This is a genomic window from Shinella agrisoli (assembly GCF_046557955.1).
In the GTDB taxonomy this organism is placed as follows: Bacteria; Pseudomonadota; Alphaproteobacteria; order Rhizobiales; family Rhizobiaceae; genus Shinella.
This window is the reverse complement of record NZ_JBJIEP010000003.1, coordinates 1-110844: the sequence shown is the minus strand read 5'-3', so window position 1 is coordinate 110844 and position 110844 is coordinate 1. Positions and strand designations below refer to the sequence as shown.

Below are 110844 nucleotides of genomic sequence, written 5' to 3'. Positions count from 1 at the left end.
CCCAGGGGATGGCGCGGCCGGAAAGGGATCGCGTGCCGGCCGGATCGGCAAGGAAACCGGCCAGGCACGCAGGCATTCGAACATCACGCCGGCTTTGACGCCGGCGACGGCGCAAGGCCCGAACCGGGCCGGCCGGCCCCTGCGCCCGGTTCCCGCGATTGCGGGGCCGGGGCGGCACGCCGGATGGCCCGGAGCATTTCCAGCCGGAGCGGCATCGCTCCGGATCACAGCAGCGAGAGCTGCACGCCGCTGCCGGAGGGCGGCACGAACTGGTCGCTGGCAAGGCTCCGGCGGGTGCGGGTCAGCTCCAGCCGCTTGGCCGCCATCTCGAAGCGCCGCGCGATCTGCCAGGCATAGGGGCCGGCGCCCTTCATGCGCTTGCCGAACTCGGCGTCGTAGTCCTTGCCGCCGCGCATGGAGCGCACCAGCGACATGACGTGGCGGTAGCGGTCCGGATAGTGGCGCAGCAGCCAGTCGCGGAAGAGGGGGCTCACCTCCAGCGGCAGGCGCAGCAGCACGTAGCTCGCCTCCAGCGCGCCGGCCGCCTTGCCGGAATCGAGCACCCGCTCGATCTCGTGGTCGTTGAGGCCGGGAATGACCGGCGCCATCATGATGGCCGTCGGGATGCCGGCGTCCGTCAGCGCGCGGATCGCCTCCAGGCGGCGCGGCGGCGTCGCCGCGCGCGGTTCCATGGTGCGGGCGAGCTTGCGGTCGAGCGTGGTGACCGAGATGCCGACCCAGGCAAGTCCCCGCGCCGCCATGCGGGAGAGGATGTCGATGTCGCGCATGACCAGCGCCGACTTGGTGACGATCGAGACCGGATGGTTCGCCTTGTCCAGCACCTCGAGGATCTGGCGCATGATGCGCCATTCCTTCTCGATCGGCTGGTAGGGGTCGGTGTTGGTGCCGATGGCGATGACGCGCGGCTTGTAGCCGGGCTTGGAGAGCTCGCGTTCGAGCAGCTTCGGCGCATCGGGCTTGGCGAAGAGCCGCGCCTCGAAATCGATGCCGGCGGAAAGGCCCATGAAGGCATGCGTCGGCCGGGCGAAGCAGTAGATGCAGCCGTGCTCGCAGCCGCGATAGGGATTGATCGAGCGGTCGAAGGGAATGTCCGGCGATTCGTTGCGGGTGATGATCGTGCGCGGGCGCTCGACCTGCACCTCCGTGCGGAAGGGCGGCAGCTCCTCCAGCGTCTGCCAGCCGTCGTCGAAGCCTTCGCGCGTCACCGGCTCGAACCGGCCGGTGAAGTTGAGGCCCGCTCCGCGCCCGCGCCGGCGATCCGCGTCGACGCGCATGCCCGTCTGGGCCATCAGCGCTTCGGCAACGTCCTTCCCGTGGCCGGGCGCAAGGGCGCCCTGCCTGAGGTTCGCAAGATCGTTCATGGTTGTCTCCGGCGGAGCGCCTGCCCCGATTCAATGACTATATTCCTATCGCCGGAATGAGAACATTGCAAGAACAAATTTCCGTTCCGCGCTAACCATGTCGCCTAACCATGCGGAAACAAGGCTTCCGCCGGGCGGTGGAAATCGATGCTGCAATGCGGTATGGGAGGGAGATGCTGACGATCATCATGGAATGCCGGGACAACGAGGCGGAGCTGGCGCAGACGCTTTCGGCGCTCGTTGCGGGCGCGGTCGAGGGCGTCGTGCGCGACGTGATCGTGCTCGACCACGGCTCGCGCGACGGCTCCTCCAAGGTGGCGGACGCGGCCGGCTGCCGGTTCCTGACCAACTGGGACATCAAGGACGTCGTGCGCTCGGCCCGCGGCGACTGGCTGCTGCTGCTCGAGCCCGGCGCGCGGCCGGTGACGGGCTGGGTCGACGCGGTCGTCGACCATGTCGCGGTCAACACCGGCCCGGCGCGCTTCCTGGGCTCGCGCAGCCATCGCCGGCCGTTCTTCAAGCGTCTCGGCCGCCGTGTCCCGCCGCTGGAGCAGGGCTACCTGGTCAGCAAGCGCCAGGCCTCTGCGACCGTGCGCACGGGCATGGCGCTCGCCGACGTCGCCCGCGGCGTCAAGGTACGCCGGCTCGTCGCCGAGATCGTGCCGGCCTGGGCGGTGAAGGCGATGCGCGCCGGTTCGGCAGATGCTCTAAATTAGCTGGCCGAGCGCTTCAGGTGCTCGTCGAGGCGCGGCATGATTTCCACGAAATTGCAGGGCATGTGGCGGTAGTCGAGCTGCGCCTTCAGGATGCCGTCCCAGGCGTCCTTGCAGGCGCCGGGCGAGCCCGGCAGCACGAAGACGAAGGTGGCGTTGAGGACGCCCCCCGTCGCGCGCGACTGGATCGTCGACGTGCCGATCTTGTCGTAGGAGATGCGGTGGAAGACCTCGGAAAAGCCGTCCATGCGCTTCTCGAAGATCGGTTCCAGCGCTTCCGGCGTCACGTCGCGGCCGGTAAAGCCCGTGCCGCCCGTGGTGACGACCACGTCGATCGCCTCGTCGCGGGTCCAGGCCTCGACCTGGGCGCGGATCGCGGCGATGTCGTCCGGCACGATCGCGCGGGCGGCAAGGCGGTGGCCGGCCTCTTCTATGCGGGCGGCGAGCGTGTCGCCGGACCTGTCCGTTTCGGGGGTGCGCGTGTCCGAGACGGTGAGCACGGCGATGCCGACCGGAATGAAGGGCCTCGTTTCGTCAATGCGCGCCATCGGCCGCTCCCAGGGTGGTCGTGGCGGTGAAGAACCAGTGCGGATGCCGCCGCGAAAGCGCCGCCGCCGCCGCCTCGGCCGCCGCGTTGCTCCTGTATAGCGCGAACGAGGTGGCGCCGGAACCGGACATGCGCACCACGCGCGCATCGGTCGCGGCAAGTTCGTGCGCGACAAGGGAAATCTCCGGGCAGAGCTTCCGGGCAGGGGGCTCCAGGTCGTTGCGCAGGGCCGCGATGGCCTCCAGCCAGTCCGCGGGCATGGCGGGCAGGGCGAGCGGCGGATTGTCCTTCGAGGCGAGCGCCTTGAAGACGGCGGGCGTCGAGACACCGACGAGGGGGTTGGCGAGCACCATGGCGAGCGCCGGCATGGAGACCGGCGTGATCTTCTCGCCGATGCCGCGGGCGATCAGCGCCCGCCCGGCAAGGCACATCGGCACGTCGGCGCCGAGGCCGAGCGCGAGGGCGCGGAGTTCGCCTTCCGGCAGGCGCGCCCGCCAGAGCGCAAGCAGGCCGCGCAGCGCGGCTGCCGCGTCCGCCGAGCCGCCGCCGATGCCCGAGGCGACGGGCAGGTTCTTTTCGAGATGGATATGGACGGGCGGGGCGGCTTGCCCCGTGCGCGCGAGCGCGGCCCGCAGGCGCTCGCGCGCCCGCAGGACGAGGTTGTCGCCGTCGGCCGCAAGCGCGCCGGAAAACTGGCCGGAGAGGGTGAATCGGTCCTCTTTCGCCGGCGACAGGCCGAGGCGGTCGCCGAAGGCGGTGAAGGTCACGAGGCTGTCGAGGAGGTGATAGCCGTCCGCGCGCCGGCCGACGACGGCGAGCGCGAGGTTGATCTTGGCCGGTGCCGGCTCGCGGACCGAAAAGCCCGAAAGGCTGTCGGCGGACATGCGGTCAGGACTTGCGGTCGGCGGCCTTGCTTTCCGGCGAGGTGTTCTGCGCCGGCCTGTCTTCCTTCGCCTCGGCGGAGGCCGGCTCGGATTTCTTCAGCTCGGGCAGGCCGTTCTCGATCTTCAGCTTGATCTTCGGGATTTCCGCCTCTTCCGGCTTCAGGCCGAGCGCACGGTTCCACTGGAAGGTGGCTTCCAGCTTGCGGCCGACGCGCCAGTAGGCGTCGCCGAGGTGGTCGTTGATCGTCGGGTCGCCCGCCTTGAGCTCGGCCGCGCGCTCCAGCTCCGCCACCGCGTCGTCGAAGCGGCCCAGGCGATAATAGGCCCAGCCGAGCGAATCGACGATGTAGCCGTCGTCCGGCTTGAGGCTCACCGCCTTGCGGATCATGTCCAGCCCCTCGTCGAGGTTCATGTTCATGTCCACCCAGGAATAGCCGAGATAGTTCAGCACCTGCGGCTGGTCCGGGTTCAGCTCCAGCGCCTTGCGGAAGTTCGGCTCGGCCTTTTCCCATTCCTTCAGCCGCTCGTAGGCGATGCCGCGCTGGAAGAAGATGCTCCAGTGGTTTCGGGTCGGCACCGCGCCGATCACGTCCACGGCCTTGTCGTAGAGCGTGCCCATCGCCCGGTAGTCCTTGGCGTCGGAAAGCACGCTGCCGAGCGCCAGGTAGGAGCGCAGGTCCGCCGGGTCGGCGTCGATCAGCGCCTGCAGGTGCTTCTTGGCCTCCTCGACCTTGCCCGTGTCGGCGAGGTTGAGGCCGAGCTGCAGCTCGGAGATGCGCCGCATCGGCGATTTTTCCGGCACGGCGCGGTAATACTCGATGGCGCGCTCCGGCTTCTTCTGGTTTTCGGCAAGGCCGCCGAGCAGGACGAGAACGTCGTCGCTGTCCGGGTCGAGCGCGCGGGCCGCCTGGAGGTAAAGCGAGACGATGTCCTCCGCCCCCTCGCGGTTCAGCGCCCCGCCGATGGAGAAGAGCACGGCGGCGGCGCCCTGCGCGGCCGTGCGCACCTGCTGCTCCTGCTTCTCGCCGGCCTCGATGCTCTGGCGCAGCGCCTTCAGCGGCGCATAGCTGGTGATGAAGTTGTCGCCGACCGAAACCGCATCGAGCGCCTTCTGCTTGTTGCCTTCGCGCGCTTCGAGCCGCGCGAGCGCCATCACGGCGCGCAGGAACGTATCGGGAGCCGCGCTCGCGCCGTTGCGGTCGAGGATCGCATCGTTGAGCCGCGCGCGCGCCGTCGCCTTGTCGCCGGCCGCGGCCGCCAGCGCGCCGGCATGGTAGTTCTTGAAGATGGCGAGCCATTCCGGCCCTTCCATGCCGTGGATGAGCTTGAGCGCCTCCTTCGACTTGCCGTCGCCGAACTTGGCCCAGGCGAGCAGCAGGTCGTTCATCATGCGGTCGAGATCGTTCGGCCCCTTGTAGGCGAGGATCCGTTCGGCGGTCTTGTATTCGCGCTTGCGGATCGCTTCCATGCCGCGCACGACGGAGGTGATGCGCTCGACGGACGGATCGTTCTTGAGGGCATCGGCGAGCTTGACGCCCTCCTGGAAGTCGCCGTTCATCAGCTGCGTCACCATCAGGCGCTGCTTGACGCCGGAATTGGTCGGATCGAACCGCAGCGCGATCTTGTAGAGCGCGACGGCGGTCTCGTAGTCCTTGTCGAAATCCGCGGTGCGGGCGGCAAGGAACGCGCCGGAGAAGGTGTTGACGCCCGATGGGTCGAACGGCTTTTCCTCGGCGGCGGCCGCTGCGGGCTTTTCCTCCGCGTAAGCCGCCAAAGGGCCGGTGAGCGCGATGCCTGCCGCAATCGCCACGCCGGAAAGAAGCCGAAGGAGAAGGGAATGCCGCATCAAAATGCCTTTCGCCACAAAGTATGGAGTTCGCCCCGGAGGCCGGCCGTGACGAATTATGCCACAACGGCGCCCAAATCAGTCACGGACTCATGACGGCAGAGAATGGCTTTTTTGGCGCGGTGCGGCAAGAAAATCCTGCCGGCTCGATTCGGCCGGCCGGGTGGAACGGCACGCCGGCACATAGAAGTGCCGAACGTGGTCGCTCGCAAGCGCCACAAAAAGGCGGCCGTTCCGGAAAGCATGTCACCACCGACCCCTCGGGGAGCGTCAACCGTTCTTCGGGGTGCGATGCCGGCGCCGAAGGCGCGCGTCCTCGCAGGTCAGCTGACGCGGGAAATGCAGAAATCGATGACTTCGAGCAGCGCGTTCTTCCAGGGCGTCGCCGGCAGCGGGGCGAGCGCATCGCGGGCGATCATGCCGTAATGCTGCGCGCGGGCGATCGTGTCGGTGAGGCCGCCGTAGCGGGAAATGAGGCCGAGCGCGCGCTCGAGATTGGCGTCGTCGCTCTTTCCGCCCTCGATGGCCTCCCGCCAGAAGGCGCGGTCCTCCGCCGTGCCGCGGCGCCAGGCGAGGATGACCGGCAGCGTGATCTTGCCCTCGCGGAAATCGTCGCCGGTGTTCTTGCCGAGATCGGCCGCCTTGCCGCCGTAGTCCAGCGCGTCGTCGACGAGCTGGAAGGCGAGGCCGAGGTTCATGCCGTAGGATTTCAGCGCGTTGCGCTCCGCCCTGCCGGTATTGGCGATGATCGGGCCGACTTCCGCGGCGGCCGCGAAGAGCGCCGCCGTCTTGGCGCGGATGACCTGGAGGTAGTCGTCCTCGGTCGTCTCCATGTTCTTGGCGACGGAGAGCTGGAGCACCTCGCCTTCCGCGATCACGGTGGCTGCGGTCGAGAGCACGTCGAGCGCCTCCAGCGAGCCGACCTCGACCATCATCTTGAAGGCCTGGCCGAGCAGGAAGTCGCCGACGAGCACGCTCGCCTGGTTGCCCCAGATCATGCGCGCGGTGGACTTGCCGCGGCGCATGTCGCTCTCGTCCACCACGTCGTCGTGCAGCAGCGTCGCCGTGTGCATGAACTCGACGCTGGTGGCGAGCTTGATGTGCTGGTCGCCGTCATAGCCGAACATCGAGGCGGCCGCGAGCGTCAGCATGGGGCGCAGCCGCTTGCCGCCCGAGGAGATCAGGTGGTTGGCGACCTCCGGGATCATCTGCACGTCGGAACCGGCCTTCGACAGGATGAGCTGGTTCACCCGCTCCATGTCGGCTTTCGTGAGGTCCACGAGCGGCTTCACCGATGCCTGTTTGTTTTTGCCTTCTTCAAGCGGTATCACGACGCCCAAATGCCCGGACTCCTGTTCATTTTTGTTGAAAGACAATAGAAAGCGGGGCCTTCTGCGGCAAGAGGCGAATTGTCCCGCCTTCGGAATAATGGCTGGAAAAGGACCGGAATGATCGAGCTGATCCGCACCAACGACGCCGTGCTGCTCTCCTTCGCGCAGAGCCTGATGAAGGAGGCGGGAATCCACTGCCTGATCGCCGACGAGGGCATGAGCATCCTCGAAGGCTCCCTCGGCATGCTGCCGCGCCGCTTCCTGGTGGAGGGCGACCGGGAGGACGAGGCGCGGCGGATCCTCAGCGATGCGGGGCTGGCCGCGGAGCTGCGGCCGTTAGGGAAGCGGTGATGCCGGGGAAGGCGGCGCGGCGGACGCCTTTCTCCCCCCTTGCGGGAAAGATGCCGGCAGCGCCGGCAGAGGGGGGTGGTCCGGCACCCGCATCGGTATCGATCCGGCCTCGGCATCCGGCGCGCCACCCCTTTCTGCCAGCTCCGCAAGGGGGCAGAGGGGTGCCTGCCGTTCCGGGGGCCGTCCGCCCATGACCGTCACCGAAACCGTCGACGCCTTCCATTACGGCCGCTTCCACCTCGTCCAGCCGAAGGGCATCGGCCACCGCTCGGGCATGGACGCCATGCTGCTCGCCGCGCTGGTGACCGGCGAGGGGCCGATGCGCGTGGCCGATCTCGGCGCCGGGGCGGGCGCCGCCGGCCTTGCCGTCGCCGCGCGCATCGAAAGAGCCGAGGTGCTGCTGGTCGAGCGCTCGCCGCTGATGGTGGGTTTCGCCCGCAAGACGCTGGCGCTGGCCTCCAATGCGGCTTTCGCCCCGCGCGTCTCGGTGCTGGAGGCGGACGTGTCGCTCTCCGGCAAGGCGCGCATCGCGGCCGGGCTGGCGGACGACGCCTACGACCACGTCATCATGAACCCGCCCTTCAACGACCGCATCGACAGCCGCACGCCGGACGCGCTGAAGGCCGAGGCCCATGCGATGGAGCACGACCTTTTCGAGCGCTGGATCAAGACGGCCGGCGCCATCATGAAGCCGGGCGGACAGCTCTCGCTGATCGCCCGCCCGCAATCGATCGCCGAGATCATCGCCGCCTGCGGCCGCCGTTTCGGCGGCATCGAGATCACGCCGCTTCACGCCCGCGCCGGGGAAACGGCCCTGCGCATCCTGGTGACCGCCGTCAAGGGCTCGCGCACCAAGCTTGCCCTGCGCATGCCGCTTGTCATGCACGAGCCCGGCCAGCACGGCTTCACCCCCTTCGTCAACGACCTCAACAACGGCCTGGCGAGCTATCCGCGCCTGCCGAAAACCTGAATTTTCAGCGCCGCCATTGCGTTTTCGCCGCCCGTGCATACATCTGCCGGGCAACCGAACAGGAGACAGGATCGCGATGGCCGGATTTTTGAGGAGGCTGGTGCCGAAGAGGTTCCGCAAGGAGGGTGTCGCGATCCCGGTCGTCCGGCTGCACGGGGCGATCATGGCGAGCGGCAGCCAGTTCCGCCCGCCCCTCAACCTTGCCGCCGCCGCGCCGGCGCTGGAAAAGGCCTTCGCCTACAGGCAATCGCCCGCCGTCGCGATCTCCATCAACTCGCCCGGCGGCTCGCCGGTGCAGGCGCGGCTGATCTTCCAGCGCATCCGCGACCTCGCCGCGGAGGAGGGCAAGCACGTCCTCGTCTTCGTCGAGGACGTCGCGGCCTCGGGCGGCTACATGATCGCGCTCGCCGGCGACGAGATCTTCGCCGATCCGACCTCGATCGTCGGCTCCATCGGCGTCGTCTCGGGCGGATTCGGCTTTCCGGAAATGCTGAAGAAGATCGGCGTCGAGCGGCGCGTCTATACGGCGGGCGCCAACAAGGCGATCCTCGACCCGTTCCAGCCCGAGCGCGCGCACGAGATCGAATATCTGAAATCCCTCCAGCTGGAAATCCACGAGGTCTTCATCGACATGGTGAAGACGCGCCGCGGGGCCAAGCTTTCGGACGACCCGGACCTCTTCTCCGGCCTGTTCTGGACGGGCGCGCGCGGCCGCGCGCTCGGCCTCGTCGACGGGCTTTCCGACATGCGCTCGGAGCTGAAACGGCGCTACGGGCCGAAGACGCGGCTGGAGCTCGTCTCGGCGCCCAAGGGGCTGTTCGGCCGCAGGACGCCGGGCGTCGGAGGGCTTTCCGCGGACATGGCGGAGCGTATAGGCTCTGCCGGCGTGGCGGCCGTGGCCGACCTTGCGGAGGAAAAGGCGCTGTGGGGCCGCTTCGGCCTGTCCGGATAGGGCGGCAGCCGTCCCGGCAAGGCGTGCGGCGGCGTTGCGTCCGGAACTGCGAAAGAACAACGAAAACAAAGGGGAGGGGCGATGGCCCAGATCATCTTTCTGCTTCTCGTCGTCGGGCTTGCCTGGTTCGGCTACCGCAAGTTCGTGGCGGATGCCGAGCGGCTGAGCCGCCTGCGCAGGCGCTCCGAGGAGGAACGCCGCACCGGGGCCGACGGCACGCTGATCAAGGATCCCGAAACCGGCGAGTATCGCCTGCGCCGCGACGACGAGTAGCGTTGCGGCACGGTTGCGTGCTGTCGCGGGAGCGCCGGAAAGGCCCCCGCCGTGCCGAGGCGGCACATTAACCACGCCCCGTAAGGTTAACGCCGCATTTCTTCGTTTGCATTGCACGGCCCGCGTTGCGCCCGCGCGCAGGAGGGCCGATCTGTGAGGCGAGGGCCGCATGAGGCGGTCCGCGATGCATCCGCAGGGAACGGAGGAAACCATGGCCTCGCTCGACCTCGACCGGATTCGCACCATCGTCGTGACGGGCGGTGCGGGCTTCGTCGGCTCGCACATCGTCGACGATCTCTTGGCGCACTGCCCGAACGCCCGCATCCGCGTGCTCGATGCCTTCACCTATGCTGCCGACATGTCCCATCTCGACGCCGCCTTCCGCACGGGCCGCGTGACGATCCAGGAGGGCGACGTCGGCAATCTCGACCTCGTGACCGAGGTGCTGAAGGACGCCGACCTCGTCGTCCATGCGGCCGGCGAAAGCCATGTCGAGCGCGCCTTCGCCGTGCCGGAACGCTTCACGGTCGCCAATGCGCTCGGCACGCAGGTGCTCGTGGAGGCGATGGGCCGCCGCCGCGTGCCGCTGATGATCCATATCAGCTCGGCGGAGGTCTACGGCGCCGGCACGGGCCAGCCGATCGGCGAACGCGCGCCGCTCCTGCCGGACAATCCCTACGGCGCCTCCAAGGCGGCCGCCGAAATGCTGATCGCCGGCCTCGCCCGCTCCTTCGACCTCGACATCCGCGTGCTGCGGCCGGTCAACATCGTCGGCACGCGCCAGAACACGGAGAAGCTGCTGCCGCGCTTCCTGGAGATGGCGACCGTCGGCAGGGCGCTGCCGGTGCACGGCGACGGCACGCAGACGCGCGCCTTCGTCACGATGGCGGATTTCTGCGCCGCGCTGCGCGCGGTCGTCACGCGCGGGGCGGAAAACGCCGCCTACAACGTGGCCGGCGACGAGGTGCACGACATCCTGTCCGTCGCCCGCATGGTCCTCGATGCCGTGCAGGACCCCGTCGCCGGCGTGACCTTAACCGGCGGCCGGCCGGGCAATGCCAGCCGCTCGCCGCTCGATACGGCGGCGCTGAAGGCGCTCGGCTGGCAGGCGGCGGGCACGCTCCGCCGCGCGCTGCCGGCGCTTGCGGCCTGGTACGGCGCCCGCGTGCCGGGCGGGGCGCGCCAGCGCGTCCGGCAGGTGCCGGACCTTGCGCCGCAGCGGGTTCAGGCCGTCACCCAGGCGGCCGGCTCCGGCCTCTTCCGCTCGCTCGAACGGCATTGAGAGCGTTTCGGCCGGAAGGCCGAAACCCTTGACCCTTCAAGCGCATCGTGGCACCAGTCCGCCAGCTTTTCAAAAGAATGCCCGGATCGACGCGATGACCTCTGCCCTGCCTGACCACATGCACCCGACCCGCTCCTTCCAGGGGCTGATCCTGACGCTGCACAACTACTGGGCGGACAAGGGCTGCGCCGTGCTCCAGCCCTACGACATGGAAGTGGGCGCCGGCACGTTCCACCCGGCGACGACGCTGCGCGCGCTCGGGCCGAAACCGTGGCGCGCCGCCTACGTCCAGCCCTCGCGCCGGCCCTCGGACGGCCGCTACGGCGAGAACCCGAACCGGCTCCAGCACTATTACCAGTACCAGGTCATCCTGAAGCCGAACCCGTCGAACCTCCAGGAGCTCTACCTCGGCTCGCTCGCCGCCATCGGCCTCGATCCGCTGCTGCACGACGTGCGCTTCGTCGAGGACGACTGGGAAAGCCCGACGCTCGGCGCCTGGGGGCTCGGCTGGGAATGCTGGTGCGACGGCATGGAGGTCTCGCAGTTCACCTATTTCCAGCAGGTCTGCGGCATCGAGTGCGCGCCGGTTTCGGGCGAGCTGACCTACGGCCTCGAGCGCCTCGCCATGTACGTGCAGGGCGTCGACAACGTCTACGACCTCAACTTCAACGGCCGCGAGGGCGCGGAGAAGATCACCTACGGCGACGTCTTCCTCCAGGCGGAGCAGGAATATTCCCGCCACAACTTCGAATATGCCGACACCGCCATGCTGCACCGGCATTTCGTCGACGCGGAGAAGGAGTGCCAGGCGCTGCTCGCCGCCGGCGCGCCGGGCGATGCCAATGCGCTGCACAAATGCGTGCTGCCGGCCTACGACCAGTGCATCAAGGCGTCCCACGTCTTCAACCTGCTCGATGCGCGCGGCGTGATCTCCGTCACCGAGCGCCAGAGCTACATCCTGCGCGTGCGCACGCTGGCCAAGGCCTGCGGCGAGGCCTTCCTGCTGACGGACGCCGGCGGGGCGAACTGGACCCGGGACGCGGCCTGAGTGGGCAGCAGGATCAAGCCAGCGTCGTGACCTTCACGCCCAATTCCCACACCGGCTTCAGCGTCGGCATCGCGCCGGTCGGCAGCTGGCCGGCATAGGTCTGGAGGGCCCGGCGCACCCCCGTCGGACGCTCGACCGCGGCGCCCATCGTGTAGGCGAGCAAGAGGGCGGTGAAACCGAGGACGTTGATGGTGAGGGCGAGGGCTTTCATGACGGTTGCTTCAAGGTTCGTGTTGTCGATGAAGCGACTATCGGGCAAGCCGCGCGGCGGCGCGGTTCCCAAGGTTACAGGGGGCGGCAGGCAGAAGGGGCTTTCCAGCGCCGTTGCGGATGCTAAGCTCGCGCCTGACGCAGAACAGGAGCGGAGAACGTCATGATCGGTCTGGCAATCGCGGCGGTGGTCGTCATCTACGCCATCATCATCTACAACGGCCTCGTGCGCGCACGGCAGATGAAGGAGGAGGCCTGGTCCGGCATCGACGTGCAGCTGAAGCGCCGCGCCGACCTCATCCCCAACCTCATCGAGACCGTGAAGGGATATGCCAGCCACGAGAAGGAGACGCTGGAGAAGGTCGTCGAGCTGCGCAACCGCGCGCAGGCCGTGCCCGCCGGGGATGTCGCCGGCCGCGCCCAGGCGGAGGGCATGCTGAGCCAGGCGCTCGGCCGCCTCTTCGCCCTTGCCGAGGCCTATCCGGACCTCAAGGCCAACCAGAACTTCGCCGAGCTCCAGCAGACGCTGGAAACGATCGAAGGCGAGATCCAGATGTCGCGCCGCTACTACAACGGCGCGGCCCGCGACCTCAACGTGAAGGTGGAAAGCTTCCCGTCGAACCTCCTCGCCACCCTCTTCAAATTCGTCAAGGCGCCCTATTTCGAGATCGACGATCCGGCCGACAGGGCCGTGCCGACCGTGAAGTTCTAGGCCCGGGGTTCTCCATGACGCGCGTTGCCGCTCTCCTGACGCTGTGGCTCTGCCTTGTTGTCGGCGGCGCGGCGCGGGCGGAGGAATATTTCGACCGCTACCATTCCGACATCGCGCTGGCGAAGAACGGCACGCTGACGGTGACCGAGACGATCCGCGTCCATGCCGAGGGCAACCAGATCCGCCGCGGCATCTATCGCGATTTCCCGCTGACCTTCACCGATGCGCAAGGCCGCGAGCGCGAGGTCGGCTTCAAGATCGTGAGCGTGGAGCGCGACGGACGGGCCGAACCCTATCGCACGCAGAGCATCCGCCGCGGCATCCGCATCTATTTCGGCTCGGCCGACGTGCTGCTCGACCGCGGCTTCCACGAATACCGCCTGACCTACGAGACGAGCCGGCAGATCCGCTTCTTCGACACGCACGACGAGCTTTTCTGGAACGTCACCGGGACGGAATGGGCCTTTCCGATCCGCCGCGCGAGCGCCGCGGTGACCCTGCCCTCGGGCGTCAGCGCCGAGGAGCTCACCTACTTCACCGGCCCCTTCGGCGCGACCGAGAGGAACGCGCGGGCCGAGAACCGCGGCAACCGGGCGACGTTCGAGACGACGCGCGCGCTGGGCCCGCAGGAGGGGCTGACCATCGGCGTGAAAATGCCGGCCGGCAGCATCGACAAGCCCACGGCGGCGGAAGAGCGCGCCCTGTTCTTCAAGGACAACCGCGACCTGTTCCTCGCCTTCGGCGGACTGGTCCTCGTCGTCGGTTACTACCTCTGGGCCTGGCTCTCCGTCGGCCGCGATCCGCCGCGCGGTGTGGTCGTTCCGCGCTGGGACGCGCCGGAGGGCATGTCGCCGGCCCTCGTCAACTATATCGACGAGAAGGGGTTCGGCGGGCGCGGCTGGACGGCGATTTCGGCCTCCTTCCTGAATCTTGCGGTCAAGGGGCTGGTCGAATTGCAGGATCTCAGGAAATCGATCGTCGTCACCCGCACGGAAAAGCCGGCGGGGGCGGATCTGCCGACCGGCGAGAAGGTGCTCGTCGGCGCGCTCGGCCCCGCCGGGTCGAGCCTTGCCATCGAGAAGTCCAACGGCAAGCGCGTCCAGCGGCTCGGCGCCGATTTCCGCGATGCGATGGAGAAGGAGCACCGGCGGAAATACTACCTCGCCAACTGGCCGCAGGTGATCGGCGGCATCCTGCTTTCGCTCGCCTGCCTGGCGGCCCTGCTGTTCTTCGGCTCGCTGCCGGAGGAGGGCATCGTGCTCGTCATCCTGCCCGTCTTCGCCTCGGTCTTCGTGTCGGTCTTCGCGGTGGCGCTCGGGCAGAACTTCCGGCGGGCGAAATCGCTCGGCGCGCGCATCTTGGCCGTCGCGATCATCGCCTTCGCGGGCTTCGTTTTCGTCAGCGTCTTCGGCGGCGTCGCCGTCGCGCTCTTTGCGGCCAGCGATGCGGCCGGCCACCTGCCGCTCTTCGCCGCGGTCGGCGGCATCGTCGTCGCCAACCTCGTCTTCTTCTTCCTGATGGGCGCGCCGACGCCGCTCGGCCGCAAGATGATGGACGGCATCGAGGGCCTGCGCCAGTACCTGACGCTGGCGGAAAAGGACCGGATGAACATGGCCGGCGCGCCGGAAATGTCGCCGCGCCATTTCGAGACGCTGCTGCCCTATGCCGTGGCGCTCGGCGTGGAGAAGCCCTGGTCGGAAACATTCGACCGCTGGCTTGCCGCCGCCGTGGCGGCCGGCGCAGCCGCCTACCAGCCTGCCTGGTATCACGGCGACAGCTTCTCCTCCGGCGGCTTCTCCGATCGCATGGGCGGCTTTGCCGGCTCCATGGCCAGCACGATGACGTCGTCGCTGCCCGACCCGCCGAGAAGCTCGTCCTCCGGCTTCTCCTCCGGCGGCGGCTCGTCCGGCGGCGGAGGTGGCGGCGGTGGCGGAGGCGGCTGGTAGGCCGCTCAGAAGTCCTGGTAGTTGAGCGGCGTGATCTCGACCACGCGGCGGCCGGGCGTGACCGTCACCGTGCCCGCCGCCTTAAGGCCGGCCTCCGCCTCGGCGGCAACGCCGACGGGGAAGGAGGCGAGCGTGCCGGAAGCGAGCGTGACGGCGCCCGTCGTCTGCGCTTCGGCGCCGGCCGAGGCGGATGCTTCCGCCTTCGCCTTCAACGTGCCGGCGGCGGGGATGGAGGCGGTGAGGATCTCGTCCACCGGCTCGAAGGGCTTTTCCGGCAGGAGGCTGCCGAAGGCCCAGACCTTCCTGAGCTCGGCCTTCGTCATCGGCGCGACGTTGACGTCGATGTCGTTGTGCGCGCCCTTGACGCGGTAGGGGCAGCGCCGCTTCGAGCAGTTGACGGCGGCGGAGAACTGCCAGAGCGCGTAATTCTCCCAGTTGCCCATCGGGAAGCTGCCCGTGATGCCCGGCCTGTAGCGGGCATACCAGAGCGGCAGGCGCGAGAGGATGCGGTACTTGTCGCGGTTGTCGGCGATGTGGCGGGCGGTGACGTGGTTGGTGTAGAGCACCGGATAGCGGCCGGTGCGCGTCCTGATGTGGCCGGCGAAGACCTGCGCATCGGCAAGCGACATGTATTTGTTCGGATCGATGCCCTCGATGTCCAGCACCATCATCTCGTCGTCCTGCGGATTGGCGTAGTCGAGGAAATGGTTCGCCTGGTCGACCGGGTTGCCGGGGCGGGCGAGATGGTAGGCGCCCCACAGCAGGCCCTTCGAGCGGGCGAGAAGCCGGCGCGTCTCGTAGAGTTCGCGGCTCACCGCATACTTGCGCCACATGGTCTTGCAGTGCGCGACGGTGTCGCCGCCGTGGTCGCCCTTGCAGCTGTAGCTCTCCGGCAGCCCGTCGGAAGCCTTCGAGATGAAGCCGGCGATGCGCTTGTCGGAGAGCATTTGCGACCAGTCGATCTCGTTGAGCTCGTAGGCGTCGATGACGATGGCGTTTTCCGGCTTCTTCCACGGTTCCACGTCGGCCGCCTTGGCCGGAAGGAAAAGGGCCGCCGACAGGAGAAGGGCGGCGAGGCCGGAAAGCTGCTTCGGGTTCATGGACGCTCCTTCGCGAATCGCTGGTCCTCCGCAAGCGGCGATGGTGGGGCAGACGTGGTTAACGAAGGGCTAATGCACGCATGCGGAACAATGGGGCCGGGTGCGCGTTTTTCTGGAAAATCGCCCCTCGGCCCAAGGCCGGGGCGACCGATCCGGGAGAAGTGTCATGAGACTCACAAGCAAATGCCTTGCCGTCGCGCTCTCGGCGCTGTTTGCCGCAACGCCTGCGGTGCCTGCCGGCGCGATGCCGCTGCCGGTCGCCAAGGTGCAGCCGGTCGAAGCGGCAACCGATGTGCTGCGCGTCGATCATCGCCCGTATGTCCGCCGTCACTGGCGCGGGCACCGGCACTGGCGCCATCATGAAGGGCGCCGCTGGCACGGCCATCGCGCGTACCGCGACTGGTATGGCGGCCGCCCGAGTTATCGCCACGGCTGGTACGGTGGCCGGCCCGGTTATCGCTACGGCCATCGCCGCTACCGTCACCGCGACAATTCCTGGGTGCCGTTGGCCATCATGGGCATGGGCGCCGCCATGATGGGCAGCGCCATCGCCAACGACCGCGCCTATGCCGGCGGCGGCTCGCATGTGCAGTGGTGCGCGAACCGCTATCGTTCCTACCGGGCCTACGACAACACGTTCCAGCCCTATAACGGCCCGCGCCGCCAGTGCTATTCGCCCTATCGCTGAGGGCTGATCTCAAAGTGCCGGACGGTCCCCCGGCACGGGAAACAGGCTGACCGGTCCACCAACCGGCCAGCCTGTTTCCTTTTGGAAGGGCGCCGGCAAACGTTGACGTTTACGTAAAAATCAATAATCTGCCTGCCAGCAGATTGTCCCTCCCGGTTCCGGGGGAGGGCGCACGGGAGGAGGATAGTCATGTACAAGGCGCCGGTCGAGGAGATTGCGTTCACGCTGAAACACGTGGCGGGGCTGGCGCCCGCGCTGGAAAGCGGCCGTCTCGGCGACCTGACGGACGACCTCGTCGATGCCATCCTGTCCGAAGCCGGCCGCTTCGCCACCGAGGAGGTCGCCCCGCTCGCCGAGATCGGCGACAGGCAGGGCGCGCGCCTCGTCGACGGCAAGGTCCTGACGCCGGACGGCTGGCCGGCGCTCTACAAGGCCTGGGCGGAAGGCGGTTGGAACTCGCTGACGGCCTCGCCCGAATTCGGCGGGCAGGGCCTGCCGCACATGCTGCACGTCGCCGCGCTCGAAATGTGGAACAGCGGCTCGATGGCCTTCGCCATCGGCCCGACGCTGACGATCGGCGCCATCGAGGCGCTGACGGCGCACGGCTCGGATCACCTCAAGGCCACCTATCTGCCCAAGATGGTCTCGGGCGAATGGATGGGCTCGATGAACCTCACCGAGCCCCATGCCGGCTCGGACCTCGGGGTGATGAAGACCCGCGCCGAGCGCCGCGACGACGGCACCTACCGCCTCTTCGGCCAGAAGATCTTCATCACCTATGGCGAGCACGACTTCACCGACAACATCGTGCATCTGGTGCTCGCCCGCCTGCCGGATGCGCCGGCCGGCACGCGCGGCATCTCGCTCTTCCTCGTGCCGAAGTTCCTCGTCAATGAGGACGGTTCGCTGGGCGCGCGCAACGATGCCCACTGCCATTCGATCGAGCACAAGCTCGGCATCCACGGTTCGCCCACCTGCACGATGATCTACGGCGACGGCCGTTTCGGCGACGAGCCGGGCGCGGTCGGCTGGCTCGTCGGCGAGGAGAACCGGGGCCTCGCCTGCATGTTCACGATGATGAACAACGCGCGCCTCGCCGTCGGCATGCAGGGCGTGGCGATCGCCGAAGCCGCCACGCAGAAGGCCCTCGCCTATGCGAGGGAGCGCACGCAGGGCAGGGCGCCCGGCTGGCAGGGCTCCGGCATGAGCCCGATCATCGAGCACCCGGACGTCGCGCGCATGCTGCTGACCATGAAGGTGCTGACCCAGGGCGCGCGGGCCATCACCTATGCCTGCGCCCACGCCGTCGACATGAGCCATGGCGAGGACGCAACGCACTGGGCGGAGCGTGCGAGCCTCCTCACCCCCATCGCCAAGAGCTTCGCCACCGATGCCGGCGTCGACGTCTCCTCGCTCGGCGTGCAGGTGCACGGCGGCATGGGCTTCATCGAGGAGACGGGCGCGGCCCGCCTCTACCGCGACGCCCGCATCGCGCCGATCTACGAGGGCACGAACGGCATCCAGGCCATCGACCTCGTCACGCGCAAGCTGCCGCTCTCGGACGGCAACCATGTGCGCGGCTTCATCGCCGAGCTGCGCGATGTCGCCGCCAAGGCCGGCGCCGCCAACACGCCGGAACTCGGCGGGACCGGCGCCCGCCTGGAGGCGGCCATCGCCGACCTCGAAGCCGCCACCGAATGGCTGCTCGCCGCGCTTGCCGAAGGAGGGCAGGCCGAGGCGCTCGCCGGGGCCACGCCCTACCAGCGCCTCTTCGGCCTCGTGCTGACCGGCGCCTATCTCGCCAAGGGCGCGCTCGCCGACGGCGGCGACGGCCGCAACGCCGAACGCGCCGCCCTCTGCCGCTTCGCCGCGGAAAATGTCATCGGGGAGACGGCCGCGCTCAGGGACCGCGTGGTTTCGGGCGCGCAGAGCCTGGAAGCGGCGCGCGTTGTGCTCGGTTGAGAATGGATTGCCCCTCACCCTAACCCTCTGCCTGCGGGCGGGGGGACGGTGCCGGCGGATGAGGGGCGGAGGCCCGAGGAGATGACAATGACCGACCACATCCTGATCGAACGCCCGGCAAGCGCCCCCGGCGTCCAGGTGATCCGCCTCAACCGCGCGGAAAAGAAGAACGCCATAACCCGCGCCATGTACCAGGCGATGACCGACGCGCTGAAGGCGGGCGATGCGGATGACGGCGTGCGCGCCACCGTGTTCCTCGGCTCGGAGGGCTGCTTTTCCGCCGGCAACGACCTCAACGACTTCATGGCCTTCGCCATGGGCGGCACGATGGGCCGCGAGGTGATCGATTTCCTCCATGCGCTCGCCGCGCACACGAGGCCCCTCGTTTCCGGCGTCGACGGCCTTGCCATCGGCATCGGCACGACGATCCATCTGCACTGCGACCTCACCTATGCCTCGACCCGCACGGAGTTCCGCACGCCCTTCGTCGACCTCGCCCTGGTGCCGGAAGCGGCCTCCAGCCTGCTTGCACCGCGCCTGATGGGCCACCAGCGCGCCTTCGCGCTGCTCGCCGCGGGCGAGGGCTTTTCCGCGGCCGCCGCGCGCGACGCGGGCCTCGTCTACGCCGTGGTCGAGCCCGCCCTGGTGCAGGAACAGGCGCTGGCCGCCGCCGCGCGCCTCGCCGCCAAGCCGCCGCGGGCGCTCGCGATCGCCCGCAACCTCATCCGCGGCGACAGGGCCGACGCCGCCGCGCGGATCGACGAGGAGGCGGGGCACTTCGCCGCGCAGCTGAAGAGCCCCGAGGCGCGCGCCGCCTTCGAGGCCTTCATGGCGCGGCGCTGAGCGCAACCGTCTCCGGGGCCGCTTTGCTATTTGTGGTCCGTCAATTTTAACAGAGACTTAAACACGGTTTCCTATGGTGCGGCCATTCTCCGGCCTTGCCTGCCGGCGGCCGCATGATGTGGTTGTCTTTCGCCTTCCGGCATGTCGTACAGCCTTGCGCTCCCGCCGCCGCGGGCGCGCTCCCGAAGGAACATCGCCACCCATGTCCAAGCGTTCTAATCTCATGACGCGCATCCTCGTCGTCGCGTCCCTCGTCGTCATTGCCGCCTTCACCGGCTTCTCCCTCTATATCGACAGCCTGCAGCGCGGCGTGCTGACGAAGTCCGTCGAGGAGAGCATCGCGTCCTCCGGCAAGCAGGCCGCCCAGAGCATCGCCAACTGGCTGAACGCCCGCGTGGCCCTGACCGAGATGGCCGCCAACGCCGCCGGCAAGGCGGCCGGCCCGGCCGGCATCGAGGCCGTGCTGCAGAACGACGTGCTGGTCGGCGAGTTCATGACCACCTATGTCGGCGACGAGGCGGGCGTCTTCACCTTGTGGCCCAAGTCGGACATGCCGGAGGGCTACGATCCGCGCCAGCGCCCCTGGTATCAGGATGCCGTCAAGGCGGACGGCAGCGTGCTGACCGAGCCCTATATCGACGCCTCCACCAATGATCTCATCATCAGCGCCGCCACGCCGGTCAAGCGCGACGGTGCGCTCGTCGGCGTCGCCGGCAGCGACTTCTCCCTGAAGTCGCTGGTCGACATGGTCGATTCGGTCGATCTCGGCGGCGCGGGTTTCGCCTTCCTCGTCAGCAGGAGCGGCCAGATCCTCGTGCACCAGGACAAGGCGCTCGTCACCAAGACGCTCGCCGACGCCTTCCCGGGCGCCACGCCCGCCATCGGCGGCGGCATCGCGCACACGACCTATGCCGGCAGGCCGGTGCTCGTCTCCTTCGTGCCGGTCACGGGCCTGCCCTCGGTGGAATGGTATCTCGGCTTCACCATCGACAGCGGCGTGGCCTATGCGGCGATCGACCGGTTCCGCATCGCCGCGACGATCGCGACCGTGCTTGCCGTCGTCGTCATGATGGGCTTCCTCGCCACCGTCCTGTCGCGCCTCGTCGTGCGCCCGGTCAAGGAGATGACCGCCGCCATGGACAGGCTCGCCTCGGGGGACGTCGCTGCCGGGATCCCCGGCGAGGAGCGCAAGGACGAGATCGGCCGCATGGCCGCGGCCGTCGCCGTCTTCCGCGGCAATGCCATCGAGCGCGCGCGCCTGGAAAACGCCGCCGAGGAGGGCCGGGTGCTCTCGGAGGCCGAGCGCCGCGAGCGCGAGGCCGCCAAGGCACGCGAGGCCGCGGAAATCCAGCATGCCGTCGAGGCGCTGGCGGACGGCCTCGGTCGCCTCGCCGATGGCGATCTCGCCCACCGCATCGAAACGCCCTTCGCCGGCCATCTCGACCGCCTGCGCACCGACTTCAACCATTCCGTCGCCAGGCTGCACACGGCGATGGCCACGGTCGGGCAGAACGCCCGCGCCATCGACGCCGGCGCCTCGGAGATCCGCGCGGCGGCCGACGACCTCGCGCGCCGTACGGAGCAGCAGGCCGCCTCCGTCGAGGAGACCGCCGCGGCGCTGGAGGAGATCACCACCACGGTCAAGGATTCGACCCGCCGGGCCGAGGAAGTCGGCTCGCTCGTCTCGCGCACCCGCGCCGGAGCGGAGAAGTCGGGCGAGGTCGTGCGCCGCGCCGTCTCGGCCATGCAGGGCATCGAAAAATCCTCGCACGAGATTTCCAACATCATCGGCGTCATCGACGACATCGCCTTCCAGACCAACCTTCTGGCGCTCAACGCCGGCGTGGAAGCGGCGCGCGCCGGCGAGGCGGGCAAGGGCTTTGCGGTCGTGGCGCAGGAGGTGCGCGAGCTCGCCCAGCGCTCGGCAAACGCCGCCAAGGAGATCAAGGCGCTCATCACCGCCTCGGGCGAGCAGGTCCGCTCCGGCGTGGCGCTGGTCGACGAGACGGGCGCCGCGCTCGAAGCCATCGTGCGCGAGGTGCAGGAGATAAACGGCCACGTCAACGCCATCGTGACGGCCGCCCGCGAGCAGTCGACCGGCCTCCAGGAGATCAACACCGCCGTCAACACGATGGACCAGGGCACGCAGCAGAACGCCGCGATGGTGGAGGAGCAGACCGCCGCCAGCCACGGCCTCGCCGCCGAGGCCGCCGCGCTCAACGCGCTGCTCGCCCAGTTCAAGCTCGGCACCGAAACGGCCGCCTACGCCCGGGCGCCGCGCCGGGCGGCCTGACAGCGCAAAACCCGATCAACCCTGCGCCGGTCCCGGATTCCTCATCCGGGGCCGCGTTGTCATGCCCAGGCGAATGCCGGGGCTCGAGGATACCGAGCTGGAGATTTCCCGCGCACGGGAGTTGCCGCTTCGTCCCGATGGCGTTCTAAATCCCTGGGACGAGCGCACCTGACGCGCCTTCCTACCTCTCAAGCACCGCCACCGCCTCTACATGGGCCGACCAGAGGAACTGGTCTATCGGCGTGACGAGCCGGATGCGGTAGCCGGCAGCGGTCAGGATCGAAAGGTCGCGCGCCATGCTGACGGGATTGCAGGAGACGGCGACGACGGTCTTCACGCCGGAGCGGGCGAGTTCCCTGCACTGGTCCTCGGCGCCCGCGCGCGGCGGGTCGAAGACCACGGCGTCGTAGGCTTTCAGCTCCGAGGCCATCAGCGGGCGGCGGAAGAGGTCGCGCTTCTCCACCGTCACGGGCTTCAGGCCCTGCGTGTTGCGCGCGGCCTCGTCCAGCGCCTTCAGCGCCTTCTCCTCGCCCTCCACCGCATGGACCTTCGCTCTGCGCGCGATGCGCAGCGCGAAGGTGCCGGAGCCGGAAAAGAGGTCGGCCACCCGCTTGGCCTTGCCGAGCGCGGCGAGCACCAGCTCGGCCATGGCGTCCTCGGCGGGCTTGGTCGCCTGCGTGAAGCCGCCGGCGGGCGGCGAGACGCGTACGCCGCCGAAATCGATCTGCGGCTTCTGCGGCTCGATGAGGATTTCCCCGTCGCTGGAAACGCGGGCGATGCCGCGCAGCGCGAGGATGCATTCGGTGACGGCGCGCCGCTCCCGGTTTCCCACCTTCTTCACGCCCTCGAAGGCGAGGTCGAGGCCGGAGAGGGTTTCGAGCACCGTCACGCGGAAAGGCTCGCTCGACGTCGCGATCGCCGTGGCGACCCGGCGGATCGCGTCCAGCCGCGAAACGATGCCGTCGCTGCTGATGGGACAGTGGTCGATGGCGACGATGTGGTGGCTGCCGGCCTGGTTGAAGCCGAGCAGGATGCCCTTCTCCGTCTTGCGCGCGGTGAAGACGACGCGCCGGCGCTCGCCCGGCCGGGCGATGACGAGCGGCGCCACGTCCTGCGTAAGGCCCTTCGCCTTGAGGGCATTGACGACGAGGCTTCGCTTGAAGGCGTGGTAGAGTGCGTCGCCGGCGTGCTGCAGCGTGCAGCCGCCGCAGGTGCCGTTCCTGCCGTCCGGGCCGAAATGCACGCAGGGCGGCTCCACCCGCCCGGGCGAGGCGGCCGACATGGACATGACCGTGCCGTGGTTCTTCACCCGCGCGACCGCGACCGTCTCGCCGGGCAGGGTGAAGGGCACGTAGACCGGGCCGCCCGGTGCTTCGGCGACGCCGTCACCGCCTGCACCGAGCCGGGCGATGGTGAGCGTTTCGGTCGTCATGGCTTTCGTCCTGCGAGCAGGAATTCCACATTGCCGTCGCCGCCGGTGATGGGGGACGGCACGAGCCCGAGGCTTTCCCAGTCCATCTCCTCCGCAAGCCAGCGTTCCAGCCCGGCGGCGACCGCCGGGGCGCTTTCCGGGTCCTTCAGGAGCCCCGCCTTGCTGATCGCCTCGCGCCCCGCCTCGAACTGCGGCTTGACGAGGAGGACGCAGAAGGCGCCTGGCCCGGCGAGCGCGAGCGCCGGCGGCAGCGCGAGCTTCAGCGAGATGAAGGAGACGTCGGAGACGACGGCGCCGATCTTTCGCCCGTCGAGGTCGGCCCGGCCGAGCGCCCGCGCGTTCAGCCCCTCCAGGTTGGTGATGCGCGGATCGCGCCTGAGGCTCGGGTGGAGCTGGTCGTGGCCGACATCGACGGCGACGACATGGGCCGCGCCGCGTTCCAGCAGCACCTGCGTGAAGCCGCCGGTCGAGGCGCCAATGTCGAGGCAGTCGAGACCCTTGGGATCGAGCTGGAAACGGTCGAGCGCCGCGGTGAGCTTCAGCGCCGCGCGCGAGACGTAGGCCTGCGCCGGATCGTCGATCCCAAGGCTCACGGAGGCCGGGAAGCTGGCGCTCGGCTTGGTGACGACGCGGCCGTCCACGGTGACGGTGCCGCGCGCGATGGCATCGCGCGCCCGCGAGCGGCTGGCGACGAGGCCCGCGTTCATGAGGAGCTGGTCGAGGCGGATGGTTTCGTGGGAACGGGACATTCGCCTCTCATGACCTCTCGGGAGCAAAGAGGCAAGCCCCGCCGGCTTGCCGCGGGGGCGAGGAAGCGGGTCGCAGGCGGTTTACCCGGCCGCGCCGACGCCGACGGCCTTCTGGCCGAGCGCCTGGAAGACGGTGGAGACGATGCCGGCGCGGTCGAGGCCGGCCTTGGCGTACATCGCCTCGGGCTTGGCCTGCTCCATCCAGATGTCCGGCAGCGTCATGGGGCGCACCTTCAGGCCGTGGTCGATGAGGCCTTCCAGCGCCAGGAACTGTATGACATGGCTGCCGAAGCCGCCGATGGCGCCTTCCTCGATGGTGATCAGCACCTCGTGGTGGCGGGCGAGCTGGCGGATGAGGTCGTGGTCGAGGGGTTTTGCGAAACGCGCATCGGCGACCGTGGTGGAAAGCCCGGCCGCGTCGAGGTCTTCGGCCGCCAGCAGACATTCGGCAAGGCGCGTGCCGAAGGAGAGCAGGGCCACCTTGGAGCCCTGCTTGATCACCCGGCCCTTGCCGATCTTAAGGATTTCGCCGCGCGCCGGCATGTCGACGCCGACGCCCTCGCCGCGCGGATAGCGGAAGGAGATCGGGCCCTCGTCATAGGCGGCGGCGGTACGCACCATGTGCTTCAGCTCCGCCTCGTCGGCGGCGGCCATCACCACGAAGCCGGGGAGCGTCGCAAGATAGGTCGTGTCGAAGGAACCGGCGTGGGTCGGCCCGTCGGCGCCGACGAAGCCGGCGCGGTCGATGGGAAAGCGCACCGGCAGGCCCTGGATGGCGACGTCGTGCACCACCTGGTCGTAGCCGCGCTGCAGGAAGGTGGAGTAGAGCGCGCAGAACGGCTTGTAGCCCTCGGCGGCAAGACCGGCGGCGAAGGTCACCGCATGCTGCTCGGCGATGCCGACATCGAAGGTGCGGGAGGGATAGGCGGCGGCGAGCTTGTCGAGGCCGGTGCCGGAGGGCATGGCCGCCGTGATGCCGACGATCTTGTCGTCGAAGCCGGCTTCCTGCACCAGAGCCTCGGCGAAGACGGCGGTATAGGCGGGCGCATTGGGCTTGGCCTTCGCCTGCGCGCCGGTGATGACGTCGAAGGTGTTGACGCCGTGATACTTGTCGGCGGCCGCTTCCGCCGGCGGATAGCCCTTGCCCTTCTGCGTGACGACATGGATCAGCACCGGGCCCCTGGAATTGTCGCGCACGTTGCGCAGCACGGGCAGCAGGTGCTCGAAGGAATGGCCGTCGATCGGGCCGATATGGTAGAAGCCCATCTCCTCGAAGAGCGTGCCGCCGGTCACATAGCCGCGCGCGTGCTCGACGGCGCGGGTGATGGCGCGGTCGACCTTCTTGCCGAGATAGGCCGTCAGCTTCTTGCCGAGGTCGCGGAAGCCCATATAGGTGCGGCCGGAGGCGAGCCGCGCGAGATAGGCGCTCATCGCGCCGGTCGGCGGGGCGATCGACATGTCGTTGTCGTTGAGGATGACGATGAGGCGCGCATCGAGCGCGCCGGCATTGTTCAGCGCCTCGTAGGCCATGCCGGCCGACATGGCGCCGTCGCCGATGACGGCGATCACGTTGCGCTTTTCGCCGGAAAGGTCGGCCGCCACCGCCATGCCGAGGCCGGCGGAAATCGAGGTCGAGGAATGGGCGGCGCCGAAGGGATCGTATTCGCTCTCGGCCCGGCGGGTGAAGCCGGACAGGCCGTCTTCCTGGCGCAGCGTGCGGATGCGCCCGCGCCGGCCGGTGAGGATCTTGTGCGGGTAGCACTGGTGGCCGACGTCGAAGATCAGCCGGTCCTTCGGCGTGTCGAAGACCTTGTGGATGGCGATGGTGAGCTCCACCACGCCGAGGCCCGCGCCGAGGTGGCCGCCGGTGCGCGAGACGGCGTCGATCATCTCGGCGCGCAGTTCGGCGGCAAGCTGCGGCAGGTTGCGGTCGTCGACGGCCTTCAGGTCGGCCGGTATGCGGACCTTGTCGAGCAGGGGGGTGGCTGGCGTTTGTGTCACTCTCATGCCTCGTCTTTTCGTCCGCTTGCCTCGGGCCGCGTTGCGGAGCCCGATCCGGACATGCGGCCTCATATCGCGCTGGCCTGTCACATGCAGAATGCGGCGCGCGATTTCAACCGTTTCAGCAAGTCTAAGGGTCTGTACTTGATCAGGATGGGTGTTCTGCAAGCCGCATTTTGTGCCTGAGTAGGAGGAAAGGTGCAGGAAATGTGCTCCATTTTCAAACCTTTCCGACGCCCGCAGGCACAAAATGCGGCTTGCCCGATGGGTTGCCAGGGACGGGCCGCCTGATCACGAACAATGCTCGACAAGGCCTGTGGGCCTTGCCTTGCGCTTGTTCGCTTCCATTCAATCCCGTCCCTGGCAACAGAACACCCATTCTGATCAAGTACAGACCCTAGAGCGTATTTCGCCGGATTGATACTACGCAAACCGACGCATCGCCGCGTTCTGTCGGGCAATTGGGGCATTTTGCAGACGTCCGCCCGGCATGCGGCTTGCCTGCGATTCCCGCGGCGGGAGAGGGGGCGTCACTTCTTTTTCGCACGAGAAGGCCGGTTCAGGGCGACCGCCGCACGGATAAGCGCCTTCAGCGCCTCCTCGTTGATCGTTTCGCCCTCGCGAAAGTCGATCGCGCGGCGCGTGCTGCCCTCTAGGCTGGCATTGAAGAGGCCGGCAGGATCCTCGAGCGCGGCGCCCCTGGCGAAGGTCATCTTCACCGCCGACTTGTAGGTCTCGCCGGTGCAGATGATGCCGTCATGTTCCCAGACCGGGACGCCGCGCCATTTCCATTCCTCGACGATCTCCGGGTCTGCTTCTTTGACGAGCGCGCGCAACCGGGCGAGCGTTGCGCCGCGCCAGTCGGCAAGCTCCGCGATTTTCCTGTCGATCAGTTCGGAAGGCGATTCCGTGTCGCGCTTGGCCTCGTCCATGGCGTCCTCTCCGTTCGTCGCGTGCGTCCGCCGGTAAGCCGGCTGCCGGCAACCGCGAGAAATGGAGCATTTCCACGATTCGGGGAAAGGCAAAAGCCCTCGTCACCCCGCCGGCAGCGGCACGAACTCCTCCTCGTCGCCGGGCACGATGTCGAAGCGGCCGGTGCGCCATTCCTCCTTGGCCTGCTCGATCCGCTCCTTGGAGGAGGAGACGAAGTTCCACCAGATGTAGCGCTTCGAGGCGAGCGCGGCGCCGCCGAAGAGCATGATGTGACAGCCCTCGGGCCCTGCCTTCAGCGTGATCGCGTCGCCGGGCCGGAAGACGAGCAGCCGGTCGGCCTCGAACCGGTCGCCGGCCACGTCCAGCGTGCCGGAGAGCACGTAGACCGCGCGCTCCTCCCAGTCCGCCGCAAGCGGCGCAGAGGCGCCGGGCGCCAGCGCCAGGTCCGTGTAGAGCGTGTCCGTCGGAACGCTGACGGGCGAGGCATGGCCCTCGTAGCGGCCGATGATCGTGCGTCCGGTTATGCCGTCCGTGGAGAAGGCGGGAAGCTCCGCCTTCGTGGTGTGGGCGAAGACGGGCGCCATCTCCTCGTGGCTGTCGGGCAGCGCGAGCCATGTCTGGAGGCCGGAGATGGATTGCGGCCTGCCGCGCAGGTTCTCCGGCGAGCGCTCGGAATGCACGATGCCGCGCCCCGCCGTCATCAGGTTCACGTCGCCGGGCTCGATCACCATCTCGGTGCCGAGGCTGTCGCGGTGCTTGATATGACCGTCGAAGAGATAGGTGACGGTGGAAAGCCCGATATGCGGGTGCGGCTTGACGTCGATCGCCTCGCCGGCGCGCAGGAGCGCCGGCCCCATGCGGTCGAAGAAGATGAACGGGCCGACCAGCCGGCGCTTCGCCGTCGGAAGCGCGCGCCGCACCTCCAGCCCGCCGATGTCGCTGGTGCGCGGAATGATCAGCAGGTCCAGCGCATCGCACGCCGCCGCATCGCCGGCCTCCGGGTCCTTTCCGGGAAAGAAGCTCATTGCGCCCTCCTGTCGTTGGTTCGTGCCCGGCATGCTAGCGGGCGGCGAGGGGCGGGGATAGGGCAGCGGCTGTTGACGGTGTGGTCAGAATCTCAAACGTTGCCGCGGAAAGGCGGCTTTCCCGCTATTCTTCTTCCAACCGGGCGAGAACCTCGTGTGCCGCAACCGACAGGGGCTCCAGCTTGGTGGTGACGATGGCCCAAATAGCCTTGGGTTCCAACTGGTCGTAGGCGTGACGTATGGCGTTTCCAATCCCGCGGATGCCGCGCCAGTCCACGCCCGGCATCTGCTCCTCGGCAAAGCCGCCCAGCTTTATCGCGGCCTCGGATATTCTGAGAAGGCAGCGCTCGGTGGCATCCATTGTCCGGCGGTCGGCCAAGTACGCATGAAAATCCATGCCCACTCCCGGATAACGTCAATGTTCTCGATTATATCCGCAAGGCGTTTGCCGGGTCTTTTAGAAGGCAACGATCCGGTCCCGTTCAAGCTCGCGGCGCAGGCGTTCCTTTTGCACCGGCTCGGAAAGTATATCGACGCTCCGTCCGGTGATGTCTTCGATCCGCTCCCTGACGCTCTCCAGCGTGCTGAAATAGCCGAAGCCGGATTGAAAGATGCGGTCCTCCAGAGATACGGCGACGTCGATGTCCGATTCAGGGCCATCGTCTCCGCGTGCTACCGAACCGAAAAGCGACATATGCGTGATGCCGGCAGCCTCGAATTCGCTCCGGTGCTCCAGAAGCTTCGCGATGATCTCGTCCTTGGTCATGGCATCATTCTACCACGGCGCGAAAGGAGGGTCGAGGTTCACGCCCCGTCGAGCGGCTCGGTGCCCTGCGGCTTGCCGGCGCGGTCGAGGCGGATCTTCTCGATGCGGTTCTCGGCGGCCGAAAGCAGGGTTTCGCAGTGCTTCTTCAGCGCTTCGCCGCGTTCGTAGATCTCGATGGAGCGGTCGAGCGGCACGTCGCCGCGTTCGAGCGCTGCGACGATCTTCTCCAGCTCCTCGACGGCCTGCTCGAAGCTGAGGGCGGAGACGTCCGGGGCGGGGGCGGGGTTGCTCATGGTCAGCCTCTCATCAGGCGAAAGATATGGGTGGCGGCGGATTCGGCGAGTCCCTGCAGGTCGTAGCCGCCTTCCAGCAGGCTGACCACCCGGTTGTTCGCCGATTTTTCGGAAAGGTCCATCAGCTTGGCGGTCGCCCAGTCGAAATCGTCGGCGACGAGGTTGATCTGCGCCAGCGGATCGCGGTGGTGGGCGTCGAAGCCCGCCGAGATGATGATGAGGTCCGGCCTGAAATCGGCGACGCGCGGCAAGACGCGCGATCGGAAGGCCTCGCGGAAGTGGTCGCTGCCGGTGTCGGGCGAGAGCGGCGCGTTGACGATGTTGCCGGCACCCGTCTCGTCCTTCGCGCCGGTGCCCGGATAGAGCGGCATCTGGTGCGTCGAGCAGAAGAGCACGGACGGGTCGTCGTAGAAGATGTCCTGCGTGCCGTTGCCGTGATGCACGTCCCAGTCGACGATGGCGACGCGCTCGGCGCCGTGGGCCCTCTGGGCGTGGCGGGCGGCGATCGCGGCGTTGTTGAAGAAGCAGAACCCCATCGCCTTCGTCTTCTCGGCGTGGTGGCCCGGCGGGCGGGCGGCGACGAAGGCGTTGTCCGCCTTGCCGGAAAAGACCGCGTCGACCGCCGCGATCGCGCCGCCGATGCCCGTCAGCGCCGCCTGGAGGCTGGCGGGGCTGGCATAGGTGTCCGCCTCGAAGTGGTTGATGCCTTCCTCGGGGATCTCCGCCATGACGGCGCGCAGATGGCTTTCCGGATGGGCGAGCAGCACGAAGTCCTCGTTCGCCTGCGGCGCCTTCTCGCGCACGAGAGGCTGGAAGCGCTCGTGCTCCAGCGCGAGGTTCAGCGCCCGGATGCGGTCCGCCCGCTCCGGGTGGCCTTCCGGCGTCTGGTGATCGAGGAAGATCGGGTTCTCGAAGAGAAACGTCGTCATGGCCGCAAGCTACCCATTGCGATTGGCGAGGTCCACGGGAAATGGGCCGGCGCCGTCGCCTTTTCAACAGTCACGGCGCGATGAGCAGCTTTCCGCTGCGGGCCGGATCGTCCTGCCGGGCGAGCGCCGCGGGAAGATCGGAGAGGGGAAGGACGGCCTCGACGGCGGAACCGAGGAAGCCGGCGCGGATGCCCGCGAAACTCAGCGCGAAGGCCTCCGCGAGGGCGGCGCGCGAGGCCGAATGCACCCAGCTGCGCAGCCAGAGGAAGGAGAAGGCGACGTCGCCGCGGCGGCTGGCGACCAGCGCGGGATCGAGCTGCGCGCCGGAAAGGGCGCCGTACTGGATGAAAGCCCCGCCGGGCCGGATGGTCCGGAACAGCGCATCGCCCGGCGCGCCGCCGACGGCATCGAGCACCGCATCGAGCGGCGGCGCGGACCGGACGGCGATCTCGCCGGAAAAAACCTGCGCAAGCCGCACCGCCGTTCCGGCGCTGCGCACGAGGGCGACAGGGCGGAAACCGGCTTGCGCCAGCAGGACCAGCAGCATCCGGCCGATGGCGGAGGCAGCGGCCGTGACGCCGATCCGCTGGCCGGCGGCATCGCCGAAATGCGCCTTGGCGGCATCGACCAGCCGGAAGGCGGTCAGCGGATTGACATAGGCCATGGCGGCCTCATCGTCGGAAAGATCGTCGGGCACGGCGAAGCACCAGTCGGCCGGGCGGACGAGGTATTGCTGCCAGAGCCCGCTCGCGCCGACCGGCAGCACGCGCTGGCCGATGGAAAGGCCCGTCCCGCCCTCGCCGAGGCGCACGACCTCGCCCACGCCCTCGAAACCGGGCACGAAGGGCAGGGGCGTGCGGCTGCGGTAGGCGCCGGTGACGGGGATGAGGTCGGAGGGATTGATCGCCGCGCGGCGGATGCGGACCTCGATCTCTCCGGGGCCGGGCGCGGGGCGGCCGGCGTCTTCCAGGCGGATCACTTGCCGGGGATCGCCGAAGGCTCTAACAACGGCACGAAGCATGGTCTTACCCCGGGACGAGACGTGGAACAGGCGGCAGACATCACGGTCAGCGAGGTCCGGATACCCTTCCGCGATATAGACATGCACGGCCACATGCACAATGCCGCCTATTACGCCCATGCCGAGGCCGCCGTCGCCGGCCTCTGGCGCCACCGGCCGCGGGGAGAAAGCGATCCGGTCTACTTCGTCCGCAAGTCCGGCTGCACGTTCCACCGCGGCCTCAGGCTCGACGACATCGCCCGCTTCAAGGTCTCGGTCACGCGCATCGGCGCGACCTCGCTCAGCTTCGCGGTGGCGATTTCCTTCAAAGGCGCGGCGGTCGCCGACCTGGAGATCGTCTGGGTCGCCGTCGACCCCTCGAGCCGCCAGCCCGTCAACGTGCCGCAGCCGGTGCGCGACTGGCTGAAGCCTTTCCTCGCCTGAGGCAGCCGCTCCTCACATTTTCCGGAACAGGGCCGCGATGCCCATGCCGCCGCCGATGCCCATCATGGCGAGCGCTTCCGTGCCGGCTCCGGCGTCCCGCATCTGCGCGAAGAGCCGTGTGACGAGGATGGCGCCGGACGCGCCATAGGGATGGCCGAGCGCCAGCGCGCCGCCGTCGCGGTTGACGGCGGCGGCATCGATGCCGAGCGCATCGAGGCTGGCCAGCACCTGCGAGGCGAAGGCCTCGTTGAATTCGATGAGCGGAACTTTTGCCGCGTCGAGGCCGGGATTGCGCGCGGCGAGCTTTTCCATGGCCGGCACCGGGCCGAGGCCGAGCAGGTTCGGATCGACGCCGGCCACCGCGCTGTTGGCGATTTCCAGCAGCGGGCCGAGGCCGAGGTTTTCCGCGTCAGCGAGCGAGGTCACCAGCACGAGCGCGGCGCCGTCGTTGACCGGGCAGGCATTGCCCGCCGTCACCGTTCCGGCCGGCTTGAAGACGGGCTTCAGCGCGGCAAGCCGTTCGAGCGAGGTGTCCTCGCGCGGGCACTCGTCGCGCAGGACGCGGCCGGCCGGCGTTTCGACCGGCACGATCTCCTTTAAAAAGCGGCCGGCCTTCCCGGCCGCCACGGCGCGCCGGTGGCTTTCGAGCGCGAAGGCGTCCTGCCGCTGCCGGCCGATGCCGGCATGGGCGGCGACGTTCTCCGCGGCGATCCCCATGTCCGGATCGCCGATCGCATCCGGCGCCATGCGGGCGCGGCCCACCGGCTCCGGCTCCTTGCCGGGCGCCGCCGCCGGGCGGAAGCGCAGGTGCGCGCGGCTGGCGCTCTCGGTGCCGCCGGCAAGGTAGAAGCGCCCGGCGCCGGCCTGCACGAGCCGCGCGGCGAGCGAAATCGCCTCCAGCCCCGAGCCGCATTGCCGGTCCACCGTCATGCCGGGCACGCGGACGGGAAGCCCGGCCTCCAGCGCGGCAAGGCGCGCGAGGTTGCCGGCGCTGTTGGCGGCATTGCCGAGGATCACGTCGTCCACGGCCTCGGGCCGCAGCCCTGTCTCGGCGAGGATGCGGCGGATGAGGGGCACGGCAAGGCTGGCCGGCTCGACGGCAGCGAGCGTGCCGCCGATGCGGCCGACCGGCGTGCGGAACGCCGCGGCGACGACGGGGATGCGGGCGGGATCAGAGGAGGCGTTCGAGCGCATCGCTTGCCTCCGCCACCCATTGCCGCACCGTCTTCGCCTCGACCTTGCCGGAGGGCGTGACCGGCAGGGCGCGACACAGCCAGAGGCGGCGCGGCTGCTTGTAGCGCGGCAGCACCGCCGCCATCGCGGCCTTCAGGGCTTCGGGCGCCGGCCCCGGCCCGTCCGGCTCGATCACCGCGACGAGCTCGCTGCCGAGATCGGCATGGTCGATGCCGAAGACATGGGCGCCGCGCACCCGGGGAAGGCCGAGGAGCGCGGCCTCCACCTCCGAAGGGTAGATGTTGTTGCCGCCGGAGAGCACCATGCCGCCGGAGCGGCCGAGAAGATGCAGCGTGCCGTCCGCCTCCAGGAAACCGAGGTCGCCCACCGTGGCGCGTGCGCCGAAGCGGGAAAGCCCCGCGCCGTCCCCGGCGCCGAGGTAGCCGGTGGCGACGAGCGGGCTTTCGACGAAGATGGTGCCCGTCTCGCCGGCCGGCAGCGGCCTGCCGGCCTCGTCCAGCACGCAGAGCTTCACCCCCGGGAACGCCTTGCCGACCGCGGTGGCGGAGGCCGGGTCGCCGGGCGCGGTCACGGTGATGAAGCCGAGTTCGGAGGCGCCGTAATATTCGCGGAGCGCCGCCCTCGGGAATGTTCTTGCGCAGAGCGCGTGGTCGCCGGCCGTCAGCTTGGCGCCGGCCACCGTGATGGCCTCGACGCCTTCGAGCGCTGCGCCCGCGCAGAGCCGGCGCAGCATGGTGGGCACCAGCACGAGGCGTCGGATGCCGTTGCCGCCGATCGTTGCGAGCGCCTCGGCCGCATCGAAGTGCCGGGCGGAATGGAAGGCGCCGCCGGCGAGCAGCGTTTCCGTCATCGCATAGAGCGCAAGGCCGTGGGCGAGGGGGCCGGGCGCATAGGTGCCGGTGGCGGCGTCGATGCCGAAGAACGGCGCGCCGGCCGCAAGGCTCAGCCGCCAGGAGCGGCGGTCGCGGACGATCGGCTTCGGCGCGGCGGTGGTGCCGGAGGTGAAGACGATCAGGAACGGGCCGCTATCGGCGCCCTCCGGCAGCGGCGGCGCGTCGGCGCCCTCGCTTTCGGCGACGGCCAGGGCCGCGCCGATGTGCGGATCGCGCACGAGGAGGCCGTCGCCTTCCGCCGTCACGAGGAGATCGGGCGCGAGCTTTTCGAGCATGCGCCGGCAGGTCGCCTCCGGCAGGTGCGGGTCGATCAGCGCGGCGCAGGTGCTGCCGGACGTCGCAGCGGCGAAGGCGGCGGGGAAGAGGGCGTGGTTGCCGGTGAGGATGGCGACCAGCCGGTTCTCCGGCCCGACCGCGCTTCGGCCGGCCGGGGCGAGGGCCTCGAAGGCCGCGTGCAGCCGGCGCGCGGTCGCGGCGAGCGCGCCGTAGGAAAGAACCCGGCCCTCCAGGTGGAAGGCCGGGCTCGTTGGATTTCCGGCGGCGTGCCGCTCGAGGGCGCCGGAAAGCGGCATCGGCTCAGGCGCGCTGCGGCAGCAGCGGGTAGCCGGCGAGCACGGCGCGGCCGGCGAGCATGGCGACGAAGGCCTTGATGAGGTCGCCGGGCAGGAAGACGAGCGAGGCGAGGGCCGTCTGGAAGAAGGCCTGGCCGCTCATGTAGGCGAGCCACGGGATGCCGAAGAAGTAGACGACCGCGATGCCGCCGGCGACGGAGGCGGCGAGGAAGGTGAGGAGCTGCGCGAGCTCGCCCTGGTCTTCCCTGACGAAGCGCTCGGCGATCAGCCCGCAGACGAAGGCCCCGAAGACCCAGCCGACGAGATAGCCCGCCGTCGGGCCGGCAAAGACCGCAAGGCCGCCGCGCCCGCCGGACAGGACGGGCAGGCCGATGGCCACGAGCAGCAGGAAGAGGAGCATGGAGGCGGAGCCTCTCCTTGCGCCGAGGATGCAGCCCGCCAGCATGGGGCCGAGCGATTGCGCGGTGATGGGCACCGGAATGAAGCCGAGCGTGATCGGCGGCAGCAGGCCCAGCACCACCATGATCGCGGCGAAGAGGGCGACGAGGACGATGTCTCTGGTGGTCATGTCAGGTTTCCCGAGTGGACAAGATAGGGTTTAGTGCCGCCGAAAGCCGCGGGCGTCAATCGCCATGGCGATTGTATCCGCATCCTTCAGCGTGAGGATGATGAGCGGCACGAGGGTCGTGAGCGGCCGGACCGGCAGTCCGCGCGCCCGGTGGGCGTCCGCGATGTCCCGGTAGCGCGCGAAGATTTCCGGCACGAAGCGGATGACGAGGCCGGCCGCGAGGCTGATGTCCGTCGCCCGCACGAAGCCGAATCGCTCGAGCGGCGTGACGAGCCGGGTGATCTCGTCCATGAAGGCCGAGATGCCGGTCGTCGTGGTAACGGCCGCGGCGAGGAGGACGAGCGCGGAAAGGCGGCAGAAGACGACGAAGCCTTCGTGCGGCGAGTGGAAGACGTAGTTCGCCGCCGCGACGAGGACGACCGTGAAGAGCACGAATCGCGTGCGCCGGATGGCCTCCCTGTGGCCTATCCCCGTCGAGAGGTAGAGCGCGGCGGCAAGTGCGAGTGCCGGCGCGAGAAGCCGCAGGTCCGAGACGAGGAAAAGCCCGATCGCCGCCGCGAAGAGCAGGACGAGCTTGCCGCGCACCGGCATGCGGTGGAGCGGCGAATCGCCTTCGATGTCGAGGCCGTTCAGCATGCCGCGATCTCCCTATAGGCGCGGATCGCCCCGGCCGGCCGGTCGTCGGCCGCAAGCCGTCCCTCGTGGAAGACCAGCACGCGGTCGAAGCCGTCGAGTAGCGCGAGGTCGTGCGTGATGACGAGCACCTGTTCCGGCAGGCCGGCCACGGTACGCTCGATCAGCGCGCGGTTCTTGAGGTCAAGCTGGTTGGTCGGCTCGTCGAGGATCAGCAGGTCCGGGCCGGTGACGAGCACGCTGGCGATCGCGCCGAGCTGCGTCTCGCCGCCGGAAAGCTCGTGCACGCGCCGCTGCGCGAGGTGGGAAATGTCGAAGCGCGCAAGGATCGCCTGCGTCCTCTCGGCGATCTCCGCCTTGCCGAGCCCGCGGTTCTTGAGGCCGAAGGCGATGTCCTCGGCGAGGATCGGCAGGATCATCTGGTGCTGCGGGTTCTGGAAGATGAAGCCGGTCTTCCCGCGCGCGGCCTTCTCGTCCGTCACCGTGTCCAGCCCGCCGACCGTCACCGTGCCCTCGGTCGGCTTGACGAGGCCGTTGATCAGCCGCGCCATGGTCGTCTTGCCGGAACCGTTGAGGCCGACGACGCCGATGCGCCGTTCCGAAAGCGTCAGGGTCAGCGGATGGAGCGCGGTGCGTCCGGCATAGCGCACCGTGGCGGCGGAAAAGACGATGTCCAAGAGCGGGATCCCGGTTCGCAGAAAGTCGGACGGACCTATAACATGTCGGGTCCGAAAGAAAACCGGGTGGAACAAACCGGGAATATATGCCTATCATCCGGCATGACGATTCTCCTCTCCAACGCCGAGGCCCGGCGCATCTTCCTCGCCCGCCAGGGCCTCAGCGCTTCTCCCGGCCGCCTCCTCGGCAAGGAAGGGCTGCTGCAGCTCATCCACGACATCGGTTTCGTGCAGGTGGACAGCATCGCCACCGTCGAGCGGGCGCACCACCAGATCCTCTTCTCGCGCAACCAGACCTACCGGCGCGAGCACCTGACGGACCTCCTGGAGAAGGACGGCGAGCTCTTCGAGAACTGGACGCACGACGCCTCCATCATCCCGAGCGCCTTCTTCCGCTACTGGAAGCACCGCTTCCGCCGCGAGGAGGCCGCCATCATCGAGCGCTGGCGCAAGTGGCGCGAGCCGGGCTTCGAGGATGCGTTCGAGGAGACCTACGCGCGCATCGTCTCGGGCGGCCCGGTGCTGTCGCGCGACCTGAAGGCGGACGGCCACAAGTCCGGCGGCTGGTGGAACTGGCATCCGAACAAGACGGCGCTCGAATATCTCTGGCGCACCGGCAAGCTGGCGATCGCAAGGCGCGAGAACTTCCAGAAGGTCTACGACCTCGTCGAGCGCGTGCTGCCGCCGCACCATCACGCGCCGGATGTCGGGCACGACGCCTTCGTCGACTGGGCCTGCCGCAGCGCGCTCGCGCGGCTGGGTTTCGCCACGCACGGCGAGATCGCCGCCTTCTGGGACCTGATCTCGCCGGAGGAGGCGAGAGCCTGGGTGGAGGCCCATCGCGACGAGCTCCAGCCCGTCGCCATCGAGACGGCCGACGGCGGCAAGCCGCGCGCCTCCCATGCCTTCGCCGGCCTTCCGGACACGCTCGGCGCCATTCCCGAGCCGCCCGCGCGCCTGCGGGTGCTCTCGCCCTTCGATCCCCTGATCCGCGACCGCAATCGCACCGAACGGCTCTTCGGCTACGTCTACCGCATCGAGGTCTTCGTGCCGGGGCCGAAGCGGCAATACGGCTACTACGTCTTCCCCCTGCTCGAGGGCGACCGCCTCGTCGGCCGCATCGACATGAAGGCCGACCGCCGGGCCGGCACGCTCGACGTCAGGCGGCTCTGGTGGGAGCCGAAGGTCCGCGCCTCGACCGGGCGGATGGAACGGCTGGAGGCCGAGCTTGCGCGCGTGGCGCGATTCGCCGGCGTGGAGGCGGTGCGCTGGCTGGACGGGTGGCGCGGCGAGGGGGCGTGAGACTGCCGCTCGGCATCATGCAGGATCGATCATGCTGACCACGCGGGCCGCGATCTCGTCCGTCAGGTAATCGTCCAGCGTTTCGATGTAGCGCGCGGACTTGTTCTTCACGCGCTCGACGATGTCCAGCGCCCTGACCTGGTTGCACAGCGCGACGCCCGTCGTCCTGTGTCCGGAGATGTTCACCGCGAGGCCCGCGTTGCGCGTGAACTGCCCGCCGGTCGTGATGGGCACGACCAAGCACATGCCGACGGCGTTGATCTCGCGCGGGGTGATGACCACGCAGCGATGGTCGTCCTTCATCTCGCGGCCGACGACAGGGTTGAGGTCGACGATGAAGACGTCGCCGCGCCGCGGTATGTTGCTTCGGACCATCAGAAAATTTCGTTGCCGGTGCGCGTCCCGCCCTGCCAAGCCTTGGCCTCCTCGCCGAGCGCGGCCATCTCGTCGGCGCCTTCCAGAAGCTCGGCGAGCGTGTATCTCTTCTTCTGCGTCCTGGGCGTTGCGACGAGCGAGCCGTTGCTGACAGCGAGGGTCAGTTCGGTTCCGACTTCCGCGCCGAGCATCTTCAAGAGCGCCGGCGGAATGCTGAAGACCGTCGCGCCGCCCTGTCGGCGAATCTTTGCCGTGACCGTCATGTCGATGCCTCCGATATGTGCTACATAAATAGCACATATCGGAGCGACGGCAAGAGGCTGATATTCCTGCCTAGCACAGATCCGTCGCGCTGATCTGGATGCCGAAGCCTTCGAGCCCGACATAGTGGCGCTCGCGGGAGGCCATCAGGCGGATCGAGGTGATGCCGAGGTCCTTGAGGATCTGCGCGCCGAGGCCGATTTCCAGCCATTCGCTCTCGCGCGCCTGCGCCTCGTCGTGGCCCTCGCGGTCGTGCTTGCCCTTGCGGGCGGTCTGGGACGCGCCGACGCCGACGGAGCCTTCGCGCAGGTAGACGATGACGCCGCGGCCCTGGTCCGCGATGCGCTTCATGATGGCGTCGATCTGGCGGCCCGCGCCGAACACGTCGCCGCCGACGTTTTCGAGGTGCAGGCGCACGGGAATGTCGACGCCGTCGCGGATGTCGCCGAAGACCACGGCAAGGTGCTGCATCGGGTCCCAGGGCAGGGTGTAGGTCAGGGCCCTCGCCTTGCCGTAGGGCGTTTCGATGTCGAAGCTGCCGACCTGCTCGATCAGCGTTTCCTTGCGCTGGCGATAGGCGATGAGGTCGGCGACGGAGACCTGCCTGAGGCCGTGCTGCTCGGCGAAGGCCGCCACCTGCGGCCCGCGCATCACGGTGCCGTCATCGTTGACGAGTTCGCAGATCACGCCGATTGGCGGCAGGCTCGCGAGCCGGCAGAGGTCGACGGCCGCTTCCGTATGGCCGGAGCGCATCAGCACGCCGCCCTCGCGCGCGACGAGCGGGAAGATGTGGCCGGGGCGCACGAAATCGGTCGGGCCGACATTCGGGTTGGCGAGGTTGCGCACCGTCAGCGTGCGGTCGTCGGCGGAAATGCCGGTCGTCGTGCCGTGCTTGAAGTCGACGGAGACGGTGAAGGCGGTGGTGTGGGCCGAATCGTTTTCCGCCACCATGGCGTTGAGGTTGAGGCGCTTGGCCTCCTCGCGCGGCATGGGCGTGCAGACGATGCCGGAGGTGTGGCGCACGATGAAGGCCATCTTCTCCGGCGTGCAGTGCACGGCGGCGACGATGAGGTCGCCCTCGTTCTCGCGGCCGTCGTCGTCGGTGACGACGACGATCTCGCCGGCCTCGAAGGCGCGGATGGCCTCGACGACACGCTTCTGGTCGTAGCTCATGGAATGCTCCTATTTCAGACGGCCGGTCTGGCCCCGGTCGCGCAGGTAGTGGTCGGCGATGGCGCAGGCGACCATCGCCTCGCCGATCGGCACGGCGCGGATGCCGACGCAGGGGTCGTGCCGGCCCTTGGTGCGCACGTCGACATTGTTGCCGTCGGCGTCGATGGAGCGGCGCTCGGTGAGGATCGAGGAGGTCGGCTTGATGGCGAAGCGCGCGACGACGGGCTGGCCGGTGGAGATGCCGCCGAGGATGCCGCCCGCGTGGTTGGAGAGGAAGATCGGGTTGCCGTCGTTGCCCATGCGCATCTCGTCGGCGTTCTCCTCGCCGGTGAGTTCGGCGGAAGCGAAGCCCTCGCCGATCTCGACGCCCTTGACGGCGTTGATCGACATGAGGAGCGAGGCGATGTCCTGGTCGAGCTTGCCGTAGATCGGCGCGCCGATGCCGGCCGGCACGCCCTCGGCGACGACCTCCACGACCGCGCCGATGGAGGAGCCGGCCTTGCGGATGCCGTCGAGATATTCTTCCCAGACGGGCACGATGGCGGGGTCGGGCGCGAAGAACGGGTTGTTGTTCACCTCGTTCCAGTCCCAGTTGCGGCGGTCGATCCTGTGCTTGCCGATCTGCACCAGCGCTGCGCGGACGGCAAGGCCCGGCACGACCTTGCGGGCCAGCCCGCCGGCGGCGACGCGCGCGGCCGTCTCGCGGGCGGAGGACCGCCCGCCGCCGCGATAGTCGCGGATGCCGTACTTGACGTCATAGGTGAAGTCGGCGTGGCCGGGGCGGTAGCGCCGCGCGATCTCGCCGTAGTCCTTGGAGCGCTGGTCGGTGTTCTCGATCAGCATGGAGACGGGCGCGCCGGTGGTGATCATCGTGACGCCGTCCTCGTCCGGCATGACGCCGGAGAGCACCTTGACGAGGTCGTCCTCGCGGCGCTGCGTCACGAAGCGGGACTGGCCGGGCTTGCGCTTGTCGAGCCAGGCCTGGATTTCTCCGAGCGTGAAGCGGATGCCGGGCGGGCAGCCGTCCACCACGCAGCCGAGCGCAGGCCCGTGGCTTTCGCCCCAGGTGGTGACGCGGAAGAGGTGACCGAAGGTGTTGTGCGACATGAGCGGAACCGGACCCGATAGAAAGTGCGTTCCCTCTTAGTGGAAAAGGGAGGGGAGGGACAAGGGTTTCGCGCTTCCTGCATGGCGATGTCGGTGTTTGCCCCTCATCCGGCTGTCGCCACCTTCTCCCCGCAGGCGGGGAGACGGAACAAGTCGCGAGGCGTTCTTCCGAATGCAACGCCTGTTGTCTGGGAAAGCGTGTGCATCCTCTCCCTTCGCCCCGCTTGCGGGGAGAAGGTCCCGGCAGGGGGATGAGGGGCGGTTCTCCTACGACGCCAGCTTCCACCGCATCTCGCGCCCGAAGGCCAGGAAGGCGTCGCGGGAGAGGGGCTTTGCGAAGGCGTAGCCCTGCAGGAGGTCGCAGCCGAGGAGGCTCAGCATTTCGGCGTGCTGCATGGTCTCCACGCCCTCCGCCACGATCTCGATGCCGAGCGAGCGGCCGATCTCGATGATGGAGCGCACCAGCGCCTGTTCGTTGCGCGAGGAAAGGATGGGGGCGACGAGCTGGCGGTCGATCTTCAGCCGCTTGGGCTTGAGCTTCAGCAGGCTGACGATCGAGGTGTGGCCGGTGCCGAAGTCGTCGATCTCGATGTCGATGCCGAGCGCCTTGATGCGCTCCAGGTTGGCGAGCACCACGTCGTCGCTCTCGTCGAGGAAGATCGATTCCACCAGTTCGAAGGCGATCTGGCCGGGCTGGATCGAAAGGCCGCTGAGGCTGTCGATCAGGCTCTCGTCGCGCAGCCGCCGGGCGGAGACGTTGACCGAGATCTTCGGCATGATCAGGCCCTGTGCGGCCCAGCGGGCGCAGTCGATGAGCGCCTTTTCCAGCACGATCCGGTCGAGCGTCGCCATGACGTTGAGGTCTTCGGCGATCTTCAGGAAGCGGTCGGGCGTCAGCAGGCCGTCGCGCGGATGGTTCCAGCGGATGAGCGCCTCGGCGCCCGCCAGCTTCAGCGTGCCGGCGTCGATCTGCGGCTGGTAGTAGGGCACGAACTCGTTGTTCTCGATGCCTGCCAGGATGTCGTCGGCGATGCGCTTGTTGGAGATGATCTCGGCCTCGAGCACCTCGGTGAAGAATTCGTGCCGGTTCCGGCCGAGCGCCTTGGCGCGGTAGAGGGCGATGTCGGCGTTGACGAGCAGCTTCGCTGTATCGATCGACCGGCCTTCGGCGAGCGCGATGCCGATGCTGACGCCGAATCGGCACAGATGCCCCTCGTAGTCGACGGGCTGCTGCATCTGCGTGATGATGCGGCGGGCGAGGGTGGCGAGATAGGCCTGGTCGGTCGTGTCGCCGACGACCACGACGAATTCGTCGCCGCCGATGCGCGCGACGAGGTCGCCCGCGCGCACGGCGGAGCGCAGCACCTTCGAGGCATGCACGAGCAGCGCGTCGCCGGCGGCATGGCCGAGCGTGTCGTTGATCTGCTTGAAGCGGTCGAGGTCGATGTGGAGGATGGCGATGCGCATGTCCGCCGCCGCGCTGCGTTCGGCGATGTCCGTCAGCTCGCCGTCGAGCTTGCGGCGGTTGCCGAGGCCGGTCAGCGGGTCGTGCAGCGCATTGTGCTCGATGCGGTCCTTGGCCTGCTCCAGCTCCGCGTTCTGCCGGTCGGCCTGCTCCTTGGCCTCCTTGAGCCGGGCGGTCATCTGCACGTCGTCGGTGACGTCGAAGGCGAGGCCGACGAGCTTTCGGCGGCCGTCCTGCTCCACATGCAGCTTGCCGACGGACTGGATGTGGCGGACGGTGCCGTCGGGAAGCACCACGCGCGAAGTGCGCAGGTAGGGCACGCCCTCCTCGATGGCCTCGTTGACCTTGCGTTCCGCTTCCGCGCGGTCGTCGGGGTGGATGGCGCCGAGCCAGGTCTCGTGGGTGATGCGCTCGCCGGTGTTCTTCACGCCGTAGAGCTGGTGCATCCGCTCGTCCCACAGCGTCAGCCCGTCTTCCAGATCGGCCTCCCACAGGCCGCACTGGTAGGAATCGAGCGCGAGATCGAGGCGCCGGGTGAGCTTGGCAAGCTCGGCGTTCTGCACTTCCGCGTGTTCCTTGGCGCTCTTCAGCGCCTGGTTGAGGAGCACGTCCTCGGTGACGTCCCAGCTGATGCCGGTCAGCTTCTCCTCGCCGTTCGGGCCGATGAGGCGCGAGCCGACATTGCGGATATAGTGCCAGGTGCCGTCCGGCATGAGGATGCGGTACTGCGATTTGTAGTCGTTGCCGCCGGCGCGGATCAGGTCCATCTCGGCCCTGGCGGTGGCGACGTCGTCCGGGTGGAGCACGGAGCGCCATTCCTGATCGTTCGGCGTCTGGCCTTCGGGAAAGCCGTGCAGGCGGTGCATCTGGGCATCCCAGTTGCGCACGCCGGTCAGGAAGTCGAATTCCCATATGCCGATCTTGGATGCGCCGAGCGCGATGTCGAGGCGCTGCGAGAGCGACTGGACCTGGCGCTCGCGCGCCTTCAGCCGGGCGATGTTGCGCTGGCGCTCGCTGACGAGGCCGCCGGTCAGGAAGATCGGAACGATGACGACGAGGGCGGCGGCGGCGATGACCAGCCGAACCTGCGTCAGGTTCTCCGGCGGGTGCTGCCAGCCCTTTGCCGGGATGGCGGCGAGTTCCCAGCGCCCGCCGGGAAAGTCGAGCACCTGCACCACCGGGTCGCTCTCGAAGACGCGCACATCGCCGAAGAACGGGTCGACGATGTTGTCGGGCACGCTCACGTCGCGGATGGCGAGCTCTATATCGGCATCGTGCTGCGCCATGTCCGGCCCGGCATGGCGGCCGGGGCCGGTCAGGCCCGCATCGGCGAAGAGCTTGCGCTCGTCGATCACCCCGTCGATGTAGCCCCAGAAATGGGGCTGCGCCCCGGTATCGGTGAAGACCGGCATGAAGAGGTTGAAGCCGCGCCCGCCCCTGGCGAACTCGACCGGGCCGAACATCAGCGGCCGTCCGCGCGAACGGTCCGCCTGGGCGGCGCGGCGGAAGGAGGGGAAGCGGTTGAAGTCGGTGCCGAGGTAGTGCCGGTTGCCGTCGAGCGGGAAGGCGTGGCTCACCTTTCCGCCGGGCGCGACGCCGACGCGGCGGAAATGGGTGTTCTGCAGCATCAGCTTGCGGGCGAAGACGTCGAATTGCGCCATCGCCTGGTCCGGCGCGACGGCGAACAGGTTGGCCACGCTGCGCAGCGCCGCCACGTTGCTGTTCACCTCGCTCTGCAGCCGGGCGCCGACAAGCGCCAGGTCCCCCGAGACGTGGTTCTGCAGTTCGTTGCGGTAGACCCGCTCGTTCTGCCGCTCGTAGAAGATGCCCGCCGTGAGGATCACGCAGCCGGCGATCGCCGCCGGAACGAGCGAAGGCCTCGCCCATTCTGCGATGGATGCCAGATGGTGGCGGATGGCGGCGGTCAAAGGCAAGAGGAGCGTCCCCGATTATCGCGAAACAGTAGTGAGGCTTCCTTAAGATTGCCTTTATAAGCAACTGAAATGCCTGCATTTCCGCCCGCCGGGCGAGGCTCCGCGGGGTGTCCGGGGCCGGGCCGGGAGGCCGTCTGCCGGACAATCCCGGGGATGATGCCGCGCCGCGCCTTGATTCGCCGGCGCTTTCCGGCCATCCATTTCTCCCACGGGCGCGGAGCGGGCGAATTTCGCCATATTTGGGGGGCATCTGACGTGACCAGCAAGAAGACCGATTCATTTCCAGGGGTTCGTACGATGCGGTTGCTCATCGCAGCACTGATGGCCACGGCCGTTTTCCTCTCGCCGCTCGCCGCTTTTTCGGAAAGCGCGGACGTCGAAGCCGTGATCACGAATGTGGACACGGCGAATCTCAGCCTGTCGCTCGACGACGGCAAGAAGTACCAGGCCCCGGAAGAGTTCAATTTCGAGGGGCTGGAGCCGGGCGTGAAGGTGCTGGTGTTCTACACGGAAGTCGACGGCAAGCGCGTCATCAACGATCTCGAAGTCCTGCAATAGGCGGGCGAGGGGCCTTCCTCCCGCATCTCACAACCAGTGCATGCCCGTGCCGTCGATGCGCAGGATCCGGTCCTGGTGGATCGGCGTGTTGGCCGCGTCCTCCTCGTCCATGCCGTGGAGGCGGAAGGCGGCCCGGAAGACGCCGCCATGGCTGACGCAGACGGTCGGGCGCGTCACGTCGCCGAGGAACGAGCCGACGCGCCAGCAGAGGATCTCGTAGCTTTCGGCCGCTTCTCCGGGCGGGATGAAGTTCCATTTCGCGCGGGCGCGTTCCTCCACGCGCTCCGGCGCCCGCTCCCTCAGCTCGGCGAGCGTATAGCCCTCCCAGTCGCCGAAGGACACTTCGACGAGGCGCGGGTCGGTGCGGTAGGCCGAAGGATCGAGGCCCATGGCGCGGCGCAGGATCTCCATCGTCTCGCGCGTGCGCCCGAGCGGGCTCGCCACGAAGTCGAAGCCGGAAACCTTATCGCCGAGGATGCCCTTGAGGGCGAGGCCGTTGCCGGCCGCCTGCCCGCGGCCCGTGTCGTTGAGCGGGATGTCCTTCTGGCCCTGCAGCCTGCCCTCTGCATTCCACGCGGTCTGGCCGTGGCGGATCATGTAGATGAGCAAGACGGGCCCCTCGAAGCAATTGCGGGAAAAGCGTGAAGCGGTTTTCCCCCGCAATTGCGTCTAAAGTCGATCAATCCTTGACGACGGAGATGTCCGGCGCGTCGACGGCCTTCATGCCGATGACGTGGTAGCCGCTGTCGGCATGGTGCGTCTCGCCCGTCACCGAACGCGAAAGGTCCGAGAGCAGGTAGAGGCCGACATCGCCCACTTCCTCGATGGTGACGGTACGGCGCAGCGGCGCGTTGTACTCGTTCCATTTGAGGATGTAGCGGAAGTCGCCGATGCCGGAGGCCGCGAGCGTCTTGATCGGGCCGGCGGAGATGGCGTTGACGCGGATGTTCTTCGGGCCGAGGTCGACGGCGAGGTATTTCACGCTCGCTTCCAGCGCGGCCTTGGCGACGCCCATCACGTTGTAGTTCGGCATCACCTTCTCTGCGCCGTAATAGGTCAGCGTCAGCATCGCGCCGCCGTCGGTCATCAGCTTTTCCGCGCGCCGGGCGACGGAGGTGAAGGAATAGACCGAGATCTGCATCGTCTTGGCGAAGTTGCCCGGCGTCGTGTCGACGTAGCGGCCGGTCAGCTCGTCCTTGTCGGAAAAGCCGATGGCGTGCACGATGAAGTCGATCTTGCCCCACATCTTCTCGACATTCTCGAAGACCGCGTCGATTGAGGCCTCGTCGGAAACGTCGCAATCGCCGGCCAGCACCGCGCCGATCTCGGCGGCCAGCGGCTCGACGCGCTTCTTCAGCGCATCGCCCTGGTAGGTGAAGGCGATTTCGCCGCCCTGTGCGTGGATGGCCTTGGCAATGCCCCAGGCGATGGAACGGTTGTTGGCGACGCCCATGATGACGCCGCGCTTGCCCTTCATCAGACCAGATGCCTGAACCATGGTTTGCCCCCTGAAACTAAAGTCGAAATTGCCTATGGCATAGGCAGCAATGCGGTTCAAGCGCGCGGGGGTTCAGGAACTGTTAGCATCCGTAACAATGGGTGCATCTTTCACGCAAGCGTCATGGACGGTTCAAAGGTAGAGGCCTTCGCGCAGCGACCGCATGAGGTCGATCATCTTGTCGTCCGGCTTCTCCCACAGCAGGAGGCGCACTTCGGCGATGAGGTCGCCGCGTTCGCCGTTCTCCTTCGTCAGCCCTTCCCCTTCGATGCGGATCGCCTGGTCGGATCCGGACCAGGCCGGGACGGTCACGGGCAGGGGGCCGAGCGGGCCCTCGATGGTCGTCTCCCAGCCGAGCACGGCGTTCTCGATCGTCACCGGCAGGTCGACCTTCAGGTCGAAGCCGTCGACGCGGAAACGGCCGGGCGCCACGCGCACGGTGACGACGGCGTCGCCGCGCCTCAGGTTCTCGATGCGGTATCCGGCCTCCTTGAGGCGGATCACCTGGCCGTCCGTCGTGCCCGCGCCGATCGGCACGCGGATCGTCTGGCCCTCCGGCGTCTCGATCGTCGGGCGCACGCGGTTCAGGATGTCCTCGACCGTGACGGTGACGTCGGCGACGAGGTCGGGCGCCTTCTCGACCCTGGCGCGGCTGCCGCGGATGCGGCGGATGATGGCGGAGATGATGGCGGCCGCCGGCGCGCCGGCGCGGGCCGGTGCCGTCTCCTCGGCGGCGGGCTCCTCGGCGGCCTTGCGGGCGTCCTGCGCCGGGGCGGCACCGGCCTGCGGCTGCGGGCGCGGCTGGGCCTTGGCATCGGCCTGCGGCGCGCGCGCATCGACGCCGAAGATGCGGGCGATCATGTCCTCCGCGTCCTCGCCGGACATGCGCGGGGCCTCGGTCTTGGCCTTGCGCTCGGCCTCGCGGCGGCGCATCTGCTCCATGCGGCGAAGCTCGGCCTCGCGCTGCTGGCGGTCGTAGCGGCTGCGTTTTTCCGGGTCGCGCAGGAGGTCGTAGGCACGGCCCGCTTCGGTGAAGCGGATGGTGGCGAACGGGTCGTCGTGATTCTGGTCGGGATGCACGGCCTTGGCCAGCGAGCGCCAGGCGGCCTTTATTTCCTCCTGCCCGGCGTTCCGCTTCACGCCGAGGACCGAATAGGGATCACGCATAACTTCCACCCGTTTCCGTTTTACCGTCCATGCTAGCGATGAACGTCCTAACCGCCGGTTACGGGTCAGGGTTGAAAAATGGCAAACGCGCCCCGAACGGGATCAACCCTGGCGATCGAAGGCGAGAAGGAGCCATTCGCCGGAATTGCCCATGCAGGTGCGGCCGGTGAAGCTGGCAATGCCCTGGTAGGAATGTTTCGTCGTCACGAAGTCGCGGCAGGTGCGGCCGGCATTGTCCCGGTTTTCCGCGATGCTGCTGATCACGCCGGCGCTGCCGGAGGCGGAGTTCGCCCACGGAATGGGGCTGCCGCCGGTGCGTGCGAGGTCGGCCGAGGAAACCGCGTTGCGCACGGTGATCTCGTCGGAGAGGCGTTCCGTCCCGCCGTTCGGCACGGTGCTGGTGCGCACCGTCTTGTCGACGTTGCTGTCGGAGAACAGGTCGAGGCCGCTCATGCAGCCCGAAAGAACCACGCCGGACATCATGGCGGCGGCGAGCCCACGCCAGCGCGTCCAGTATGGCTTTGTCTCCGGTCGCGTCTTTGTTATGACTTTCACTCCAGACTGCCTCATACAGCTAGATAGATCGGCATTGAATCGAATATGAGCGAAAATGCGTTAACAACCGGTGACTTCACCGAGCAAAACGAACCCTATGCCCTGTTCGGCGCCTGGCTCGAGGAGGCCGGCAGGACGGAGCCGAACGACCCGAACGCGCTGGCGCTGGCGACCGTCGACGAGACGGGCCTGCCGAATGTGCGCATGGTCCTGCTCAAGGGGTTCGACGAGCGCGGCTTCGTCTTCTACACGAATTTCGAGAGCCGAAAGGGCGTGGAGATCCTCGGCGCCCGCAAGGCCGCCATGTGCTTCCACTGGAAATCGCTGCGCCGGCAGGTGCGCGTGCGCGGCGACGTGGAGATCGTCACCGACGCGGAGGCCGACGAATACTATGCCTCGCGCCCGCGCGGCAGCCGCATCGGCGCCTGGGCCTCGAAGCAGTCGCGCCCGCTCGAAAGCCGCTTCGCGCTGGAAAAGGCCGTCGCCGAATACACCGCCCGCTACGCGATCGGCGAGATTCCCCGCCCGCCGCACTGGTCCGGCTTCCGCCTGAAGCCGGTGTCGATCGAGTTCTGGCACGACCGCCCCTTCCGCCTGCACGACCGCGTGGAATTCCGCCGCGCGGAGGACGGCAGGGGATGGACGAAGGCGCGGATGTATCCGTGAATTGCCGAGGGCTGCGGGGGCGCTGTTTGTCTTCGGGCCGCCCCGCCCCTCATCCCCCTGCCGGGACCTTCTCCCCGTGAACGGGGAGAAGGGGATCTGCCGCGCCGTTCTGCCCTCCTGCTGCCGCCGCTTCGGGCACGTCCCCTTTCCCCGCTTGCGGGGAGAGGGTTAGCGTGAGGGGCTGACCGCACAATGCGTGAGGGGCCGAACTGTGGATGCGATCAGGCACGCAGGTGGGGGCGTTCAGGACGATCGCCGCATCAGCCGGAAGGGGATGCCCGAGGCGAGCGCCCCGACATATTTCGGCTTCTGGTAGAGCCCGTTCAGCGAGATGCGGGGCAGGGCGGTCGGCGTGTCGAAGGAGCGGGCCGAGAGCGTGCCGGCCTCCGTGGTCACGGCGACGCGGAAGCCGAGCTCCTTGGCAAGCCGGTGCTCGCGCGGCGAGACGGCCGCGCGGTCGCCATAGGGATAGGCGAAGGTTTCCGGGCGCTGGCCGGTGATCGCGGCGATGCGCTCGGCCGACTCGTCCATCTCGCGCCGCGCCTCCTCGTCGCTGAGGCGGGCGAGCGCCCGGTGGCTGACCGTATGGGCGCCGATGGAGGCGAGCGGGTTGAGCACGAGGCTCTTCAGCTCCGGCTCGCGCATGACGAGCCGTTCGGTGATCATCAGCGGGTCGATGCCGTGGGCCCTCGCCGCCGCGTCGAGGCGCTCGATCGCGGCCGCCTCCTCCGCTTGGGCATGGACGAAGCGCGCGAAGCGGCTGTAGGCCGCCTGCTTCTGGAAGGGCGTGGCGAGCGGCATGGTGACCGGGCCTAAGCCGAAATCGAATTCCAGATGCGGGACGGCGCGCAGGAGCTCCGTCAGCGTCTCCCACCAGATGCCGTGCGTCTTGCCGGCCAGGCCCGGCGAGACGAAGACCGTGAACGGCACCTTGTGGAGCGTGAAGACCGGCTGGGCGTGCACCGCGTTGTTGCGGTAGCCGTCGTCGAGCGTGAAGGCGGCGAACCGTTCGCCCGCCCGCGCGATGGCGAGCCGCGCCGGCATGTCGGCAAGCGCCACGAACTGGTAGCCTTCCTCCTTCAGGTGCGCGATCGCCGCGTCCAGGAATTCCGGCGTGATCTCCAGATGGGCATTCGGATCGAAGGCGTGCGGCACCTTCGGGCGGACATGGTGCAGCGTGAAGATCGCGCCCATGCCGCGGGCCGAAGCCATCAGCCCGACCCGCTCGGCCAGATGCGCGACCTCCAGCCCGCCGGTGATCACGGCGCGCTTCAGTCCCTGTCGCATGACGCTGCGGATCGGCATGTCGTTTCTGTCTTTCCTTGAGGTTTCCGCGGCCGTTATCGCACCCGGTCGGTATCCGAGTGGTTAACAACGGCTTTCCTGTGGCGCTGCGGCCCGGACGGCCGGGCCTGGAAGGTGAGGAGGCGGACGACCTCCATGAAGATGGCCGTAACGGTATCGAGCATTGTCCAGTCCTCCATGCTTGCCGGATCGCATGGATTGTCCGCCCGCTTGCCTCTTGTCCTCAAACGAGTTTATCGTCGATTTCGGATGACTTGAGGTTATGCGATGAAGCGCGGACGGCTGCCCTTGACGGCGCTGAGGAGTTTCGAGGCGGCGGGCCGGCTCGGAAGCTTCACGCTCGCGGCGGACGAGCTTGCCGTCTCGCAGGCCGCCGTCAGCCGGCAGGTGAAGGACCTGGAGGCCGAGCTCGGCAAGCCGCTTTTCGAGCGGCGCCACCGCAGCGTGCGCCTGACGCCGGCGGGACAGGCGCTGCTCGGCGTGCTCTCGCGCTCCTTCGACGCCATGGATGCGAGCCTGTCGGAAATCCGGGGACGGCGCGGCGGCGGGCTGCTGGAGATCAGCGCCGAGCCGTCCTTCGCCGCCGGCTGGCTCGTGCCGAACCTCGACGGCTTCCGCGCCGCCCATCCGGAAATCGACGTCGCGGTCGATTCCGACATGCGGCTCGTCGAGTTCCGCGCGCACGAGGCCGAGATCGCCATCCGCCACGGGGCGGACGCCAGGGCCTGGCCGCGCACCGAGGCCGATCACCTCATGGATGTGGAGATGGTGCCGGTGATCGCGCCCGGCCTCCTGGCCGGCGGCCCGCCCCTGAGGGCGCCGGCCGACCTGCTTGCGCATACCCTGCTGCACGAGGAGAACCGCAGCGTCTGGGAGCGCTGGTTTTCCGCCGCCGGCCTGCCGGACGCGCCGCTCGGCCGCGCGCAGATCTTCGCCGAGGGCAACCTGGTGCTTCAGGCCGCCCTGCGGGGCCACGGCGTCGCGCTGGCCGACCGCTTCCTCGCTGCCGAGGAGATCGCCGCCGGCCACCTCCTCCAGCCCTTCGCCCTGTCCGTCCGCCACGGGGCCTACTTTCTGGTGGCCCGCAGCTTCAAACGCCTTTCGCCGGAGGCCCGCGCGTTTCGAGCGTGGCTGCTGCGGCGGGTCGGGGTGTCCGGCCCGTAGCCGTCACTTATCCCGCCTGCCGCGGACGCTTAAGCCTTCGTGCCGCCGACGGTGATCTGGTCCATGCGAAGGTGTGGCTGGCCGACGCCGACCGGCACCCACTGGCCGGCCTTGCCGCAATTGCCGATGCCGGTGTCGAGCTTGGTGTCGTTGCCGATCATCGAGACGCGGCGCATGGCGTCCGGCCCGTTGCCGATCAGCATGGCGCCCTTGACGGGCGCCGTCACCTTGCCGTCCTCGATGAGATAGGCCTCCGTGCAGCCGAAGACGAACTTGCCCGAGGTGATGTCCACCTGCCCGCCGCCGAAGGAGACTGCGTAGATGCCGTTCTTCACCGAGGCGATGATCTCCTCCGGCGTTTTGTCGCCGGAGAGCATGTAGGTGTTGGTCATGCGCGGCATGGGGCGGTGGGCATAGCCCTGCCGGCGGCCGTTGCCGGTCGCCTTCATGCCCATGAGGCGCGCGTTCTGCCGGTCCTGCATGTAGCCGACGAGCCTGCCGTCCTCGATCAGCACGTTGTAGGCGGACGGCGTGCCCTCGTCGTCGACGGTGATGGAGCCGCGGCGGTTGTCGATCGTGCCGTCGTCGACGACGGTGACGCCCCTGGCCGCCACCTGCTCGCCCATCAGGCCCGCGAAGGCCGAGGTCTTCTTGCGGTTGAAGTCGCCTTCGAGGCCGTGGCCGACCGCCTCGTGCAGCATGACGCCCGGCCAGCCGGAGGAGAGCACCACGTCCATCGTGCCCGCCGGCGCCTCCACGGCCTCCAGGTTGACGAGCGCCTGGCGCAGCGCCTCGTCGGCGCCCGCGCGCCAGCTCTGCTCATCGAGGAAGGCATCGAAGGTCGTGCGCCCGCCGATGCCGTAGCTGCCCGTCTCCTGCCGGTCGCCTTCGCCGACGACGACGGAGATGCTGACGCGGGTCATGGGGCGCACGTCGGTGACGCGGTGGCCGTCGGCGCGCAGGATGTTGACGACCTGCCAGCTCGCGGCGATGGAGGCCGTCACCTGCCGAACCTTCGGGTCCTTGCCGCGCAGGTAGGCGTCGATGCCGGTCAGCAGCGCCACCTTCTCCTCGAAGGTCGGCGCGCCGATCGGGTTGTCTTCCGTGTAAAGTCGCCGGTTGGTGCCCTGCGGCGCATCGGAGTATTCGCCGGAATAGCCGCGCGTGACGGCGCCTGCCGCATCCGCCGCCCGCTTCAGCGCCGAAAGCGTCATCTCGCCGGAATGCGCATAGCCGACCGCCTCGCCCGCCACCGCGCGCAGGCCAAAACCCTGGTCGGTGTTGAAGCTGCCGCCCTTGAGGCGGCCGTTGTCGAAGGAAAGCGACTCGGCCTGCGCATGTTCGAGGAAGAGCTCGCCGTCGTCCGCCCCCCTCAGCGCCTCCCGAAGCACCGCCTGGACGGAGGCCTCGTCGGCATCGAAGAGGGAGAGGAGGTCGGTGTTCATGGCAGGCTCCGCGTTGCTGCGTGTGGGGTGTCCTCCATGTAGAGACGGTGGGAAGGGACGGCAAGTTTCGACTTCCTCGGCAGGTGCAAAACTTGACGGTTGCCGCTTGGGCGCTTAGGTTACATGTAACGATCACCCGAAGGATGGAACGATGGCAAAGGCTGTCAACGACAGGGTAAGGAAGCGACGGGATGCCCTGCGCGCCGCCGGGCTTCGCCCCGTGCAGCTGTGGCTGCCCGACACGCGGGGCAGCGCCTTTGCGGAGGAATGTGCGAGGCAATCGAAAAGGCTTGGGGCGGCGGAGGCCGGTGACCGGGAGCTGAACGGCTTCCTGGATGCGGCCTTCCTCGATCTCGCCGGCTCCGATCCGTGAAGCGCGGCGACCTCGTCACGGTTGCCGTGCCGGGCGATTTCGGCAAGCCGCGCCCAGCGCTCATTATCCAGTCGGACCTGTTCTCGCAGGCCGCCACGGTAACCGTCCTGCTCATTTCCAGTACGCTTCAGGATGCGCCGTTGCTGCGCATTCCGGTGGAACCGGAGGTCGCAAACGGTCTGCAGAGACCGTCCCAGGTCATGGTCGACAAGATCATGACGATCCGTCGCGACAGGATCGGGGCCGCGATCGGCCGGCTCGACGCCGAGACGATGGCCTCCGTCACCCGCAGCCTTGCCGTCTTCCTTGGATTTGCCGAGCGTGCCTAGAGGCTTTCATGATCCGGGAAAAAGCGGAGTTGCTCACGGCAGCGCGTCGTAGCCCTCGCCGAAGCCTTTCAGGTCGACGGGGATGCCGATGCCCTCTTCCGGCGACTGGAAGACGATGAAGGTGGCCGTCGCGCCGGAGCGGAAGGTCTTCAGGAGCTCGTCCTCCAGCACGACTTCCGCATAGCAGCCGTCGGAGAAGCAGCGCACGAAATAGGCGCGGCCGATGTCCTTGCCGTCCACGTTGAGGCCGAGGCCGTTCGGCAAAAGCACGCCGAGCGGGGCGAGCACGCGCAGGATCTTGGCCTTGCGGTCGGCGGTCTTCAGCACCACCACGGACAGGCCCAGCTCCGGCCGGTCCTCGGCCAGCACGTTCTGCATCAGCGCGCATTGCTCGCTGGAGGCGCCGGCGGGCTGGTCGCAGACGATGGACCAGGCGCCGTGGTTCGATTTCACCGTGCCGGGCTGCTGGGCCACTGAGGCGGATGGCAGCGTCGTGGCGCCGAACCCCAGAACGGCAAGAGCAATTGCCGCCCGGGACAGCCGGGAAAGGGAAGCAGAACCCATGAAAACCTCGGAATCTCGAATCAGTCGCGGTATCTTTGAATAGGCGGCGGCGAAATGAAAAGCCCCGCGCGCTCATTTCCGATTGTTTGAAGGCGGAAATTGGACAGGGCCGCGGGCATTGCGGTGGCACAGTATATAAGGTGCCGGCCGGCATGGCGGAGCGGACGGGCGAGGGGCCGTGGCGCGGGGTCGCTGCGGCCAAACCTTTCATGCTATAGGCTATTATGAAGAAACTGTGGGGAGTGGCGCCATGCTTTTGCTTTTGCGCAAAAATGCCGCATGGGGCGTCCCCCATGGCGGTTGCGGCGAGCATGAAACTGTGGTTTTAAGCACTCAGCATAGCAGGGATTCTGCGCATCTGTTTGATCCCGATCAAACGCCTTGGGGAGATACGTTGTGAAAAACAAAGCTTTTGCAGGTCTGGCCGCTCTAGGCTGTCTGCTCTTTGCTTCGACCGCATTCGCCGATCAGCCGCTCGACTGGCAGAAGGGCCTCCAGCCCGCCGCCACCTCGATCATGGAAGAGATCCGCTGGTTCGAGCAGTACACACTGTGGTTCATCGTCCCGATCACCCTGTTCGTCCTCGCCCTGCTCATCGTCGTCGTCGTGAAGTTCCGCGAAAGCGCAAACCCGGTTCCTTCCAAGACCAGCCACAACACGGCCATCGAGGTCGTCTGGACGCTCGGCCCGGTCATCATCCTCCTCTTCCTGGCGATCCCCTCCTTCCAGCTCCTCACCAAGCAGCTCGCGCCGACCGAGGAGCCGGAGCTGACCATCAAGGCGACCGGTTTCCAGTGGTACTGGGGCTATGAATACCAGGTCGGCGAGAACCCGGTCTCCTTCGACAGCATCCTCCTGCAGGACGCGGACCGCGCGGCCGCCGGCAAGGAAGACAGATCCGCCTATCCCCGGCTCCTGGCCGTCGACAACGAGGTCGTCGTTCCGGTCGGCAAGCATGTCCGTCTCCTCGTCACGGCCGGCGACGTGATCCATGCCTTCGCCATGCCCTCCTTCGGCGTGAAGATCGACGCCGTTCCGGGCCGCCTCAACGAGACCTGGTTCAAGGCCGACCGCGAGGGCCTGTTCTACGGCCAGTGTTCCGAGCTCTGCGGCAAGGACCACGCGTACATGCCGATCGCCATCCGCGTCGTCTCGCAGGAAAAGTTCGATACCTGGCTTGCTGCCGCCGCGACCAATGTCGGCGAGGCAAACAAGGCCCTGATGGCGTCTGCCGGCGGTGCGGAAAAGTCCGTAGACGTCGCCCAGAACGCCGCGCAGTAATACCTAGGGAGTTGAGACCATGGCCGGAACATCCGCTGCCCACGGCGATCACCACGATCACCACGAACACAAGCCGCTCACCTTCTTCCAGCGTTGGTTCCTGTCGACCAACCACAAGGACATCGGCACCCTCTACCTGATCTTCGCCATCGTCGCCGGCATCATCGGCGGCACGCTCTCCGTCTTCATGCGCATGGAGCTGCAGGAGCCGGGCATCCAGATCTTCCACGGCCTGGCGCAGATGGTCTACGGCTTCGAGGGCGACGCCGCCATCGACGGCGGCAAGCACATGTTCAACGTCTTCACGACGGCGCACGCGCTCATCATGATCTTCTTCATGGTGATGCCGGCCCTCATCGGGGGCTTTGCCAACTGGATGGTGCCGATCATGATCGGCGCGCCGGACATGGCCTTCCCGCGCATGAACAACATCTCGTTCTGGCTGATCATCCCGGCCTTCGTGCTCGTGCTCCTCTCGATGTTCGTCGAAGGGCCGGCCGGCGCCTACGGCGCGGGCGGGGGCTGGACGGTCTATCCGCCGTTCTCGACATCGGGGCAGCCGGGTCCCGCCATGGACTTCGTGATCCTCGGCCTGCACATCGCCGGCGCCTCCTCGATCCTCGGCGCGATCAACTTCATCACCACCATCCTCAACATGCGCGCCCCGGGCATGACGCTGCACAAGATGCCGCTCTTCGCTTGGTCGGTGCTGATCACCGCCTTCCTGCTGCTGCTCTCGCTGCCGGTTCTGGCGGGCGGCATCACCATGCTGCTCACCGACCGCAACTTCGGCACGGCCTTCTTCGCGCCGGAAAACGGCGGTGACCCGATCCTCTTCCAGCACCTGTTCTGGTTCTTCGGCCACCCGGAAGTCTACATCCTGATCCTGCCCGGCTTCGGCATCATCAGCCACATCGTCTCCACCTTCGCCCGCAAGCCGATCTTCGGCTATCTCGGCATGGCCTACGCCATGGTGGCGATCGGCGCCGTCGGCTTCATCGTGTGGGCGCACCACATGTACACGGTCGGCATGTCGCTCGACACGCAGCGCTACTTCGTCTTCGCCACGATGGTCATCGCGGTCCCGACGGGCGTGAAGATCTTCTCCTGGATCGCGACGATGTGGGGCGGCTCGATCCGCTTCACGACGCCGATGGTCTGGGCGATCGGCTTCATCTTCCTCTTCACCGTCGGCGGCGTCACGGGCGTCCAGCTCGCCAATGCCGGCCTCGACCGCGCCCTGCATGACACCTACTACGTGGTGGCCCACTTCCATTACGTGCTGTCGCTCGGCGCCGTCTTTGCCATCTTCGCGGCCTGGTACTACTGGTTCCCGAAGATGACCGGATACATGTACTCCGAGTTCATCGGCAAGCTGCACTTCTGGGTCATGTTCGTCGGCGTGAACCTGGTCTTCTTCCCGCAGCACTTCCTCGGCCTTGCCGGCATGCCGCGCCGCTACATCGACTATCCGGACGCCTTCGCCGGCTGGAACGCGGTCTCCTCCTACGGCTCCTACATCTCGGCCGTGGGCGTGCTGATCTTCCTCTACGGCGTCTTCGAGGCCTTCGCCAAGAAGCGCGTCGCCGGCGACAACCCGTGGGGCGAGGGCGCCAACACGCTGGAATGGCAGCTCTCCTCGCCGCCGCCGTTCCACCAGTGGGAACAGCTTCCGAAGATCAAGTAGGTCTTCGCAAGATCGGGGCCGCCGGCAACGGCGGCTTCAATACTGGCAGAATACCGGCGGAGAGCGGCGGCTCGTTGGGCAGCAGCCCACACCCCACCCTCCGTCATCCTCGGGCTTGACCCGAGGATCCAAGCCACTTCCTCCGGCGTGCCGTGGAAGTGGATCCTCGGGTCAAGCCCGAGGATGACGGAGAGGGAGGGCATAAGGCCTGTCTTTCTCGGGCAACAGAAACGGAAGCAACATGGCGGTCATCGAGCATCACGAAACGGTTCCGGGCGGCGGCGAGGTCTATCTCTCCGAAGCGTCGCCGCGTGATTTCTTCGAGCTCCTGAAGCCGCGCGTCATGTCGCTCGTCGTCTTCACGGCCTTTGCCGGCCTCGTCATGGCCCCCGGCACGATCAACCCGCTGATCGGCGCCATAGCGATCCTCTGTATCGCCGTGGGCGCCGGCGCATCCGGGGCGCTCAACATGTGGTACGACGCTGATATCGATGCGGTCATGTCCCGCACGGCGAAGCGTCCCGTCCCCTCCGGCCGCATCCGCCCGGAGGAGGCGCTCGCCTTCGGCCTGACGCTCTCGGCCTTCTCGGTGGCGATCCTCGGCCTTGCGGTCAACTGGTTCTCGGCGGGCCTGCTCGCCTTCACCATCTTCTTCTACGCCGTCGTCTACACGATGTGGCTGAAGCGCTCGACGCCGCAGAACATCGTCATCGGCGGCGCGGCCGGGGCCTTCCCGCCGATGATCGGCTGGGCCTGCGTCACCGGCGGCGTCTCCGTCGAGAGCGTCGTCCTCTTCCTCATCACCTTCCTGTGGACCCCGGCGCACTTCTGGGCGCTCGCGCTCTTCAAGATGCGCGACTACGACGCCGTCGGCGTGCCGATGCTGCCGAACGTCGCCGGCGAGCGGACGACGAAGGTGCAGATCCTCGTCTATGCGGTGCTGACCGCCGTCATCGCCGTCGTGCCGGCCGTCCTCGGCTTTGCAAGCATGGGTTACGGTCTCTTTGCCGCAGCTCTCGGCCTCGGCTTCGTGTGGTATTCTGTCGGCGTGTTGCGCATGCCGGAAGGCGACCGCGCGATGGTGCCGGCCAAGAAGCTCTTCGCCTTCTCCATCGTCTACCTGTTCGCGGTCTTCTCCGGCCTCATGCTCGACCACCTGGTCGCATCGTTCGGATGGGGGCTGTAATGGAAACGGTAAACCTCACGGAAAGCCAGAAGAAGTCGCGCCGCGGCCGCAACATCGCGCTCGGCCTCGTGCTGCTGGCTTTGGTCGTGCTGTTCTACATCATCACGCTGGTGAAATTCTCCGGCGGAATGGCGGGCTGACGATGAGCGAGACGCAGAAGACCGGCCCCGAAAAGAGCGGATTGGGCAACGGCGCCATCGTCGCCATCTGCTGTTCCTTCGTCGTCGGCATGGTCGGCATGGCCTATGCCGCCGTGCCGCTCTACGAGATGTTCTGCAAGGTGACGGGCTACGGCGGCACGACGCAGCGCGTCGAGCAGGCCTCCGACGTCATCCTCGACCGCAAGATCAAGGTGCGCTTCGACGCCAATACCGGCCCGGGCCTGCCCTGGACCTTCACGCCGGTGCAGCGCGAGGTGGAGCTTCGGATCGGCGAGACCGTGCAGGTCATGTACAAGGCCCGCAACATGGGGTCCACGCCGGCGACCGGCCAGGCGACGTTCAACGTCACGCCGCAGGCGGCCGGCGCCTATTTCAACAAGGTCCAGTGCTTCTGCTTCACCGAGACGACGCTGAAGCCGGGCGAGGAACTGGAGATGCCCGTCGTCTTCTTCGTCGACCCGGCGATCGTCGAGCCGGTCGAGACGAAGGGCATCCACACGATCACGCTGTCCTACACCTTCTATCCGCACGAGGCGTCGAAGCCGGTGGCTTCGGCTGCGGAGGGGAAGGCGGACGACGCGAACAAGCTTTGAAATGCATGCGTTTCCGGCTAAGCCGGGAACGGAACGCGATACATTCGGGGATAAGTCACATGGCCGATGCGCATGAGAAGAAACACGACTACCACATCATCGACCCCAGCCCGTGGCCGCTGCTCGCCTCCATCGGCGCCTTCGTCATGGCGTTCGGCGGCATCGGCTACATGCGCTACCTCTCCGGCGGCGCGTTCAACCTCTTCGGCCTGAACCTCGCCAATCCGTGGATCTTCTACATCGGCCTGCTGATCACGCTCTACACCATGTACGGCTGGTGGTCGGACACGGTGAAGGAAGCCCATGAGGGCCACCACACCCGCGTCGTCTCGCTGCACCTGCGCTACGGCATGATCATGTTCATCGCCTCCGAGGTGATGTTCTTCGTCGCCTGGTTCTGGGCCTTCTTCGACGCCAGCCTCTTCCCCGGCGAGGCCATCCAGGCCGCCCGCGTCGAGCATACCGGCGGCGTCTGGCCGCCGAAGGGCATCGAGGTTCTCGATCCCTGGCACCTGCCGCTCTACAACACGGTCATCCTGCTGCTGTCCGGCACCTGCGTGACCTGGGCGCACCACGCCCTCCTGCACAACGACCGCAAGGGCCTCGTCAACGGCCTTGCGCTGACGGTCGCCCTCGGCGTCCTGTTCTCCTTCGTGCAGGCCTACGAATACGCCCACGCCCCCTTCGCCTTCAAGGACTCGATCTACGGCGCGACCTTCTTCATGGCGACCGGCTTCCACGGCTTCCACGTCCTGGTCGGCACGATCTTCCTGATCGTCTGCCTCATCCGCGCCATGCGGGGCGACTTCACCCCCAAGCAGCACTTCGGCTTCGAGGCCGCTGCCTGGTACTGGCACTTCGTCGACGTCGTCTGGCTGTTCCTGTTCTTCTCCATCTACATCTGGGGCGGCTGGGGCGCGCCGATCGCCCACTGAGGGTGCGATCGCAGGAGTGACCGACGGCCGCAGCGATGCGGCCGTTTCCTTTGGGGTGCTTTGTCGCGGCCTTTCGGGTTGGACGCATGGCGGGCAGGGCGGTATATGGAGGTCGAGGATCGGTCTTCCTTTGCGCGCCCCCATCCCCCTGCCGGGACCTTCTCCCCGGCCGCGGGGAGAAGGAGGAAGACGGTGCGCCCATCCTTCCTCGCCCCGCTTGCGGGGAGAGGATGCCGGCAGGCAGGTGAGGGGACAGCATCCGGCCTGAAACCAATCGTCCGCGGCCAATCCGTCGCGGCGCCATATATCGGATCGGAACCATGGACGAAGACAAGGCCCTCTATCCGCCCGTCGACCCCTTCAGCGCCGGCGCGCGCGGCTGCTGCCCGCGCTGCGGCCAGGGCAGGCTGTTCGACGGCCTGCTGAAGGTGAGGCCCGCCTGCTCCAACTGCGGGCTCGACTATTCCTTCGCCGATTCGGGCGACGGCCCGGTGGTCTTCGTGCTGCTGATCGTCGGCTTCATCGTGGTCGGCGCGGCGCTGTGGATGGAGGTGAACTACAACCCCTCGCTCTGGGTGCATTTCATCCTGTGGATACCGCTGGCGATCGTCCTCGGCCTCGGGCTGACCCGCGTGCTCAAGGGCCTGCTGATCACCCTGCAATACCGCAACAACGCCCGGCCGGGCGAGATCGACCGTGGCTGAGCTTTCCGCAGGCCGCCCGGCGCGCACGGGCAGGGGCAAGCTGGTCCTGACGGCAATCGCCTTCTTCGCGGCGCTCGCCGTCCTCGTGTCGCTCGGCACCTGGCAGGTGCAGCGCCTCCACTGGAAGGAGCAGCTGCTCGCCGACATGGCCGAGCGGCGCGCGGCCGCCCCGGTGCCGCTCGCCGGGATCGAGGCGATGGCGGCGCGCGGCGAGGACATCGAGTACCGCCCGGTCACGGTGACGGGCACCTTCGCCAACGACAGGGAACGCCACTTCTTCGCCACCTGGCACGGCCGGACCGGCTACCACGTCTACACGCCGCTCGAGCTTGCCGACGGCCGCTTCCTCTTCGTCAACCGCGGCTTCGTGCCCTTCGAGGCGAAGGAGCCGGAGATGCGCAAGCAGGGCCAGCTCACCGGCGAGCAGGCCGTGACCGGCCTTGCCCGCGCCCGCCTTGCCGAGAAACCTTCCGCCATCGTTCCGGACAACGACCCCTCCAGGAACATCTTCTACTGGAAGGACCTCAACACGATGGCCTCGAGCACCGGCATCCCGGCGGACAGGCTGGTGCCCTTCTTCGTCGATGCGGGCGATGCGCCCAACCCGAAGGGCCTGCCGATCGGCGGCGTCACCCAGTTCGACCTGCCGAACAACCACCTGCAATATGCCGTCACCTGGTACGGCCTCGCGCTCGCGCTCACCGGCGTCGCCCTCTACGCGCTCTTCCGGCGAAAAGACGGTCGCCCGGCACCCTGAAATGCCGTAGGAAAGGCGAGGGCAACAGGGGACAGGACCATGCAGGCGCTCGCCACCATACTCGTCGCGCTCATCGCGCTCGAACATGTCTATATCCTCATCCTCGAAATGTTTCTCTGGACCACCCCGAGGGGCCTCAGGGCCTTCGGCATGAAGCCCGCCGAGGCCGAGGCGACGAAGGTACTCGCCGCCAACCAGGGGCTCTACAACGGCTTCCTCGCCGCCGGCCTCTTCTGGTCGCTCGTGCATCCCGAGCGGGCTTTCGCCTTCCAGGTCAAATTGTTTTTTCTTGGCGCGGTCGCGGTCGCCGGCCTATATGGGGGCGCGACGGCCTCGCGGAAGATTTTCGCCATCCAGGCGCTTCCCGCGGCCGTCGCCCTTGTTGCCGTCCTCATTGCCGGATAATCGATGCGCATGACTGAGAACCGACCGGACTTGACCATCAGGCTGTGCGGCCCGCGCGGCTTCTGTGCCGGCGTCGACCGCGCCATCCAGATCGTCGTGCTGGCGCTGAAGGCCTATGGCGCCCCGGTCTATGTCCGCCATGAGATCGTGCACAACCGCTATGTGGTGGAGGGCCTGGAAGCCAAGGGTGCGATCTTCGTCGAGGAGCTCGACGAGATCCCCGAGGAGCACCGCCAGCAGCCGGTCGTGTTCTCCGCGCACGGCGTGCCGAAGTCGGTGCCGGAGGATGCGCAGGCGCGCAACCTCTTCTATCTCGACGCGACATGCCCGCTCGTCTCCAAGGTCCACAAGCAGGCGATGCGCCACCAGCGCCTCGGCCGCCATGTCGTGCTGATCGGCCATGCCGGCCACCCGGAGGTGATCGGCACCATGGGCCAGCTGCCGGAGGGCTCCGTCTCGCTCATCGAGACGGTCGAGGATGCCGACAGATACGTGCCGCCGGACCCGGACAACCTCGGCTTCGTCACCCAGACGACGCTTTCGGTGGACGACACGGCCGGCGTCATCAAGCGCCTGCACGAGCGCTTTCCGAACCTCACCGCGCCGGCGGCCGATTCGATCTGCTACGCCACCACCAACCGGCAGGAGGCCGTCAAGCAGGCCGCCCCCGGCTGCGACCTCTTCCTCATCGTCGGCGCGCCGAATTCCTCCAACTCCAAGCGCCTCGTCGAAGTGGCGCTGAGGGCCGGCGCGAAGAAGTCCGTGCTCGTGCAGCGCGCCGCCGAGATCGACTGGGAGACCATCGGCGACATCCGCACGGTCGGCCTCTCGGCCGGCGCGTCGGCGCCGGAGGTCATCGTCAACGAGATCATCGAGGCGTTTCGCGAACGCTATAATGCGGTCGTGGAGCTTGCCGACACGGTCGAGGAGAACGAGCACTTCCTCGTCAACCGCGAGCTGCGCGCCATCGAACTCACCCCCGCCGACATGGCCTTCGTCAATGGGGAATAGGGTAGGGATGGGGTTAGCCGCCCGACCGCCGATCCGATCCATGCAAGCCTGAGACCCGCCGTGGCCGTCTATACCGATATCTCCGAAGACGATCTCTCCCGTTTCCTCACCGCCTACGACGCGGGCACGCTGCTGTCCTACAAGGGCATCGCCGAGGGCGTGGAGAATTCCAACTTCCTGCTGCACACCACGAAGGGCGCCTTCATCCTGACGCTCTACGAGAAGCGCGTCGACCGGAACGACCTGCCGTTCTTCCTCGGCCTGATGCACCATCTGGCCGAGCGCGGCCTGTCCTGCCCGCTGCCGCTGCCGAGGAACGACGGCGCGCTGCTCGGCGAGCTCTCCGGCCGCCCCGCCGCGATGATCTCCTTCCTCGAAGGCATGTGGCTGAGGAAGCCCGCGGCGAGGCATTGCCGCGAGGTCGGCCGCGCGCTCGCGAAGATGCACCTTGCCGGCGAGGGCTTTGCGCTGACCCGCGCGAACGCGCTCTCCGTCGACGGCTGGCGGCCGCTGTGGGACAAGTCGAGGGACCGCGCCGACGAGGTGGAGAAGGGGCTTCAGGACGAGATCGCCGGCGAGCTCGCCGTCCTCGAGGCGAACTGGCCGAAGGACCTGCCGGCCGGCGTCATCCATGCCGATCTCTTCCCCGACAACGTCTTCTTCATCGGCGACGAGCTGTCGGGCCTCATCGACTTCTATTTCGCCTGCAACGACCTTCTCGCCTACGACGTCTCGATCTGCCTCAACGCCTGGTGCTTCGAGAAGGACGGTTCGTTCAACCTCACCAAGGGCATGGCGCTGCTTGCCGGCTACGGGAGCGTGCGCCCGCTCTCGGATAAGGAGGCCGCCGCCCTGCCGCTGCTTGCGCGCGGCTCGGCCTTGCGCTTCTTCCTGACGCGGCTCTACGACTGGCTGACGACGCCGCCGGGCGCGCTGGTCGTCAAGAAGGACCCGCTCGAATACCTGCGCAAGCTGCGCTTCCATCGCCAGGTCGAAAATCCCGCGGAATACGGGCTTTCCCGATGAAGCATGTCGATATCTTCACGGACGGCGCCTGCTCGGGCAATCCCGGCCCCGGCGGCTGGGGCGCGGTGCTGCGTTACGGCGAGGTCGAGAAGGAAATGTCCGGCGGCGAGGCGCTGACCACCAACAACCGCATGGAGCTGACGGCCGCCGTCTCGGCGCTGAGCGCCCTCAAGGTGCCCTGCGAGGTCGATCTCTACACGGATTCGAAATACGTCATGGACGGCATCTCGAAATGGATCTTCGGCTGGAAGAAGAACGGCTGGAAGACCGGCGACAGGAAGCCGGTGAAGAACGGCGACCTCTGGCAGGCGCTGGACGAGGCGCGGCTGCGCCACAAGGTCGAGTGGCACTGGGTGAAAGGCCACGCCGGCCACCCGGAAAACGAGCGCGCCGACGAGCTGGCGCGGCTGGGCATGGCGCCGTTCAAGCGGCAGCGGGGGAGTTAGGCAATAGGCAGTAGGCAGTGGGCAGTAGGGATTGCCCCCCTAATTCCTACTGCCCAATTCCTACTGCCTGTTCAAAGCTGCTCGATCATCGCCGCGGCGGCCGAGACCGTCGCCTGACCGGGGCTTTCCTCCACGTTCAGCGCCTTCACCACGCCGTCCTCGACCAGCATGGAATAGCGCTTGGAGCGCACGCCGAGCGTGCCGGCGGAAAGATCGACGTCCAGGCCGAGCGCCTTGGTGAAGGCGGCGTCCCAGTCGGCGATGAAGCGCAGCTTGCCGGCGGCGCCGGTCGCATTCGCCCAGGCGCCCATGACGTGATGGTCGTTGACGGCGACGACGACGATGTCGTCCACGCCCTTGGCGAGGATCGCGTCGCGGTTCTCCAGGTAGCCCGGCAGGTGGTTGAGCGAGCAGGTCGGCGTGAAGGCGCCGGGAACGGCGAAAAGCACGACGCGCCGGCCCTTGAACAGGTCGCCGGTCGAGACGTCGGCGGGACCGTCCGGCGTGCGTTCCTTCAGCGTGAGGTCGGGCAGCTTGTCTCCAACGGCAATGGTCACGGCGTCTCTCCTGTCTGGTAGGCGTGAAGGCGGGGGGGCCCTGGGGCCTGAGGCGGGAACTATAGGACAGGCTCACTCTATGGCAAGCGGGCTTTCCATCGTCCTCTCGCCGGCGCGCACCGTCAGGCGGATCGGGTCCTTGCCGAGATCGAAGACTTTCGGCCTGTGCAGCACCGGCACCTCGGCGACGAAGGCCGCGCCGTCGCGCCGGACGGGGCCGGCCGCGCCGAACTCGAAGGTCGAGGAGCCGGAGAGGAAGACGTCCGGCACGGGGCCGTCCGCCGGCGCCTCGAAGCGCACCGTCACGCTCTTGCCGTCCGCCGCCCAGCGGCCGGAAAGCGGCCTGAATCCGTCGCCCGCCCCGCGCGGCAGCGTCGCCTCGGCCTCGGCGATCGCCGTTTCCTCCAGCGGATTGGTGAAGCTTTCGCCGCTCGCATCCACCGTCAGCTCCGCCTGCACGGGAATGCAGATGTCCTTGCAGACGCCGAGGAAGACCGTCGCGGTGATCGCGCCGCCGGCCGCCTTGGCGAGCTTCAGGGGCAGGCGCACGGAGCCGTCATAGCCGATATAGTGGTTTTCGGCATCGCCCAGCCGCTTCGGCGCGGGAAAGCCGACCGACACCAGCTCCGCGCCGGCAACGGCGAGCGAAGGGGGAATGCCGCTGCCGCCGGGATCGCGCCAATAGGTCTTCCAGCCGTCGTTGAGGCGAATGTCGAGCATGGCGCGCATCGAGCCGTCGGCAGCAGCGGGAAGGGCGACCAGGCGCACGCCGCCGCCCGGCGTCTCGACCCACGGGGAACTGGCGGCGGCAGCGGCGGAATTCAGGAAAAGCAGCGTGACGGCAGCGGTTTGCAGGCGTTTCATGCGCCAACATCTAGCGCCGGCGGTTTGCGCTTTCCAGCAACAAAACCCGGCGCGCCGATCATAAAAGCTTGATCGCCGGCCGGATCACCATAGTTTTCTGCAGGGCCGGCGTACTGCGCCGGCGAAAAGAACGCTTTTCATTTGGCGATGAATTGGTAGGCTATCCGCATTATGGCTATGTCGGTTCTGAAAAACAGGCGAGAACGCGGCTTCCTTGACGGTCAGTTCCTGATCGCCATGCCGGGCATGGCCGATGCCAATTTCGCCCGCACCGTCGTCTATATCTGCGCCCATTCCGACGACGGCGCCATGGGTTTCGTCATCAACCGGCCGCAGCAGCTGAGCTTTTCCGACGTGCTGCTGCACCTCGACCTCCTCGGCGAGGACGAGGTGATCCGCCTGCCTGGCTCGACGCTCGATTTCCCGATCCGCTGCGGCGGCCCGGTCGAAAGCGGCCGCGGCTTCGTGCTGCATTCGGACGACTACATGTCGGAATCGAGCATCCCCGTCAGCGACGACATCTGCCTGACGGCGACGCTCGACATCGTGCGCGCCATCTCCCGCGGGCGCGGCCCGCAGCGCGGCATGATGATGCTCGGCTATGCCGGCTGGGGCGCGGGCCAGATCGAGCACGAGATCGGCGCGAACGGCTGGCTCACCTGCCCGGCGCAGGAGGAGCTGATCTTCGACACGAACCTCGACAGCAAGTACGACCGCGCGCTCGCGCTCATGGGCATCACGCCCGGAATGCTCTCCGCCGAGGCCGGGCACGCCTGAGCGGCGGACCGCCGGAATTTTCTCCACCCGGACCGGAACTTGTCGCGCTGCCCGCCGTTGTTCGGGCGCGCCAACGACGGCGCTTCGAACCAGGGAGTACGACGGTGGGTAGCACGAGCGACAAGATCAAGGGTACGGCAAACGAAGTGGCGGGCAAGGCCAAGCAGGCGGCAGGCAAAGCCGCCGGCAGCCCGAAGCTGCGCGCCGAGGGCGCGGCCCAGGAAGCCAAAGGCAAGACGCAGAAGGCGGTCGGCAAGGCCAAGGGTGCCGTGAAGGGCGCGGTGGACCGCCTCTGACCGCCGGGAGTGGCAGGCACCGCGTCATCCTGCCGTTGTGAAGCAAGAATACCCGTATCGCCGCCGGCCGATGCGGGTATTTCGCGAAAGGCCAATCCTTGCTTCGATGGGGACGTCATGAAGCTTTTCACCTGCAGGACCTGCGGCCAGACCATCCATTTCGACAACCGCCTCTGCGTGCGCTGCGGCTCCAGGCTCGGCTTCCTTCCGCAGGACGTGGCGCTGCACGCGCTGGTGCCCGAAGGCGAAGGCTTCTGGAGACTTGCGCCGGGCGAGGGCGTCTACCGCTTCTGCGAGAATGCCATGCACGACGTCTGCAACTGGCTGCTGCCGGCCGACAGTCCGCACGCCTTTTGCGAGGCCTGCCGCCACAACCGCATCGTGCCGACCACCGATCCGAAGGGGCTGGAGCGCTGGCGGCGCATCGGCGCGGCGCAGCGCCACCTTTTCTATTCGATCCTGCGCTGGAACCTGCCGCATCCGACGCGCGAGGAGGATCCGGCCGGCGGGCTCGTCTTCGACTTTCTCGCCGACGAGCTGGATGCGAACGGCAACGTGATCAATGCCGCCATGACCGGCCACGAGGACGGCCTGATCAGCCTGCGCGCGGCGGAGGCCGACGACGAGGTGCGCGAGAGCGTGCGCGTCTCCATGGGCGAACCCTACCGCTCGCTGCTCGGCCATTTCCGCCACGAGATCGGGCATTTCTACTGGACGCAGCTCGTCCGAAACGAGGCGACGCTGGCGCAGGCCCGCCGCCTCTTCGGCGACGAGCGGGCGGACTATGCGAGCGCCCTCCAGCGCAACTACGCGGAAGGCCCCCCGCCGGACTGGCAGCTGCATTTCATCAGCACCTATGCAAGCAGCCACCCGGCGGAGGACTTCGCCGAGTGCTGGGCGCACTTCTTCCACATCGTCGACACGCTGGAGACCGCCCGCGCCTTCGGCCTCAACACCGATCCGCAGGGGCACGAGGAACTGGAAGCCGAAGTCACCTTCGATCCCTACCGCGCCCCCGACGCCGGCCGGCTAGTCGAATCCTGGATTCCGCTGAGCGTGGCGATGAACGCCATCCAGCGCTCCATGGGCCAGCCCGACAGCTACCCCTTCGTGCTGCCCCCGCCGGTCGTGGAGAAGCTGGATTTCATCAACCGGCTGGTGCGCGAGTCGGCGGAACGGGCTTGAAAAGATATAACCCATTGGGTTATATCGGCACATGCAGACGGTCGTCGAGCTTCCCACGTTCATCCGGCAGGCGGAAGCGATCTTCTCGCCGGAAGAGCGCATGGCGCTCATCGACTATCTGGCCGCCTACCCGTTGCTCGGCGACGAGATCCCCGGCGCCGGCGGCGTCCGCAAGCTCCGCTTTGCGGCAGGCGGCAAGGGTAAGCGCGGCGGTGCGCGGGTGATCTATTATTGGTATAGCGAGGATGCGCCGATCTATGCGCTGCTCGTCTACGCCAAGAATGTCCGGACCGATCTTTCGCCTGCCGAAAGGAAGACCGTCGCCGCAATCGCAAGGCGATAAAGCAGCATCAAAGGAGCAAGTGAGATGGTGAAGAAGACCGCATTCGGAAGCGAGCTCTCCCAGGCGATGTCCGAGGCACTTGCCCATGCCTCCGGGATGCCCCTGGAGGGCACGCGCGTCCATGCCGTCGAGACGGACGGCATCGATCCCAAAGCTGTTCGCAAGCATCTGAACCTGACCCAGGAACAGATGGCGCGTTTCCTGGGGACGAGCGTCTCCGGCTATCGGAAATGGGAGCAGGGGCAACGGCAACCGGGCGGTGCTGCCCGCACGCTCCTGCGCGTCATGGCGAAGGAGCCCGAGGCGGTCCTCCGCGTCCTCGCCGCCGCCTGATCCCTCTCACGCCCGCTTCATCAGCGGAAACCGCTCCTTCAGCAGGCGCAGCACCGAATCGTAGCCGATCGGCGGGCCGAAGAGGTAGCTCTGGCCGAACTCGCAGCCCATGTTGCCGAGCTCGATGGCATCCTCTTCCGACTCGATGCCCTCGGCGACGACCTGCATGTCCAGTTCCCGCGCCATGGAGACGACGGAGCGCAGCAGCACCGTGCGCTTGTCGGAGCCGTCGCGGATCAGCGCCTTGTCGATCTTGATCGTGTCGAAGGGGAAGCGGGTGAGGTAGGAGAGCGAGGAGTGGCCCGTGCCGAAGTCGTCGAGCGCAAGGCCGAGGCCGACATCCTTCAGCTTGGTGAGGATCAGGCGCGCCTGCTCCGGGTTCTCCATCACCACGGATTCGGTGAGCTCCAGCTTGATCTTCTGCGGCTCGCAGCGCGTGCGGGCCAGCGCCGCGCGCACGTCGTTGTAGAGCTCGTTGTTGATGAGCTGCGCGCTCGACAGGTTGACCGAGACGAAGACGGGAAGGTCCCCCGTCTGGAGCTGCCAGTCCATGAGGTCGCTCGCCGCCTTGTCGAAGGCGAAGAGGCCGATCTGGCCGATGAGGTCGGAGGCCTCCGCGATCGGGATGAACTCGGTCGGCGAGATGTTGCCGCGCTTGGGATGGTCCCAGCGCATCAGCGCCTCGAAGCCGGCGATCTCCGCATCGGAAAGGCGCACGATCGGCTGGTAGACGAGGGAGAGCTCCTTGCGCTCGATGGCGCGGCGAAGGTCCGTCTCGATCTGCAGGCGGTCGGCGCCGAAGGTGCGGAAGGCCGGCCGGAAGGGTTCGACGCGGTTGCCGCCGGCCTTCTTAGCCCGGTACATGGCAAGCTCGGCATCGTTGAGCAGCCCTGCCGCGTCCTCCTGCTGGTCGACCCAGGAGACGAGGCCGATGGAGGCCGTCAGGATGATCTCGCGCCCGCCGAAATTGATCGGCACCATGATCGCCTTGCTGACCGCGTCGGCGAAATCGGCGACCTTGGCGGGGTCGCGCTCCGACATCAGGATGAGGCCGAACTGGTCGCCGGCAAGCCGCGCCAGCGTGTCCTGGGGCTTCAGCAGGCGGCGCAGGCGCCGCGTCAGCGCGATCAGGATATTGTCGCCGGCGGCGATGCCGAGCGCGTCGTTGACCTGCTTGTAGCGGTCGATGTCGATGGTCAGCACCGTCGGGCGGACGGTTTCGGAGCTTGCCGTCAGCGCGAGGATCGCCTGGAGGCGGTCGAGGAAGACCTGGCGGTTCGGCAGGCCCGTCAGGTTGTCGTGCAGGGCGTCCTGCAGGAGGCGGTCGACGGAGTTGCGCTGCTCGGTGATGTCGATGATCGTGCCGACGCAGCGGATGATCTCGCCGTTCGCGCCGAGCACCGGCCGCGCGCGGATGGAGAGCCAGTGGTAGTGGCCGTCCTCGGCGCGCACGCGGAACTGATGGTTGAGCCGGCCCCTGCGGTGTTCGAGCAGCACGTCGAGCGTCGCGCGGAAGCGGTCGCGGTCGTCCGGGTGGAGGCGCGGCAGCCAGTTGCGCGCCGGGCCGTGCATGACGCCGGGGGCAAGGCCGAGCTGGATGGAGATGTCCGGAATGGTGACGACGCGGTCGCGCGCCACGTCCCAGTCCCAGACGGTATCGCCCGAGCCCGTCAGCGCCAGCGACTGGCGCTCGAGGTCGGAGAAGAGGCCCTGGCTGTAGGCGCCGCCGGCAAAGGCGTGCTGCATCACCGTGAAGCCGATGAGGAGCACGATCAGCACGAGCCCGCCGCCGAGCGCCGGCTGGATGATGTCGTTGTTGAGCTGGCCGGTCACCGTCAGCCAGGCGCCGAACAGCCAGACGAGGATCAGCGCCCAGGCCGGCACGAGCAGGATGGCGCGGTCGTAGCGGTTGAAGCCGAGATAGGCGATGAGCACGATGCCGACCGAGGCGGTGAGCGCGAAGGAAAGGCGGGCGATGCCCGACGCGATCGGCGGATCGTAGATCGCGACGCCGAAGAGGAGGCCGAGGCCGAGGATCCAGGCGAGCGTGGCGTAGGAGAGATGCGCGTGCCAGCGGTTGAGGTTGAGATAGGTGAAGAGGAAGACGACGAGGCCGGCGGCAAGGAACACCTCCGTTCCCGCGCGCCATATCCGCTCGTCGCCCGCCGTTATGCTGATGAGCTTGGAGAGGAAGCCGAAATCGACGCAGATATAGCCGAGCACCGCCCAGGCGAGCGCCGCCGTCGCCGGCAGCATGGACGTGCCCTTCACCACGAAGAGGATGGTGAGGAAGACGGCGAGCAGGCCCGCGATGCCGAGCACGATGCCGCGGTAGAGCGTGAAGGCGTTGACCGTGTCCTTGTAGGCGTCCGGCTCCCACAGGTAGATCTGCGGCAGGTCGGGGGTGGCGAGCTCCGCGACGAAGGTGACGACCGAGCCGGGATTGAGCGTGATGCGGAAGACGTCCGCCTCGTCGCTCGGCTGGCGGTCGAGCGCGAAGCCTTCGCTCGGCGTGATCGAGATGATGCGCTTTGCGCCGAGGTCCGGCCAGAAGAGCTTGGACTGCACGAGGCGGAAGTGCGGCGCGACGATCAGGCGGTCGATCTGTTCCTCCGAGACGTTGGCGAGGGCGAAGACCGCCCAGTCGCCCTGGTGGTCCTGCGATGTGGCGCGCACCTCGATGCGGCGCACGATGCCGTCCGTGCCGGGCGCGGTGGAGACCTGGAAGGCCTCGCCCCGGCCGGTGTAGATCTCCGTGGTGGCGGTGAGGTCGAGGGCGGTGTCGTCGCGGGAGATCTTTACGGGTTCGACGGCGAAGGCATGCTCCGTCAGCAGGCCGGCGAGCAGCATCGTCGTCAGGAGGATGAAAGCGAGCAAGCGGCTGGCACGCAGCGCTTGCGGCACGAAGGAAGACGTCATTGAAAGTGCATTGTCCTTAGGTACTGCCCAGTCCTGCCGCGTCCTCGGTGCCGCCTACGGCCGTCTGTCGGCCGCCAGAAGCGAAAACATCACGTGGTCGCGCCACTCCCCGTTTATCTTCAGATACTCCCGAAGGTAGCCTTCCTGCCGAAAGCCGGCCTTTTCAAGGAGACGGATGCTTCTCGTGTTGTCTGGAATACAGGCTGCCTCGATACGGTGCAACTGAAGGCTCGAAAAGATATAGGGTATGGCCAGATTTAGGGCACCGAACATGTGGCCCTGGCCGGCATGCCGCTCGCCCATCCAGTAGCCGATCATGCAGCATTGCGCCGCGCCCCGCCGGATATAGCCGATGGTGAGCCCGCCGAGCAGCGTCTTCTCCTCGCGCGTGAAGATGAGGAGCGGCACGGCCTGGCCGGAGGCGAATTCCTGTTCGTTCCTGATGACCCGGGCGCGGAAGGAGCTTTCCGTGAGCTCGTCGCTCCGCCATGTCGGCTCCCACGGTTCGAGGAAGCGCCGGCTCTCCGAGCGCAGCGCGTACCATTGCCGATAGTCCTGGAAGCGGGGAAGGCGGAGCAGGTGCCGGCTGCTGGCAAGTTCGACGGTGTCGGACTGCCGCGACAGAAACCGAAAAACCGACCTTGCCATTCGTCCTCCGCGCACGCCGATCCGTGGCCTGCCTTTCGGGCGAGACTATGCCGAGAGGCGCGCCGGCGTCAAATGGTGCCGGGAGCCGCCCGGCGGCCTCGTTATGCGAAAGACGCATGCCTACGGTGCAAGCATATGCATTTTTTCCAGGCAGCGGATCGACTATCTATTGGTCAACACAAAGGAGTTGATCATGAACGTTTTCGCAAAGCTCAAGAAGTCCGTCGCCGACCGCCGCGCCGTCCGCGAACTCAGCGCCCTCGACGACCGCGCCCTCCAGGACCTCGGCATCTCGCGCGCCAACATCCAGTCCGCCGTGAAGGGCCTGCTGGTCCTCGGCTGAGGCGATTTTCAGGAAGAAGGCGCCGCACGGTTTCCCCCAAACCGGCACGCGTCCTCGATGGCAAAGCTACGACCCGCCGCAAGGCGGGTTTTGTTTTGGGCGCGGCCTCAGCTCGCCGCGCGCTCCGGCACGGTTCCGCGCGACAGCGAGCGCGTGATGTCGCCGGCCGGAACGAGGTGCTCCAGCGGGCCGATCGCCGAGATCGTCGGCGCCGTGTCGAAGAACAGCCGGCCGGCAAGGTCGGTGAGCCGCTCGATGGTGATGCCGGCGAGGCGCTCCATCAGTTCCTCGTTGGGGATCGGACGGCCGTAGAGCATCATCTGGCGGGCGATCTGGCCGGCGCGGGCGGCGGGGCTTTCCTGGCCCATCAGCAGCTGGGCGCGGATCTGGGCGCGGGCGCGCTCGATTTCCTGCTGCTCGATATGCTCGGAGGACTTCTTCAGCTCGTCGAAGATCACCGGCATCAGCTCGGGCAGGTTCTCGCCGCCGGTCGCGGCGTGGATGCCGAAGATGCCGGTATCGGAAAAGCCCCAGTGGAAGGCGTAGATCGAGTAGCACAGGCCCCGGTGCTCGCGCACCTCCTGGAAGAGGCGGGAGGACATGCCGCCGCCGAGGATGTTGGCGAGGATCTGCGAACAGTAGAAGTCGCGGGCATGGTAGGCCTTGCCCTCGAAGCCGAGCAGGACCTGCGCGTCCATGAGGTCGCGCGTCTCGCGCACGTCGCCGCCGGTATAGCGCGCCGGCTCGAAGACGGGCGAGACCTTCGGGGCGGTCGGCAGCGTGGAGAAGCGGCTTTCGACCTGGCGGACGAACTCGTCGTGGTTCACCGCGCCGGCCGCGACGACGAACATGCGGTCCGTCGTGTAGTTGCGGTCGAGGTAGTTGCGGATCTCGCCGGGCGTGAAGGAGAGCACGGTTTGCGGCGTGCCGAGGATGGCGCGGCCGATGATCTGGTCGCGATAGGCGACCTCGGAGAACTTGTCGAAGACGACGTCGTCCGGCGTGTCGTTCGCCGCGCCGATCTCCTGCAGGATGACGTGCTTCTCGCGGCGAAGCTCCTCCTCGTCGAAGACCGATTCCGTCAGGATGTCGGCGAGGATGTCCACCGCGAGCGGGACATGGTCCTTCAGCACGCGGGCGTAGTAGGAGGTGGTTTCCGTCGAGGTGGCGGCGTTGACCTCGCCGCCGACATTCTCGATTTCCTCGGCGATCTGGCGGGCGGAGCGGCGCTCGGTGCCCTTGAAGGCCATGTGTTCCAGAAGATGGGCGATGCCGTGCTCGTCCGTGGTTTCGTTGCGTGAGCCCGACTTGATCCATACGCCGAGAGCCACGCTCTCGAGATGGGGCATGTTCTCCGTCACCACGGTCAACCCGGATGGAAGCCGGGTGCACTCAACTTTCATCATGCGCACTTTCTGCGTTTCTAGTCTCGAACCCGCGTATGTTTCCCGATGAAGTCTTCCACCGCATCGAGTTCCGCATTGAGGACGTCGAACCGCTCCTCCCTTTGCATGAGGTCAGCAAGCCACGTCGGAAGCGCCGGGTCAATACCGCTCGCCGATTTTACTGCGGCGGGGAATTTGGCCGGGTGGGCGGTGGCGAGCGTCACCATGGGGGCGTTCGCCTTCTCGTGCTTTGCGGCGACGAAGACGCCGATCGCCGAATGCGGGTCGAGCAGGTAGCCCGTTTCCTCCAGCGTCTTGCGGATCGTCCGGGCGACCTGCTTTTCCGAGGCGCGGCCGGCGCGGAACTCCTTGCCGATGGCCTTCAGCGCGCGCTCCTCGATGTCGAAGGCGCGCGACTGCTTGAGGCTGTCCATCGCACGCCGCACGGCGCCCGCGTCGCGCCCGTGGGCCTCGAACAGCAGGCGCTCGAAATTGGAGGAGATCTGGATGTCCATGGAGGGCGAGGTGGTGGCCTTCACGCCCCTCATCTCGTAGCGGCCGGTCTTCAGCGTGCGGGCGAGGATGTCGTTCTCGTTCGTGGCGATGATGAGCTTGCCGATCGGCAGGCCCATGCGCTTGGCGGCGTAGCCGGCGAAGATGTCGCCGAAATTGCCGGTCGGCACGGTGAAGGAGACCTTGCGGTCCGGCCCGCCGAGCGCGACGGCGGTCGTGAAGTAATAGACGATCTGGGCCATGATGCGCGCCCAGTTGATCGAGTTGACGCCGGAGAGCTTCGTCCGGTCGCGGAACTTCGTGTCGTTGAACATCGCCTTGACGAGATCCTGGCAGTCGTCGAAGTTGCCCCTGACGGCGAGCGCGTGCACGTTCTTCTGCGTCGAGGTGGTCATCTGGCGCTGCTGCACCGGGGAGACCTTGCCCTCCGGGAAGAGGATGAAGATGTCGGTACGCTCGCGCCCGGCAAAGGCGTCGATGGCAGCGCCCCCCGTATCGCCCGAGGTGGCGCCGACGATGGTGGCGCGCTCGCCGCGGGCCGAGAGCGCATGGTCCATCAGGCGGGCGAGCAGCTGCATCGCCACGTCCTTGAAGGCGAGGGTCGTGCCGTGGAAAAGTTCGAGGACAAAGGAATTCGGGCCCGTCTGCACCAGCGGCGCGACCGCCGGATGGCGGAAGGTGGCATAGGCCTCGTCGATCATCGCCCGGAACCTGTCGGCCGGAATGTCGCCTTCCACGAAGGGCCAGAGAACGGTGAAGGCGGTCTCCTGGTAGGATTTCCCGCGCAGCGCCCGGATCTCCTTCTTGGAGAAGGCCGGCCACTCGCGCGGCACGTAGAGGCCGCCGTCGCGGGCAAGGCCCGCCAGGAGCGCATCGGAGAAGCCGAGGGAAGGGGCCTCGCCCCGCGTCGAAACATAGTCCACGTTCACACGTCCTTGGATTTGTCGGGGTAGAGCGCCATGAGCCGGCCGTTCGCTCGCCGTTCCGCCATCGTCCTTGCGACCCTACCCGAAAGCCACGGACGCCGCAGGTCTCTTTGCGGCAGGTCGTGGCAATGCCGTTGCATCCGCCCGTTGGCACGGGCCTTTCCGAAATTCTGCGCGCGGTTTCATTCGACAATCGATTTTTCGCCGCGCCGCTGCTATAGACCATCGCCTAGGGTCGTGAAAAGGCCCGCTAAACGAGTTCCGAAGGCTTGGACGCCGGGGGCGGGGCCTGATCGCAGGGGTAGAACGTAACGTGTTTGGAATGACCATCCGCCGCTTTCTCGGCATCTCTCTCCTCGCCGTCGTCGCCGGCTGCAACCAGACGGACAAACCGGCCGATCTCGGCGTGACGAGCGATCCGTCCGGCGTCGAGACCGCCCATCAGCAGCAGACGGGGACGGCCGTCGTGCAGGGATCCTGCCCGCAGGTCTACCTGCGTGACGGCACCGCCGTGCTGCAGCGCTACGGCAGGGGCGCCAAGGACGATCCGCAGAACCTCGCCTATCAGGTGACGCTCGCCGATACGACGCGCCGCTGCGTTTTGAACGAGAACCAGCTCGTCATGACCGTCATGGTGCAGGGCCGTATCGTCACCGGTCCGGCGGGCGCCAGCGGCACCGTGACCGTGCCGATCCGCGTCGCCGTCATGGACGGCAGCACGTCGCTCTATTCCGAGCTCGTGCAGTTCCCGGTCACGATCCCGGCCAACGGCGGGGCGGGCCAGTTCATCTTCACCCAGGACAACGTCGCCATCCCGGGCGGCTCCGGCGGCTTCACGAAGGTCTATGTCGGCTTCGAGGACGGCCCGGCAAGGAAGCGGAATTGAGGAATTAGGAATTAGGAATTAGGAATTAGGAATTAGGCAGTAGCCAATAGGGATTGGCAAGGGCATTTTGCCTACTGCCTACTGCCTACTGCCTACTGCCTACTGCCTCAAATCGCCTCCTGCCACTCCGCCAGCGCCGCGATGACGCCCGGCAGCTCGCCCATGCGCGCGATCACGGTTTCCGCGCCGGCCTCCGTCAGGCGGTCGGCGTGGGAGGGATAGGTGTGCGAGGCGCCGGTGAAGCCGACGACGCGCATGCCGGCCGCGCGGGCGCCGGCGATGCCGTGCACCGAATCTTCGATGACCAGCGTGCGCGCCGGATCGGCGCCGAACTGCCGGGCGCCGTGCAGGAAGATGTCCGGCTTCGGCTTCACGCGATCGGGGCCGAGGTCCTTGGCGGAATAGACGTGCGGGGCGAAGATCTCCTTGAGCCCGACCTTCGAGAGCATCATGTCCAGGCGGTGCGAGGCGGAATTCGAGCAGATGCAGTAGGGCTTGCGGATGCGCGAGAGCATCAGCTTGACGCCGTCGATCACCTGCACCTCCTCGGCGAGCCGCGCATCGAGCAGCTTCTCCGACTTCTCGAGAAGCGAGGCGGAGAGGGGAATGGAGGCCTCGCGCTCGATGGCGAGCAGGATGTTGTGCCAGGTCATGCCGGCGAAGCGCTCGCCCATCTCCTCGGCGCCGATCGGGTAGCCCGCCTCGGTGAGCAGCCGTGATTCCACCTGTGCCGCGATGATTTCCGAATCGACCAGAACGCCGTCGCAGTCGAAGATGATGAGATCGAAACCGTCCATGACCTGCTGTCTTTCAAAGAGGCAATTCCGGCAAGGCCGTCGGTCCGGAACTGCGGGAGAAGGATGGGGCGCACGCGCCCGTAAAGCCGCCGGTTCCCTACACGAAAGGGCTGTCCGGGACAATTGCCGATTCGGCGGAAGAGCTATGCGGCGGCGGGTTTTGGAATGTGATTGCCCCTCATCCGCCTGCCGGCACCGTCTCCCCGCAAGCGGGGTGAAGGGGGAGGTGGCGATGCTCTGCCACGGGAAAACGGGGAGGTAATGTCCCTTCTCCCCGCTTGCGGGGAGAAGGTCGCGGCAGCGGGATGAGGGGCAGCCTGCCATCCCTCACGGAAACAGCGCCATGAACGTCCGCTCGCCCTCGCTGGTGAAGCGGATGGCGCGGCTGTCCTTCTCGCGCCTGGCCCAGCCGTCGGCGATGAAGCGGGAAAGCAGCGCCTCGCCGAGCGAGCCGGAAAGGTGCGAGCGCCGTTCGCTCCAGTCGAGGCAGGTGCGGCAGACAGGGCGGCGTTGCGCCTTGAGGGCGGCCACGTCGATGCCGAGCGACGCGACGCGCGCCTCGCCCGAAGGCGTCAGGGCAGCCTCGTCCCCGTCGAGCGTCACGTCGCCGCCGGCGACCAGCCGGTCCAGCATGCGCACGCCGAAATCGCCGGCGAGGTGGTTGTAGCAGACCCGCGCCTTGCGCAGCGCCGGGTCCTTCGGGCCGGGGCGGGTGCGCAAGAGCCCGCGGCTCGCCGCAAAGCCCATGATGCCTTCGAGCAGCAGCCCCACCTCGTCGTCGGCGAGCGCGAAATAGCGGTGCCGGCCCTGCTTGCGCTGGGCGATGAGCCCGCCGCCTTCCAGCCTGGAAAGATGGGCGCTCGCGGTCTGCAGGGTGATGCCGGCCGCGCCGGCAAGCTCGCTCGCCGTCAGCGCCTGCCCGCCCATCAGCGCGGTCAGCATGTTGGCACGGGCGGGATCGCCGATCAGGGCGCCGATCTGGGAAATGTCCGGTCCTTCTTTCATACTTCGATGATAACCGAAGCATTGGCGTCCGGCAATGCGGGATAAAGGGATCGCCGCAAACGAGGAGACGACGATGATAACCTGCTTCATCCGCTATGAGATCGACCCATTCCGCAAGGATGCCTTCGCCGCCTATGCCCGCAACTGGGGCGAGGCGATCCCGCGCTGCGGGGCCGATCTCATCGGCTATTTCGGCCCGCACGAGGGCTCCGCCACCACGGCCTACGGCGTCTACGCCGTCGAGAGCCTGGCCGCCTACGAGGCCTATCGCGCGCGCCTTGCCGCCGATCCGCTCGGCCGCGAGAACTACGACTTCGCCCGCCGCGAGCGCTTCATCCTCAAGGAGGACCGCATCTTCCTGAAGAACGTCTCGCTGCCCCATGCGCCGAAGGTGGCGCCATGATCGCCGTCATCTTCGAGGTGGTGCCGGCGCCGGGCCGCATGGAACTCTATCTCGGCATGGCGCGCGACCTTCGCCCGCTGCTCGACGACGTCGACGGATTCATCTCCATCGAGCGCTTCCGCAGCCTGACGGACCCGGCGCGGCTGCTCTCGCTCTCCTTCTGGCGCGACGAGGAGGCGGTGAAGGCGTGGCGCAACGGCGAGCAGCACCGCGCCGCCCAGTCCCTCGGTCGCCACGGCGTCTTCGACGCCTACCGCCTGCGCATCGCCGGCGTCGTCCGCGACTACGGCCTTGGCGACCGCGACGAGGCGCCGGAGGACAGCCGGGCGTTTCACGCGGCGTAGCCGGGAGGGGTGTGGCCGAGGGCTTCCCGCAGACGGGAACGCCTTCGGGAAAACGGTGCGTCTTTCCCCTTCTCCCCGCTTGCGGGGAGAAGGTGCCGGCAGGCGGATGAGGGGCGATCCTCTCCCGCGCCGTCGCGCCAGCCGGAAATCCCCGCTCGCGGTTTTCGCTTTTTCTTCAAAGCTTTCAGCCTTTGGTAACCATCTTCGGTAACCATGAGCGCCAGTTCAGTTCCGAGTAAGCGTATCAGCGAGTATCACATGCCATCTGTCCTTTCGCTTGCAGACGTCTCCCGTTCGCCCCGCAGGAGCGGCTGGCTCGACACGATCATCAAGGGGGATTGCGTCGCGGCGCTCGACGCCCTTCCCGACCAGTCCGTCGACGTCATCTTCGCCGATCCGCCCTACAACCTCCAGCTCGGCGGCATGCTGCACAGGCCGGACCAGTCGCTGGTCGACGCCGTCGACGACGCCTGGGACCAGTTCGCCTCCTTCGAGGCCTACGACGCCTTCACGAGGGCCTGGCTGCTCGCCTGCCGCCGCGTGCTGAAGCCCTCCGGCACGATCTGGGTCATCGGCTCCTACCACAACATCTTCCGCGTCGGCGCGACCTTGCAGGACCTCAATTTCTGGATCCTCAACGACATCGTCTGGCGCAAGACCAACCCGATGCCGAACTTCAAGGGCCGCCGCTTCCAGAACGCGCACGAGACGCTGATCTGGGCGACGCGCGATCCGAAGGCGAAGGGCTACACCTTCAACTACGACGCCATGAAGGCCGCCAACGACGACGTGCAGATGCGCTCGGACTGGCTCTTCCCGATCTGCAACGGCGGCGAGCGCCTGAAGGACGCGGACGGCAGGAAGGTGCATCCGACGCAGAAGCCGGAAGCGCTGCTCGCCCGCATCCTCATGGCCTCCTCCAAGCCCGGCGACGTGGTGCTCGATCCGTTCTTCGGCTCCGGCACGACCGGCGCGGTCGCAAAGCGCCTCGGCCGCCATTTCGTCGGCATCGAGCGCGAGCAGGCCTATATCGACGCCGCCCGCGAGCGCATCGAGGCGGTCGAGCCGCTCGGCAGCGGCACGCTGTCCGTCATGAGCGGCAGGAAGGCCGAGCCGCGCGTCGCCTTCAACACGCTCATCGAGAGCGGCCTGCTCCAGCCCGGCACGGTGCTGACGGACGCGCGGCGCCGCCACAGCGCCATCGTGCGCGCCGACGGCACGCTTGCCGCCGGCGGCGAGGCGGGCTCCATCCACCGCGTCGGTGCGAAGGTGCAGGGCCTCGACGCCTGCAACGGCTGGACCTTCTGGCACTATGCCGACGGGGCCGAGCTGAAGCCGATCGACGCGCTGCGCGCCGTCGTGCGCTCGCAAATGGCCGGCCTCGAATAGGCCGGCGACCGACTATCCGCTCCTTCTCCAGCTGCGGCCTCCGGTGTCCCTGCGCCGGGGGCTGCGGCTTTTTGTACGGGGCGGTTTCCGGCCCTGCCTCTCCCCAACTTCGATAGCGCGGATTCAGCTGATGTTAACCATCGGGCGCTTACTGTGATTGGGCAACTACATCAGGCCAAGCAACGGAAATCGTTGCGGAAAGCCAGGGCCGATCAACCGGCCGGGCAGGCCGGATATCGCCTTTCCGGTTTTTGTACCTTCAGTCCCGGAAATGCGAAAACGCCCGGAGCCGCAAGGCTCCGGGCGTTTCGGTTTTGGCGGCGGCGCTCAGAGCGTGATGCCGTGGGCCGCAAGGTCGGCCTTCAGCTTTTCCGGGTCGGTGAACTGCACGGCGTTCCAGCCGGCGAGCCGGGCGCCGACGACATTGGCCGGGCTGTCGTCGATGAAGAGCGTGTGGGCCGGCGCCAGGCCGAAATCGCGGGCGTGTTTCTCGTAGATCGCAAGGTCCGGCTTGATGAGGCCGATCTCGCCGGAGACCGTCACCCCGCGCGGCATGTCGAGGAAGGGGAAGAGCTTGCGGGCCTCCCGGAACGTGTCGGCCGCGAAATTGGTGAGCATCGTCACGTCCCGGCCCTCCGCGATCAGCGTCTCCATGATGGCGACGCTCTCCACATAGGCGTGGGAGACCATCTCGTGCCAGTGCTTGCGGAAGGCGCGGATATGCTCGACGCGGTCGGGGTGCTCGGCGATGAGAAGGGCCTCCGCCTCCACCCAGTCGCGCCCGCGGTCCTGCTCCAGGTTCCAGTCGTGCGTGCAGACATTGGCGAAGAACCAGTTGCGCTCCGCATCGTCCGGGATGAGGCGGGTGAAGGGTATATGCGGATCGTAGTGGATCAGCACCTTGCCGATGTCGAAGACGATGTGCCGGATTTCGATGGTGCTCATGCTTTCCTCGCCTTTTGAAATGCGTCGGGTATCGCTTGCCTTATGGCCTTCTTCATGACGGTCGGCAGCGCTTCGCCGTCGAGCGTGTCCTTCGGCTGCCACCATCCTTCGCCCGCGCCGGCATCGCGCGGCACCGTGGAGCGGTAGACGGAAAGGCGCAGCTCGAAATGCGTGAAGACATGGGTGACGGTGCCGCAGGCCTTCCACTCGGCGGGAAAGGGGGCGGCGGCAGGGCCGGTCTCGCCGTCGGCGCGCGCCGTCCAGGGGCTGCCCGGCACCTCCGTCATGCCGCCGAGAAGGCCGCTTGTCGCCCGCTTGCGCAGGAGGATCGCGCCCGTCTCGTCCTCGGCGACGAAGGCGGCGCCGAGACGGACCGGCTTTTCCTTCCTGGCGGCCTTGCGCGGATAGAGCTCCGGGTCCTCGCGGCCGAGCACGCGGCAGGCCGCATTGAAGGGACAGAGCGCGCAGGCGGGGCGGCGCGGCGTGCAGATCGTCGCGCCGAGGTCCATCATCGCCTGGGCGAAATCGCCCGGCCGGTCGTCCGGCGTCATGGCGGCGACAAGCGCGCGCATCGCGGGTTTGGCCGCCGGAAGCGGCGTCTCGACCGCGTAAAGGCGGGAGACGACGCGCTCGACATTGCCGTCGAGCACCGCGCTCCTGCGGTCGAAGGCGATGGCCGCGATGGCGGCGGCCGTATAGTCGCCGATGCCGGGCAGCGCCTTCAGCCCCTCCTCGGTGTCGGGGAACACGCCGCCGTGCTCGAAGGCGACGGCTTCGGCGCATTTCTTGAGGTTGCGGGCGCGGGCGTAGTAGCCGAGGCCCGCCCAGGACTTCATAACGTCCTCGGTGTCTGCCGCGGCGAGGTCCGCCACGGTCGGCCAGCGGGCCGTGAAGAGCGCGAAATAGGCCTTGACCGCCTGCACCGTCGTCTGCTGCAGCATGACCTCGGAAAGCCAGACCTTATAGGGATCGGGCCGGATGCCGCGCGCCGCCATCGGCGGGCTCACCCGCCAGGGCAGGTCGCGGTGATGCCGGTCGTACCAGGCAAGGAGAAGATCGGACATCGCGTCGTTTTGCATGTGCATTCTGTAGACCGCCAGCCTGGCCTCGGCTATCTAACCGCGGCTTCTCGACCACAGAGACATTCGGAGCGTCACGTGAATATAGGGCTTGCCGACAAAAACAACCGCTGGGCCGCGATAATTTTCGGTGCCGGCGCGGGCATTGCCGGCTCCATCGTGACCGTCATCGCGGCGGGCAGCGCCCTGTGGGCGATCGTGTCGGTTCTCGGCGGGCGCTTCCGGCTGTCGCTGGACCGGCCGAACGTCCTGTTCTCGCTTGCGGCATTCGCCTACATCCTCGCCGCCTGCGTGAGCGCGGCGGTCAATCTGCCCGGATCGCCCCTGACGCCCGGGCAGACCCTGCTGAAGCTGGCGCCGCTCGCCCTGTTCCTCGCGCCCCTCTTCCTCGTCTCCCGCCTGCGGCTGAGCCGGCCGGAGGACATCCTGTCCGCCTTCGTGCTGGGCGCCGCGTTCTGCGGCATCCTCGTCCTGCCGCTTGCGGCCTACCAGACGTTCCTCCTCGGTATGCGCGCCGAAGGCGGGGCGGGCAACGCCATACCCTTCGCCATGATGTGCGCGCTGTTCTCGTCGGTCTCGCTGCTCAACGGCGAATATCCGCAGGCATGGCGCAAGCGGCTCGCCTGGATCGGCTTCGCCTGCGGGACCTTCGCCCTCTTCCTGTCGCAAACCAAGGGCGTCGCGCCGCTTCCGCTGGTCGGCGCCGTCGCCTATGTCGCGGCGTTCAGGCTGCGGAGCCTCGGGGCCGCGCGGGTTGCCCTGCTTTTAGGGCTGGTCTGCGCGGCCATGGCCGTCGCCCTCTATGTCTCCGGCGCGGTCGGCCGCCTTGAAGGGGCCTCGGCGATCCTCGCCGGGGAGGTGCCGCAGACCGACGACAAGTCCTATGCCCCGCGCATCGAGCTCTGGAAGGCGGCGCTGCGCCTGTTCGCCGAGCATCCCGTCCTCGGCAGCGGCCCGCAGCATGTCGCTGCCCTCGTCAGGGCGACGGGCGCGCCCTATTCGCATTTTCACAACGGCTTCCTGACGGCGCTGGTCGGCGGCGGCGTCGTGGGCCTCATCGCCCTTGGCGCCCTCCTGCTTTCGCCGCTCGCCCTTTCCTTCTCGGCCCGCAGGGCTTCCGGCGGCGCCCTTCGGCTCTATATTTCCTTCATGCTCGTCCTGACCTACGCGCTCGGCGGCATGACGAATATCATCTTCGGGCACGACATCTATGATAGCGTGTTCATCTTCACGGCCAGCATCTGCGTCGCGAGCATCGCGGCGGCTGCCGGCGGAACCGGACCCCTCGAGAGGCAGACGTCGTAGACAGACCGATGAAACAGCGCGGCATCGTCCAGATCAGCGAAGTGGCCAACGACCTCATCGATCCGGTGCTGGCAAAGCGCGCCGGCATCAACACCATGCTGCTCGGCTCGTGGGAGGAGATCGCAGGCTCGGAATTTGCCGAATGCACGCGTCCCGAGCGCATTTCCTGGCCCCGCCGCGCCTCGGAGATAGCGGGCGAGGGCGGCGGCTACCAGCCGGGCGTGCTGACGATCGCCTGCGAGGGCGCCCGCGCGCTCTTCCTCAGCCATCAGCAGGGCGAGATCATCCAGCGCATCAACGGCTTCTTCGGATTTCCGGCGATCAACCAGGTCAAGATCGTGCAGAAGCCGGTGGCGGCGCCGCCGCGCCGCCGCCCGAAGCCGCGCCCGCTGACCGGCGATGCCGCACGCCATCTCGACGAGCTCGTGGACGGCATCGAGGGCGACACGCTGAAGGCGGCGCTGAAGCGCCTCGGCACGGCCGTGCTCGGCCGCCGCCGCTAGCGCGGCGGGAAACATCGAACGGTCACAATTCTTTGAAGTTACTGGCCTTCGCACAGCTTGTTCCCGCCCCAAAGCGGGTATAACGGGGGTGCCTGGAGCAATTCCGGGAAAAGCGTGACGCGGTTTCCTTGCGGATTGCGTCAATGGGCCAAGAATTCCATACCTTCCGACAGGAGAGACCATGTCCCTTTCCGAAATGAGCCTGATGAAGCGCCTCTTCTCCGGCGTCGCCGTCGCGGCGCTCGCCGTGACGCTGGCCGCCTGCTCCGATGAGAAGCAGGAGACCGCCAAGGCTCCCGAAACCACCCAGACGGCGAGCGGCGAAGCCGCAGGCACGACGCCGGCCACCTCGGGCGCCGCGGCCGAGACCTCCACGACCACCGCCGAGACGGCCGAGACGCCTGCCGCCGAGGCCAGGTCCGTCGAGGTCCCGTCCGCCGAGGGCGACGTGGACATGGCGGAGGCGGTGAAGCCGGGCGCGCTGCCGGAGATGGCGCTCGGCGAGGCGAACGCGCCCGTCACCATCATCGAATACATGTCGACGACCTGCCCGCACTGCGCGGCCTTCCACAACAACACCTTCGACGCGATCAAGGCGAAGTATGTCGACAGCGGCAAGGTCCGCTTCATCCTGCGCGAATTCCCCTTCGATCCGCGCGCCGCGGCGGCCTTCATGCTGGCGCGCTGCAAGCCGCAGAACCCGGCGGAACTGACAGACGCCGCGCAGTATTTCCCGATGATCTCCATGCTGATGAAGCAGCAGGAAACCTGGGCCGGAGCGCAGGACGGCCGCGAAGCGCTGCTCCAGATGTCCAAGCTCGCCGGTTTTACACAGGAGAGCTTCCAGGCCTGCTTGACGAACCAGAAACTTCTGGATGATGTGAACGCGGTACGCGAACGCGGTGCCAAGGAATTCGGCGTCGCAGCGACCCCGACCTTCCTGATCAACGGCAAGCGCTATTCGGGGGACATGTCGGTTGACTCCATGTCGGCCCTCATCGACAGCATGCTCTGATCCTTCGACCGGATTTTCGGCGGGCGACGGCGGAAGCCGTGCGCCCGCTTTTTCTTTTGCGGCAGTGGGCGGGGCTTACTCCCCTCCGGCCTGCCGGCCATCTCCCCCTCAGGGCGGGAGATTGGATGGAGGAGCGCTTCGCCCATTTCCAACGCTGCTGGTTGAGCAGGGGTCTTGCTTCTTGCTGATCTCCCCCCTTGAGGGGGAGATGGCCGGCAGGCCAGAGGGGGGTGGTTCCATCCGCCCTGCGTTCCCGGCATGAAGTTCACCAAGCTCCGCCTCCTCGGCTTCAAGTCCTTCGTCGAACCCACCGAATTCGTCATCGAGCGGGGCCTCACCGGCGTCGTCGGGCCGAACGGCTGCGGCAAGTCGAACCTCGTCGAGGCGCTGCGCTGGGTGATGGGGGAGAACTCCTACAAGAACATGCGCGCGTCCGGCATGGACGACGTCATCTTCTCCGGCTCCGGCAACCGCCCGGCGCGCAACACCGCCGAGGTCGGCCTCTATCTCGACAATTCCGACCGCACGGCCCCCGCCGCCTTCAACGACGCCGACGAGATCCAGGTGACGCGCCGCATCGAGCGCGAGAACGGCTCGATCTACCGCATCAACGGCAAGGAGGCGCGCGCCAAGGACGTGCAGCTCCTCTTCGCGGACGCCTCGACCGGCGCCCGCTCGCCCTCCATGGTGGGGCAGGGGCGCATCGGCGAACTGATCCAGGCAAAGCCGCAGGCCCGCCGCCAGCTCCTCGAAGAGGCGGCCGGCATCTCCGGCCTGCATTCGCGCCGCCACGAGGCGGAGCTTCGCCTGCGCGCCGCCGAGACCAACCTCGAACGGCTCGACGACGTCACATCGCAGCTCGAAAGCCAGATCGAGAGCCTGAAGCGCCAGTCGCGCCAGGCGAACCGCTTCAAGGCGCTCTCCGCCGACATCCGCCGCCACGAGGCGATGCTGCTGCACATCCGCTGGGTGCAGGCCAAGGAGGCGGAAGGCGAGGCGGAAAGCCAGCTCAACCAGGCGACCGCGATCGTCGCCGAGCGCGCGAACGCCCAGATGCAGGCCGCCAAGGACCAGGCTGTCGCCAGCCTCAAGCTGCCCGAATTGCGCGAGAACGAGGCCAAGCTCGCCGCCGTCCTCCAGCGCCTCCAGATCGCCCGCGCGCAGCTCGAAGAGGATTCCGCCCGGCTCCTGCGCCGCCGCGACGAGCTCGCCCGCCGCCTCGCCCAGCTTGCCGAGGACATTTTCCGCGAGGAGCGCATGGTGGCCGACAATGCCGCCGTGCTGGACCGGCTGCTCGCAGAAGAGGATGAGATCCGCGAAATCCTCGCCGAGGCCGACGCGCGCGCCGAGGGCGCGCGCGAAACGATGGACGAGGCCGCCGCGAAACTTGCCGAAAGCGAAGCCGCGCTCGCCGCCGTCACGGCCGAGCGCGCCGAGGCGCAGGCCGTCCGCAACCAGCTCGAAAAGGCGATCCGCGACCTTTCCGAACGCCACCTCCGCCTCGGCCAGCAGCTCGATGCGCAGGCGCGCGAGCTGGAGGAGATGGACGCCCGCATCGCCGCGTTGCCCGATCCGCAAGAGCGCCGCGCCGCCGTGCAGGCGGCCGAGGAGGCGCTGGAGGCGGCCGGCGACATGCTCGTTGCCGTGGAGGAGGCGCTGGAGGAGGCGCGCTTTGCCGAATCGGCCCTGCGCGGCCCCGTCGATGCGGCGCGCGCCCGCCTTGCCGGCGTCGAGACGGAAGCGCGCACCATCCGCCGCATGCTGGAGGCGGGCGCCGCCGGCGGCTCCTTCGCGCCCGTGGTGGAGGAGGTGGATGTCGACCGCGGATACGAGACCGCGCTCGGCGCGGCGCTGGGCGACGATCTCGATTCGCCCGCCGATGTCGCAGCGCCCGTGCATTGGCGCCTTGCCGGCGACGGCGCGGAGGACGCGGCCCTGCCGCCCGGCATTGCCCCGCTGATCGCCCACGTCCGTGCGCCGGAAGTCCTGCATCGCCGCCTTGCCCAGATCGGCGTCGCGGGCAGCGTCGAGGAAGCGCTTTCCCTCTTGCCGCAGTTGAAGCCCGGCCAGCGGCTCGTCACCCGCAAGGGCGCCGTCTTCCGCTGGGACGGTCACGTCACCGGCGCCGATGCGCCGAGCGCCGCGGCGCTCCGCCTCGAACAGAAGAACCGCCTCGCCGAACTGGAAACCGAGTTGGACGACGCCCGCGCCGCCCTTGCCGGTGCCGAGGCGGACCTTGCCCGCGCGGGCGAGGCGATCCGCGCCGAGACGCAGCGCCAGCAGGCGGCGCGCGAGGCGCAGCGGGGTGCCGCCCGCGCGCTCGCCGAGGCCCGCGAGGCGCTGGAAGTGGCCGAGCGCGCCTCCGGCGACCTCATCCGCCGCAGAGCGGTGCTTTCCGAGACGCGGGCGCAGATCGAGGCGCAGGCGGAGGAGGCGGCGGAATCGCTGGAGGACGCCCGCGCCGCACTGGAGGAGGCGCCGGACCTCGCCGATCTCGACCTTGGCCTTCGCACCCATACGATGGAGGTCGCGACCGACCGCGCGACGCTCGCCGAGGCCCGCGCCGCCCATGACGGGCTCGCCCGCGAGATGGCCGAGCGCCGGCGCCGGCTGATGGCCATTTCCGCCGAACGCGAGACATGGAAGAGCCGCGCCACCAATGCCGAGAACCACATCGCCACGCTGCGCGAGCGCGAGGCCGAGGCCCGCGAGGAGATGGAAGAGCTCGCCGAGGCGCCGGAGGAGATCGAGGAGAAGCGCCGCGAGCTGCTGACCGGCCTTTCCAATGCGGAAGCCGCCCGCAGGGAGGCGGCCGACGCCCTCCAGGAGGCGGAGAACCGCCAGCGCGAGGCCGACCGCCTCGCCGCGACCGCACTCTCCCAGCTCGCCGAATCCCGCGAGACGCGCGGGCGCGCCGAGGAACGCCTCGTCTCCGCCCGCGAGCGCCGCGTCGAGGCCGAGGCGCGCATCCGGGAAGCGCTCAATTGCGCGCCGCACGAGGCGCTGCGGCTGACGGGCCATCCCGCCGGCGCCCCGCTGCCCGACCCGCGCGAGCGCGAACGGGAGCTCGACCGACTCAGGATCGAGCGCGAGCGCCTCGGCGCCGTCAACCTGCGCGCCGAGGAGGAGCAGAAGGAACTCACCGAGAAGCTCGACGCCCTCGTCGCCGAGCGCGAGGACATCATCGAGGCGATCCGCAAGCTGCGCTCGGCCATCCAGAGCCTCAACCGCGAGGGCCGCGAGCGCCTGCTTGCCGCCTTCGACGTGGTGAACGTGCAGTTCCAGCGCCTCTTCACCCACCTTTTCGGCGGCGGCACGGCGGAGCTGCAGCTGATCGAGAGCGACGACCCGCTCGACGCCGGCCTCGAGATCCTCGCCCGCCCGCCGGGCAAGAAGCCGCAGACCATGACGCTGCTTTCCGGCGGCGAGCAGGCGCTCACCGCCATGGCCCTGATCTTCGCCGTCTTCCTCACCAATCCCGCGCCGATCTGCGTGCTGGACGAGGTGGACGCGCCGCTCGACGACCACAATGTCGAGCGCTACTGCAACCTGATGGACGAGATGGCGGCCTCCACCGAGACCCGCTTCATCATCATCACCCACAACCCCATCACCATGGCCCGCATGAACCGCCTCTTCGGCGTCACCATGGCTGAGCAGGGCGTGTCGCAGCTGGTGTCGGTGGACCTCCAGACAGCCGAGCAGCTGCGCGAGGCGTCGTAGTTGAAATGGTATAATTACTATACTATTTTTATCCATGAACTTTGAGTGCGCCCCCGAGAAAAGCAAGGCGAACAAGGCCAAGCACGGTATCGACTTCGAGGAAGCGCAAGCGCTGTGGCTTGACGAGCGCCTGATAGAAGCACCCGCCCGGACCGACGACGAGCCGCGCTACCTCGTCGTCGGCAGGATCGATGGGCGGCACTGGTCCGCCGTGTGCGTCAGACGGGGCGACAATGTGCGCATCATTTCGGTCCGGCGCGCGCGCGAACAGGAGATCGAGCACTATGAAGGCAACTGATTTCGACATGAAGTTCGACGAGGGCGGGGATGTCGCCGCGGACGTCGACTGGACAAGGGCGCGCCGTCCGAACATGGAGACGCGCCGGGTCAATGTCGACTTTCCGGCCTGGGTGGTGGAAGGGCTCGACCGGCAGGCGAGCCGGCTGGGCGTGACCCGCCAGTCCCTAATCAAGATGTGGATCGCCGAGAAGCTCGGCTGACCGGCTCCTCGGAACAAAACGACCGCTTGCGCATTGATCAGCGCCTGCGCGCTCTTGCAGGCATTCAGCGCAATCGGGGACCAAACGTGAGCAGAAACGCACTTTACATGATCATCGGCGCCCTCATCGTCGTGGTGGCCGGGTTTTCCTACTATGCCTGGCAGGAGGAGAAGCAGCCGGACGGCGTCGAGATCAAGCTGAACGAACAGGGCCTCTCCATCCAGGAAAACTGAGCCATGGGCCTGGCCGCGCTCCGGCGGATGCGGCCTGCGCCGACCTCTCGTTATGTTGCATTGCCGTTGCATAATTGATGCAATGCAGCAAAATTCCCAACGCGCCGCGTTTTCAAAGGGATGCAGTTCCTGTAGATTGCGCGGACGCATTTGGGGAGGCGTCGATGGAGAAGTGGGTCTATACCTTCGGGGCGGGCCGTGCGGAGGGCGGAGCGGGCGATCGCGACCTTCTCGGCGGCAAGGGCGCGAACCTTGCGGAGATGTGCAATCTCGGCCTGCCGGTGCCGCCCGGCCTCACCATCGTCACCTCCGCCTGCAACCACTATTACGAGCACGGCCGCACGCTGCCGGAAGGCCTGAAGGATCAGGTCCGCGCCGGCATCCGCCACATGGAGGCGATCACCGGCCGCACCTTCGGCGATACGGCAAGGCCGCTGCTCCTTTCCGTGCGCTCGGGCGCGCGCGCCTCCATGCCCGGCATGATGGACACGGTGCTGAACCTCGGCCTCAACGACCGCACGGTCGAGGCGCTCGGCCACGATGCGGGCGACGCGCGCTTCGCCTGGGACAGCTACCGCCGCTTCATCCAGATGTACGGCGACGTCGTCATGGGGCTCGACCACGAGGTCTTCGAGGAGATCCTCGAAGACGAGAAGGGCCGGCTCGGCCACGAGCAGGATACCGAGCTTTCCGCCGTCGAGTGGCAGCACGTCATCGCCCGCTACAAGGAGGTGATCCGGGAGGAACTGGACGAGGAGTTCCCGCAGGATCCGGAAGTCCAGCTCTGGGGCGCGATCGGCGCCGTCTTCGCAAGCTGGATGAACGCGCGCGCCGTCACCTACCGGCACCTGCACAACATCCCCGCCGGCTGGGGCACGGCGGTCAACGTGCAGGCCATGGTCTTCGGTAATCTCGGCAATTCGTCCGCCACGGGCGTCGCCTTCACGCGCAATCCGTCGACGGGCGAGAAAAAGCTCTACGGCGAGTTCCTCGTCAACGCGCAGGGCGAGGATGTCGTCGCCGGAATCCGCACGCCGCAGAACATCACGGAGGAGGCGCGCATCGCGTCAGGCTCCGACCGGCCGTCGCTGGAGAAGCTGATGCCGGAGGCCTTCGCCGAGTTCCGCGACATCTGCGACCGGCTGGAGCGGCACTACCGCGACATGCAGGACCTCGAATTCACCATCGAGCGCGGCAAGCTCTGGATGCTCCAGACCCGCTCGGGCAAGCGCACCGCCAAGGCCGCGCTGAAGATCGCCGTCGACATGGCGACCGAGGGGCTGATCAGCGAGGGCGAGGCCGTCGCGCGCATCGATCCCGCCTCGCTCGACCAGCTCTTGCACCCGACCATCGACCCGCGCGCGCGCCGCGACGTCATCGGCTCGGGCCTGCCGGCCTCGCCGGGCGCGGCGACGGGCGAGATCGTCTTCACCTCGGAGGACGCCGTGCACGCCGAGGAGGAGGGCCGCAAGGTCATCCTCGTGCGCATCGAGACGAGCCCGGAGGACATCCACGGCATGCATGCCGCCGAAGGCATCCTGACCACCCGCGGCGGCATGACGAGCCATGCGGCGGTGGTGGCGCGCGGCATGGGCACGCCCTGCGTTTCCGGCGCGGGCACGCTGCGGGTCGACCTGCGCAACGAACTTCTGATCGCCCAGGGGCTGACGCTGAGGAAGGGCGACGTCATCACCATCGACGGCTCGTCCGGCCAGGTGCTGAAGGGCGAGATCCCCATGCTCCAGCCGGAGCTTTCCGGCGATTTCGGCCGCATCATGGAATGGGCGGACCGCACGCGCCGCATGAAGGTGCGCACGAACGCCGAGACCCCGGCGGATGCCCGCGCCGCGCGCTCCTTCGGCGCGGAGGGCATCGGCCTCTGCCGCACCGAGCACATGTTCTTCGAAGGCAGCCGCATCAACGTGATGCGCGAGATGATCCTCGCCGAGGACGAGGCCGGCCGCCGGGCGGCGCTCGCCAAACTCCTGCCCATGCAGCGCTCGGACTTCGCCGAGCTCTTCGAGATCATGCACGGCCTGCCGGTGACGATCCGCCTGCTCGACCCGCCGCTGCACGAGTTCCTGCCGAAGAGCGACGCCGAGATCGCCGAGGTGGCGGCGGCGCTCGAAATCGACGAGGCCGTCCTGCGCCGGCGCGTCGATACCCTGCACGAGTTCAACCCCATGCTCGGCCATCGCGGCTGCCGCCTCGCCATCTCCTATCCGGAGATCGCCGAGATGCAGGCCCGCGCCATCTTCGAGGCGGCGGCGGAGGCGGCGAAGGCGACGGGAGCCGCCGTGGTGCCAGAAATCATGGTGCCGCTCGTCGGCCTCAAGGCGGAACTGGATTATGTGAAGGCGCGTATCGAAGGGGTTGCGAAGGCCGTGATCGCCGAAAGCGGCATCCCGATCGACTATCTCGTCGGCACGATGATCGAGCTGCCGCGGGCCGCCCTGCGCGCCCATGTCATCGCCGAATCGGCCGAGTTCTTCTCCTTCGGGACCAACGACCTGACGCAGACGACCTTCGGCATCTCGCGCGACGACGCCTCGGCGTTCCTGACGACCTATATCCAGAAGGGCATCGTCGAGCAGGACCCGTTCGTGCAGCTCGATTTCGACGGCGTCGGGGAGCTCATCCGCATCGCCGCCGAGCGCGGCAGGCGCACGCGGGCCGACCTCAAGCTCGGCATCTGCGGCGAGCACGGCGGCGACCCGGCCTCGATCCGCTTCTGCGAGGAGGCAGGGCTCGACTACGTGTCCTGCTCCCCCTTCCGCGTGCCGATCGCGCGGCTCGCCGCGGCGCAGGCCGCCTTCAACGGCAGCCGCGCGTGATGCCTCAGGACTTGGGCCTTACGACGACGGGGCGCACCACATAGACGGGGCGCTCCCAGCCCCAGTTGTAGTTGCTGTAGCGCAGGCTGCGGGCGTCGGCGCGACGGTCGAGCTCTATGCGCTGCAGGCATTCGGCGAACCGCTCGCTGCCGCGGCGGAAGCCGTAGGAGACGCACTTGTCCTCGTCGGCCGCCCGGCGTTCGGCCGGGGTCATGGTCTGGCAGCCCGCGACGAGGACGGCCACCGAAGCCAGAGCGAAAAGTCTTAACGATGTCATCATGATGGCCTTGCCTCCTCAGCCGCTCGCTTCCCCTGAGATAGGTCGGCGCGCGCTTGCGGACAAGGGTTCATATGCGCTCGAGAACGTCCACGAAAGCATCCGCGAAACGCTTGAGGTCCTGCGTCTTCTCGTCGGGGCTTTCCACCCGGATGGTCGAGCCTTCCGCATCCAGGAGCGCGAAGACGACGGCAAGGCCGCCCTCCTCCCCCTTGGGCACGCGCAGCGCCGCGATGCGCAGGCAATCCTCCGCAAGGCCGGAGGCCGGCAGGTCGAAGAGGAAGTCGCCGCCGAGCTGGGTCGCGGCATTGTGCACCGCTTCGGCGAAGCTGGCCTCGTCGCCGGAAAAGCCGTCGAGCGAGAGTTCGAGCTCCAGCAGCTCCAGGGGCAGGGCAGGATCGCCAGCGGTTGTGGCGACAGGTGTGTCGGCGGCGGTCTGCGTCGGCAACATATCGTCTTCTCCTGATTTACCCCCGTTCGTGAAAAATCGTTAACGAGCGTGGCAAATTTGCGGCACACAAGGGATTTTTGCGGGAGGCGAAGCGGCGGGTGTTCTCCCGCCGAAGGATCCTGTCCTGATGCATGGCGATGGAAAAATCCGTCGCCCTGCGCTAGGGAAGTGGGAGCGGCAAGCGGCGCCGCGGACGCATCCGGTGAGGCCATGGCGATCACGATCCAGTACGAACGGCCCGTTTCCCATGCGGCGCATTGGGCGCGCCGCCTGGCGCTGTTTTCCTGCCTGCTGTTCGTCGCCGTGGTGCTCTCGCACCGCTTCGGTCCGCTGACGACGCCGCATTTCCTGGTTCTTGCCGGCTTTGCCGCCACCATGGCGGGGCTTGCGGTGCTGCTGGCGGCCGTCGGCCTGGCGCGCCTCTGGCATGTCGGCGCGCGGGGCGGCAAGGCATCCTTCACGGCGCTGCTTCTTTCGCTGCTGCCGCTCGGCGTCGCGGCGGCGGCCGCCTATTCCTATTTCTACAAGCCGGCGCTCTATGACGTGACGACGGACACCGCCGCCGCGCCGCCCTGGCTTTCCGAACCTTCGGCCGAGCAGGACTGGCTGCCGCGCGCCGGCGTGGTGACGCGGCGTGACCGCGAGGTGCAGCTCGATGCCTATCCCGGCCTTTCCGGCCGGCGCTACGAGGGCGCGCTCGACCGCGTCTACCAGGGCGCGCGCAAGGTCGCCGCCGCCTACGGCATTACGGTCACCGCCGAGGACGGGCTCGACAACATCCTGGCCGACCTCGAAGACCTCGTGGCCGATCCGGCCAGGGCAGGGCAGGGCGCCGAATCGCTCGGCGAGGTGCCGATCCCCGAGGCCCGCCCGCTCGAGACGCCGCTGGGCCCGCGCACCGGCGGATCCGGCGACGTGCTGCTGCAGGGGGAGTGGCGCTCGCCCGTCTTCGGCTTCCGCTTCGACGTGGTCATCCGCCTGCGCGAGGAGGCGGAGACGACGCTGGTCGACATGCGCGCCGCCTCCCGCTACGGCCCGCACGATCTCGGCATGGGCGCTGAGATGGTCGAAGGCTATCTCAAGGCGCTCGACGCCGAACTGCTCGGCATCGCGGGCGACTGAGGCAATCCCGCAAGAAGGGCGGCAACCGATCAGAGTCCCGGGCCTGGGAAATAGAGCCCCTTGAGCGAAGGCGGCCCCTCGGTGACGACATCGCCGCGCGCCACCAGGTCCTCCAGGTGCGCCAGCACCGAGAGCGCCGCCGCGCCATGCAGGCGCGGATCGGTCTCGCGGTAGATCACCTTCACCATGTCCGCGATCAGCCGGTCGCCGGCGCGGATGCGCTGGAGCACCGCCCGCTCGCGCATGCGCCGGTGGGTGCGAAGCTCCCGAAGGAACGAGGCCGGCTCCGTCACCGGCCCGCCATGGCCGGGAAGGTAGAGGCGGTCGTCCCGTTCCAGCAGCCTTTCCAGCGAGGCCATGTAGTCCGCCATGGCGCCGTCCGGCGGGGCGACGATGGTCGTGGCCCAGGCCATCACATGATCGGCGGAAAAGACGATTCCGTCCGGCCCTTCCAGCGCGAAGGCCGCGTGGTTGGCCGTGTGGCCGGGCGTCAGCAGCGCCGTCAGCGCCCAGCCGTCGCCCTCCACCCTGTCGCCGTCGCCGAGCGTGATGTCCGGCGCGAAATCCGTATCCGAGCTTTCCGCGAAGGGATTGCTTTCGCCGGCATGGAGCGGCCGCGCGGCGCGGTGCGGCCCCTCCGCGACGACGAGTGCGCCGGTCTCGGCCTTCAGCCGGCGGGCGAGGGGCGAGTGGTCGCGGTGGGTGTGGCTGACGGCGATATGCGTCACCTCGCGCCCGTCGAGCGCCTTCATCAGCGCGCGGAAATGCGCTTCGTCCTCCGGCCCCGGGTCGATCACCGCCACCGAGCGGCCGCCGACGATGTAGCTGTTCGTGCCGTGGAAGGTGAAGGGCCCCGGATTGTTGACGGTGATGCGCTGGACCTGCGGGGCCACCGGCACGGCCTCGCCGTGGGCCGGGTTGAAGGCGAGGTCGAAATGCGGGCTTTCTTCTTTGTCGTCGCTCACGGGAAGGTCACTTGTACTCGATTTCGATGAAGCTCATCGGCCTGTCGCCGCCGTTGACGACATTGTGCGCCACGCCCGCCTCGCGCCGGTAGACCGCGCCGGCCGGGGCGTGCACCCGCCGCTCGCCGGCCTCTTCCTCGATGAGGAAGTCGCAGTCCGTCATCGGCACGACGACATAGCCGAGCCCGTGCACGTGATGGCCGGTATCGGCGCCCGGCTCGAAATCCCAGCGCGTGACGCGCACCACCGGATCGTCGAGAAGAACGGTGGGCACGGCCGGCGGGCGGGCGCGGAACGGGGACATGGCGGCTCCTCGCGAAGGGCTTGTTCACGCCGGACCCTATCTTCGCACAACCCGCCTGCCAAGCACGAAGCCCGCCGCGCCGGCCGAAATCGGGCAAGCCTGCCGAAATCCGACGGGCCGGCCGAAATCGGGTGGGACGATCGAAATCGCACGGGCGGATGAAATCGGGCAGGCCGGACGAAATCGGGCAGGACGGGCAAAATCGGGCAGGGCGGACAAAATCGGGTAGGGCGGGCAACAATAATCGCGGGAAAGCGGAACTTAAGGATTGTCCGCCCCGCCCCGCTTTGCTATCAGGCTCCCGCCGCGTTGGGGCGTCGCCAAGCGGTAAGGCACCGGTTTTTGGTACCGGCATTCCCAGGTTCGAATCCTGGCGCCCCAGCCAGTTCTCGTTCACAAAGCTCGCGGTCGCCGATAAATCGTCTTCTTCATCTCAACGGACAGAGCGCGGAGAAGAGCATCGACAAAGCACTGGAACATTCGAGAAGCGCCTCAAGCTTGGCGGCGGCAGCAAGGAATATCTGAGGAAACCTTTTATAAATACAAGGCGAAGTATGGCGGCATGGATGTCTCCGACGCTCGGAAGCTGAAGGCCTTGGAAGATGAGAACGCCAAGCTGAAGAAGCTTTTGGCGGAGGCGATGCTGGACAACGCCATTTTGAAGAATTTGAAGAATGTCGCATCAAAAAAATGGTGACGCCCGGCGCAAAGCGGGATGCGGTGGCCCATGTCTGCAAAGAGCATGATGCGAGCCAATGCCGGGCGTGTGCGATCCTGGCCGTTGATCGGGCGAGCGTGCGATATCGCAGCGTTCGGCTCGATGATGTGCTCATCCGGGAAGCCATGAGGCAGGTCGCGTCGGAGCGCCGCCGCTTCGGTTATCGCCGCATCCATGTAATGCTGGATCGGCAGGGCATCGTCATGAACCTGAAGAAGCTGCGTCTCCTCTATCGGGAAGAGAAACTCGCAGTTCGCAAACGTTGTGGCCCTAAACGAGCCTTGGGAACGCGACGGCCCATTGCGCTACCGTTGCGGACCAACGTAACCGCTTAGGCTGCCCCACATAGCGCGTTGGTTTTTGATCGCTCATTTTCTGCGTGAATCATGCGGGGAAACCTATGAGCGACAGTATGAATCAGCATCGAACATTCGAGGTTTTGACAGCCGAGCCGGTGCGATCTCGGCGCAAGCCGCGCCATTGGTCGGACGAAGAGAAGGCGCAGCTTGTCGCTGACACGTTTACGCCCGGGGCCAATGTCTCGGCGATTGCGCGTTCTCACGGTCTGGACCCCTCCCAGCTCTATGGATGGCGTCGCAAGGTGCTTTCATCGGGAATGGTCGCACCGCTAGCGGAGGATGACACCGGGCCAGTCAAGTTCACGCGCTTTGAAGCAACGGGCGGTGGCATGATCGAGATTGTCGTAGGTGATGTCGTTGTGCGCGCTGGCGGCGACGTTGACCCCGATCACCTGACCAGGGTTCTGCGGGCGGTGCGCACGGCATGATCGCTTCCGGCGCTGTGGTTTACGTGTCGTGCCAACCTGTCGACTTCCGCAAGGGAGCCGCCTCCTTGCTGGCGGTGGTGAGGGATGGTGGCCTCGACCCGTTCGATGGCGCGCTTTACGTGTTCCGGTCGAAACGGGCGGACCGTGTCCGCATCGTTTGGTGGGACGGCAGCGGGATCTGCCTCTATTCGAAAACCCTGGAAGAGAACAGCTTCTGCTGGCCGAGCATATCGGCGGCGCGCGTTCGTCTCGATCATTCGCAACTGATGGCGCTTCTGGCTGGAATGGATTGGAAGAAGGTCCGTCCAGCCAAGGTCCGGCGACCGCTGCTGACGGGCTGATACCGGCCTGCGGCAAGATGAATCATGTGGCTGTAATAGTTGGGAAAACGACCACTTTTGTGCTCTATTGCCACCCATGGTTCTGCCCATTCCCGACAACTTGCCGGACGATGTCGATGCGCTGAAAGCGATGATATCAGCGATGGCCGAGGAACGGGCTGCGAACGAGGCTCGGCTTGTAGCTGCGCAAGCCGAAATCACCCGACTGGAAGCGATCGAGAAAAGCGCCAACGAGCGGATCGCAAACCTTACGTCGATCCTGAAGGTTCTGCAGCGCACGCAACACGGCACGCGTTCCGAGCGGCTGCGCCTGGCCGTCAATGATGAGCAGGTGTCCTTTGCCTTCGAGGAGGTCGAGACCGGCCTTTCGGTGATCCAGAGCGAGCTTGATCGTGCGTCCGGTGACAAGCCGAAACGCACCCCGCGTCCGCGAAAGGGCTTTGCCGCTCATCTCGAACGCATCGAGGAGGTGGTCGAGCCGGACATCCCCGCCGAGTGCGCGGGGCTAGAGAAAGTTCTGATCGGTGAAGACCGCTCAGAGCGGTTGGACGTCGTGCCGCCGAAGTTCCGGGTCATCGTCACGCGCCGGCCCAAATACGCCTTCCGGGGGCGTGACGGCGTGATCCAGGCCCTGGCGCCGGCGCACATCATCGAAAGCGGCCTGCCGACGGAACGGTTGCTCGCCTATATCGCCGTCTTCAAATACGCCGACGGTCTTCCGCTTTATCGCCAGGAGGCGATCTATCTGCGCGACGGCGTCGAGATCAGCCGGAATTTGATGGCGCAGTGGATGGGTCATCTGGGCTTCGAGCTTCAGCTCTGCGCCGATTATATCCTCGAGCGGGTCAAGGAGGGCGAACGGGTCTTTGCCGACGAAACGACCTTGCCCACCTTGGCGCCCGGCTCAGGGAAAACGACGAAAGCCTGGCTTTGGGCTTACGCGCGCGATGATCGACCCTACGGCGGAACCAGCCCGCCGATGGTTGCCTATCGTTTTGAAGACAGCCGAGGCGCCGAGTGCGTGGCGCGGCATCTCGCCGGCTTCAGCGGCATCCTGCAGGTCGACGGTTACTCGGCCTATAGCAACCTGGCCAAGGCGCGGGCCACGACCGGCAGCAACGAGACGATCCAGCTCGCGGGCTGTTGGGCTCATCTTCGGCGCAAGTTTTACGACCTGCACATCAGCGGGGTCTCGCAGGCGGCGACAGACACCATCGTCGCCATGACCAAACTGTGGAAGGTCGAGGACGAGGTTCGCGGCAAGGACGCCGGCACCCGAGCCCGGCTCCGCCAGGAAACGTCCTCGACCATCGTCACCAGTCTCTTCGACCTGTGGGAAAAGGAGCTGGGCAAGGTCTCGGGAAAATCCAGGACCGCTGAGGCGATCCGCTACGCGCTCACCCGGCGCGAGGCGCTCGAACGCTTCCTGACGGACGGCCGTATCGAAATCGACTCCAACATTGTCGAACGCGCGATCAGGCCCCAAACAATCACCAGGAAGAACAGCCTATTCGCCGGAAGCGAGGGTGGTGGACGGACATGGGCCACGCTGGCCACCTTGCTGCAGACCTGCAAAATGAACAGCGTCGATCCGCTCCACTGGCTATCTCAGACCTTGACCCGCATTGTTCAAGGCTGGCCGGTAGCCGATATCGAGGCGCTTATGCCATGGAACTTCAAGCCTGACGCCATCGGCTGACCGCTTACGGACCAACGAACGATGGAGCTTCGACTTCGTCAGCGATGCGTTCACCAATGGACGGAGGTTTCGCGTTTTGACCGTTGTCGACGACTTCACACGGGAATGCCTAGCACTGGTCGCGGACATCTCCCTTTCGGGTCTGCATGTGACGCGAGAACTCGACACCGTAATGGCCCCACGCGGCCGTCCCCGAACGATTGTCTCCGACAACGGCACGGAACTGACCTCGATGGCAATCCTCAGGGGTGCCGGCAGATCCGTGTCGAATATTACATCGCAGCGACTCTCCGAAACGCTGGAGGAAACTTGGGACTCAGGTCATCAGGTCCGAACAGGGCCAAAACCTGAACAGAGCTAACTTACAAACACGGACAATCAGGGGACGTGAGCTCGCCTTGCCTTGTTCAACGCGAACTATGATGACTATCCGTGGGCCGATGTCTATTGCTGCGATAACACCCGCGATTGCGCAAAAGTCTTGACACGTTGGAAGTGTTGAACCAACGGATCGTTGGCAGGCAGAGCAGCAAGCGCCCTTTCGACCTCATCTGAAACTGCATTGTTATTTAGCCGGGCCACGCCGGCAGAAAAATCGAGAAGAAGATCGGACGCAAGACGACGAAGGAAGGCGCGTTTGTCTTGGGCAACAGTAATGGGCGCCGATGACAGCTGTACGCCTGTCTTCGAGAGGATTTTGGGAAGGATACGCTCTTTTCTCTTTCGGCCTGTAAGCGGGTCGCGCAACAATGTCTCATAGTCGACCCGATCGAATACCTCCAACTTGCCGCCGATGGTTGTATTGTATATCTTCCGGCCGACTGCCTCATAAGAAAGCTTGGCTTGGCGATAGTTAAGCGCTACACGGTCAAGCTTTGGATCCTTCCACGTCTTGCCTTTACCAAAGTAATCTTTATGAAAATGGTTTGGATCGTCGGTGTCTGATAGGAGCACATCACCATTGCGCTTATGGCTTTCAGGAATGATATAGTCAAAATCCATTCCAATTAGATGAACTTCGGTAAATCCCATAAAGAAAGCCAGTTGCAGATTTATGTAGGTCACCGATTGTCCGCAGTAGAGGACTTTCGATGCGTCTGTAGAAAAGCGCGGAACCACATAATTAGGTGAACTCTTTTCATAGAAACTCCGATTCATCTCGAAGAAAAACGTGTTAGGCGTTTTGGGTACAAATCGGCGATAAAGGGTGGGGAAAAACTTGAAGGGCGCGTTGAAGGCGCGGATTTCTTCCACGTTTTCCTTCATTACAGAACTGTCCTCGACGACATAGAAGGTGGGCATGAAACCCGTCTCGCGAGTCTTGTAATAGAAAGAGTTTACCCCGAAAGAGAATTCTCCTTCGAGTAGTGTGAGATCATGACGATTCAATGAGGGCCCATTGCCGATGATGAAGCAACGCTCGCCTTTATAGCGGTTATAAAAGCTCGCAAGCTCTTCCGAATCCGGCGGCTGTGTCCCGGCATAAACTTCGCGCTCGGCATAGTCGGAGAGACCCCTAAAGTCAGGCGGGAAAATCAAGGTGCCTGAAACCTCGCCTATTTCCTGATAAGCAAGAGCTGAAGCGCGTTGGCGCTGACCATTAATAGTTAGGGGAACGTTAGAACGATAGAGATCAATGTCACCAAAATCCCGGGCGCGCTCAATCATCAACCCAGTCGTCTGCGCCTTTGGCGCATGGTCGCAGAGCCGATGAATAAACTCGAAAGGCTTGATCTCCTCGTGATAGCGGCAGCTATAGTTTTCCTGTAAGTGACTGAAGATTTTATCGAAATTCACCCGCGCTGCTTGATCGCTTGGATGATAGAGATGAACATAGGTCTCGGGTAACACTTTGATCCGCGCTGGATCCAAATGATTCAGAATCGTCACATCAAGTGCACGGTCCTCGCAGGAATAACCGATGTACTGCTCGAAGCCCTTGAGTGCCAAGAAGATTGCGCGACGGAAAATCACGATCCCTCCGCAGAGTGTGACCGGATTTTTTACGCGGGCCGGATTATTCAAGTGATCGAGCTTACGGCTCGAAAGGATTTTCTGCGCCTCTTCATCTGAAGAATAATAGATATTGACATAGGGTGAACAAACATCAGCCGTCTCATAACAAGACACAATCCCAGAAACAAAGCTTGCGCCAGTAAGAACGTCTGTGTCCATCAATGCCACGACTTCTGCATCCTTACAGAAGTGGCGTACAGCGACATTGTATCCCCAGCCGCGGTTGTATTCCCTATCATTGAATATAAATTCGTAGCGAACATAATCCTTGGCTTGCAAATTGGTGAGGTTCAGCTTCGGATGGTTGTCTTGTTCGACTAGCAACACATCAAAGAGATTAGCATAATAATAATCGATCCAATCCAACAATGCACGAAGGTTGCTCAACCTTTCGGGTGCATCATCGAGCAGCCTGAATCCTATCACCAGCGTAGCGAGCTTCTGACCCTCACGACCGACACGCTTGGTCAGGGCCGCAATCTTTCCGGAATTCATACGCTCGATTTGCTTAAAAGATTGAAATTTCATCTCCGGCCAACGAATCTGCAACTTGGGAGTAGCAGATACTTTCATCGGTTCAGCCGGTACCGTACTGATCGACTTCGCTTGCGGTATCATCTGCAATCGTTCCATCAGTTTGTCATAGATCCAATCGCTTCCTGCTTCGGTCAGGTGAAGATTATCGCAGGTATAACGCTGCACTTCGACCTCGTCCCAAGCCATAAGGTCGATCACTCTCTCAGCAGGAAAGCTGGCGGCAAAGCGCGTCGAATACTCATGAACGATCGACATATTGGCCGGACGCTCACGTGGGTAGTCACCGCGCCAGCCCGGAATGAACCGGTTGGCCGTAATGAAGATAAGATTAGGAATTGAAGACAATCTAGAGGCTAGTTTCTCAACTCCGGCCTCAAGCGGATACATGTTGATGGTTCGTTCGCCCTCGTAGATAGTCTCGAAGGGGTTGGCCAAATGGTTTGCCATCACCTCAATGCCGAAGATTTCGTCAAACTTTTCCTTCTTAGAATTGATGATTTTTTTCGAATAGTCGCGAGTGTTCAGTCCGAGATTACCTAAATTCTCGGCCACTTTTCTGTTATAGATATCTTCGATTGCATTTGACAGCTTGCGCGGCGACCATTCAACAATGCCTGTATAAAGGACAACATGATCATAACGCGCCAACTGCTCCGGAGAGAACGACATCAGGAAGTCAAGCGATGTCGTCCATTTCATTGGGCAGAGATAGCTTTCGACCTCAAGCCGCGGATCCTTGGCCATGCGTTCGGCGAAAACATCGTGGTTGCAGCCACGTGGCTTATGCTGACCACGGCTGTCTGTGAAGATCAAAACCCGCTTTCGCGTTGGAATTGAGATTCGGACCGGTTTGGCCCGACCTTCCTGGGCTTGATTATCCTTACCGTATTGCAGATAATCGGCCAATGCTGCGAGCGGTATTTTAAGCCCGAGCCCACCATCTGTATTGCCAACCGAGTCGAGTTGTGCAAGCACCATCGGCAACCAAGTTTTCGAAGCAAAAAGCCGAGGAGAAGGGTAAAGCTCTTCGTTTGAGAAGGCCCCGTAGTCGTGCGCTTTGCTCCTACAATCAAAGCTGATGATATTTAGAATTCCATCCTGGGCCGCATTGGCGAAATCGAGGCGGAAACGCATCTCAATCTTGTGAAGGATGTCGTCCGACAACACATCCGCAATAAGAACGTAATCATCGCTATTATCCTGTCGTTGGACATGCAGCGATAGATCGAAGTGGCGCGAGGGCAACACCTCTTCCCCCGCAATCTCCTGAATATGGCAATCATAAGCGTGAAGACCAAACCGCCCGCCCGCAGCGATCGGCAAATTGCCTGTCTTTACCACTTGTCGGCTGACGAAAGCAACGTTCCGGTCAAGCGGCAGCACCACGGGCTCAACCGTCTGCCGCCCTGGGTTCAGCAATGCGGTCAGGCTTGCCAACATCGAGGTTTGGTCCCGCTGAGCTGCATGCAGGAGACCGCGAAAGAACTCGAATCCGTAAGAAGCTAGTGCCGAAGGAAGCAGTTTCGTCGTCTTTTCAGCTGGATGTTCTCTCATATGACGCACGAATGCGGTCTTTAAAGTGCGTAAGCCGAAGAACAGACTCTGACGTAGAGTGAATTCGCGCTGGGTGATTGTTAGGTTGCGGCCGCCAGCTTCAACCCCGCGCAATAATCCGATGCGTGCTGCATAAAGCAGGCTACGAGGCTGTCCACTAACAAAAATGTCATGAATAGCAGCGATTTCTGGCAACAGGTAATGGTGGAAACCGGCGGCTTGCGTGCGGAAGCCAAATTCGGAATCTTCAAAACCGAACGGATTGAATATTTCGTCGTATCCACCTGATCGTTCATAAAAGCTGCAGTGAAAGGCGCTGATCCCGCCGGCTGTGGTGCCGATACGAATTGGTTTGCCTTCGGCAAGTACCGAGCCTAGCAGATCCGGGTCGCTGCGTAGCGTAGGGAAGCGGGTGCGGAAAATTTCCAGAAATTCCGGTTGCTGATCAGGTGCATCCGAATTATCGTCGATTGGCGCTCCGAAATGAGCCGCCCAGACATTACTCACACCGGCATGCATGATTGCATCCAAGGCTGCCTCCTCGCCCAAGATGTCGCGCACCTTTGGCCAGAACGGTTGGAGGAGACTGGCATCGCCAGCTAGGCGGCCACGCAACTCTGACCAATCACGTACACCATCTAGCGCTGCAAAACATCCCATTACCTTGGGGCCGTCCAGCAAAACAGGCTGAATCAATCCTACATTTGGATCCTGTGCCTGAATCTTCTGCCAATTTGCAGCGATACGCCGAAAATAGTCTTGCTCAAAAATAATGTCAGTATCACAAGAGACTAAAAATTCCGCTCCCTCAGCTATCGCGGCACGGATCAGATAGTTTCGCCCGCCGGCAACTCCAAGATTACGTCCGGCGCAAAGAATACGAATATGTGGCGATACATTAGAAGCCACCCCGCGTATATCCAAACAATCTTCATCATTGATCAAAAGCCAAAGCTTGACATCCGATCCTAGGAATGGGCCTACCTGCGTTAGAAAACTGGCCGCCTTGGCTAACTCACGGCGCTGATAGAGGACATAGACGGCGATCTGCATTTTCATTTGCCCCAGAGCATTTCGAGATCGATACGGGGGAATATCTCAAGCTCTCCGCCGAAGGTTGCGTTCATGATAAGCCGGCCCGCTGACTCAAACTCAAATTTAGCGCGTAGATAACTGCGTTGTACCCGGCCCAAACGTGGATCCTTCCAAGTCTTGCCCTTACCGAAATAATCCTTGTGGAAATGGTTAGGATCGTCGCCTTCAGAACGAATGTGATTTCCGTTCTGATGATGATCTTTAGGTTTTGAGTAAGAAAAATCCATTCCAACCAAGTATACTTCTGTAAATCCAAAATAATATGCAAGTTGCATATTGATATAGGTAACCGATTGCCCACAATAAAATAACGGTTCTGCTTCTATATTAAACTGCGGTGTTCCGTATTTTTCCCTTTGATTGCGATTATAGAAAGAGGTGTCCATTTCAAATATATGGCAACTCTCACCAGATTTTAGTTGATCAGCATAGCGTTTGGGTAGAATTTTGATTACGCCCTCGTAGGTATCAATATCATCTTTGTTCTCGTTAAAAACGAGATTATCCTCTACTACATAAAAAGTCGGCTTGAAGCCTTTATCTCGGGTCATGAGAAAGATGGAGTTTACGCCGAATGTGAATTCGCCTCGCATGCGATTCATGTCGACTTTGTTCAGAGAAGGGCCATTTCCAAGGATGAAGCACCTTTTACCATCGTATTTCCTATAAAACTCGGTAACGGATGGCATGCTTAGACCTTTCGGAGATTTGGTGCGTTGGATCGTTAATAGCACTCATGTAAACTACAAAAATCTATTTGTCATTTTGCCCCTTAGAGGAAACAAGAGCATCAATCGCTTAGGACCTGATTTTCTGTCCTGTTATTTTTCATCGATACGGACCCCAGAACATTCCGTATCGCTTTTGGCAGGCTGTCTTTAGCTCAAACAGATGTGCTCGTGGAGCCTGCAGCGCCGACCTGATGAGGGCGTTATCAACCTAATTCCTTGAAAAAGCCGGACAATCGATCGATCGCGGTACGGCTTGCGCGAATCACGCCGTCGATGGTGTTCGAGCCGTTGTGGGTGCCGAGGATAACGCGTTCCATCTCGCGAAGAGGGCTTCCTGCGGGCAGGGGCTCGATCTCGAAGACGTCCAGCGCGGCCGAATGCACATGGCCCGATTGCAGCGCAGCGATCAGGGCGGCCTCGTCGATCAGAGGGCCGCGCGCCACGTTGACGATGCGGATGCCGGGCTTGCAGCGTGCCAGAATGTCCGCATCCAGCATGTGGAAGTTGTGCTGGTTGAGTGCACATGTAAAGACGAGGAAATCGAGAGTGTCGACCGCTTCGGGCCAAGCCGCGCGCTCGATACCGGGAATGCCTGCGTCATCGACGCCGGGATCATAGGCCACAACCTTCAGCCCCAGCGCTTGAAGGCGGGTAACCGTGTTGCGGCCGATGTCGCCTAGCCCCACCACGCCCGCACGTCGTCCCGAAAGACTAATGCCGGCAGGCTTGAGCCATTTGCCGTCGCGGACACCGCGGTCGATCAGGAAAAGCTGACGGGCGAGGCTGATGACGAAGGCGGTCGCTACGTCCGCCACCTCGGTTCCGAACATCTGTGGTGTATTGATGATCGGAATGCCTAAATCCTTGCAGGCAGCAAAGTCGACATTGTCGACTCCGATCCCCCACTTCACCGCGGCCCGGAGCCGGCCCGCCTTCGCGACTTCGAACACGGATCGGGTGGCCGGATCGTCGCCTATGATCCAGCCGTCATAACCCGGAAGCAGAGCCTTCAACTCGTCTTCGCTCAGAATCTGGGTGACCTTGGCTGGATGCAATTTCAGCCCGCGCTCGGCGGCATATTCCATGAACAGGTCGATTTGTCCCAGCATTGGCGGGCATGTCACAAGAACATTCTTCATCGTCTCTTTTCCCCCGGCCTGTCAGGCCGTGTGAGCGCGCAAGGAGGCCACGGCTTCGGCCAAGGCCCAGTCTTCCGGCGTGTCGATATCGATCGCTTCCATCTTGTCCATGGCATAGAGCAGCGGCTTGCGCCCGATCCGCGCATTCGTGCTGGCAAAGCTGTCGCGCGAGAAAATGTAGAGATTGGAATTCTCCTCGAACCACGGCTCCAGGTCTTGTGTCTGGATGAGATTGTCCGGATCATGGTTCACCGGGCTGCCATCGGCCCGATAGAACCGGGTCTGGATTTTGTTGACCGTGAACAATGAATCTGCCGTCCCTGCTGCCACGCCGTTTTTGTACTGGTCGAGTGCGGCGCGAATCGTCGCCGTGCTCAGCATGGGGTTGGTGGCATGGGTCATCAGGTAGGTGCCAGCCTCGACAGCGGCAATATCGTCGGCGAGAATGAGATTCATCGACACCGTATCGCCGCACAGCTCGGGCTTGCGGTCGCGAATGCGTACGCGGTCGCTGTCTACAAGACCGTTTTCGGCCAGGATGTGACGCGCATCGGTGTTGATCACTACCTCATCAATCTCCTCTACGGCCAGCAGGCTGTCGAGAATCCAAGCAAAAAGAGGCTTGCCATGAAGCGGGCGAAAATTCTTGGCCTTAACTCTTTGGCTGGTGGCCTTCATTGGGAGAAGGGCGACATAACGGCCTGAGCCACTCATCTTGATCTGCCTTTCGCGAAACTTCGGGATAGAAAAAGCGCTCCTTCGCCTGACGCGAAAGAAGCTTGTGTTCATGGTTGCCCTTATAGGAACCACAATACTGGTTCCAGCGGTAGCGCAACATATCCAGGTTCGACGTCGAACGGATCCCGTTCCTGCGTGCCGAACGCCAGTCGCCCAGGGTGCTGGCTGTCACGAAACGCAACACATCGAACCAGGACAGGTGAACCTCCGGCATGATCGACCGCAGTGCGATGGCCTCGCGTTCGAAACGCCTGCGGACCTGTGGCCAGCTTTCCTGGTGGTGATGGAACACTGGCGCTTCCGCAACGTACCCAATGCGCTGCCCAACCGCGACCAGCCGTTTGGCTAGATCCATGTCCTCCAGCCCCGTCAGTTCCTCGTCGAAACGATGCGTTTCCCAGGCGGAGCGCAGTACTGCGGAATTCGCGTTGTTGCAGAAGAAACCGTCCTGGGGAATGCGCGACTGCTCGGTGAAGTATTTTGCGAAAATCCTGCGCTCGCTGTAATTGCTGTTGTCATCGCCGATCTGCCTTCCGTAGCTGTAGGCGACCTTACCATCGATTAGCGGTTGGCACAGAGTCTGCAGCCAGAATACGTCCACCGGAACGCAATGGCCTGAAATCAGAACGAAAATATCGCCGGTCGCAAACTCACAACCCCGATTGAGCGAGCGCCCGAACGAGAACTCGGATCTGGAGATCGTGGTGATCTGTGCTCCAAACTTCGTAGCGATCTCGACCGTTCCGTCAGTCGATCCGGAATCGACCAGCACAGTTTCAATATCGATCCCATCCGTGCGCTGTAGCGATATCATCGCAAGCAGATCGCCAAGATAACGCGATTCGTTGAGTGTTCTGATGATGATGCTGGCGCGCATGGGCAATCAGGAGGTAAACTACAATATAAAAAGCGAAAGTATCGATGTCGACCGATCAAAGGAACGCTTAACGGATTGCTCCTGTATTGTCCATGTCTCGGAGAGAGAATTGGCTCGGGTCAAGCAGCGATCGCCGGAGCCATCGCAGCAGTGTCTACGAATGAATGCGCGGGTAGCCGATTTATGTAAAATCCGCATTCGGCGGCCTGCCTTCCTTGAAACCGTGATCAACGTAATGTTGGAAGGGCTCAACGCCGGCGTTGGCAACATCTTGGTGATGCTGTAGATACCAATCCGGATCAACGATACCCCAATCGCGGACGATCTTGATCTGTCGCGTCCGGCGCGATCTCCATGGCCAGTCTCTCAATTCGTTGCCTTGGAGAATTTTGGCAATGAGCTGGTTCAAGGTTTCCAGCAGTTTTTGTTTCTGGGTGCTCAAGGCATCGAAATCCGCCTTGTCTCTAGCGGCCCGGGTGGTCACTCCCTTCAAAGTCGCTTCCAGCCCTTCGACACGGTCCTCAGCTGCGGTCAGCGCTAGTTTCATGTCGGAAAGCTGGCGCTGCTGCCCGGTTGCTGCGTCGGCATGATCTTGGATTGCCTGCTGCAAATACATGATCTGATCGCGCAACAGTGCACGTTCCGCTTCTAGGTCGGATTGGCGGACTTTCGCCTCGCTCAGCTCGACGCTAGTCCGAATCTGAAGCTCCTTGATTTGTAACGCAAGTTGCTCGCGATCCGTCCGCATGGCGTCGAGTTCCGACGCGGCGGCATCGGGATCGTAGCGGTATGCCTCAAGCGGCAATGCTGCCGCTTCGAGCGCGCTGCTCAAACGTGTCGCGTCGGCCTCGCTGGAGACGATCTGGCGTGCTAGAAGGCCTTGCCAGGCAGACCACACCAGCTTTTCGGATATCAGCCAGCCGCCCGGAAAATCCTGGTCGCCGAAACGGCGGGACAGCGCGTTTAGGAAATCTTCCGGCTGCGTGAGAACCGAAGTGATTGAAACAAAAGTCAGTTGGCGGCGGGCTTGACGATGCCTTGCGAGCAAGTTCTCGGCATCGTTCATCCACCTCGCCAACACCTGGCTAGGCAATTGCCCCGACAGCAAGCCGCGAGCGACAGCGTCTTCAGCCGTTTCGTAAAGGACCAGGCAAGACTTGCGTCCTTTCACAGGCCAGCGAACGTCTCTTTTGGCCGGCTCTCCTGAGGAAACGGCGGAAATGACATCAATGCCGCTTCCCTTAAGGAGCGCCGTGAGCTTTTCAACAACCGCATCATATTGTGAGTTGGCGGTGGTCGCTGATGGAGTTGTCACAGTGGTTCCATTCCCAACTTCTACAGCGCCGTACGTCACGGATGGTGGCGCTACAAACACTTTTCAAACATGCCGCATCATTCGCGAAAACGTTCTGACCTTCAGAAATGATGTAGGAGAGCACTTCGCTGAGTTTGATTTGCGATACGCTTCGTCCCCGTGCAGTTTCAATATCCGCCGACGCCTTGCACTTTACTGGATTTGCTCTGCCCTTGCGCAAATGGCCCTAGTTGTAGGCGAGATGGCTAAACGATCTAACCAGGAGCGTCAATCCCCGATGAGGACATCGCGGCGAGCCGCATGCGTCCAGGAGGCACCTGATGATTCCCGCCTTGCGGCACATTTCAAACTTCATTACCCTTGAAAGCTTCCGGCCACTGTCGATAGCGCGTGTCCGGCGCGCCACATGCATTTCGCAGATCGCCTACGGAACACATTTGCTATGCATCTTGGGCATCGGCAGCCTCTCTTCCCAAAAATCTCGTTTATCCTGTGCGAACCCGGGCCGCGGGAAAAGAGGGCACGCGCCATAGCTTACCTGCGGGCTCACCCATTTCGCGATTTTGAATGCATCGTCATAGACGATGTTGGCATCCCGGCGGAGGCTGCCGCCGACATGGCCAACGGCGATCCCCGTTTCTATTTCGTACGCTTTCAGGCGTCGGCATCGCTCGGCGCAGCGCGCAATACCGGACTTAGGCTCGCGCAGGCCCCTTATGTCGCCTTTATACAGGATGAGGCTCCGCCAGCCGACCTTGAGCAGATGCTCCATCGACTGGACACAACCCGGTATGCGGGTCTCCATGCTGGAGAGCCTGACGACCGTGCAGAATTGCGGCTGGGACAGGTGGTGCTACGTACCGCGGTGGCACGCGCGATCGGCGGGTTTGCAGAAGCGGACAGACCCGATGGCAAGGCGTCGTTCTTCCACCGCCTCCTGAGTGCGGGCTACACGTTCGCGCCTGCGCGATCGGAGAAACAGGACGACGCTCCAAGGCCTGCGATGCCCTCGCCCGTCGCGCCTTCCACAAAGGATCTGCCGGTTCTGTTCATTCCGCACAAGGATTATCATGTGTGGACTATCGGTTTACTGGCGCCGCGATTGAGGGCCTTCGGTATCAATTTTCTGACGCTTGACCTGACGCCTCAATGGGGAGACGCCGGCGTACGCTCCGCCGCCGGCCGATACGGTATCGAACTGCTGGGGTTGGGCGAATTCATGCTTGGCCGTTTCACCCCCCGGGTGATGGTTACCTTCAACGACTGGGACTATATCTCCCGACCGTTGATGCTCGCCGCCAAGGCGGCCGGCTTGACGACGCTCGGCATCGTTGAGGGCATCCAGGACTATGATGATGTCGATATCGCGGTTGATCGGAATGCCTATCGGCTGGTCGAAAACCTTATCCTGCCCGGCGTGTTCGATTACCGCTATTTTGCCGATTCCTCCGGTCAGCGCGTGTTCGTAGCCGGGATTCCACGCATCCAGGCCATGCGCAACCAGCCCGAACCTCCCCATTCTCCGCTTGCGCAAAGGCGAATCCTGATCAATTCGAATTTTTCTTATGGCGTTCTCGCCCAGCATCGCGACGACTGGCTGAGGGCGGCCGTGCGGGCGGTCGGGGACGCGGGCTATGAACCCGTCATCAGCCGCCATCCTGCCGACAAGGGAGAATTGTTTCCCGAATTGGTTTCGAAGGACGGATTTTACGAAACGCTGCAGACCTGCTGCGGCTCTGTGCAACGCTTCGCCAGCGGCGTTCTCGAAGCGATTGCCCATAATAAGCCGGTCTTCTACTTCAATATTCACAAGGAAAAGGTGGACAAGTTCACCTTCGATCCGATGGGAACCTATCCCGTCAGCCACTCGGAGGCTGAGCTGGCCGCCGATCTGCGCGAATTGCCCGACTGGCAAGGCCGGGTGCGAGAAAACGGTTCTGCATTCCTCGATCTTCATGCTGGCAAGCGTAGCCTAGATATCGAAGGCAAGATCTGCGACATCATTGCCGCTCTCGCTGTTGGATCGGTCTCGACCGAAGCCGCCAAGACGTTCCATGCCTGCCTACGCACCGTCGACCGGTTGACCGACGCCTTTTGCGCACCGGATGCAGGTCCGAACGCGCCTTTTTTCAGGCTGGACGGCGCCATCGAGCGGCTGAAAGCTGCGACTTGGGAACAGGAAAACGAGGAAGCTGCGCCCTGGTCGTCTGAAACCAACGATACATGACAATGGTCTGTGTCGCGCTGTTCATATTGCGATTTGGCTTCTTTATAGTCCGATTCTACAAGTGTGGCTGTTCGGCAATGAAGCCAGACGGTGACCGATTGTTAGGAGTGCCGACATGGGTGACAGACCCAGCGATGATGCTGACAAGAATACGATACTTGCCGTCGTATGGGGTACATATGAAACCTTAAAATGGTATTTTGAACGACATCCTAATGCTCGCCCTCCTAGAGTTATGCTGCTCGATCCGGTCGGAAACGAAGACGCAGTTCGCTCCTGTTTACCCTGGGATGAGACCCAAGTTACTAAGATCGCCGCTATCCCCTCGGACCGAGATGGCGAGATAGAGATGTTTTCCTATACCCAACCCGGTTTGTTCAGCGTTCAGCCGACCACGCCTGCCCTGCAGTCACTATTTCCCGGGCTCCGTATACGGAAAACCGTGACGGCAGAACATGTTTCTGCCAAAACCCTAGCCTCCGCCCTGGGTGAGGAAAAGGAAGGGTTCTCGCTCGTTCTGGAGACACCCGGCGCGGAAATGTCGATGCTCGAGTATTTCGAGGAAACCGGGCTTCTCGATCAGGTCAACAATATCTATCTGCGGTGCGGCGCGGAGGTCTTCTTCAACGATGCATCCGATGAAATCCGGATCTGTAGCTGGTTGAAGGACCGCTTCTTTCAGCTGGTGGCGCGCAATGATGAGGATGCCGATTGGCCGCAACTGGCTTTTGTCGCCGATATCAATGCTCATCGGCTGGCTGGGTTGGAAACACGCATTCACGAACTGCAAAAAGCCATTGCCGAGCGCGATGCGGACCTCACGGCTGCCCAGTCGGGACGCAAGCAGCTTGAAAAGGCGCTAGGTAAGGCGCGCAGCCAGGCCGAGGCGGACAAGAAGGCGATAGCCGAGCGCGATGCGGCCCTTACGGCCGCGCAGGCCGGACGCGAGCAGCTTGAAGAGGCGCTGAGCAAGGCACGCAGCCAGGCCGAGGCGGACAAGAAGGCGATAGCCGAGCGCGATGCGGC

111 protein-coding genes, 1 tRNA gene and 2 pseudogenes are annotated in these 110844 nt (G+C 65.9%); 59 read left to right on the top strand and 55 right to left on the bottom strand.

The window, feature by feature from the left end; all coding sequences use genetic code 11:
* Window positions 1-224: 224 nt before the first annotated feature.
* Window positions 225-1382 carry a PA0069 family radical SAM protein gene (locus ACIIOY_RS03325; protein ID WP_411033204.1) on the bottom strand — a complete coding sequence of 386 codons (1158 nt, stop codon included), beginning with the start codon at window positions 1380-1382 and terminating at the stop codon, window positions 225-227.
* A 173-nt stretch (window positions 1383-1555) separates the two neighbouring features.
* Here ACIIOY_RS03325 and ACIIOY_RS03320 point away from each other — a divergent pair, with 173 nt between their 5' ends.
* On the top strand, window positions 1556-2098 hold the full coding sequence (locus ACIIOY_RS03320) for a glycosyltransferase family protein (protein WP_411033203.1): 543 nt from the start codon (window positions 1556-1558) through the stop codon (window positions 2096-2098).
* Here ACIIOY_RS03320 and moaB read toward each other — a convergent pair.
* The 4 genes from moaB to ACIIOY_RS03300 all read right to left on the bottom strand — a co-directional run bounded on the left by moaB (window position 2095) and on the right by ACIIOY_RS03300 (window position 6712).
* On the bottom strand, window positions 2095-2643 hold the full coding sequence (gene moaB / locus ACIIOY_RS03315; protein WP_411033202.1) for a molybdenum cofactor biosynthesis protein B: 549 nt from the start codon (window positions 2641-2643) through the stop codon (window positions 2095-2097). The two genes, ACIIOY_RS03320 and moaB, sit on opposite strands and share 4 nt — an antisense overlap.
* Window positions 2630-3526, bottom strand: a complete 897-nt coding sequence (locus ACIIOY_RS03310) for a 4-(cytidine 5'-diphospho)-2-C-methyl-D-erythritol kinase (RefSeq protein ID WP_411033201.1) — start codon at window positions 3524-3526, stop codon at window positions 2630-2632. Before ACIIOY_RS03310 ends, moaB begins: the two co-directional genes overlap by 14 nt.
* Window positions 3527-3530: 4 nt before the next feature.
* Entirely contained in the window at window positions 3531-5372 is a 1842-nt protein-coding gene (locus tag ACIIOY_RS03305; protein WP_411033200.1) for a tetratricopeptide repeat protein, read from the bottom strand.
* Between the two features lie 323 nt (window positions 5373-5695).
* Window positions 5696-6712, bottom strand: coding sequence for a polyprenyl synthetase family protein (locus ACIIOY_RS03300; RefSeq protein WP_411033199.1), 1017 nt, complete (start codon window positions 6710-6712; stop codon window positions 5696-5698).
* A 108-nt stretch (window positions 6713-6820) separates the two neighbouring features.
* On the opposite strand from ACIIOY_RS03300, the gene ACIIOY_RS03295 reads away from it, so the two are divergent.
* From ACIIOY_RS03295 to ACIIOY_RS03270, 6 genes are all read left to right on the top strand, one after another.
* Window positions 6821-7054 carry a putative signal transducing protein gene (locus ACIIOY_RS03295; protein ID WP_411033198.1) on the top strand — a complete coding sequence of 78 codons (234 nt, stop codon included), beginning with the start codon at window positions 6821-6823 and terminating at the stop codon, window positions 7052-7054.
* A 190-nt stretch (window positions 7055-7244) separates the two neighbouring features.
* Complete coding sequence (locus ACIIOY_RS03290) at window positions 7245-8024, top strand: tRNA1(Val) (adenine(37)-N6)-methyltransferase (protein ID WP_411033197.1); 780 nt, start codon at window positions 7245-7247, stop codon at window positions 8022-8024.
* Between the two features lie 76 nt (window positions 8025-8100).
* Entirely contained in the window at window positions 8101-8976 is an 876-nt protein-coding gene (locus ACIIOY_RS03285) for a S49 family peptidase (protein WP_411033196.1), read from the top strand.
* 81 nt (window positions 8977-9057) lie between these two features.
* Complete coding sequence (locus ACIIOY_RS03280) at window positions 9058-9249, top strand: hypothetical protein (RefSeq protein WP_411033195.1); 192 nt, start codon at window positions 9058-9060, stop codon at window positions 9247-9249.
* Window positions 9250-9460: 211 nt separating this feature from the next.
* Window positions 9461-10531: a dTDP-glucose 4,6-dehydratase gene (locus tag ACIIOY_RS03275; protein ID WP_411033194.1), complete on the top strand. Its 1071-nt coding sequence runs from the start codon at window positions 9461-9463 to the stop codon at window positions 10529-10531.
* 94 nt (window positions 10532-10625) lie between these two features.
* The gene (locus ACIIOY_RS03270) at window positions 10626-11579 is read left to right on the top strand and encodes a glycine--tRNA ligase subunit alpha (protein ID WP_411033193.1); all 954 of its coding nucleotides are present in this window, start codon (window positions 10626-10628) and stop codon (window positions 11577-11579) included.
* 13 nt (window positions 11580-11592) lie between these two features.
* Here the strand turns inward: ACIIOY_RS03270 and ACIIOY_RS03265 are convergent, their stop codons facing one another.
* Window positions 11593-11790, bottom strand: a complete 198-nt coding sequence (locus tag ACIIOY_RS03265; RefSeq protein ID WP_411033192.1) for a hypothetical protein — start codon at window positions 11788-11790, stop codon at window positions 11593-11595.
* Between the two features lie 162 nt (window positions 11791-11952).
* Here ACIIOY_RS03265 and ACIIOY_RS03260 point away from each other — a divergent pair, with 162 nt between their 5' ends.
* Both ACIIOY_RS03260 and ACIIOY_RS03255 read left to right on the top strand, forming a co-directional pair.
* The gene (locus ACIIOY_RS03260) at window positions 11953-12501 is read left to right on the top strand and encodes a LemA family protein (protein ID WP_411033191.1); all 549 of its coding nucleotides are present in this window, start codon (window positions 11953-11955) and stop codon (window positions 12499-12501) included.
* 14 nt (window positions 12502-12515) lie between these two features.
* A complete protein-coding gene (locus ACIIOY_RS03255) occupies window positions 12516-14447 on the top strand; it encodes a DUF2207 domain-containing protein (RefSeq protein ID WP_411033190.1) in 1932 nt (643 codons plus the stop codon).
* A gap of 5 nt (window positions 14448-14452) precedes the next feature.
* Here ACIIOY_RS03255 and ACIIOY_RS03250 read toward each other — a convergent pair whose 3' ends face one another.
* The gene (locus tag ACIIOY_RS03250; protein ID WP_411033189.1) at window positions 14453-15547 is read right to left on the bottom strand and encodes a glycoside hydrolase family 25 protein; all 1095 of its coding nucleotides are present in this window, start codon (window positions 15545-15547) and stop codon (window positions 14453-14455) included.
* A gap of 166 nt (window positions 15548-15713) precedes the next feature.
* Here ACIIOY_RS03250 and ACIIOY_RS03245 point away from each other — a divergent pair, with 166 nt between their 5' ends.
* From ACIIOY_RS03245 to mcpU, 4 genes are all read left to right on the top strand, one after another.
* A complete protein-coding gene (locus tag ACIIOY_RS03245; RefSeq protein WP_411033188.1) occupies window positions 15714-16235 on the top strand; it encodes a BA14K family protein in 522 nt (173 codons plus the stop codon).
* 189 nt (window positions 16236-16424) lie between these two features.
* On the top strand, window positions 16425-18197 hold the full coding sequence (locus ACIIOY_RS03240) for an acyl-CoA dehydrogenase family protein (RefSeq protein ID WP_411033187.1): 1773 nt from the start codon (window positions 16425-16427) through the stop codon (window positions 18195-18197).
* Window positions 18198-18284: 87 nt separating this feature from the next.
* The gene (locus tag ACIIOY_RS03235) at window positions 18285-19040 is read left to right on the top strand and encodes a crotonase/enoyl-CoA hydratase family protein (protein ID WP_411033186.1); all 756 of its coding nucleotides are present in this window, start codon (window positions 18285-18287) and stop codon (window positions 19038-19040) included.
* A gap of 202 nt (window positions 19041-19242) precedes the next feature.
* Window positions 19243-21333 carry a methyl-accepting chemotaxis protein McpU gene (gene mcpU / locus ACIIOY_RS03230; RefSeq protein ID WP_411033185.1) on the top strand — a complete coding sequence of 697 codons (2091 nt, stop codon included), beginning with the start codon at window positions 19243-19245 and terminating at the stop codon, window positions 21331-21333.
* 181 nt (window positions 21334-21514) lie between these two features.
* Here the strand turns inward: mcpU and ACIIOY_RS03225 are convergent, their stop codons facing one another.
* The 10 genes from ACIIOY_RS03225 to ACIIOY_RS03180 all read right to left on the bottom strand — a co-directional run bounded on the left by ACIIOY_RS03225 (window position 21515) and on the right by ACIIOY_RS03180 (window position 30482).
* A complete protein-coding gene (locus ACIIOY_RS03225; RefSeq protein ID WP_411033184.1) occupies window positions 21515-22765 on the bottom strand; it encodes a class I SAM-dependent RNA methyltransferase in 1251 nt (416 codons plus the stop codon).
* The gene (locus tag ACIIOY_RS03220; protein WP_411033183.1) at window positions 22762-23514 is read right to left on the bottom strand and encodes a TlyA family RNA methyltransferase; all 753 of its coding nucleotides are present in this window, start codon (window positions 23512-23514) and stop codon (window positions 22762-22764) included. Before ACIIOY_RS03220 ends, ACIIOY_RS03225 begins: the two co-directional genes overlap by 4 nt.
* Window positions 23515-23595: 81 nt before the next feature.
* The gene (gene dxs, locus ACIIOY_RS03215; RefSeq protein ID WP_411033182.1) at window positions 23596-25515 is read right to left on the bottom strand and encodes a 1-deoxy-D-xylulose-5-phosphate synthase; all 1920 of its coding nucleotides are present in this window, start codon (window positions 25513-25515) and stop codon (window positions 23596-23598) included.
* A gap of 530 nt (window positions 25516-26045) precedes the next feature.
* Complete coding sequence (locus ACIIOY_RS03210) at window positions 26046-26447, bottom strand: DUF1801 domain-containing protein (RefSeq protein WP_411033181.1); 402 nt, start codon at window positions 26445-26447, stop codon at window positions 26046-26048.
* Between the two features lie 102 nt (window positions 26448-26549).
* Window positions 26550-27473, bottom strand: coding sequence for a pirin family protein (locus tag ACIIOY_RS03205; protein ID WP_411033180.1), 924 nt, complete (start codon window positions 27471-27473; stop codon window positions 26550-26552).
* Window positions 27474-27597: 124 nt separating this feature from the next.
* Window positions 27598-27870: a HepT-like ribonuclease domain-containing protein gene (locus ACIIOY_RS03200; protein ID WP_411033179.1), complete on the bottom strand. Its 273-nt coding sequence runs from the start codon at window positions 27868-27870 to the stop codon at window positions 27598-27600.
* Between the two features lie 60 nt (window positions 27871-27930).
* Complete coding sequence (locus ACIIOY_RS03195; RefSeq protein ID WP_411033178.1) at window positions 27931-28239, bottom strand: nucleotidyltransferase family protein; 309 nt, start codon at window positions 28237-28239, stop codon at window positions 27931-27933.
* A gap of 38 nt (window positions 28240-28277) precedes the next feature.
* Window positions 28278-28532, bottom strand: coding sequence for an exodeoxyribonuclease VII small subunit (locus tag ACIIOY_RS03190; protein ID WP_411033177.1), 255 nt, complete (start codon window positions 28530-28532; stop codon window positions 28278-28280).
* A gap of 2 nt (window positions 28533-28534) precedes the next feature.
* Complete coding sequence (locus ACIIOY_RS03185) at window positions 28535-29461, bottom strand: histone deacetylase family protein (protein WP_411033176.1); 927 nt, start codon at window positions 29459-29461, stop codon at window positions 28535-28537.
* Between the two features lie 70 nt (window positions 29462-29531).
* Complete coding sequence (locus tag ACIIOY_RS03180) at window positions 29532-30482, bottom strand: zinc-dependent alcohol dehydrogenase family protein (RefSeq protein ID WP_411033175.1); 951 nt, start codon at window positions 30480-30482, stop codon at window positions 29532-29534.
* Between the two features lie 21 nt (window positions 30483-30503).
* Here ACIIOY_RS03180 and ACIIOY_RS03175 point away from each other — a divergent pair, with 21 nt between their 5' ends.
* Entirely contained in the window at window positions 30504-30905 is a 402-nt protein-coding gene (locus tag ACIIOY_RS03175; protein ID WP_411033174.1) for an acyl-CoA thioesterase, read from the top strand.
* Window positions 30906-30917: 12 nt separating this feature from the next.
* Here the strand turns inward: ACIIOY_RS03175 and ACIIOY_RS03170 are convergent, their stop codons facing one another.
* From ACIIOY_RS03170 to ACIIOY_RS03150, 5 genes are read right to left on the bottom strand one after another with little or no spacing between them, the layout of a single operon-like run.
* On the bottom strand, window positions 30918-32099 hold the full coding sequence (locus tag ACIIOY_RS03170) for a thiolase family protein (RefSeq protein WP_411033173.1): 1182 nt from the start codon (window positions 32097-32099) through the stop codon (window positions 30918-30920).
* Complete coding sequence (locus ACIIOY_RS03165) at window positions 32077-33564, bottom strand: class I adenylate-forming enzyme family protein (RefSeq protein ID WP_411033172.1); 1488 nt, start codon at window positions 33562-33564, stop codon at window positions 32077-32079. Before ACIIOY_RS03165 ends, ACIIOY_RS03170 begins: the two co-directional genes overlap by 23 nt.
* A 4-nt stretch (window positions 33565-33568) precedes the next feature.
* The gene (locus ACIIOY_RS03160; RefSeq protein WP_411033171.1) at window positions 33569-34132 is read right to left on the bottom strand and encodes a biotin transporter BioY; all 564 of its coding nucleotides are present in this window, start codon (window positions 34130-34132) and stop codon (window positions 33569-33571) included.
* Between the two features lie 30 nt (window positions 34133-34162).
* Window positions 34163-34768 (bottom strand): energy-coupling factor transporter transmembrane component T family protein, encoded by a 606-nt coding sequence (locus ACIIOY_RS03155; RefSeq protein ID WP_411033170.1) that lies wholly within the window; start codon window positions 34766-34768, stop codon window positions 34163-34165.
* Entirely contained in the window at window positions 34762-35442 is a 681-nt protein-coding gene (locus ACIIOY_RS03150; RefSeq protein ID WP_411033169.1) for an energy-coupling factor ABC transporter ATP-binding protein, read from the bottom strand. Before ACIIOY_RS03150 ends, ACIIOY_RS03155 begins: the two co-directional genes overlap by 7 nt.
* A 102-nt stretch (window positions 35443-35544) precedes the next feature.
* Between ACIIOY_RS03150 and ACIIOY_RS03145 the strand changes: the two genes are divergently transcribed.
* Window positions 35545-36744 (top strand): winged helix-turn-helix domain-containing protein, encoded by a 1200-nt coding sequence (locus ACIIOY_RS03145; RefSeq protein WP_411033168.1) that lies wholly within the window; start codon window positions 35545-35547, stop codon window positions 36742-36744.
* A gap of 15 nt (window positions 36745-36759) precedes the next feature.
* Here ACIIOY_RS03145 and mazF read toward each other — a convergent pair whose 3' ends face one another.
* The 5 genes from mazF to ACIIOY_RS03120 all read right to left on the bottom strand — a co-directional run bounded on the left by mazF (window position 36760) and on the right by ACIIOY_RS03120 (window position 43059).
* Window positions 36760-37119: a type II toxin-antitoxin system toxin MazF gene (gene mazF / locus ACIIOY_RS03140; RefSeq protein WP_411033167.1), complete on the bottom strand. Its 360-nt coding sequence runs from the start codon at window positions 37117-37119 to the stop codon at window positions 36760-36762.
* Window positions 37119-37382: an AbrB/MazE/SpoVT family DNA-binding domain-containing protein gene (locus ACIIOY_RS03135; RefSeq protein ID WP_411033166.1), complete on the bottom strand. Its 264-nt coding sequence runs from the start codon at window positions 37380-37382 to the stop codon at window positions 37119-37121. The genes mazF and ACIIOY_RS03135 overlap by 1 nt, the downstream gene beginning before the upstream one ends.
* Before the next feature lie 70 nt (window positions 37383-37452).
* On the bottom strand, window positions 37453-38553 hold the full coding sequence (ribB, locus tag ACIIOY_RS03130) for a 3,4-dihydroxy-2-butanone-4-phosphate synthase (protein ID WP_411033165.1): 1101 nt from the start codon (window positions 38551-38553) through the stop codon (window positions 37453-37455).
* 9 nt (window positions 38554-38562) lie between these two features.
* Window positions 38563-39660, bottom strand: coding sequence for a chorismate synthase (gene aroC, locus ACIIOY_RS03125; protein ID WP_411033164.1), 1098 nt, complete (start codon window positions 39658-39660; stop codon window positions 38563-38565).
* 267 nt (window positions 39661-39927) lie between these two features.
* A complete protein-coding gene (locus ACIIOY_RS03120) occupies window positions 39928-43059 on the bottom strand; it encodes a bifunctional diguanylate cyclase/phosphodiesterase (RefSeq protein ID WP_411033163.1) in 3132 nt (1043 codons plus the stop codon).
* Between the two features lie 297 nt (window positions 43060-43356).
* Here ACIIOY_RS03120 and ACIIOY_RS03115 point away from each other — a divergent pair, with 297 nt between their 5' ends.
* Window positions 43357-43617, top strand: a complete 261-nt coding sequence (locus tag ACIIOY_RS03115) for a DUF1344 domain-containing protein (protein WP_411033162.1) — start codon at window positions 43357-43359, stop codon at window positions 43615-43617.
* A 27-nt stretch (window positions 43618-43644) separates the two neighbouring features.
* On the opposite strand, the gene ACIIOY_RS03110 is transcribed toward ACIIOY_RS03115, so the two are convergent.
* The 4 genes from ACIIOY_RS03110 to ACIIOY_RS03095 all read right to left on the bottom strand — a co-directional run bounded on the left by ACIIOY_RS03110 (window position 43645) and on the right by ACIIOY_RS03095 (window position 46837).
* Entirely contained in the window at window positions 43645-44226 is a 582-nt protein-coding gene (locus tag ACIIOY_RS03110; RefSeq protein ID WP_411033161.1) for a histidine phosphatase family protein, read from the bottom strand.
* 70 nt (window positions 44227-44296) lie between these two features.
* Window positions 44297-45115: an enoyl-ACP reductase FabI gene (fabI, locus tag ACIIOY_RS03105; protein ID WP_411033160.1), complete on the bottom strand. Its 819-nt coding sequence runs from the start codon at window positions 45113-45115 to the stop codon at window positions 44297-44299.
* Window positions 45116-45247: 132 nt separating this feature from the next.
* Window positions 45248-46282 carry a DnaJ C-terminal domain-containing protein gene (locus tag ACIIOY_RS03100; protein WP_411033159.1) on the bottom strand — a complete coding sequence of 345 codons (1035 nt, stop codon included), beginning with the start codon at window positions 46280-46282 and terminating at the stop codon, window positions 45248-45250.
* A 102-nt stretch (window positions 46283-46384) separates the two neighbouring features.
* Complete coding sequence (locus ACIIOY_RS03095) at window positions 46385-46837, bottom strand: RT0821/Lpp0805 family surface protein (protein ID WP_411033158.1); 453 nt, start codon at window positions 46835-46837, stop codon at window positions 46385-46387.
* 45 nt (window positions 46838-46882) lie between these two features.
* On the opposite strand from ACIIOY_RS03095, the gene pdxH reads away from it, so the two are divergent.
* A complete protein-coding gene (gene pdxH, locus ACIIOY_RS03090) occupies window positions 46883-47503 on the top strand; it encodes a pyridoxamine 5'-phosphate oxidase (protein ID WP_411033157.1) in 621 nt (206 codons plus the stop codon).
* Window positions 47504-47746: 243 nt separating this feature from the next.
* Here pdxH and ACIIOY_RS03085 read toward each other — a convergent pair whose 3' ends face one another.
* Together ACIIOY_RS03085 and ACIIOY_RS03080 are read right to left on the bottom strand one after the other, a co-directional pair.
* Entirely contained in the window at window positions 47747-48808 is a 1062-nt protein-coding gene (locus tag ACIIOY_RS03085; RefSeq protein WP_411033156.1) for a polysaccharide deacetylase family protein, read from the bottom strand.
* A 35-nt stretch (window positions 48809-48843) separates the two neighbouring features.
* The gene (locus ACIIOY_RS03080) at window positions 48844-48972 is read right to left on the bottom strand and encodes a hypothetical protein (RefSeq protein WP_411033155.1); all 129 of its coding nucleotides are present in this window, start codon (window positions 48970-48972) and stop codon (window positions 48844-48846) included.
* 103 nt (window positions 48973-49075) lie between these two features.
* On the opposite strand from ACIIOY_RS03080, the gene ACIIOY_RS03075 reads away from it, so the two are divergent.
* The gene (locus ACIIOY_RS03075; protein WP_411033154.1) at window positions 49076-49972 is read left to right on the top strand and encodes a LysR substrate-binding domain-containing protein; all 897 of its coding nucleotides are present in this window, start codon (window positions 49076-49078) and stop codon (window positions 49970-49972) included.
* A 29-nt stretch (window positions 49973-50001) separates the two neighbouring features.
* Here the strand turns inward: ACIIOY_RS03075 and tldD are convergent, their stop codons facing one another.
* Entirely contained in the window at window positions 50002-51417 is a 1416-nt protein-coding gene (tldD, locus tag ACIIOY_RS03070; protein ID WP_411033153.1) for a metalloprotease TldD, read from the bottom strand.
* A 151-nt stretch (window positions 51418-51568) separates the two neighbouring features.
* Between tldD and ACIIOY_RS03065 the strand changes: the two genes are divergently transcribed.
* A complete protein-coding gene (locus tag ACIIOY_RS03065; protein WP_411033152.1) occupies window positions 51569-51790 on the top strand; it encodes an antitoxin MazE family protein in 222 nt (73 codons plus the stop codon).
* Window positions 51787-52119 (top strand): type II toxin-antitoxin system PemK/MazF family toxin, encoded by a 333-nt coding sequence (locus ACIIOY_RS03060; RefSeq protein ID WP_411033151.1) that lies wholly within the window; start codon window positions 51787-51789, stop codon window positions 52117-52119. The genes ACIIOY_RS03065 and ACIIOY_RS03060 overlap by 4 nt, the downstream gene beginning before the upstream one ends.
* A 33-nt stretch (window positions 52120-52152) precedes the next feature.
* Here ACIIOY_RS03060 and ACIIOY_RS03055 read toward each other — a convergent pair whose 3' ends face one another.
* Window positions 52153-52683 (bottom strand): invasion associated locus B family protein, encoded by a 531-nt coding sequence (locus ACIIOY_RS03055; protein WP_411033150.1) that lies wholly within the window; start codon window positions 52681-52683, stop codon window positions 52153-52155.
* Between the two features lie 396 nt (window positions 52684-53079).
* Here ACIIOY_RS03055 and coxB point away from each other — a divergent pair, with 396 nt between their 5' ends.
* From coxB to rnhA, 12 genes are all read left to right on the top strand, one after another.
* On the top strand, window positions 53080-53964 hold the full coding sequence (gene coxB, locus ACIIOY_RS03050) for a cytochrome c oxidase subunit II (RefSeq protein ID WP_411033149.1): 885 nt from the start codon (window positions 53080-53082) through the stop codon (window positions 53962-53964).
* A 19-nt stretch (window positions 53965-53983) separates the two neighbouring features.
* On the top strand, window positions 53984-55651 hold the full coding sequence (gene ctaD, locus ACIIOY_RS03045; RefSeq protein ID WP_411033148.1) for a cytochrome c oxidase subunit I: 1668 nt from the start codon (window positions 53984-53986) through the stop codon (window positions 55649-55651).
* Window positions 55652-55892: 241 nt separating this feature from the next.
* Complete coding sequence (locus ACIIOY_RS03040) at window positions 55893-56837, top strand: heme o synthase (protein ID WP_411033147.1); 945 nt, start codon at window positions 55893-55895, stop codon at window positions 56835-56837.
* Window positions 56837-56977, top strand: a complete 141-nt coding sequence (locus ACIIOY_RS03035; RefSeq protein ID WP_411033146.1) for a cytochrome c oxidase system small membrane protein — start codon at window positions 56837-56839, stop codon at window positions 56975-56977. The genes ACIIOY_RS03040 and ACIIOY_RS03035 overlap by 1 nt, the downstream gene beginning before the upstream one ends.
* A gap of 2 nt (window positions 56978-56979) precedes the next feature.
* Entirely contained in the window at window positions 56980-57591 is a 612-nt protein-coding gene (locus ACIIOY_RS03030; RefSeq protein WP_411033145.1) for a cytochrome c oxidase assembly protein, read from the top strand.
* A gap of 59 nt (window positions 57592-57650) precedes the next feature.
* Complete coding sequence (locus tag ACIIOY_RS03025) at window positions 57651-58526, top strand: cytochrome c oxidase subunit 3 (protein ID WP_411033144.1); 876 nt, start codon at window positions 57651-57653, stop codon at window positions 58524-58526.
* Window positions 58527-58846: 320 nt separating this feature from the next.
* The gene (locus ACIIOY_RS03020) at window positions 58847-59230 is read left to right on the top strand and encodes a DUF983 domain-containing protein (protein ID WP_411033143.1); all 384 of its coding nucleotides are present in this window, start codon (window positions 58847-58849) and stop codon (window positions 59228-59230) included.
* Window positions 59223-59987 (top strand): SURF1 family protein, encoded by a 765-nt coding sequence (locus tag ACIIOY_RS03015; protein WP_411033142.1) that lies wholly within the window; start codon window positions 59223-59225, stop codon window positions 59985-59987. The genes ACIIOY_RS03020 and ACIIOY_RS03015 overlap by 8 nt, the downstream gene beginning before the upstream one ends.
* A gap of 39 nt (window positions 59988-60026) precedes the next feature.
* Entirely contained in the window at window positions 60027-60392 is a 366-nt protein-coding gene (locus tag ACIIOY_RS03010; protein WP_411033141.1) for a DUF1304 domain-containing protein, read from the top strand.
* Between the two features lie 9 nt (window positions 60393-60401).
* Complete coding sequence (ispH, locus tag ACIIOY_RS03005; protein ID WP_411033140.1) at window positions 60402-61403, top strand: 4-hydroxy-3-methylbut-2-enyl diphosphate reductase; 1002 nt, start codon at window positions 60402-60404, stop codon at window positions 61401-61403.
* 60 nt (window positions 61404-61463) lie between these two features.
* Entirely contained in the window at window positions 61464-62429 is a 966-nt protein-coding gene (locus ACIIOY_RS03000; RefSeq protein ID WP_411033139.1) for a homoserine kinase, read from the top strand.
* Window positions 62426-62875 carry a ribonuclease HI gene (gene rnhA, locus ACIIOY_RS02995; RefSeq protein WP_411033138.1) on the top strand — a complete coding sequence of 150 codons (450 nt, stop codon included), beginning with the start codon at window positions 62426-62428 and terminating at the stop codon, window positions 62873-62875. Before ACIIOY_RS03000 ends, rnhA begins: the two co-directional genes overlap by 4 nt.
* A gap of 71 nt (window positions 62876-62946) precedes the next feature.
* On the opposite strand, the gene ACIIOY_RS02990 is transcribed toward rnhA, so the two are convergent.
* A complete protein-coding gene (locus ACIIOY_RS02990) occupies window positions 62947-63432 on the bottom strand; it encodes a peroxiredoxin (RefSeq protein WP_411033137.1) in 486 nt (161 codons plus the stop codon).
* A gap of 72 nt (window positions 63433-63504) precedes the next feature.
* Window positions 63505-64296 carry a protein-disulfide reductase DsbD domain-containing protein gene (locus ACIIOY_RS02985; RefSeq protein ID WP_411033136.1) on the bottom strand — a complete coding sequence of 264 codons (792 nt, stop codon included), beginning with the start codon at window positions 64294-64296 and terminating at the stop codon, window positions 63505-63507.
* A 171-nt stretch (window positions 64297-64467) separates the two neighbouring features.
* On the opposite strand from ACIIOY_RS02985, the gene ACIIOY_RS02980 reads away from it, so the two are divergent.
* From ACIIOY_RS02980 to ACIIOY_RS02960, 5 genes are all read left to right on the top strand, one after another.
* Window positions 64468-65073 (top strand): YqgE/AlgH family protein, encoded by a 606-nt coding sequence (locus ACIIOY_RS02980; RefSeq protein WP_411033135.1) that lies wholly within the window; start codon window positions 64468-64470, stop codon window positions 65071-65073.
* A 104-nt stretch (window positions 65074-65177) separates the two neighbouring features.
* Window positions 65178-65369: a CsbD family protein gene (locus ACIIOY_RS02975; protein ID WP_411033134.1), complete on the top strand. Its 192-nt coding sequence runs from the start codon at window positions 65178-65180 to the stop codon at window positions 65367-65369.
* Between the two features lie 117 nt (window positions 65370-65486).
* Entirely contained in the window at window positions 65487-66554 is a 1068-nt protein-coding gene (locus tag ACIIOY_RS02970) for a zinc-binding metallopeptidase family protein (RefSeq protein ID WP_411033133.1), read from the top strand.
* Between the two features lie 31 nt (window positions 66555-66585).
* Entirely contained in the window at window positions 66586-66897 is a 312-nt protein-coding gene (locus ACIIOY_RS02965; RefSeq protein ID WP_411033132.1) for a type II toxin-antitoxin system RelE/ParE family toxin, read from the top strand.
* Window positions 66898-66921: 24 nt separating this feature from the next.
* Window positions 66922-67230 (top strand): helix-turn-helix domain-containing protein, encoded by a 309-nt coding sequence (locus ACIIOY_RS02960; protein ID WP_411033131.1) that lies wholly within the window; start codon window positions 66922-66924, stop codon window positions 67228-67230.
* Window positions 67231-67236: 6 nt separating this feature from the next.
* On the opposite strand, the gene ACIIOY_RS02955 is transcribed toward ACIIOY_RS02960, so the two are convergent.
* Together ACIIOY_RS02955 and ACIIOY_RS02950 are read right to left on the bottom strand one after the other, a co-directional pair.
* The gene (locus ACIIOY_RS02955; protein WP_411033347.1) at window positions 67237-70080 is read right to left on the bottom strand and encodes an EAL domain-containing protein; all 2844 of its coding nucleotides are present in this window, start codon (window positions 70078-70080) and stop codon (window positions 67237-67239) included.
* A 123-nt stretch (window positions 70081-70203) separates the two neighbouring features.
* Window positions 70204-70797 carry a GNAT family N-acetyltransferase gene (locus ACIIOY_RS02950; protein ID WP_411033130.1) on the bottom strand — a complete coding sequence of 198 codons (594 nt, stop codon included), beginning with the start codon at window positions 70795-70797 and terminating at the stop codon, window positions 70204-70206.
* Window positions 70798-70990: 193 nt separating this feature from the next.
* On the opposite strand from ACIIOY_RS02950, the gene ACIIOY_RS02945 reads away from it, so the two are divergent.
* A complete protein-coding gene (locus tag ACIIOY_RS02945) occupies window positions 70991-71140 on the top strand; it encodes a DUF1127 domain-containing protein (RefSeq protein WP_411033129.1) in 150 nt (49 codons plus the stop codon).
* A gap of 107 nt (window positions 71141-71247) precedes the next feature.
* Here the strand turns inward: ACIIOY_RS02945 and ACIIOY_RS02940 are convergent, their stop codons facing one another.
* Both ACIIOY_RS02940 and thrC read right to left on the bottom strand, forming a co-directional pair.
* Complete coding sequence (locus ACIIOY_RS02940) at window positions 71248-72546, bottom strand: M16 family metallopeptidase (RefSeq protein WP_411033128.1); 1299 nt, start codon at window positions 72544-72546, stop codon at window positions 71248-71250.
* Between the two features lie 17 nt (window positions 72547-72563).
* Window positions 72564-73961, bottom strand: a complete 1398-nt coding sequence (gene thrC / locus ACIIOY_RS02935) for a threonine synthase (RefSeq protein ID WP_411033127.1) — start codon at window positions 73959-73961, stop codon at window positions 72564-72566.
* A 325-nt stretch (window positions 73962-74286) separates the two neighbouring features.
* On the opposite strand from thrC, the gene ACIIOY_RS02930 reads away from it, so the two are divergent.
* Window positions 74287-74850 (top strand): hypothetical protein, encoded by a 564-nt coding sequence (locus ACIIOY_RS02930; protein ID WP_411033126.1) that lies wholly within the window; start codon window positions 74287-74289, stop codon window positions 74848-74850.
* A 107-nt stretch (window positions 74851-74957) separates the two neighbouring features.
* Here ACIIOY_RS02930 and ACIIOY_RS02925 read toward each other — a convergent pair whose 3' ends face one another.
* Together ACIIOY_RS02925 and ACIIOY_RS02920 are read right to left on the bottom strand one after the other, a co-directional pair.
* Window positions 74958-75647 (bottom strand): HAD family hydrolase, encoded by a 690-nt coding sequence (locus tag ACIIOY_RS02925; protein ID WP_411033125.1) that lies wholly within the window; start codon window positions 75645-75647, stop codon window positions 74958-74960.
* Window positions 75648-75974: 327 nt separating this feature from the next.
* Complete coding sequence (locus ACIIOY_RS02920) at window positions 75975-76652, bottom strand: ArsR/SmtB family transcription factor (protein ID WP_411033124.1); 678 nt, start codon at window positions 76650-76652, stop codon at window positions 75975-75977.
* 73 nt (window positions 76653-76725) lie between these two features.
* Between ACIIOY_RS02920 and ACIIOY_RS02915 the strand changes: the two genes are divergently transcribed.
* The 3 genes from ACIIOY_RS02915 to ACIIOY_RS02905 all read left to right on the top strand — a co-directional run bounded on the left by ACIIOY_RS02915 (window position 76726) and on the right by ACIIOY_RS02905 (window position 78788).
* Window positions 76726-77055 carry an NIPSNAP family protein gene (locus ACIIOY_RS02915; RefSeq protein ID WP_411033123.1) on the top strand — a complete coding sequence of 110 codons (330 nt, stop codon included), beginning with the start codon at window positions 76726-76728 and terminating at the stop codon, window positions 77053-77055.
* A complete protein-coding gene (locus ACIIOY_RS02910; protein WP_411033122.1) occupies window positions 77052-77399 on the top strand; it encodes an antibiotic biosynthesis monooxygenase family protein in 348 nt (115 codons plus the stop codon). Before ACIIOY_RS02915 ends, ACIIOY_RS02910 begins: the two co-directional genes overlap by 4 nt.
* 258 nt (window positions 77400-77657) lie before the next feature.
* The gene (locus tag ACIIOY_RS02905) at window positions 77658-78788 is read left to right on the top strand and encodes a site-specific DNA-methyltransferase (RefSeq protein WP_411033121.1); all 1131 of its coding nucleotides are present in this window, start codon (window positions 77658-77660) and stop codon (window positions 78786-78788) included.
* A gap of 327 nt (window positions 78789-79115) precedes the next feature.
* On the opposite strand, the gene ACIIOY_RS02900 is transcribed toward ACIIOY_RS02905, so the two are convergent.
* Together ACIIOY_RS02900 and mutY are read right to left on the bottom strand one after the other, a co-directional pair.
* Window positions 79116-79733, bottom strand: coding sequence for an HAD family hydrolase (locus ACIIOY_RS02900; protein ID WP_411033120.1), 618 nt, complete (start codon window positions 79731-79733; stop codon window positions 79116-79118).
* Entirely contained in the window at window positions 79730-80818 is a 1089-nt protein-coding gene (mutY, locus tag ACIIOY_RS02895) for an A/G-specific adenine glycosylase (protein WP_411033119.1), read from the bottom strand. The genes ACIIOY_RS02900 and mutY overlap by 4 nt, the downstream gene beginning before the upstream one ends.
* Window positions 80819-80890: 72 nt before the next feature.
* On the opposite strand from mutY, the gene ACIIOY_RS02890 reads away from it, so the two are divergent.
* The 8 genes from ACIIOY_RS02890 to ppdK all read left to right on the top strand — a co-directional run bounded on the left by ACIIOY_RS02890 (window position 80891) and on the right by ppdK (window position 90925).
* Window positions 80891-82117 carry an O-antigen ligase family protein gene (locus ACIIOY_RS02890; protein WP_411033118.1) on the top strand — a complete coding sequence of 409 codons (1227 nt, stop codon included), beginning with the start codon at window positions 80891-80893 and terminating at the stop codon, window positions 82115-82117.
* Window positions 82118-82125: 8 nt separating this feature from the next.
* On the top strand, window positions 82126-82620 hold the full coding sequence (locus ACIIOY_RS02885; RefSeq protein WP_411033117.1) for a DUF721 domain-containing protein: 495 nt from the start codon (window positions 82126-82128) through the stop codon (window positions 82618-82620).
* Between the two features lie 181 nt (window positions 82621-82801).
* Window positions 82802-83635: a DsbA family protein gene (locus tag ACIIOY_RS02880; protein WP_411033116.1), complete on the top strand. Its 834-nt coding sequence runs from the start codon at window positions 82802-82804 to the stop codon at window positions 83633-83635.
* 258 nt (window positions 83636-83893) lie between these two features.
* Window positions 83894-87358 carry a chromosome segregation SMC family protein gene (locus tag ACIIOY_RS02875; protein WP_411033115.1) on the top strand — a complete coding sequence of 1155 codons (3465 nt, stop codon included), beginning with the start codon at window positions 83894-83896 and terminating at the stop codon, window positions 87356-87358.
* Between the two features lie 34 nt (window positions 87359-87392).
* Window positions 87393-87656 carry a BrnT family toxin gene (locus ACIIOY_RS02870; protein ID WP_411033114.1) on the top strand — a complete coding sequence of 88 codons (264 nt, stop codon included), beginning with the start codon at window positions 87393-87395 and terminating at the stop codon, window positions 87654-87656.
* Complete coding sequence (gene brnA / locus ACIIOY_RS02865; RefSeq protein ID WP_411033113.1) at window positions 87643-87858, top strand: type II toxin-antitoxin system BrnA family antitoxin; 216 nt, start codon at window positions 87643-87645, stop codon at window positions 87856-87858. Before ACIIOY_RS02870 ends, brnA begins: the two co-directional genes overlap by 14 nt.
* A gap of 86 nt (window positions 87859-87944) precedes the next feature.
* Complete coding sequence (locus ACIIOY_RS02860) at window positions 87945-88091, top strand: hypothetical protein (protein ID WP_411033112.1); 147 nt, start codon at window positions 87945-87947, stop codon at window positions 88089-88091.
* A 164-nt stretch (window positions 88092-88255) separates the two neighbouring features.
* Window positions 88256-90925: a pyruvate, phosphate dikinase gene (gene ppdK, locus ACIIOY_RS02855; RefSeq protein ID WP_411033111.1), complete on the top strand. Its 2670-nt coding sequence runs from the start codon at window positions 88256-88258 to the stop codon at window positions 90923-90925.
* A gap of 4 nt (window positions 90926-90929) precedes the next feature.
* On the opposite strand, the gene ACIIOY_RS02850 is transcribed toward ppdK, so the two are convergent.
* Together ACIIOY_RS02850 and ACIIOY_RS02845 are read right to left on the bottom strand one after the other, a co-directional pair.
* Window positions 90930-91205, bottom strand: a complete 276-nt coding sequence (locus ACIIOY_RS02850; RefSeq protein WP_411033110.1) for a hypothetical protein — start codon at window positions 91203-91205, stop codon at window positions 90930-90932.
* A 67-nt stretch (window positions 91206-91272) separates the two neighbouring features.
* Window positions 91273-91653, bottom strand: a complete 381-nt coding sequence (locus ACIIOY_RS02845) for a hypothetical protein (RefSeq protein WP_411033109.1) — start codon at window positions 91651-91653, stop codon at window positions 91273-91275.
* 216 nt (window positions 91654-91869) lie between these two features.
* Between ACIIOY_RS02845 and ACIIOY_RS02840 the strand changes: the two genes are divergently transcribed.
* Window positions 91870-92775, top strand: coding sequence for a DUF1499 domain-containing protein (locus ACIIOY_RS02840; RefSeq protein ID WP_411033346.1), 906 nt, complete (start codon window positions 91870-91872; stop codon window positions 92773-92775).
* A gap of 29 nt (window positions 92776-92804) precedes the next feature.
* On the opposite strand, the gene ACIIOY_RS02835 is transcribed toward ACIIOY_RS02840, so the two are convergent.
* Both ACIIOY_RS02835 and ACIIOY_RS02830 read right to left on the bottom strand, forming a co-directional pair.
* Window positions 92805-93740 (bottom strand): MBL fold metallo-hydrolase, encoded by a 936-nt coding sequence (locus ACIIOY_RS02835; protein WP_411033108.1) that lies wholly within the window; start codon window positions 93738-93740, stop codon window positions 92805-92807.
* Between the two features lie 7 nt (window positions 93741-93747).
* Window positions 93748-94044, bottom strand: a complete 297-nt coding sequence (locus ACIIOY_RS02830; RefSeq protein ID WP_411033107.1) for a cupin domain-containing protein — start codon at window positions 94042-94044, stop codon at window positions 93748-93750.
* A gap of 310 nt (window positions 94045-94354) precedes the next feature.
* On the opposite strand from ACIIOY_RS02830, the gene ACIIOY_RS02825 reads away from it, so the two are divergent.
* The 6 genes and pseudogenes from ACIIOY_RS02825 to ACIIOY_RS02800 form a co-directional block, all read left to right on the top strand.
* Window positions 94355-94429 (top strand) — tRNA-Gln (locus tag ACIIOY_RS02825).
* Between the two features lie 120 nt (window positions 94430-94549).
* Window positions 94550-95085: pseudogene (locus tag ACIIOY_RS02820) on the top strand (transposase); the annotation flags it as partial.
* 77 nt (window positions 95086-95162) lie between these two features.
* Complete coding sequence (locus ACIIOY_RS02815) at window positions 95163-95549, top strand: transposase (protein WP_411033106.1); 387 nt, start codon at window positions 95163-95165, stop codon at window positions 95547-95549.
* Window positions 95546-95890 (top strand): IS66 family insertion sequence element accessory protein TnpB, encoded by a 345-nt coding sequence (gene tnpB / locus ACIIOY_RS02810; protein ID WP_411033105.1) that lies wholly within the window; start codon window positions 95546-95548, stop codon window positions 95888-95890. The genes ACIIOY_RS02815 and tnpB overlap by 4 nt, the downstream gene beginning before the upstream one ends.
* Before the next feature lie 76 nt (window positions 95891-95966).
* Complete coding sequence (tnpC, locus tag ACIIOY_RS02805; RefSeq protein WP_411033104.1) at window positions 95967-97589, top strand: IS66 family transposase; 1623 nt, start codon at window positions 95967-95969, stop codon at window positions 97587-97589.
* 13 nt (window positions 97590-97602) lie between these two features.
* Window positions 97603-97836: pseudogene (locus tag ACIIOY_RS02800) on the top strand (DDE-type integrase/transposase/recombinase); the annotation flags it as partial.
* Between the two features lie 197 nt (window positions 97837-98033).
* Here the strand turns inward: ACIIOY_RS02800 and ACIIOY_RS02795 are convergent.
* The 6 genes from ACIIOY_RS02795 to ACIIOY_RS02770 all read right to left on the bottom strand — a co-directional run bounded on the left by ACIIOY_RS02795 (window position 98034) and on the right by ACIIOY_RS02770 (window position 107591).
* Window positions 98034-102749, bottom strand: coding sequence for a 6-hydroxymethylpterin diphosphokinase MptE-like protein (locus ACIIOY_RS02795; protein ID WP_411033103.1), 4716 nt, complete (start codon window positions 102747-102749; stop codon window positions 98034-98036).
* Between the two features lie 2 nt (window positions 102750-102751).
* Window positions 102752-103480: a 6-hydroxymethylpterin diphosphokinase MptE-like protein gene (locus tag ACIIOY_RS02790; protein ID WP_411033102.1), complete on the bottom strand. Its 729-nt coding sequence runs from the start codon at window positions 103478-103480 to the stop codon at window positions 102752-102754.
* 245 nt (window positions 103481-103725) lie between these two features.
* Complete coding sequence (locus ACIIOY_RS02785) at window positions 103726-104661, bottom strand: phosphoglycerate dehydrogenase (protein WP_411033101.1); 936 nt, start codon at window positions 104659-104661, stop codon at window positions 103726-103728.
* A 21-nt stretch (window positions 104662-104682) separates the two neighbouring features.
* Entirely contained in the window at window positions 104683-105339 is a 657-nt protein-coding gene (locus tag ACIIOY_RS02780; protein WP_411033100.1) for an acylneuraminate cytidylyltransferase family protein, read from the bottom strand.
* The gene (locus tag ACIIOY_RS02775) at window positions 105314-106276 is read right to left on the bottom strand and encodes a glycosyltransferase family 2 protein (RefSeq protein WP_411033099.1); all 963 of its coding nucleotides are present in this window, start codon (window positions 106274-106276) and stop codon (window positions 105314-105316) included. Before ACIIOY_RS02775 ends, ACIIOY_RS02780 begins: the two co-directional genes overlap by 26 nt.
* A gap of 181 nt (window positions 106277-106457) precedes the next feature.
* The gene (locus ACIIOY_RS02770; protein WP_411033098.1) at window positions 106458-107591 is read right to left on the bottom strand and encodes a hypothetical protein; all 1134 of its coding nucleotides are present in this window, start codon (window positions 107589-107591) and stop codon (window positions 106458-106460) included.
* A 406-nt stretch (window positions 107592-107997) separates the two neighbouring features.
* On the opposite strand from ACIIOY_RS02770, the gene ACIIOY_RS02765 reads away from it, so the two are divergent.
* Together ACIIOY_RS02765 and ACIIOY_RS02760 are read left to right on the top strand one after the other, a co-directional pair.
* Window positions 107998-109818, top strand: coding sequence for a glycosyltransferase family A protein (locus ACIIOY_RS02765; protein ID WP_411033097.1), 1821 nt, complete (start codon window positions 107998-108000; stop codon window positions 109816-109818).
* A gap of 115 nt (window positions 109819-109933) precedes the next feature.
* On the top strand, window positions 109934-110844 hold a 911-nt coding region (locus tag ACIIOY_RS02760; protein WP_411033096.1), incomplete at its 3' end, for a cell envelope integrity TolA family protein.

Coding starts and splice junctions, on each gene's coding strand:
- ACIIOY_RS03325 (WP_411033204.1), bottom strand. CDS start 1,382: ATGAACGATCTTGCGAACCTCAGGCAGGGCGCCCTTGCGCCCGGCCAC.
- ACIIOY_RS03320 (WP_411033203.1), top strand. CDS start 1,556: ATGCTGACGATCATCATGGAATGCCGGGACAACGAGGCGGAGCTGGCG.
- moaB (WP_411033202.1), bottom strand. CDS start 2,643: ATGGCGCGCATTGACGAAACGAGGCCCTTCATTCCGGTCGGCATCGCC.
- ACIIOY_RS03310 (WP_411033201.1), bottom strand. CDS start 3,526: ATGTCCGCCGACAGCCTTTCGGGCTTTTCGGTCCGCGAGCCGGCACCG.
- ACIIOY_RS03305 (WP_411033200.1), bottom strand. CDS start 5,372: ATGCGGCATTCCCTTCTCCTTCGGCTTCTTTCCGGCGTGGCGATTGCG.
- ACIIOY_RS03295 (WP_411033198.1), top strand. CDS start 6,821: ATGATCGAGCTGATCCGCACCAACGACGCCGTGCTGCTCTCCTTCGCG.
- ACIIOY_RS03290 (WP_411033197.1), top strand. CDS start 7,245: ATGACCGTCACCGAAACCGTCGACGCCTTCCATTACGGCCGCTTCCAC.
- ACIIOY_RS03285 (WP_411033196.1), top strand. CDS start 8,101: ATGGCCGGATTTTTGAGGAGGCTGGTGCCGAAGAGGTTCCGCAAGGAG.
- ACIIOY_RS03280 (WP_411033195.1), top strand. CDS start 9,058: ATGGCCCAGATCATCTTTCTGCTTCTCGTCGTCGGGCTTGCCTGGTTC.
- ACIIOY_RS03275 (WP_411033194.1), top strand. CDS start 9,461: ATGGCCTCGCTCGACCTCGACCGGATTCGCACCATCGTCGTGACGGGC.
- ACIIOY_RS03270 (WP_411033193.1), top strand. CDS start 10,626: ATGACCTCTGCCCTGCCTGACCACATGCACCCGACCCGCTCCTTCCAG.
- ACIIOY_RS03265 (WP_411033192.1), bottom strand. CDS start 11,790: ATGAAAGCCCTCGCCCTCACCATCAACGTCCTCGGTTTCACCGCCCTC.
- ACIIOY_RS03260 (WP_411033191.1), top strand. CDS start 11,953: ATGATCGGTCTGGCAATCGCGGCGGTGGTCGTCATCTACGCCATCATC.
- ACIIOY_RS03255 (WP_411033190.1), top strand. CDS start 12,516: ATGACGCGCGTTGCCGCTCTCCTGACGCTGTGGCTCTGCCTTGTTGTC.
- ACIIOY_RS03250 (WP_411033189.1), bottom strand. CDS start 15,547: ATGAACCCGAAGCAGCTTTCCGGCCTCGCCGCCCTTCTCCTGTCGGCG.
- ACIIOY_RS03245 (WP_411033188.1), top strand. CDS start 15,714: ATGAGACTCACAAGCAAATGCCTTGCCGTCGCGCTCTCGGCGCTGTTT.
- ACIIOY_RS03240 (WP_411033187.1), top strand. CDS start 16,425: ATGTACAAGGCGCCGGTCGAGGAGATTGCGTTCACGCTGAAACACGTG.
- ACIIOY_RS03235 (WP_411033186.1), top strand. CDS start 18,285: ATGACCGACCACATCCTGATCGAACGCCCGGCAAGCGCCCCCGGCGTC.
- mcpU (WP_411033185.1), top strand. CDS start 19,243: ATGTCCAAGCGTTCTAATCTCATGACGCGCATCCTCGTCGTCGCGTCC.
- ACIIOY_RS03225 (WP_411033184.1), bottom strand. CDS start 22,765: ATGACGACCGAAACGCTCACCATCGCCCGGCTCGGTGCAGGCGGTGAC.
- ACIIOY_RS03220 (WP_411033183.1), bottom strand. CDS start 23,514: ATGTCCCGTTCCCACGAAACCATCCGCCTCGACCAGCTCCTCATGAAC.
- ACIIOY_RS03210 (WP_411033181.1), bottom strand. CDS start 26,447: ATGGACGAGGCCAAGCGCGACACGGAATCGCCTTCCGAACTGATCGAC.
- ACIIOY_RS03205 (WP_411033180.1), bottom strand. CDS start 27,473: ATGAGCTTCTTTCCCGGAAAGGACCCGGAGGCCGGCGATGCGGCGGCG.
- ACIIOY_RS03200 (WP_411033179.1), bottom strand. CDS start 27,870: ATGGATTTTCATGCGTACTTGGCCGACCGCCGGACAATGGATGCCACC.
- ACIIOY_RS03195 (WP_411033178.1), bottom strand. CDS start 28,239: ATGACCAAGGACGAGATCATCGCGAAGCTTCTGGAGCACCGGAGCGAA.
- ACIIOY_RS03190 (WP_411033177.1), bottom strand. CDS start 28,532: ATGAGCAACCCCGCCCCCGCCCCGGACGTCTCCGCCCTCAGCTTCGAG.
- ACIIOY_RS03185 (WP_411033176.1), bottom strand. CDS start 29,461: ATGACGACGTTTCTCTTCGAGAACCCGATCTTCCTCGATCACCAGACG.
- ACIIOY_RS03180 (WP_411033175.1), bottom strand. CDS start 30,482: ATGCTTCGTGCCGTTGTTAGAGCCTTCGGCGATCCCCGGCAAGTGATC.
- ACIIOY_RS03170 (WP_411033173.1), bottom strand. CDS start 32,099: ATGCGCTCGAACGCCTCCTCTGATCCCGCCCGCATCCCCGTCGTCGCC.
- ACIIOY_RS03165 (WP_411033172.1), bottom strand. CDS start 33,564: ATGCCGCTTTCCGGCGCCCTCGAGCGGCACGCCGCCGGAAATCCAACG.
- ACIIOY_RS03160 (WP_411033171.1), bottom strand. CDS start 34,132: ATGACCACCAGAGACATCGTCCTCGTCGCCCTCTTCGCCGCGATCATG.
- ACIIOY_RS03155 (WP_411033170.1), bottom strand. CDS start 34,768: ATGCTGAACGGCCTCGACATCGAAGGCGATTCGCCGCTCCACCGCATG.
- ACIIOY_RS03145 (WP_411033168.1), top strand. CDS start 35,545: ATGACGATTCTCCTCTCCAACGCCGAGGCCCGGCGCATCTTCCTCGCC.
- mazF (WP_411033167.1), bottom strand. CDS start 37,119: ATGGTCCGAAGCAACATACCGCGGCGCGGCGACGTCTTCATCGTCGAC.
- ACIIOY_RS03135 (WP_411033166.1), bottom strand. CDS start 37,382: ATGACGGTCACGGCAAAGATTCGCCGACAGGGCGGCGCGACGGTCTTC.
- ribB (WP_411033165.1), bottom strand. CDS start 38,553: ATGAGCTACGACCAGAAGCGTGTCGTCGAGGCCATCCGCGCCTTCGAG.
- aroC (WP_411033164.1), bottom strand. CDS start 39,660: ATGTCGCACAACACCTTCGGTCACCTCTTCCGCGTCACCACCTGGGGC.
- ACIIOY_RS03115 (WP_411033162.1), top strand. CDS start 43,357: ATGCGGTTGCTCATCGCAGCACTGATGGCCACGGCCGTTTTCCTCTCG.
- fabI (WP_411033160.1), bottom strand. CDS start 45,115: ATGGTTCAGGCATCTGGTCTGATGAAGGGCAAGCGCGGCGTCATCATG.
- ACIIOY_RS03100 (WP_411033159.1), bottom strand. CDS start 46,282: ATGCGTGATCCCTATTCGGTCCTCGGCGTGAAGCGGAACGCCGGGCAG.
- pdxH (WP_411033157.1), top strand. CDS start 46,883: ATGAGCGAAAATGCGTTAACAACCGGTGACTTCACCGAGCAAAACGAA.
- ACIIOY_RS03085 (WP_411033156.1), bottom strand. CDS start 48,808: ATGCCGATCCGCAGCGTCATGCGACAGGGACTGAAGCGCGCCGTGATC.
- ACIIOY_RS03080 (WP_411033155.1), bottom strand. CDS start 48,972: ATGCTCGATACCGTTACGGCCATCTTCATGGAGGTCGTCCGCCTCCTC.
- ACIIOY_RS03075 (WP_411033154.1), top strand. CDS start 49,076: ATGAAGCGCGGACGGCTGCCCTTGACGGCGCTGAGGAGTTTCGAGGCG.
- tldD (WP_411033153.1), bottom strand. CDS start 51,417: ATGAACACCGACCTCCTCTCCCTCTTCGATGCCGACGAGGCCTCCGTC.
- ACIIOY_RS03065 (WP_411033152.1), top strand. CDS start 51,569: ATGGCAAAGGCTGTCAACGACAGGGTAAGGAAGCGACGGGATGCCCTG.
- ACIIOY_RS03055 (WP_411033150.1), bottom strand. CDS start 52,683: ATGGGTTCTGCTTCCCTTTCCCGGCTGTCCCGGGCGGCAATTGCTCTT.
- ctaD (WP_411033148.1), top strand. CDS start 53,984: ATGGCCGGAACATCCGCTGCCCACGGCGATCACCACGATCACCACGAA.
- ACIIOY_RS03040 (WP_411033147.1), top strand. CDS start 55,893: ATGGCGGTCATCGAGCATCACGAAACGGTTCCGGGCGGCGGCGAGGTC.
- ACIIOY_RS03035 (WP_411033146.1), top strand. CDS start 56,837: ATGGAAACGGTAAACCTCACGGAAAGCCAGAAGAAGTCGCGCCGCGGC.
- ACIIOY_RS03030 (WP_411033145.1), top strand. CDS start 56,980: ATGAGCGAGACGCAGAAGACCGGCCCCGAAAAGAGCGGATTGGGCAAC.
- ACIIOY_RS03025 (WP_411033144.1), top strand. CDS start 57,651: ATGGCCGATGCGCATGAGAAGAAACACGACTACCACATCATCGACCCC.
- ACIIOY_RS03020 (WP_411033143.1), top strand. CDS start 58,847: ATGGACGAAGACAAGGCCCTCTATCCGCCCGTCGACCCCTTCAGCGCC.
- ACIIOY_RS03010 (WP_411033141.1), top strand. CDS start 60,027: ATGCAGGCGCTCGCCACCATACTCGTCGCGCTCATCGCGCTCGAACAT.
- ispH (WP_411033140.1), top strand. CDS start 60,402: ATGACTGAGAACCGACCGGACTTGACCATCAGGCTGTGCGGCCCGCGC.
- rnhA (WP_411033138.1), top strand. CDS start 62,426: ATGAAGCATGTCGATATCTTCACGGACGGCGCCTGCTCGGGCAATCCC.
- ACIIOY_RS02985 (WP_411033136.1), bottom strand. CDS start 64,296: ATGAAACGCCTGCAAACCGCTGCCGTCACGCTGCTTTTCCTGAATTCC.
- ACIIOY_RS02980 (WP_411033135.1), top strand. CDS start 64,468: ATGGCTATGTCGGTTCTGAAAAACAGGCGAGAACGCGGCTTCCTTGAC.
- ACIIOY_RS02970 (WP_411033133.1), top strand. CDS start 65,487: ATGAAGCTTTTCACCTGCAGGACCTGCGGCCAGACCATCCATTTCGAC.
- ACIIOY_RS02965 (WP_411033132.1), top strand. CDS start 66,586: ATGCAGACGGTCGTCGAGCTTCCCACGTTCATCCGGCAGGCGGAAGCG.
- ACIIOY_RS02960 (WP_411033131.1), top strand. CDS start 66,922: ATGGTGAAGAAGACCGCATTCGGAAGCGAGCTCTCCCAGGCGATGTCC.
- ACIIOY_RS02955 (WP_411033347.1), bottom strand. CDS start 70,080: ATGCTGCTCGCCGGCCTGCTGACGGAGCATGCCTTCGCCGTCGAACCC.
- ACIIOY_RS02950 (WP_411033130.1), bottom strand. CDS start 70,797: ATGGCAAGGTCGGTTTTTCGGTTTCTGTCGCGGCAGTCCGACACCGTC.
- ACIIOY_RS02945 (WP_411033129.1), top strand. CDS start 70,991: ATGAACGTTTTCGCAAAGCTCAAGAAGTCCGTCGCCGACCGCCGCGCC.
- ACIIOY_RS02940 (WP_411033128.1), bottom strand. CDS start 72,546: ATGATGAAAGTTGAGTGCACCCGGCTTCCATCCGGGTTGACCGTGGTG.
- ACIIOY_RS02930 (WP_411033126.1), top strand. CDS start 74,287: ATGACCATCCGCCGCTTTCTCGGCATCTCTCTCCTCGCCGTCGTCGCC.
- ACIIOY_RS02925 (WP_411033125.1), bottom strand. CDS start 75,647: ATGGACGGTTTCGATCTCATCATCTTCGACTGCGACGGCGTTCTGGTC.
- ACIIOY_RS02920 (WP_411033124.1), bottom strand. CDS start 76,652: ATGAAAGAAGGACCGGACATTTCCCAGATCGGCGCCCTGATCGGCGAT.
- ACIIOY_RS02915 (WP_411033123.1), top strand. CDS start 76,726: ATGATAACCTGCTTCATCCGCTATGAGATCGACCCATTCCGCAAGGAT.
- ACIIOY_RS02910 (WP_411033122.1), top strand. CDS start 77,052: ATGATCGCCGTCATCTTCGAGGTGGTGCCGGCGCCGGGCCGCATGGAA.
- ACIIOY_RS02905 (WP_411033121.1), top strand. CDS start 77,658: ATGCCATCTGTCCTTTCGCTTGCAGACGTCTCCCGTTCGCCCCGCAGG.
- ACIIOY_RS02900 (WP_411033120.1), bottom strand. CDS start 79,733: ATGAGCACCATCGAAATCCGGCACATCGTCTTCGACATCGGCAAGGTG.
- mutY (WP_411033119.1), bottom strand. CDS start 80,818: ATGCACATGCAAAACGACGCGATGTCCGATCTTCTCCTTGCCTGGTAC.
- ACIIOY_RS02885 (WP_411033117.1), top strand. CDS start 82,126: ATGAAACAGCGCGGCATCGTCCAGATCAGCGAAGTGGCCAACGACCTC.
- ACIIOY_RS02880 (WP_411033116.1), top strand. CDS start 82,802: ATGTCCCTTTCCGAAATGAGCCTGATGAAGCGCCTCTTCTCCGGCGTC.
- ACIIOY_RS02875 (WP_411033115.1), top strand. CDS start 83,894: ATGAAGTTCACCAAGCTCCGCCTCCTCGGCTTCAAGTCCTTCGTCGAA.
- ACIIOY_RS02870 (WP_411033114.1), top strand. CDS start 87,393: ATGAACTTTGAGTGCGCCCCCGAGAAAAGCAAGGCGAACAAGGCCAAG.
- brnA (WP_411033113.1), top strand. CDS start 87,643: ATGAAGGCAACTGATTTCGACATGAAGTTCGACGAGGGCGGGGATGTC.
- ppdK (WP_411033111.1), top strand. CDS start 88,256: ATGGAGAAGTGGGTCTATACCTTCGGGGCGGGCCGTGCGGAGGGCGGA.
- ACIIOY_RS02850 (WP_411033110.1), bottom strand. CDS start 91,205: ATGATGACATCGTTAAGACTTTTCGCTCTGGCTTCGGTGGCCGTCCTC.
- ACIIOY_RS02845 (WP_411033109.1), bottom strand. CDS start 91,653: ATGTTGCCGACGCAGACCGCCGCCGACACACCTGTCGCCACAACCGCT.
- ACIIOY_RS02830 (WP_411033107.1), bottom strand. CDS start 94,044: ATGTCCCCGTTCCGCGCCCGCCCGCCGGCCGTGCCCACCGTTCTTCTC.
- ACIIOY_RS02815 (WP_411033106.1), top strand. CDS start 95,163: ATGAGCGACAGTATGAATCAGCATCGAACATTCGAGGTTTTGACAGCC.
- tnpB (WP_411033105.1), top strand. CDS start 95,546: ATGATCGCTTCCGGCGCTGTGGTTTACGTGTCGTGCCAACCTGTCGAC.
- tnpC (WP_411033104.1), top strand. CDS start 95,967: ATGGTTCTGCCCATTCCCGACAACTTGCCGGACGATGTCGATGCGCTG.
- ACIIOY_RS02795 (WP_411033103.1), bottom strand. CDS start 102,749: ATGCAGATCGCCGTCTATGTCCTCTATCAGCGCCGTGAGTTAGCCAAG.
- ACIIOY_RS02790 (WP_411033102.1), bottom strand. CDS start 103,480: ATGCCATCCGTTACCGAGTTTTATAGGAAATACGATGGTAAAAGGTGC.
- ACIIOY_RS02785 (WP_411033101.1), bottom strand. CDS start 104,661: ATGAAGAATGTTCTTGTGACATGCCCGCCAATGCTGGGACAAATCGAC.
- ACIIOY_RS02780 (WP_411033100.1), bottom strand. CDS start 105,339: ATGAAGGCCACCAGCCAAAGAGTTAAGGCCAAGAATTTTCGCCCGCTT.
- ACIIOY_RS02775 (WP_411033099.1), bottom strand. CDS start 106,276: ATGCGCGCCAGCATCATCATCAGAACACTCAACGAATCGCGTTATCTT.
- ACIIOY_RS02765 (WP_411033097.1), top strand. CDS start 107,998: ATGCATTTCGCAGATCGCCTACGGAACACATTTGCTATGCATCTTGGG.